The 115,343-nt window shown below is 63.3% G+C and carries 104 protein-coding genes, 1 tRNA gene and 1 pseudogene (2 of these 106 cut by a window edge); 30 read left to right on the forward strand and 76 right to left on the reverse strand.

What is annotated here, in order from left to right; genetic code table 11:
* From HNO51_RS10990 to HNO51_RS11060, 15 genes and pseudogenes are all read right to left on the reverse strand, one after another.
* Positions 1-841 carry the 5' portion of a glycosyltransferase family 4 protein gene (locus HNO51_RS10990; RefSeq protein WP_209537436.1) on the reverse strand. It extends 410 nt beyond the left edge of the window, so only the first 841 of its 1,251 coding nucleotides appear in the window; its start codon is at positions 839-841; its stop codon lies beyond the left edge, outside the window.
* A gap of 11 nt (positions 842-852) precedes the next feature.
* On the reverse strand, positions 853-1,971 hold the full coding sequence (locus HNO51_RS10995; RefSeq protein WP_197447409.1) for a glycosyltransferase family 4 protein: 1,119 nt from the start codon (positions 1,969-1,971) through the stop codon (positions 853-855).
* Complete coding sequence (locus tag HNO51_RS11000; RefSeq protein WP_197447410.1) at positions 1,931-3,280, reverse strand: hypothetical protein; 1,350 nt, start codon at positions 3,278-3,280, stop codon at positions 1,931-1,933. Before HNO51_RS11000 ends, HNO51_RS10995 begins: the two co-directional genes overlap by 41 nt.
* A 16-nt stretch (positions 3,281-3,296) precedes the next feature.
* Positions 3,297-4,745: a polysaccharide deacetylase family protein gene (locus tag HNO51_RS11005; RefSeq protein ID WP_234283487.1), complete on the reverse strand. Its 1,449-nt coding sequence runs from the start codon at positions 4,743-4,745 to the stop codon at positions 3,297-3,299.
* Between the two features lie 5 nt (positions 4,746-4,750).
* Positions 4,751-5,677 (reverse strand): GNAT family N-acetyltransferase, encoded by a 927-nt coding sequence (locus tag HNO51_RS11010; protein ID WP_197447412.1) that lies wholly within the window; start codon positions 5,675-5,677, stop codon positions 4,751-4,753.
* Entirely contained in the window at positions 5,674-6,324 is a 651-nt protein-coding gene (locus HNO51_RS11015; protein ID WP_197447413.1) for a GNAT family N-acetyltransferase, read from the reverse strand. Before HNO51_RS11015 ends, HNO51_RS11010 begins: the two co-directional genes overlap by 4 nt.
* A 2-nt stretch (positions 6,325-6,326) precedes the next feature.
* Positions 6,327-7,952, reverse strand: coding sequence for an asparagine synthase-related protein (locus HNO51_RS11020; protein WP_197447414.1), 1,626 nt, complete (start codon positions 7,950-7,952; stop codon positions 6,327-6,329).
* The gene (locus HNO51_RS11025; RefSeq protein WP_197447415.1) at positions 7,949-9,394 is read right to left on the reverse strand and encodes a lipopolysaccharide biosynthesis protein; all 1,446 of its coding nucleotides are present in this window, start codon (positions 9,392-9,394) and stop codon (positions 7,949-7,951) included. The genes HNO51_RS11020 and HNO51_RS11025 overlap by 4 nt, the downstream gene beginning before the upstream one ends.
* A gap of 28 nt (positions 9,395-9,422) precedes the next feature.
* Positions 9,423-10,508, reverse strand: coding sequence for a DegT/DnrJ/EryC1/StrS family aminotransferase (locus tag HNO51_RS11030; protein WP_197451006.1), 1,086 nt, complete (start codon positions 10,506-10,508; stop codon positions 9,423-9,425).
* Positions 10,509-10,559: 51 nt separating this feature from the next.
* A pseudogene (locus tag HNO51_RS11035) lies at positions 10,560-11,153 on the reverse strand (acyltransferase); the annotation flags it as partial.
* 8 nt (positions 11,154-11,161) lie between these two features.
* Positions 11,162-12,112 carry a Gfo/Idh/MocA family protein gene (locus HNO51_RS11040; RefSeq protein WP_197447416.1) on the reverse strand — a complete coding sequence of 317 codons (951 nt, stop codon included), beginning with the start codon at positions 12,110-12,112 and terminating at the stop codon, positions 11,162-11,164.
* Positions 12,113-12,141: 29 nt separating this feature from the next.
* A complete protein-coding gene (locus HNO51_RS11045) occupies positions 12,142-13,458 on the reverse strand; it encodes a nucleotide sugar dehydrogenase (protein ID WP_197447417.1) in 1,317 nt (438 codons plus the stop codon).
* 112 nt (positions 13,459-13,570) lie between these two features.
* Complete coding sequence (locus tag HNO51_RS11050; RefSeq protein ID WP_197447418.1) at positions 13,571-15,769, reverse strand: polysaccharide biosynthesis tyrosine autokinase; 2,199 nt, start codon at positions 15,767-15,769, stop codon at positions 13,571-13,573.
* A gap of 36 nt (positions 15,770-15,805) precedes the next feature.
* On the reverse strand, positions 15,806-16,264 hold the full coding sequence (locus HNO51_RS11055) for a low molecular weight protein-tyrosine-phosphatase (RefSeq protein WP_197447419.1): 459 nt from the start codon (positions 16,262-16,264) through the stop codon (positions 15,806-15,808).
* A 10-nt stretch (positions 16,265-16,274) separates the two neighbouring features.
* Positions 16,275-17,411: a polysaccharide export protein gene (locus tag HNO51_RS11060; RefSeq protein WP_197447420.1), complete on the reverse strand. Its 1,137-nt coding sequence runs from the start codon at positions 17,409-17,411 to the stop codon at positions 16,275-16,277.
* A 785-nt stretch (positions 17,412-18,196) separates the two neighbouring features.
* On the opposite strand from HNO51_RS11060, the gene HNO51_RS11065 reads away from it, so the two are divergent.
* The 4 genes from HNO51_RS11065 to HNO51_RS11080 are packed head-to-tail and all read left to right on the forward strand — an operon-like array spanning position 18,197 to position 22,186.
* The gene (locus HNO51_RS11065; RefSeq protein ID WP_197447421.1) at positions 18,197-18,514 is read left to right on the forward strand and encodes a hypothetical protein; all 318 of its coding nucleotides are present in this window, start codon (positions 18,197-18,199) and stop codon (positions 18,512-18,514) included.
* Positions 18,514-19,266 (forward strand): YjbF family lipoprotein, encoded by a 753-nt coding sequence (locus HNO51_RS11070; RefSeq protein ID WP_209537437.1) that lies wholly within the window; start codon positions 18,514-18,516, stop codon positions 19,264-19,266. The genes HNO51_RS11065 and HNO51_RS11070 overlap by 1 nt, the downstream gene beginning before the upstream one ends.
* Positions 19,267-19,280: 14 nt before the next feature.
* The gene (locus tag HNO51_RS11075) at positions 19,281-20,063 is read left to right on the forward strand and encodes a capsule biosynthesis GfcC family protein (protein WP_197447423.1); all 783 of its coding nucleotides are present in this window, start codon (positions 19,281-19,283) and stop codon (positions 20,061-20,063) included.
* Positions 20,060-22,186 (forward strand): YjbH domain-containing protein, encoded by a 2,127-nt coding sequence (locus HNO51_RS11080; RefSeq protein ID WP_197447424.1) that lies wholly within the window; start codon positions 20,060-20,062, stop codon positions 22,184-22,186. Before HNO51_RS11075 ends, HNO51_RS11080 begins: the two co-directional genes overlap by 4 nt.
* A 77-nt stretch (positions 22,187-22,263) precedes the next feature.
* Here HNO51_RS11080 and gcvT read toward each other — a convergent pair whose 3' ends face one another.
* Entirely contained in the window at positions 22,264-23,379 is a 1,116-nt protein-coding gene (gene gcvT / locus HNO51_RS11085) for a glycine cleavage system aminomethyltransferase GcvT (RefSeq protein WP_197447425.1), read from the reverse strand.
* A gap of 90 nt (positions 23,380-23,469) precedes the next feature.
* A complete protein-coding gene (locus HNO51_RS11090; RefSeq protein ID WP_197447426.1) occupies positions 23,470-24,876 on the reverse strand; it encodes an alanine/glycine:cation symporter family protein in 1,407 nt (468 codons plus the stop codon).
* Between the two features lie 475 nt (positions 24,877-25,351).
* On the opposite strand from HNO51_RS11090, the gene gcvH reads away from it, so the two are divergent.
* Together gcvH and gcvP are read left to right on the forward strand one after the other, a co-directional pair.
* Entirely contained in the window at positions 25,352-25,744 is a 393-nt protein-coding gene (gcvH, locus tag HNO51_RS11095) for a glycine cleavage system protein GcvH (protein WP_197447427.1), read from the forward strand.
* A gap of 92 nt (positions 25,745-25,836) precedes the next feature.
* Positions 25,837-28,731, forward strand: coding sequence for an aminomethyl-transferring glycine dehydrogenase (gcvP, locus tag HNO51_RS11100; protein ID WP_209537438.1), 2,895 nt, complete (start codon positions 25,837-25,839; stop codon positions 28,729-28,731).
* A gap of 87 nt (positions 28,732-28,818) precedes the next feature.
* On the opposite strand, the gene HNO51_RS11105 is transcribed toward gcvP, so the two are convergent.
* Positions 28,819-29,733 carry a LysR family transcriptional regulator gene (locus HNO51_RS11105; RefSeq protein ID WP_197451007.1) on the reverse strand — a complete coding sequence of 305 codons (915 nt, stop codon included), beginning with the start codon at positions 29,731-29,733 and terminating at the stop codon, positions 28,819-28,821.
* 194 nt (positions 29,734-29,927) lie between these two features.
* On the opposite strand from HNO51_RS11105, the gene ppnN reads away from it, so the two are divergent.
* Positions 29,928-31,292 (forward strand): nucleotide 5'-monophosphate nucleosidase PpnN, encoded by a 1,365-nt coding sequence (gene ppnN / locus HNO51_RS11110; RefSeq protein ID WP_267956286.1) that lies wholly within the window; start codon positions 29,928-29,930, stop codon positions 31,290-31,292.
* 45 nt (positions 31,293-31,337) lie between these two features.
* Here ppnN and HNO51_RS11115 read toward each other — a convergent pair whose 3' ends face one another.
* Together HNO51_RS11115 and HNO51_RS11120 are read right to left on the reverse strand one after the other, a co-directional pair.
* On the reverse strand, positions 31,338-31,709 hold the full coding sequence (locus tag HNO51_RS11115) for a hypothetical protein (RefSeq protein WP_197447429.1): 372 nt from the start codon (positions 31,707-31,709) through the stop codon (positions 31,338-31,340).
* Position 31,710: 1 nt separating this feature from the next.
* Positions 31,711-32,175, reverse strand: coding sequence for a flavodoxin domain-containing protein (locus HNO51_RS11120; protein WP_197447430.1), 465 nt, complete (start codon positions 32,173-32,175; stop codon positions 31,711-31,713).
* Between the two features lie 154 nt (positions 32,176-32,329).
* Between HNO51_RS11120 and HNO51_RS11125 the strand changes: the two genes are divergently transcribed.
* Positions 32,330-32,545 carry a DUF2788 domain-containing protein gene (locus HNO51_RS11125; RefSeq protein WP_197447431.1) on the forward strand — a complete coding sequence of 72 codons (216 nt, stop codon included), beginning with the start codon at positions 32,330-32,332 and terminating at the stop codon, positions 32,543-32,545.
* A 41-nt stretch (positions 32,546-32,586) separates the two neighbouring features.
* On the opposite strand, the gene ihfA is transcribed toward HNO51_RS11125, so the two are convergent.
* The 13 genes from ihfA to HNO51_RS11190 all read right to left on the reverse strand — a co-directional run bounded on the left by ihfA (position 32,587) and on the right by HNO51_RS11190 (position 45,076).
* Positions 32,587-32,892: an integration host factor subunit alpha gene (gene ihfA, locus HNO51_RS11130; protein ID WP_111411771.1), complete on the reverse strand. Its 306-nt coding sequence runs from the start codon at positions 32,890-32,892 to the stop codon at positions 32,587-32,589.
* A gap of 62 nt (positions 32,893-32,954) precedes the next feature.
* Positions 32,955-35,336, reverse strand: coding sequence for a phenylalanine--tRNA ligase subunit beta (pheT, locus tag HNO51_RS11135; RefSeq protein WP_209537439.1), 2,382 nt, complete (start codon positions 35,334-35,336; stop codon positions 32,955-32,957).
* Between the two features lie 28 nt (positions 35,337-35,364).
* Positions 35,365-36,384 carry a phenylalanine--tRNA ligase subunit alpha gene (gene pheS / locus HNO51_RS11140; protein ID WP_197447433.1) on the reverse strand — a complete coding sequence of 340 codons (1,020 nt, stop codon included), beginning with the start codon at positions 36,382-36,384 and terminating at the stop codon, positions 35,365-35,367.
* Between the two features lie 220 nt (positions 36,385-36,604).
* Complete coding sequence (gene rplT / locus HNO51_RS11145; protein WP_104203667.1) at positions 36,605-36,958, reverse strand: 50S ribosomal protein L20; 354 nt, start codon at positions 36,956-36,958, stop codon at positions 36,605-36,607.
* A gap of 37 nt (positions 36,959-36,995) precedes the next feature.
* Positions 36,996-37,190, reverse strand: a complete 195-nt coding sequence (rpmI, locus tag HNO51_RS11150; RefSeq protein WP_089725334.1) for a 50S ribosomal protein L35 — start codon at positions 37,188-37,190, stop codon at positions 36,996-36,998.
* 84 nt (positions 37,191-37,274) lie between these two features.
* The gene (gene infC, locus HNO51_RS11155) at positions 37,275-37,844 is read right to left on the reverse strand and encodes a translation initiation factor IF-3 (RefSeq protein ID WP_479688694.1); all 570 of its coding nucleotides are present in this window, start codon (positions 37,842-37,844) and stop codon (positions 37,275-37,277) included.
* Positions 37,845-37,876: 32 nt separating this feature from the next.
* The gene (thrS, locus tag HNO51_RS11160; protein WP_197447435.1) at positions 37,877-39,775 is read right to left on the reverse strand and encodes a threonine--tRNA ligase; all 1,899 of its coding nucleotides are present in this window, start codon (positions 39,773-39,775) and stop codon (positions 37,877-37,879) included.
* 313 nt (positions 39,776-40,088) lie between these two features.
* Entirely contained in the window at positions 40,089-40,784 is a 696-nt protein-coding gene (locus HNO51_RS11165) for a YiaD family glycine zipper/OmpA-like lipoprotein (protein ID WP_197447436.1), read from the reverse strand.
* Positions 40,785-41,032: 248 nt separating this feature from the next.
* On the reverse strand, positions 41,033-41,500 hold the full coding sequence (locus HNO51_RS11170) for a DUF2489 domain-containing protein (RefSeq protein ID WP_197447437.1): 468 nt from the start codon (positions 41,498-41,500) through the stop codon (positions 41,033-41,035).
* A 176-nt stretch (positions 41,501-41,676) separates the two neighbouring features.
* On the reverse strand, positions 41,677-42,600 hold the full coding sequence (gene cyoE / locus HNO51_RS11175) for a heme o synthase (RefSeq protein ID WP_197451009.1): 924 nt from the start codon (positions 42,598-42,600) through the stop codon (positions 41,677-41,679).
* 7 nt (positions 42,601-42,607) lie between these two features.
* The gene (locus tag HNO51_RS11180) at positions 42,608-43,684 is read right to left on the reverse strand and encodes a COX15/CtaA family protein (protein WP_242597098.1); all 1,077 of its coding nucleotides are present in this window, start codon (positions 43,682-43,684) and stop codon (positions 42,608-42,610) included.
* 75 nt (positions 43,685-43,759) lie between these two features.
* A complete protein-coding gene (locus HNO51_RS11185) occupies positions 43,760-44,308 on the reverse strand; it encodes a hypothetical protein (protein WP_234283485.1) in 549 nt (182 codons plus the stop codon).
* 12 nt (positions 44,309-44,320) lie between these two features.
* The gene (locus tag HNO51_RS11190) at positions 44,321-45,076 is read right to left on the reverse strand and encodes an SURF1 family protein (protein ID WP_209537440.1); all 756 of its coding nucleotides are present in this window, start codon (positions 45,074-45,076) and stop codon (positions 44,321-44,323) included.
* On the opposite strand from HNO51_RS11190, the gene HNO51_RS11195 reads away from it, so the two are divergent.
* The gene (locus tag HNO51_RS11195; RefSeq protein WP_197447439.1) at positions 45,075-45,272 is read left to right on the forward strand and encodes a DUF2909 family protein; all 198 of its coding nucleotides are present in this window, start codon (positions 45,075-45,077) and stop codon (positions 45,270-45,272) included. The two genes, HNO51_RS11190 and HNO51_RS11195, sit on opposite strands and share 2 nt — an antisense overlap.
* A 16-nt stretch (positions 45,273-45,288) precedes the next feature.
* Here HNO51_RS11195 and HNO51_RS11200 read toward each other — a convergent pair whose 3' ends face one another.
* The 5 genes from HNO51_RS11200 to HNO51_RS11220 form a co-directional block, all read right to left on the reverse strand.
* Positions 45,289-46,146, reverse strand: a complete 858-nt coding sequence (locus HNO51_RS11200; RefSeq protein ID WP_197447440.1) for a cytochrome c oxidase subunit 3 — start codon at positions 46,144-46,146, stop codon at positions 45,289-45,291.
* Positions 46,143-46,736, reverse strand: a complete 594-nt coding sequence (locus tag HNO51_RS11205; protein ID WP_197447441.1) for a cytochrome c oxidase assembly protein — start codon at positions 46,734-46,736, stop codon at positions 46,143-46,145. Before HNO51_RS11205 ends, HNO51_RS11200 begins: the two co-directional genes overlap by 4 nt.
* Before the next feature lie 37 nt (positions 46,737-46,773).
* Complete coding sequence (ctaD, locus tag HNO51_RS11210) at positions 46,774-48,411, reverse strand: cytochrome c oxidase subunit I (RefSeq protein ID WP_209537441.1); 1,638 nt, start codon at positions 48,409-48,411, stop codon at positions 46,774-46,776.
* A 75-nt stretch (positions 48,412-48,486) separates the two neighbouring features.
* Positions 48,487-49,605: a cytochrome c oxidase subunit II gene (gene coxB / locus HNO51_RS11215; protein ID WP_197447443.1), complete on the reverse strand. Its 1,119-nt coding sequence runs from the start codon at positions 49,603-49,605 to the stop codon at positions 48,487-48,489.
* A 178-nt stretch (positions 49,606-49,783) separates the two neighbouring features.
* On the reverse strand, positions 49,784-49,957 hold the full coding sequence (locus HNO51_RS11220) for a DUF2970 domain-containing protein (RefSeq protein ID WP_197447444.1): 174 nt from the start codon (positions 49,955-49,957) through the stop codon (positions 49,784-49,786).
* A 189-nt stretch (positions 49,958-50,146) separates the two neighbouring features.
* Here HNO51_RS11220 and HNO51_RS11225 point away from each other — a divergent pair, with 189 nt between their 5' ends.
* Entirely contained in the window at positions 50,147-50,509 is a 363-nt protein-coding gene (locus HNO51_RS11225) for a hypothetical protein (protein ID WP_197447445.1), read from the forward strand.
* Between the two features lie 95 nt (positions 50,510-50,604).
* Here the strand turns inward: HNO51_RS11225 and HNO51_RS11230 are convergent.
* Positions 50,605-50,681 (reverse strand) — tRNA-Pro (locus tag HNO51_RS11230).
* Positions 50,682-50,968: 287 nt separating this feature from the next.
* Here HNO51_RS11230 and kduD point away from each other — a divergent pair.
* The 4 genes from kduD to HNO51_RS11250 all read left to right on the forward strand — a co-directional run bounded on the left by kduD (position 50,969) and on the right by HNO51_RS11250 (position 55,196).
* Entirely contained in the window at positions 50,969-51,721 is a 753-nt protein-coding gene (kduD, locus tag HNO51_RS11235; protein WP_209537442.1) for a 2-dehydro-3-deoxy-D-gluconate 5-dehydrogenase KduD, read from the forward strand.
* 158 nt (positions 51,722-51,879) lie between these two features.
* Positions 51,880-52,629: an SDR family oxidoreductase gene (locus HNO51_RS11240; protein WP_197447447.1), complete on the forward strand. Its 750-nt coding sequence runs from the start codon at positions 51,880-51,882 to the stop codon at positions 52,627-52,629.
* A gap of 43 nt (positions 52,630-52,672) precedes the next feature.
* Positions 52,673-53,533, forward strand: coding sequence for an ureidoglycolate lyase (locus tag HNO51_RS11245; RefSeq protein ID WP_197447448.1), 861 nt, complete (start codon positions 52,673-52,675; stop codon positions 53,531-53,533).
* Between the two features lie 22 nt (positions 53,534-53,555).
* Entirely contained in the window at positions 53,556-55,196 is a 1,641-nt protein-coding gene (locus HNO51_RS11250; protein WP_197447449.1) for a UxaA family hydrolase, read from the forward strand.
* 25 nt (positions 55,197-55,221) lie between these two features.
* On the opposite strand, the gene nanR is transcribed toward HNO51_RS11250, so the two are convergent.
* The 8 genes from nanR to HNO51_RS11290 all read right to left on the reverse strand — a co-directional run bounded on the left by nanR (position 55,222) and on the right by HNO51_RS11290 (position 63,214).
* Positions 55,222-55,938, reverse strand: coding sequence for a transcriptional regulator NanR (gene nanR, locus HNO51_RS11255; protein ID WP_209537443.1), 717 nt, complete (start codon positions 55,936-55,938; stop codon positions 55,222-55,224).
* A gap of 83 nt (positions 55,939-56,021) precedes the next feature.
* Complete coding sequence (locus tag HNO51_RS11260; protein WP_209537444.1) at positions 56,022-57,092, reverse strand: Ldh family oxidoreductase; 1,071 nt, start codon at positions 57,090-57,092, stop codon at positions 56,022-56,024.
* Between the two features lie 21 nt (positions 57,093-57,113).
* Positions 57,114-58,493: a TRAP transporter large permease gene (locus HNO51_RS11265; protein WP_197447452.1), complete on the reverse strand. Its 1,380-nt coding sequence runs from the start codon at positions 58,491-58,493 to the stop codon at positions 57,114-57,116.
* 27 nt (positions 58,494-58,520) lie between these two features.
* A complete protein-coding gene (locus HNO51_RS11270) occupies positions 58,521-59,063 on the reverse strand; it encodes a TRAP transporter small permease (RefSeq protein ID WP_197447453.1) in 543 nt (180 codons plus the stop codon).
* Between the two features lie 53 nt (positions 59,064-59,116).
* Positions 59,117-60,109 (reverse strand): sialic acid TRAP transporter substrate-binding protein SiaP, encoded by a 993-nt coding sequence (locus tag HNO51_RS11275; protein ID WP_209537445.1) that lies wholly within the window; start codon positions 60,107-60,109, stop codon positions 59,117-59,119.
* Between the two features lie 125 nt (positions 60,110-60,234).
* Positions 60,235-61,431: a four-carbon acid sugar kinase family protein gene (locus tag HNO51_RS11280; RefSeq protein WP_209537446.1), complete on the reverse strand. Its 1,197-nt coding sequence runs from the start codon at positions 61,429-61,431 to the stop codon at positions 60,235-60,237.
* Positions 61,428-62,453 carry a 4-hydroxythreonine-4-phosphate dehydrogenase PdxA gene (pdxA, locus tag HNO51_RS11285; protein ID WP_242597099.1) on the reverse strand — a complete coding sequence of 342 codons (1,026 nt, stop codon included), beginning with the start codon at positions 62,451-62,453 and terminating at the stop codon, positions 61,428-61,430. The genes HNO51_RS11280 and pdxA overlap by 4 nt, the downstream gene beginning before the upstream one ends.
* Positions 62,450-63,214, reverse strand: coding sequence for an SDR family NAD(P)-dependent oxidoreductase (locus HNO51_RS11290; protein ID WP_197447455.1), 765 nt, complete (start codon positions 63,212-63,214; stop codon positions 62,450-62,452). The genes pdxA and HNO51_RS11290 overlap by 4 nt, the downstream gene beginning before the upstream one ends.
* Before the next feature lie 172 nt (positions 63,215-63,386).
* Here HNO51_RS11290 and HNO51_RS11295 point away from each other — a divergent pair, with 172 nt between their 5' ends.
* From HNO51_RS11295 to HNO51_RS11315, 5 genes are all read left to right on the forward strand, one after another.
* The gene (locus HNO51_RS11295) at positions 63,387-64,688 is read left to right on the forward strand and encodes an L-fuconate dehydratase (RefSeq protein ID WP_209537447.1); all 1,302 of its coding nucleotides are present in this window, start codon (positions 63,387-63,389) and stop codon (positions 64,686-64,688) included.
* The gene (locus HNO51_RS11300) at positions 64,689-66,110 is read left to right on the forward strand and encodes an FAD-binding oxidoreductase (RefSeq protein WP_209537448.1); all 1,422 of its coding nucleotides are present in this window, start codon (positions 64,689-64,691) and stop codon (positions 66,108-66,110) included. It abuts the gene before it with no gap.
* A gap of 83 nt (positions 66,111-66,193) precedes the next feature.
* A complete protein-coding gene (locus HNO51_RS11305; protein WP_242597100.1) occupies positions 66,194-66,703 on the forward strand; it encodes a CAP domain-containing protein in 510 nt (169 codons plus the stop codon).
* A gap of 533 nt (positions 66,704-67,236) precedes the next feature.
* The gene (locus HNO51_RS11310; protein WP_209537449.1) at positions 67,237-68,247 is read left to right on the forward strand and encodes a GSU2403 family nucleotidyltransferase fold protein; all 1,011 of its coding nucleotides are present in this window, start codon (positions 67,237-67,239) and stop codon (positions 68,245-68,247) included.
* Positions 68,248-68,486: 239 nt separating this feature from the next.
* Positions 68,487-69,011 carry a DUF1269 domain-containing protein gene (locus tag HNO51_RS11315; protein WP_209537450.1) on the forward strand — a complete coding sequence of 175 codons (525 nt, stop codon included), beginning with the start codon at positions 68,487-68,489 and terminating at the stop codon, positions 69,009-69,011.
* A gap of 130 nt (positions 69,012-69,141) precedes the next feature.
* On the opposite strand, the gene HNO51_RS11320 is transcribed toward HNO51_RS11315, so the two are convergent.
* From HNO51_RS11320 to HNO51_RS11360, 9 genes are all read right to left on the reverse strand, one after another.
* Positions 69,142-69,933: a hypothetical protein gene (locus HNO51_RS11320; RefSeq protein ID WP_209537451.1), complete on the reverse strand. Its 792-nt coding sequence runs from the start codon at positions 69,931-69,933 to the stop codon at positions 69,142-69,144.
* Positions 69,927-71,300, reverse strand: a complete 1,374-nt coding sequence (locus HNO51_RS11325; RefSeq protein WP_209537452.1) for an amidase — start codon at positions 71,298-71,300, stop codon at positions 69,927-69,929. Before HNO51_RS11325 ends, HNO51_RS11320 begins: the two co-directional genes overlap by 7 nt.
* Positions 71,297-71,974 (reverse strand): DUF2848 domain-containing protein, encoded by a 678-nt coding sequence (locus tag HNO51_RS11330; protein WP_242597101.1) that lies wholly within the window; start codon positions 71,972-71,974, stop codon positions 71,297-71,299. Before HNO51_RS11330 ends, HNO51_RS11325 begins: the two co-directional genes overlap by 4 nt.
* Positions 71,975-72,008: 34 nt before the next feature.
* Entirely contained in the window at positions 72,009-73,292 is a 1,284-nt protein-coding gene (locus HNO51_RS11335; RefSeq protein ID WP_197447463.1) for a TRAP transporter large permease, read from the reverse strand.
* Positions 73,289-73,882, reverse strand: coding sequence for a TRAP transporter small permease subunit (locus tag HNO51_RS11340; RefSeq protein WP_209537453.1), 594 nt, complete (start codon positions 73,880-73,882; stop codon positions 73,289-73,291). Before HNO51_RS11340 ends, HNO51_RS11335 begins: the two co-directional genes overlap by 4 nt.
* A gap of 61 nt (positions 73,883-73,943) precedes the next feature.
* Complete coding sequence (locus HNO51_RS11345) at positions 73,944-75,011, reverse strand: TRAP transporter substrate-binding protein (protein ID WP_209537454.1); 1,068 nt, start codon at positions 75,009-75,011, stop codon at positions 73,944-73,946.
* 42 nt (positions 75,012-75,053) lie between these two features.
* A complete protein-coding gene (locus tag HNO51_RS11350; protein ID WP_197447466.1) occupies positions 75,054-75,872 on the reverse strand; it encodes a putative hydro-lyase in 819 nt (272 codons plus the stop codon).
* Positions 75,873-75,965: 93 nt separating this feature from the next.
* The gene (locus HNO51_RS11355) at positions 75,966-76,880 is read right to left on the reverse strand and encodes a LysR family transcriptional regulator (protein WP_209537455.1); all 915 of its coding nucleotides are present in this window, start codon (positions 76,878-76,880) and stop codon (positions 75,966-75,968) included.
* Positions 76,881-76,946: 66 nt separating this feature from the next.
* Positions 76,947-78,737, reverse strand: a complete 1,791-nt coding sequence (locus tag HNO51_RS11360) for a gamma-glutamyltransferase family protein (RefSeq protein WP_209537456.1) — start codon at positions 78,735-78,737, stop codon at positions 76,947-76,949.
* Between the two features lie 119 nt (positions 78,738-78,856).
* Between HNO51_RS11360 and HNO51_RS11365 the strand changes: the two genes are divergently transcribed.
* The 8 genes from HNO51_RS11365 (at position 78,857) to HNO51_RS11400 (ending at position 87,566) form a co-directional block, all read left to right on the forward strand.
* Complete coding sequence (locus tag HNO51_RS11365) at positions 78,857-79,636, forward strand: GntR family transcriptional regulator (RefSeq protein ID WP_209537457.1); 780 nt, start codon at positions 78,857-78,859, stop codon at positions 79,634-79,636.
* Between the two features lie 58 nt (positions 79,637-79,694).
* Positions 79,695-80,738 (forward strand): TAXI family TRAP transporter solute-binding subunit, encoded by a 1,044-nt coding sequence (locus HNO51_RS11370; RefSeq protein ID WP_197447470.1) that lies wholly within the window; start codon positions 79,695-79,697, stop codon positions 80,736-80,738.
* Positions 80,739-80,807: 69 nt separating this feature from the next.
* Complete coding sequence (locus HNO51_RS11375) at positions 80,808-82,742, forward strand: TRAP transporter permease (RefSeq protein WP_197447471.1); 1,935 nt, start codon at positions 80,808-80,810, stop codon at positions 82,740-82,742.
* Between the two features lie 270 nt (positions 82,743-83,012).
* Positions 83,013-83,819 (forward strand): ABC transporter substrate-binding protein, encoded by an 807-nt coding sequence (locus HNO51_RS11380; protein ID WP_197447472.1) that lies wholly within the window; start codon positions 83,013-83,015, stop codon positions 83,817-83,819.
* 138 nt (positions 83,820-83,957) lie between these two features.
* Entirely contained in the window at positions 83,958-84,623 is a 666-nt protein-coding gene (locus tag HNO51_RS11385) for an amino acid ABC transporter permease (RefSeq protein ID WP_197447473.1), read from the forward strand.
* Positions 84,620-85,348 carry an amino acid ABC transporter ATP-binding protein gene (locus HNO51_RS11390; RefSeq protein WP_209537458.1) on the forward strand — a complete coding sequence of 243 codons (729 nt, stop codon included), beginning with the start codon at positions 84,620-84,622 and terminating at the stop codon, positions 85,346-85,348. The genes HNO51_RS11385 and HNO51_RS11390 overlap by 4 nt, the downstream gene beginning before the upstream one ends.
* A 23-nt stretch (positions 85,349-85,371) precedes the next feature.
* Complete coding sequence (locus tag HNO51_RS11395) at positions 85,372-86,664, forward strand: NAD(P)/FAD-dependent oxidoreductase (RefSeq protein ID WP_209537459.1); 1,293 nt, start codon at positions 85,372-85,374, stop codon at positions 86,662-86,664.
* Positions 86,665-86,771: 107 nt separating this feature from the next.
* On the forward strand, positions 86,772-87,566 hold the full coding sequence (locus HNO51_RS11400) for an IclR family transcriptional regulator (protein WP_209537460.1): 795 nt from the start codon (positions 86,772-86,774) through the stop codon (positions 87,564-87,566).
* 10 nt (positions 87,567-87,576) lie between these two features.
* Here the strand turns inward: HNO51_RS11400 and HNO51_RS11405 are convergent, their stop codons facing one another.
* Positions 87,577-88,371, reverse strand: coding sequence for a glycosyltransferase family 32 protein (locus HNO51_RS11405; RefSeq protein WP_209537461.1), 795 nt, complete (start codon positions 88,369-88,371; stop codon positions 87,577-87,579).
* Between the two features lie 390 nt (positions 88,372-88,761).
* On the opposite strand from HNO51_RS11405, the gene HNO51_RS11410 reads away from it, so the two are divergent.
* From HNO51_RS11410 to HNO51_RS11420, 3 genes are all read left to right on the forward strand, one after another.
* Positions 88,762-89,820 carry a glycosyltransferase gene (locus tag HNO51_RS11410; protein ID WP_209537462.1) on the forward strand — a complete coding sequence of 353 codons (1,059 nt, stop codon included), beginning with the start codon at positions 88,762-88,764 and terminating at the stop codon, positions 89,818-89,820.
* Positions 89,821-89,833: 13 nt separating this feature from the next.
* Positions 89,834-90,541: a lipopolysaccharide kinase InaA family protein gene (locus HNO51_RS11415; RefSeq protein WP_209537463.1), complete on the forward strand. Its 708-nt coding sequence runs from the start codon at positions 89,834-89,836 to the stop codon at positions 90,539-90,541.
* Between the two features lie 61 nt (positions 90,542-90,602).
* Positions 90,603-91,670, forward strand: coding sequence for a glycosyltransferase family 92 protein (locus tag HNO51_RS11420; protein WP_209537464.1), 1,068 nt, complete (start codon positions 90,603-90,605; stop codon positions 91,668-91,670).
* A gap of 44 nt (positions 91,671-91,714) precedes the next feature.
* Here the strand turns inward: HNO51_RS11420 and HNO51_RS11425 are convergent, their stop codons facing one another.
* The 19 genes from HNO51_RS11425 to cysN form a co-directional block, all read right to left on the reverse strand.
* On the reverse strand, positions 91,715-92,824 hold the full coding sequence (locus HNO51_RS11425; protein WP_209537465.1) for a glycosyltransferase: 1,110 nt from the start codon (positions 92,822-92,824) through the stop codon (positions 91,715-91,717).
* Between the two features lie 13 nt (positions 92,825-92,837).
* The gene (locus HNO51_RS11430) at positions 92,838-94,109 is read right to left on the reverse strand and encodes an O-antigen ligase family protein (RefSeq protein ID WP_242597102.1); all 1,272 of its coding nucleotides are present in this window, start codon (positions 94,107-94,109) and stop codon (positions 92,838-92,840) included.
* Positions 94,110-94,253: 144 nt separating this feature from the next.
* On the reverse strand, positions 94,254-95,642 hold the full coding sequence (locus HNO51_RS11435; RefSeq protein WP_209537466.1) for an undecaprenyl-phosphate glucose phosphotransferase: 1,389 nt from the start codon (positions 95,640-95,642) through the stop codon (positions 94,254-94,256).
* 39 nt (positions 95,643-95,681) lie between these two features.
* Positions 95,682-96,875, reverse strand: a complete 1,194-nt coding sequence (locus tag HNO51_RS11440; protein ID WP_209537467.1) for a glycosyltransferase — start codon at positions 96,873-96,875, stop codon at positions 95,682-95,684.
* A gap of 12 nt (positions 96,876-96,887) precedes the next feature.
* The gene (locus HNO51_RS11445) at positions 96,888-98,081 is read right to left on the reverse strand and encodes a glycosyltransferase family 4 protein (RefSeq protein WP_209537468.1); all 1,194 of its coding nucleotides are present in this window, start codon (positions 98,079-98,081) and stop codon (positions 96,888-96,890) included.
* A complete protein-coding gene (locus HNO51_RS11450) occupies positions 98,078-98,977 on the reverse strand; it encodes a GDP-mannose 4,6-dehydratase (protein ID WP_209537469.1) in 900 nt (299 codons plus the stop codon). The genes HNO51_RS11445 and HNO51_RS11450 overlap by 4 nt, the downstream gene beginning before the upstream one ends.
* A 25-nt stretch (positions 98,978-99,002) precedes the next feature.
* Complete coding sequence (gene gmd / locus HNO51_RS11455; protein WP_209537470.1) at positions 99,003-100,037, reverse strand: GDP-mannose 4,6-dehydratase; 1,035 nt, start codon at positions 100,035-100,037, stop codon at positions 99,003-99,005.
* Positions 100,038-100,106: 69 nt separating this feature from the next.
* A complete protein-coding gene (gene metK, locus HNO51_RS11460; RefSeq protein WP_209537471.1) occupies positions 100,107-101,321 on the reverse strand; it encodes a methionine adenosyltransferase in 1,215 nt (404 codons plus the stop codon).
* A gap of 65 nt (positions 101,322-101,386) precedes the next feature.
* A complete protein-coding gene (locus tag HNO51_RS11465) occupies positions 101,387-103,645 on the reverse strand; it encodes a hypothetical protein (protein WP_209537472.1) in 2,259 nt (752 codons plus the stop codon).
* Complete coding sequence (locus HNO51_RS11470) at positions 103,629-104,492, reverse strand: hypothetical protein (RefSeq protein ID WP_209537473.1); 864 nt, start codon at positions 104,490-104,492, stop codon at positions 103,629-103,631. The genes HNO51_RS11465 and HNO51_RS11470 overlap by 17 nt, the downstream gene beginning before the upstream one ends.
* A gap of 22 nt (positions 104,493-104,514) precedes the next feature.
* Entirely contained in the window at positions 104,515-105,084 is a 570-nt protein-coding gene (locus HNO51_RS11475; protein ID WP_209537474.1) for a class I SAM-dependent methyltransferase, read from the reverse strand.
* A 58-nt stretch (positions 105,085-105,142) separates the two neighbouring features.
* Positions 105,143-106,135, reverse strand: a complete 993-nt coding sequence (locus tag HNO51_RS11480; protein WP_209537475.1) for a glycosyltransferase family 2 protein — start codon at positions 106,133-106,135, stop codon at positions 105,143-105,145.
* Between the two features lie 16 nt (positions 106,136-106,151).
* On the reverse strand, positions 106,152-108,701 hold the full coding sequence (locus HNO51_RS11485; protein ID WP_209537476.1) for a glycosyltransferase family 4 protein: 2,550 nt from the start codon (positions 108,699-108,701) through the stop codon (positions 106,152-106,154).
* Complete coding sequence (locus HNO51_RS11490; RefSeq protein ID WP_209537477.1) at positions 108,701-109,900, reverse strand: class I SAM-dependent methyltransferase; 1,200 nt, start codon at positions 109,898-109,900, stop codon at positions 108,701-108,703. The genes HNO51_RS11485 and HNO51_RS11490 overlap by 1 nt, the downstream gene beginning before the upstream one ends.
* Positions 109,897-111,108, reverse strand: coding sequence for an ABC transporter ATP-binding protein (locus HNO51_RS11495; protein ID WP_209537478.1), 1,212 nt, complete (start codon positions 111,106-111,108; stop codon positions 109,897-109,899). The genes HNO51_RS11490 and HNO51_RS11495 overlap by 4 nt, the downstream gene beginning before the upstream one ends.
* Positions 111,105-111,899, reverse strand: coding sequence for an ABC transporter permease (locus HNO51_RS11500; RefSeq protein ID WP_209537479.1), 795 nt, complete (start codon positions 111,897-111,899; stop codon positions 111,105-111,107). Before HNO51_RS11500 ends, HNO51_RS11495 begins: the two co-directional genes overlap by 4 nt.
* Positions 111,884-113,260, reverse strand: a complete 1,377-nt coding sequence (locus HNO51_RS11505; protein WP_209537480.1) for a phosphohexomutase domain-containing protein — start codon at positions 113,258-113,260, stop codon at positions 111,884-111,886. Before HNO51_RS11505 ends, HNO51_RS11500 begins: the two co-directional genes overlap by 16 nt.
* Positions 113,261-113,276: 16 nt before the next feature.
* Complete coding sequence (locus HNO51_RS11510; protein WP_209537481.1) at positions 113,277-114,722, reverse strand: mannose-1-phosphate guanylyltransferase/mannose-6-phosphate isomerase; 1,446 nt, start codon at positions 114,720-114,722, stop codon at positions 113,277-113,279.
* 201 nt (positions 114,723-114,923) lie between these two features.
* Positions 114,924-115,343, reverse strand: partial view of a sulfate adenylyltransferase subunit CysN gene (gene cysN, locus HNO51_RS11515; protein WP_209537482.1) — the 3' portion only. The gene runs 1,494 nt beyond the window's last position; the window shows 420 of its 1,914 coding nt (coding positions 1,495-1,914); its start codon lies beyond the right edge, outside the window; it ends in the stop codon at positions 114,924-114,926.

Below are 115,343 nucleotides of genomic sequence, written 5' to 3' on the forward strand. Positions count from 1 at the left end.
GCCCGAGGCCGCTGGCCTGGCGCATCAGCTCGCGCTTGCCCGGCCCGTCGCCGATCAGGCGCAGTTGCACCGGTACCTCGCCGGCGCGGCTGTCGACCTTGACGATCGCCATGGCCTCCAGCAGGTCCGCGAGCCCGTTGGCCTCGCCGTGGCTGCCGAAGTACATCAGCGACAGCGGCATCTCGGGCGGCCGCGGCGCGGGCGCATCGGGTTCGGGGAACGCGGCCAGGTCGACCCCGTTGGAGAGCCACACCACGCGCTCCTCCGGCACGCCCAGCGGGGCGATGTAGTCCACCGCCCGCGGCAGCAGGGTGAGCACACGACGCGCCCGGCGGTAGAGGAAGGTCTCGAGCCGGCGCATCGCCCGGGTCAATGCCGCGCCCTCCCGCAGCCGGCCCATGTCGATCAGGGTCTGCGGCCACAGGTCGCGCACCTCGAACACGAACGGCACGCGGTGGCGTCGCGCCAGCCACCAGCCGGCAAGGGCCGCGAACGGATGCACGCTCGAACCGACGATCAGGTCGGGACGCTCGAGCTCGGCCAGGCGCGTCGGCCGCATCGCCTGCCAGGCGTACTCCAGCATGTTCTTCATGCGCCCGCCCCCGTTACCGCGGTAGCTCGAGGTGCGCAGCCACAGGAAATTCACGCCGTCGATGGTCTCCAGCCGCCAGGGCTCGCCCTTCTCCAGGCGCTGCTCGCCGCTGGGGTGGTCGACGCTGGAGGCAATCAAGGTGGCGTGCCAGCCGTGTGCCGGCAGGTGCCGGGCGAGCTGGAAGTGACGGGCCCCGCCGGCCGCGTCGGGGTGCTTGGCATAGTGATTCAGGATCCAGACGTGTCTCATGGGAGCCTCGGTCAGCGGGCAAGGGCGCGATAGGTGTCCAGCAGCTTGCGTTCCTCCTGCTGCCAGTTGTAGCGCTCGACCACGGCCCGCTGGCCGTTCTGGCCCATCTCGCGGGCGCGCTCGGGGTGGCTCACGATGTACTCGATCGCCTCGGCGATGGCCTCCGGGTCGAGGGGGTCGACGCACAGCCCGCAGTCGCTGCCCTCGACGATCTCCCGCCACAGCGGGAAATCGGAGGCGATCACCGGTAGCCCGGCGCTCATGTACTCGAACATCTTCACCGGCAAGGCATCGAGGTAGTTGATGATGGGGTGAAGCGTGACCAGGCCGGCGACCGAACCGGCCATGACTCGGCGGACCCCGGCGCGATCGAGGTAGCCGTGCGCCTCGACCCGCGCCCAGCCGGCGTAGGTCATCACCTCCTGCTCCAGGGCCAGCGTCTTGAAGTCGCCGGCGAGCTGCAGCCGGCAATCGTGGCCGACCCCCTCCATCGCGCGGATGATCTCGCGAATGCCGCGCACCTCGGCGATGCCGCCGACGTAGCACACCGACTGGGATTCGCCCGGACTCGCGGCCAGGCGCGCATCGAGCGCCCCGTCGAGCTCGCCGAGCATGGGGAAGTTGTTGACGTCCACCACCCGGGGGTGGAACTCGCCGAAACGATCGCGGATGTAGGGGGTCGCCGCCACGATGGCATCGAAGCGACGGCAGGCCCGCCGCTGATAGGCTTCGACCCCGCGCGACAGCACGTGCCGCGTGAACTTGCCGAGATAGTGCTTGGCCAGCATCTGGCGCGGCAGATCCTCGTGGGCATCGTAGACCACGCGCTTGCCCAGCCGCTTGAGCCGCTGCCCCACCGGCATCAACTCAGGGTCGTGCAGATGGTAGAGATCGGCATCCAGCCGCCTGGCCTGATCAAAGACACGCTGCGTCGTCTTCAAGATACGGTTGAGGCGCCCGGGCAGTTGCCCGACGTCGACGATGACGACCCCGTCGCGCTCCTCGTCGCCCTCGCCGTCGGCGACGACCAGCGTCACCGGGTAGCCGCCGGCGGCCAGCGACCGGCACTGCTTGTGGAAGATCCGCGTGTCATAGCGCGGATGGGCGGAGGTCAGGTGTACCACTTTCATTATCGTTGCGTCCTTGTAAATCCCTTGCAGCGTCGTGCTGCCCCGGTTCGTCATCGTGGCGGCCGAGCGTGCCGGCGTACCCCATGTCATCCGCGTCGCGCTCCCGGCGGGAGGCGACGAGGGCGTTGGCGAAGGCGCCCCAGCCGAGCGCCGGCAGTGGCCAGAACACCGGCTTGGCCAGCACCATCAGCAGCAGGCAAACGAAGTTGACGGAGAAGGCGAAGACCCATCTGCCGCCGCGATCGCCGAGCAGGATCAGGCGGTAGGCGGCGCCGACGAAGGCAAACAGCGTCAGGCCGAGGTAGAGGGCAAAGCCCAGCAGCCCGTAGTTGACCCAGGCGGAGAGCATGCTGTGGGCATAGCCGCCGGTCACTTGCGCCGAGGCGATATGCCCGCCGAAGCGGCCCAGCAGCGGGCTCTCGAGGATCTGCGCCACGGCACGCTGCCCGAGGTTCTGGCGCGCCAGCCAGGAACTGGTCCCCGACAGGTCGAAGATCTGCAGCTGGCGGCTGCCGGCCAGCGCCTCGAACTGGCTCACCACCAGCGCCATGAGCACCCCGACGACCGCCAGCAGCGTCAGCATGTACTTGACGCTCATGCCTGCCCACAGCAGCAGCAGCAGCCCCGAGAGCGCGAGGAAGGCATACAGCTCCGAGCGCGCGCCCAGCACGAACATGACGAAGGCGCCGAGCACGATCAGCACGGCGCGTACCACCGCGCGCTCGCTGACGGCGATCAGAAACAGCAGCAGCACCAGAGCGCTGCGGGCATAGCCCTGGTAGGTGGAGACGCTGTCCCCCGCCTCGGCCTCGACCTCTAGCATGCGGCGGGCGAAAAACATCCACTGGCCGGTGGTGGCCACGTGGAACGCCAGATAGCCGGCAATGAGCACGAAGGCGATCCAGAAGGCCCGCGCCAGTCGCGGCGAGTCGAGCGGGATGCGGTAGCCCAGCACGAACAGCACCAGCCACAGCACCAGCGTCTCGACGGTCTGGATCAGCGCCGCCTGCATCACGCTGCCCCCGATCAGGCCGTAGTTGACCGCCGACCACAGCAGCACGTAGACGAAGAAGCACAGCGTGACCAGCGCGTAGCCGCGGGATGCGGTCAGCAGCAGGTAGAGCTGGGACGGCAGCAGCGCGCAGTAGACGATGAACATCAACACCGACACCACCCCGAACAGGCCGCCCAGCACCGCCGGGATCACCCCCATCGCCACCAGCGTGTGATAGAGAATGAAGCCCGGGAAAAGCACGAAGAAGCCGATGGCCGAGGCGCGCGTCGTCAGCGCATCACCGGACAGGACCATGCCGATACCCCTGCGCTCAATCGGCCAGCACGCGCTCGTAGAGCTCGCGCTGGGCAGACGTGGTCAGTTCCGAGTTGTGCCACAGCAGGGTGAAAACCCCGCCCATGGCGCGACAGCGCGCCTTGAGCCTGCTGAAGCATGCGAAGGCCTCCTCCCCGGTGCCGAGCCCGAGGTAGAGCGGCGAGATCACCGACGCCTCCATGGCGATCAGCGGCCGGATGCGCAGCGCCAGCGGCTCCCCCTTGACCGGGTCGAACGCCGGATACTCGAAGCAGGTGCCGCAGCGGAATCCGGGCGCTTCGGCGTAGCCCAGGGTTGTGTCGTAATCCAGCCCGGCCTGGGTGTAGCCCTGCAGCGTCAGCGGCATCTGCCAGCGCAGGTAGTGCATGCGCCCGCCCCACTGCGCCTGCTCGATGCCCTCCTCGGCACAGACCCGGCGCAGGCGCATGGCCTCGTTGGCCAGCTCCTTGGGGTTGCGGAAGGTGTGGTAGCTGGGGTGCAGGCCGATCTCGTGGCCGCGCTCGTGAAGGCGCCGCATCAACTCGCGCATCGCCGGGTGCTCCGGTTCGTAGTCGGCATCCTTGCGCGGGTCGGTGCGGCCGCAGATAAAGTAGAAAGCGCTGCTCAGGCCGTGGGACTCGGAGACGTCCATCAGCCAGTCGAAGGTGTTGAGCGGATCCAGCGGATGCAGCCGGCGGCGGGTGCTCAGGCGGACCCACGGCCCCACCACCAGCGCCTGAGGGCGGCGATGCAGCAGCGCATCGCCCAGCATGGCCCGGGCCAGCTTGACGTCGCGGGCAAAGCCATAGCGGCTGGGGCGATCGACGTCGTGGGACGGGCGCTGGGTGAACGCATGCCGGCGCAGCTGCAGCCATGGCCACTGGCGCTGGATCATCTGGCCCAGCACCGCCAGCCATTCGTCGACCACGGGCCGGTCCAGGTAACCGTGACGGCCGGCATGGGAGGCACTGGCGGGGAAGCGACAGTGCCGGTCGAGCACCTGGGCGTCGACCTCCTCCTGCCGCGACAGCATCCAGTAGGTCAGGCCGAGAATGTCGTAGTGAATCGCCAGCCCGCCCGACATCGGCTCGACCAGCGGCCGCGGCAGGCTGGCGGCGCCCGGGGCCGGCAGCGGCGAGTCGAGCGGCGCACTGAAGCCTTCGGCCGCGGCATCCCACTGGCAGTGCGGCAGGTCCCCGCCGGCCAGGTAGAAGCCCGGCTGCAGGCGGTCGAACAGCAGCTGTCCCGGCGCGTCGGCGTGGCGCAGATAGAGCCGCTCCGGGCCGTCGCGCTCCAGGTGCAGCGGCACCCCGAAGCGTTCCAGCAGGATCTGCTCCAGCCAGGCCAGTACCGGCTCGCCCGAGGTGACGCCCGACGAGACCACGGACAGGTTACCCGTCACGCAGGACGGTTTCAGCGAGGCGTTCGGCCGCGCCGGGGAATTCCGATCGTAAAGTGCAGTCATGTCATTCACTTGGATTCCCTCTTCATCAGTGTACGGGCCGTGACGTATGCCTCACGGGCCAGCTGGCGGATGCCGCGCTGGCTGATCGTGTAGTGGCACACCAGTCGCCCGCCCCATGCCTCTTTCATCTCCGCCACCGGCGCGATGTTGGCACCGATGAAGTCGAAGACCGTGCATCCCTGGCGCTCGAAGAAATCGAGCGCCTCCTCGGCGACCAGGTTGTTGACGCCGTCCTTCATGGCCTCGGTCTTCATGCCCGCCGACCAGGCCAGCGCATGGCCGCCCGGCACGAAGAGGCACACCCGGGTGCCCATGGCTTCGCCCTCGGCGTTGCGCGCCAGGAAGCAGACGAAGTGCTCCGGGCCCATCAGCTCGGCCAGCCGCGAGAGCTCCGCGGCATCGAGGCGATAGTCGAAGCCCTTGCGCGCCTCCGGGCCCGCCAGGCAGTCGGCCACCGCGGCGTACTCCTCGGTGACCTCGCAGCGGTAGCCAAGCCGGCGGCACTTGCGCGCCTTCTTGCGCGCGCTCGGGTCGATGGCGTCTTCGCGCGTGGCGATGTCCAGGTGGTAGGTGAAGCGCGGCCGTGCCGCCATGTTGGCCCACTCGAACGGGCGCACGTCGTCCGCCACCGAGGAGAGGCTGAGGCTGCCGCCGAACTCGCACTGCTGCAGGTACTCGGCCAGCCGGGTCAGGGCCAGGCGCTTGCGCCGATTGCGCGAGGCGGGCCGCTCGCTGGCACACTGGAACGCGATGGGCAGGTGGGGATTGCGCGGCGGCGTCACCAGGCGCCCCTGGTGGTTGCGGTAGAGCACGGTATCGAGCCGCCAACCGTCGCCCTTGTCGGGCGTGAAGGACAGCGGCTCGGCCGTCAGTCCCCAGCGCTGCTCGTTGAAGCGGATCCATCCGGGATGGAACAGCGGGTCGTTGTTCATGGTACGGCTTTCCTTTCCGTCTCCGGGGTCGGAGGCTGCGGTTCGCGACCCTGCGTCGTGTCATCGCGGTAGTCGTCGTCGAAATCGCAGACCAGGTAGTAGCGCTGCTCGCCGCTGACCGGGTCCTGGTAACGCTCGGCGATGTGAAAACCGAGACGCAGGCTGGGCTTGAGCGAGGCGACGTTGTCCGCCGAGATGCGCGAGGAGTAGCCACGCACCCCGTTGGCACGGAAATGCAGGATGGCCGTGCGGCGCAGCTCGGTGGCGAGCCCGCGCCCACGGTGGGCGGGGTGAACGCCGCTGAAGCTCGAATGCACCCGATCCTCGCGAAGGTCGCGGCGACTGAAGCCGTAGAAGGCCGCCCCCACCACGCGACCGTTGATGTCCAGGGCGACCACGCCGAGGCGGTTGCCCGCCAGGCGGTACAGCCAGCGCCGGGGCAGGTCGAGCGGCTGGCCGTCGTGCAGCTCGGCATACAGCGCCAGGGCGCCGGGCAGGTGCGGGCGTCGCATGGCGCACAGCCGGTAGCCGTCGTGATGGCGCAGCGGCACGGTGGCGAACCCCCTGGTACGGCGCAGGTTACGTGCGATCAGCGCGGCCGCTTCGAAGGCGACCCGCAGGTGTCGACTCGCTGCGTTGGCATTCATGATCAGCAAAACCTCTCGAGGAACAGTTGCGCCGCCACGCCGTTGTGCGAGTAGCCCTGCGAGCGCAGGCGCTCGAGGGTCTCGGGCGGGAAGCGCCCGGTGGATGCCAGGGTGTTGCCCCGGGCCAGGCCCGGCAGCAGCCGCTTGGCCAAGCGCTTGACCCGCGCACCGGGGCCGCGGCGAAAGGCCGCCAGACGGCTCAGGCGGGCGCGCAGGCTCTGGCGGGATCGATGCGCGGCGTTGCCCAGCGGCGCCTGGTGGCCGCTGACCTCGGCAAACAGGGCCTCGACGAAGCTGACATAGCCGGCACGGCACTCCAGCCAGTGGTACGGCACCGTCTGCCACAGCGCCATGAAGTCGCGGTCGTAGAGCGGCATCCACCAGTCGTGGCCGAAGAACTCGAAGCTGCGCACCGAGTTGACGATGAACTTGGCCTGGCGCTCCTGCCAGCCGAACTGCACGAACTGGCGAATGAACTCGTCGGGCTCCAGCGCCTCGTCCAGCGGATAGTCGAGGGCTAGGCGCGGCAGCACACGATCGTGGAACAGCGCCTCGCCCTCCTCGCTGGCGTTGAGCGTGAAATGCCGCTGACGCAGGGCCTCGCCCAGCGCGTCCGCCGGCATTTGGCGGTCTTCTCGCCTGGCCTCGAACGCGCTCGACGGTACGAAACCGGTCACGCAGCAGTGACCAGGCACGAACAGCGACCCCGGCTCGACCTCGCCCCGTTCCGTCAGCGACTTGACCGCCAGCCAGTCCTGCATGTTGGCGATGGCGTTCCAGCCCGAGGCCCAACGCTGGTAGCGCCAGTACGCCTCGCTCTCGGCGACGCGACCCCATGCCTGCTGGCTGTACTCGACGAAGGTCCACGGCAACCCCAGGGCGCCGGCCACCTCGCGGCTCACCCTGGCCTCCTGGTTGTCGCGGTAGCCGTAGGCGTAGGCCAGCATGCGCGGATACTGGCGGCGCGCCAGCAGCGTGGCGATCAGGCGCGAGTCATAGCCGCCGCTGAGCGGCACCACGATCTGGCGCCCGTCGGCCGTCGCGATCAGCCGGTCGCACGCCGCCTCGAGTACCTCCTCGAGCCGCGCCAGGCACGAACTCTCGTCATGCCCCGACTCGGCGCAATGGCGAAAGCGATAGTAGCGTTCCAGGGAGAGGCTCAGGCCCGGCTCAGTCGTGTTCACGACTAGCGCCTCTCCGGCGCGCAGCTGCTTGACACGGCGAAACAGCGTGTCGCGGCCGGTGACGTAGCCGGCCAGCTCGAAGTCGGCCCTGGCCTCGTCGTCGACCCGATCCTCGCCGACCTGCTGGCGCACCCAGTCGGCATCGTCGCTGAGATAGCAGGCGTCGCCGCGGATGCCGTAGAACAGCGGAATCGAGCGCACCCGATCCACCACGGCCACCAGGCCGTCCTGCGCGTCTCGCACCAGCGCGTGAAAGCCGTTGAGCTCGCCCAGGCGCCTGCGCCAGGCCTCGACGTCCCCGGTCGGCTCCAGCCGCTCCAGGGCGGCATCGGGCGACAGCTCCCGCCCGTCGAGCCAGACGCGGCCGCAGACATGGCCACGCCCGTCCGGCAGCCTGCCTGGCTGCCAGCGCGAGGAAGCGAAGTGACAATGTATCGAACTCATTGATAGGCCCTTCGGAACAGGAGGAAATAGCGCAATCCCACCAGCGCGGCGCAAAGCAGCAGCGCCACGCTCCACGGCAGCCACGCGGGGGCCAGCCAGCCGGCGGCGAGCAGCGGCGCCAGCAGCACCAGCCCCCACCCCAGCGCCGTGAGAGTGGCCGTCGCCAGCACCCGCGGCGGGTTGTCGGTCAGCCGGGCGATCCAGACCAGAAAGCCGATCCAGCAGGCGGCGCTGCCCAGCGAGAACAGCGCCACCGTCAGCAGCAGGTCATCGCGGGCGGCGCCAATGGCGATGGCCGCCACGCGCACGCCGAGCAACAGCGCCTGGAAGATCAACCCCTGCCCCTGGCGCTCCAGCACCGAGAACAGATGGCTCAGCGGCGAGGTGATGAACACCAGGTAGAGCCAGGGCGCCATCCAGCGTGCGAATTCGCCGGCCTCGCGCCAGCGCTCGCCGAAGACCAGGGCGAACAGCTCCGGGCCGATCGCCATCAGCACGAGCACCGGCGGCATGGCGAGCTGCGCCAGCGTGGCGTGCACCTTGGCCACCAGCGGGCCCAGTTCGCCCTGCCGATGGGCCTCGGCGGCGCTGGCGAAGAACACCTTGCCCACGGCTTCGCCGATCAGCGTCATGGGCATCGCCAGCACGCGGTGCGCCAGCGCATAGAGCCCGGCCGCCACGGGGCTGAACAGCGCGGCGAAGAGCAGCGGCGGAAGCTGCTTGCCGAGGGTGTTGAACAGCCCCGACCAGGAGGAGAGCAGCGGGAATTTGCGGTAGCGGCACGCCGCCGCCCACATCCCTGCCGCCGTGACCTGCTGCTCGCCGACGGCGCGCAGCGCCGGGCGCGCCAGCGCCAGGGTACCGGCGCCCTGCCCCGCGGCATGGCCGAGCAGCAGGCCACCGCCGCCCAGCGGGCTCGCCACGAGCTGGATCGCCAGCAGCGCCAGCGACTGCTTGATCCGCGTCGAGGCCAGCGCGGCGAACGCACGCGTGCGCACCGCCCAGTGACTGACCGCCTGGTAGCCCCCGGCTGCGGCCACGCCCAGCGGCAGCAGCCACAGCCAGGCGCTCAGCGAGGGCACGCCCAGCGCCGTGGCCAGCGCCCGCCCCCCGAGCAGCACCAGCAGCAGCGCGACCAGGGTGGTCACGGCCACGACCGTCAGGCTCAGTGCCAGCACCTCGGCCGCCTCGCGCTCCGTTTCCGGCAGCGGGATGGCCAGCTGGTAGCGGCCGCTGGCCACTACGGTGAACAGCGCCAGCAGGCCGCCGTAGACCGCCAGCAGGCCGAAGTCCTCCGGCGCATACAGCCGGGTCAACAGCGGCGCCGCGGCGATGGTCAGCAGCTGCGCCCCCGCCGTGCCCCCCACCAGCACGCTGACCCCGCGGGCGAAGGCGTGGGTCGGCAGCAGGCGTCTTGCCGGTATGACGAGCCGATTCAGCACGTGATGTCTCCCCTCCCTGGCGGGCGGCTCAGGCCACCGCCTCCCTGAGCGCCGTGACGATATGCTCCTGATCCTCGGCCGTGAGGTACGGGTGCATCGGCAGGCTGACCACCCGGCGCGAGGCCGCGTTGCCGACCGGCAGGTCGACGGCCGGGTCGGCCACCGCCGGCTGCTGGTTGAGCGGGATCGGATAGTGCACGGCGGTGGGTATGCCGGCCTCGGCCAGCCGCGCGATCACCACCTCGCGGTCGTCGACCTCCACCGTGTACTGGGCGTAGGCGCTGGTGTTGTGGAGCTCCACGTGGGGCGAGGCGAAGCCGTGCGCACGCAGCAGGCGGCCATAGCGCTCGGCGACCTGCTCGCGCAGCCTCAACTCCTCGTCGAGGATGTCGAGCTTGGGCAGCAGGATCGCAGCCTGCAGGGTGTCCAGGCGGCTGTTGACGCCGATGCGGACGTGGTAGTAGCGCCGCCCCTGGCCGTGGCGGGCGATCTGGCGCAGCACCTTGGCCAGCTCGTCGTCGTCGGTGAACAGCGCCCCGCCGTCGCCGTAGCAGCCCAGCGGCTTGCTGGGAAAGAACGAGGTGGTGGCGATCTGCGACAGGCTGCACGAGCGCCGGCCGCGGTAGGTGGCGCCGAAGCTCTGGGCGGCGTCCTCGATCACCGGGATGCCGTGGCGCGCGGCGATCTCGTTGATGGCGTCCATGTCGGCGCACTGGCCATAGAGCGATACCGGGATGATCGCGCGGGTGCGCGGGGAGATGGCGGCTTCCAGCTTTTCCGGGTCGAGCAGGTAGGTGCGCGGGTCGACGTCGACGTAGACCGGGCGCGCGCCCAGCAGCGCGACGGTCTCGGCGGTGGCGATGTAGGTGAAGCCCGGCGTGATCACCTCGTCGCCGGGGGCGATGCCCAGCGCCATCTGGGCGATCTGCAGCGCGTCGGTGCCGTTGGCGCAGGAGATGCAGTGGCGCACGCCGACGTAGTCGGCCAGGCGCGCCTCGAGCTCGTCCACCTCGGGGCCGAGGATGTACTTGCCGTGATCGAGCACGTTGCGGATGCCGGCGTTGATGCGTTCGCGGATGCGCACCTGCTGGGCCTTGAGATCGATGAAGTCCATGCGACGGGTGTCCTTGGCGGCGGACGGCGCTTCCTGCGCCGGGATGCAGCGGAGCCTCTTCCCTTCGAGCCGATAGCGCTCGCCGGTGTGCGGGCAGGTCACTTCGCCCTCGCCTTCCAGCGGCAGCTCGAGACGCTCGCCGTGGCGACTCATCCAGCCCTGCTGGCGGGCGGGCACGCCGAGCATCAGGGCGAAGTCGGGCACGTCGCGGTTGACCAGCGCACCGGCGCCGATGAAGGCGTGGCGTCCCACGGTCACGCCGCAGACGATGGTGCAGTTGGCACCCAGCGTCGCCCCCTCGCGCACCAGGGTGTCGCGGTACTCGTCCTTGCGCTCGACCAGCGAGCGTGGGTTGTAGACGTTGGTGAAGACCATGCTGGGGCCGCAGAAGACGCCCGCCTCGAGGGTGACGTTGTCGTAGACCGAGACGTTGTTCTGCACCTTGCAGCGGTCACCGATGACCACCCGGTTGCCGACGAAGACGTTCTGTCCCAGCGACACGCCACGGCCGATGCGGGCACCGCCGCAGACGTGAACGAAGTGCCAGACGCGGGACGCTTCGCCGATCTCGGCCCCGTCGTCGACGATGGCGCTGGGGTGGATCCGGACACCGGGGTAACGGCTGTCGTGCGGTTGGCTGTCCATGGCGAACCTCACATCAGGTGCCGCTTGAGGCAGGGATGCGCCTCGTTGCGGGCGGGAATTTCCAGGGCGGCGTTGCGAATCGTGTCGACCGTCTCGATGCAGTGGCGGGCATCTTCGAGACCGAAGCCGCGCCCGGCCAGAATTTCCTGGTAGGAGACCGTGTGCAGGTCGGTGAAACCGCCCGAGAACTCGATCTCGCGGCCCTCGCACAGGATCGAGCGGTAGGTGGTCTGCTGCCCCTGCACGCTGCTCGGCAGGTCGTTGCTGTCGATCGACAGGAACCAGCGCACCCGCGCCTTCTGGTACTCGAGGAAGCCGGCGGCGCGATGCTCGTCGAGGTAGTGGACGACGTTGCGCTGCAGATCGCCGAACACGAAGTGCAGCATGTCGAAGAAGTGCACGCCGATATTGGTCGCCACCCCGAACGACTTGCGCGGGTCGCCCTTCCAGCTCTCGTGGTACCACTTGCCGCGCGAGGTGATGTAGGTCAGCTCGACGTCGTACTTGTCGTCCCGCGGCGTGCCGGCCACCCGCTCCTTGAGTTCGACGATGGCCGGGTGGTGGCGCAGCTGCAGGATGTTGAACACCCGGCGGCCGGTCTCCTGCTCGACCTTGGCGAGCTCGTCGAGCAGCGCCGGCGTCGGCACCAGCGGCTTCTCGCAGATCACATGGCAGCCCAGCCGCAGGCCGGCGGCGATATGGGCATGGTGCAAGTGGTTGGGCGAGCATACCGAGACGTAGTCGAGCGCCGTGTAGGGGTCGCGCTTGCGCTGCCAGGCGCTCTCGATGAAGCGCTCGAACTCGGTGAAGAACTCGCTTTCCGGCGAGATCGAATCGATGATGCCCACCGAGTCGTTGATGTCGTAGGCCATGGCCAGGTGATTGCCGGTCTCCTTGATGGCCTTCATGTGGCGGGGAGCGATGTAGCCGGCGGCGCCGATCAGGGCGAAGTATTTCATGGCGGGTACCTGTGCATTGGGCATGGGGTTCAGGCCTTTATCACGCGATCTTCGCTCTCGCCGCGGTAGATGCCGCGGGTATCGACGATCAGTTGGGCGTGGGCGCGGATCATGTCGTAATCGAAGCGGTCGTGATCGGTCGCGAGCACCACGGCATCGTACTCGGCCAGCGTGGTCGGCGTGAGCGGCACGCTCTCGAGTTCGAAATGGTGCTCACGCATCGGCGGGAAGACCGGCACGTGGGGGTCGCTGTAGGCCACTTCGGCCCCGCGGTCGCGGATGCGCTCCATGATGTGGACCGACGGCGACTCGCGCATGTCGTCGACGTTCTTCTTGTAGGCGATGCCGAGCACCAGCACGCGGCTGCCCTTCAACGCCCGGCCATGCTGGTTGAGCCCCTCGATCAGCTTGCCCACCACGTAGTCCGGCATGGCCTGGTTGATCTCGCCGGAGAGTTCGATGAAGCGGGTATGCAGGCCGTACTCGCGGGCCTTCCAGGTCAGGTAGAAGGGGTCGATCGGAATGCAGTGGCCGCCCAGCCCCGGCCCCGGGTAGTAGGGGGTGAAGCCGAACGGCTTGGTGGCCGCGGCGTCGACCACCTCGAAGATGTCGATGCCCATGCGGTCGGCGACGATCTTCATCTCGTTGACCAGGCCGATGTTCACCGCACGGTGGATGTTCTCGAGCAGCTTGGTCATCTCGGCGGCACGGGTCGAACTGAGCGGTACCACCTGGTCGATGGCCGGGCGGTAGAGCGCCACGCCGGCTTCGCGGCACGCCGGCGTGTGCCCGCCGACCACCTTGGGAATGGTACGCGTCTCGAAGTCGGGGTTGCCCGGGTCCTCGCGCTCCGGCGAGTAGACCAGGAACAGCGACTCGCCGACCGCGAGGCCGCTCTCCTCGATGCGCGGCAGCAGCTCCTCCTCGGTGGTGCCCGGGTAGGTGGTGCTCTCGAGCGAGATCACCTGGCCTTCGCGCAGGTGCCCCTTGAGCGCATCGACGGTACCGATGACGAAGCTGATGTCCGGTTCGCGATACTTGTTGAGCGGCGTCGGCACGCACAGGATCAGCGCATCGGCCTCCGCCACGCGGGAGAAGTCGGTGGTCGCTTCGAAGCCGGCGTCCCTGGCCCGGGCGACCCGCTCCGAGTCGATGTGCTCGATGTAGCTGCGCCCGGCATTGAGCTTTTCCACCTTGCCGGCATCGATGTCGATACCGAGCACGCGGTAGCCGATCTCGCTGTAGCGCAGCATCAGGGGCAGCCCCACATAGCCAAGCCCGACGATCCCGATCACGGCTTCCTTGCGCTCGAGCCGGCCAATCAGACGATCTTTGATAGTGGTCATGACGCTTCCATGGTTTTCGAGTGGTAGTGATCGGCGCTCGGCCAGCCGGCCTCACGCCAGGGAACGGCCTGCACGGGCAGGCTCGGACGACGTCCGTTGGCGCCTGCGGCGCTCAGGTCTGGGTGGTCTTGTAGGCATAGTGGTAGTAGCCGTAGCCATAGCTGGTGGCGGCCTTGCGCTCGATGGCGTTGAGGATGCCGCCCTTGACGGTGACACCGCTGGTTTCGAGGCGGCGAATGGCCACGTCGACCTCGCGCGGCGGGTTGAGCCCGAAGCGGGCCACCAGCAGCGTGGTGCCGCAGTGGTGGCCGATCACCGCGGCGTCGGTCACGGCCAGGATCGGCGGGGTGTCGACGATCACCAGGTCGAAGCGCTCGCTCACCGCCTCGAGCAGCCGCGTGAAGCGCTCGCTCATCAGCAGTTCGGCGGGATTGGGCGGCGCCTTGCCGCGGGCGACGTAACTCAGGCCGTTGATCGGCGACTGGCGGATCACCTCGTCGAGCGCGGCCTTGTCGGCGAGCACCTCGGAGAGCCCGCCCTTGCTATCGGCGTTGAAGGCGGTGTGAACGTGCCCCTTGCGCATGTCGGCATCCACGATCAGCACGCGCTGGCCGCTCTGGGCGATCACCGCCCCCAGGTTGATACAGATGAAGCTCTTGCCGATATTGGGGCTCGGCCCGGTGATCATCAGCCGGTTGTCGTTGGCCTCCAGCATGGCGAAGTGCAGCGAAGTGCGCAGGCCGCGCAGGGCCTCGATGGCGGTGTCGTCCGGCGCATTCTGGGCCAGCACCCCGTTGGTCACGGCGCGGCCACGGCGCCGGTTGTGGCGCTTGACCCGACGTACCAGCTTCTGCTGATCGTCGGAGAGCGGCACGGTGGCATACACCGGCAGCCCCAGGTCCTCGATCTGCTCCGCACTCTCCACGCCCCGGTGCAGGATGCTGCGCACGATGACGAAGGCCACCGCCAGGAAGGCGCCGATCAGGGTCAGCATGGCCACGGTCACCGGCTTGCGCGGCTCCACCGGCCCCGGCTGGGCAACGGCATCGTCGAGAATGCGCACGTTGCCCACGGTACTGGCCTTGGTGATGCTCATCTCCTGGATCTTGTTGAGCAGCTGCACGTAGACCTGCTGGGTCACCTCGACGTCGCGCGTCATGCGCAGGATCTGCTGCTGGGTCTCGGGCAGCCCGTGAATGCGCTCGTTGAGCCGCTCGCGGTCGCGCTCGAGATTGTGGCGTTTCTCCATCAGGGCGGCATAAAGCGGGTGCGAGGCGTTGTAGCGCTGGCTCAGTTCGGCCTGCTCCATCTCCAGCTCGCCCAACTGGGTGTCGAGTTCGACGACCCGGTCCAGCACCGAGCGCGTCTCGAGGTTGAGATCGAGGCTCTCGTGTTCCATGCGGAAGGCGTTGAGGGCATCCTCGGCGGCGGCCAGGTCGTTGCGCACCTGGGGAACCTGCTCCTCCAGGAATTCGAGGCTCTGCTGCGCCTCGGCGCTCTGGCGCTCGACGTTCTGGGTCAGGTAGATCTGGGCAATGACGCTCAGGGTACGCTCGGCGCGGCGCGGGTTCTCGTCGAGCAGGGTCATGTTGAACACACCGCTGTCACGACCGCGCTGACCGACGCTGAAGCGTGAGCGCAGGTTGTTTATCGCGGCCAGGCGGGTACGCCGCACCACGGTGAATTCCGCCCCCTCGCCGGCCTCCAGTTCGGCCACGCGCAGTTCGATGCGGCCCTCGTCGAAGCTCTCGGTGGTACCGACCCGCCCCTCGCCGAGCAGCGTCTCACCGTGATAGAGCCGGTAGCTGCCGGGCTCGCCGGCCACCAGGCGCAGCGCGCGGCCCAGCCACTCCGGGTCGACGCGCAGCTCCCCCACGTTGAGGTGTTCGCCGGCCCACACGCTGCGCTCGGCAAAGCCGGGCCGCTGCATGCCGCTCCTGACCAGATAATCCCCCACGAAGGCCAGCCGGGTCGGGATCACCTCGATGTCGAGGCGCTCCTGGTCGACGGCCTGGCCGAGCACCATGCGCGAGCGCAGGATCTCGAGCTCGGCTTCGGCCTTGGTCTCCTCCTCGAGGATCGAGCGCACCTCGGCGAGCGGATTGCTCAGCCCGGTCTTGCCCTCCACCTGCACCAGGGCATCGGCGCGGTAGATAGGCGTCGCCAGCTGCACGTGGATCACCGCCGCCACGGCAAAGACCGCCGTCACCAGCATGATCAGCCACTTGTTGTCCAGCAGGACGCCGAACAGCCTGCCCAGATCGATATCGTCATGGGCTGGGCGCGAGCCCGTCTTGATCTCTTTCACCATTGGTAGAGTCCTGGCGTGAAAAGGGAGTCGTTCGCGTCAGCCTCGCGAGCCGCCGAGGCGCGCCTGCCAGAGGCGCGCGGCTTCGGTAAGCTGACGATGCACGCGTACAAAGACCTCTTCGTTCCTGCGGTAGGGGTCGGGGATGTCCACCCCGCTGCCCGCCTCACCCGGCAGCCAGCGCCCGAAGCGCATGGTCTTGCCGGTGGCGAAAGGGAACTGCTCGGCAATCGCCAGCCGCTGGCCCTCGCTCATGACCAGCACCAGGTCGGCCTCGCGCACCATCCCGGCGTCGATCTGGCGCGCCCGATGGGCGGAGAGATCGAGCCCATCAGCCTCCGCCAGGCGCGCGGCGGTAGGGTCGGCGGCGTGTCCGACCAGCGCCCCCAGGCCGGCCGATGCGATACGGTGGCCGGGCAGAGCCCGCCTGAGCAGCGCCTCTCCGACCGGGCTGCGACAGACGTTGCCGATGCACACCACGAGTACTTCCTGAAACATTCCCTTCCCTCTATTCGCGGACACGATCCAGCTCACGCCCGGTGCGCGTGGTCTGGTAGAGACTGCTGACGGTGGGCAGCAGCTGGCGCACCACACGGTTCCAGCGCCCCAGCGGCGTGGTCGTCACGTACACCACATCGGTCGGCTGCAGGGTGAATTCGGCACCCAGCATCAGTGCCGTCGCGTTGCTGGCGTCGAGCTGGTAGACCGTGGCGAGCTTGTCGCTGTCCGACGCCGCCCGGCGGATGACGAAGATGCCCGAGGCGTTGGCATTGCCCTCGTTGATGCCGCCAGCCTCGGAGAGCGCATCGGTCAGCGTCAGCCGGCTCGCCCCCATCGGCAGGCTGGTCGGCTCGCGCACCTCGCCCATCACGTACACCTTCTGGTTGCTGTTGTCGGGCACGTGCAGCACATCGCCATCGCGCAGCAGCATGTTCTGGTCGAGACGGCCGTTGTTGAGCATGTCGTGCAGCGACACACGGGTTTCCTCGCCGTCCCGCGTCAGCAGCACGTCGTGCCAGTTGGCGTGCTCCGCCAGCCCGCCGGACAGGTTGATGGCGTCGAGCACGCTCATCGGCACGTTGCGGATCGGCAGCGGGCCGGGCTCCTGCACGGCGCCGGTGACGTTGACCTTCTGGGAGTTGTACTGGGCGACCTGGACTTCGACCTGGGGCATGGCCACGTAGGGCTCCAACCCGCTGGCGATGACTTCGCGCACCTCGCGCACCGTCCGTCCCTCCACCGGAATGCGGCCGATGAAGGGATAGAAGATGGTGCCGTCGCTGTGCACGGTATTGCCCGACTCCGCCGCGCTACGCTCCCCGCCGGCGGGAATCGTCAGTTCCGGATGGCCGTAGACGATGACGGTGAGCACGTCGCCCTTGCCGATGTAGTAGTCATAGTCGGTGACCTCCTCACGCAGGGCGTCGCCGGCCTTCTCCATATCCTCGGCCCCGAGGAGCTCCTGGCGCTGGCTGCGCACCAGGCCGAAGGTGATGGGCTCGATATCGACCAGATCGTCGATCGGGGCGGAGTCCGCCTGGTAATCGATATGCCCTCCCGGGGCAAAGGCACATCCACCCAAGGCAAACAGCCCGAAACAAAGAAACAAGCGCCCCACCCGGAGCCGCTGGAAGTCGTGATTCATCGAATTTTCACTCGCGTGCCATTATTAACCTGGACCCTGTCGCCTTAAGCAGTCATTCCTTGTCGCTTTTATTATTCGTTAATGTCGCCACCAAGTGACACGGGAGGAAACCAACAAATAACCTCAACCGCACCCAAATTTCTCAACCTGACACAATAATTAAACGCGATTGTAGTCATCCGGCGACACCAACTAATTCAAACTGTCTCCCGACGTCGACACCAATATTCCAAACATAAACCTAAGAATACTTTATCCGACATCGAGACAAGTAAAGAAACCCTCCCGCCGCAAGACACGCTACCGCCGCGAGGTTAAGACGACAATCCCCGAAGCCACGCGCATCACCCTGTTTTCAGGGCGAAAAAATGCCAGCGGCAAGAACCGCGACACGACGCATACTCAAGGAATTCGACAAGACAGGGCCCTTGCCTCCATGCAAGGTGCCAAGTGAACAGGGCTAGAATAATCTTTTTTTTTGCTCGCCACTACCCCTTATCAAGTTCTATACATTTTTTTACTCTTATATACACACGGACACGCTGGAACAAGATAAGTTTCTTTCCTGTTATCACTAATTAGGTTATCAATTCACCGTTCGAACCGAAACCCCCATGGCATTTAAACGTCACGGGGGCAAGTCTATGCAAGCCTGTCTGCATTACCTGCCGACGGCAGGTTGGCCGGGTGGTAATCCAGCACCATTACAGGATACGCCGTCCGGCTATTCGTACCGCCGGAAGCATCCGGCGCAATAAAGGAGCCATATCGATATGCTTGAACCCATGAAACTACGAAGGCGCATCGCCACCCTGGCGGGCGTGACCCTGCTGGGCCTCGCGCCGCTCGCGCTGGCCCAGCAGGCCACGTTACCCCAGGGTACGCCGGGCGCCCCGGGCAACTCGGCAAATACGCCGGCGCCGGGCGCGGTGGCTAGCGGCGGGCTCGCCACCGGCATAGGTGCCGGCGCCGAGGCCCCGGGCAATTCCGGCCAGGCCCTGGCCGGTGCGGTGAGCCGGGGAGCCGCCGGCATCGGCGTGGCGATCGGTGCCTCCGGCACGGGTACCGGCACCGGGACGGGTACCGGTACCGGGACGCGCTGATGAGCCGCGACAGACGGTACAGCATCAGACGTGTGCCGACTCAGGGCCGCCGCAAGGCGGTCCTGCTTCGCCTGCTGTTGGCGGGGGGACTGGTCGCGGGCATGACGGCCTGTGCCCAAGGCGGGCGGCTGACGCCCATGGGCGCCACATTGATGGGCGGGGCTCGCGGCGAGGACCCCGCAGCACAGGCCGAAGCGCTACCCTACGCCACGCTGGTGGCACGCACCGAGGGCAACCAGGCGCTGCTGGTAATGGCGCATCGCACCGGGCATAACGGCCGCGATACCTACTGGCAGGCCGGGGATCGCGCCACGCTGCAGCTGCGCGATGGCGTTCCCGCCAGCACGGCCGGCTTCGACGCGCTCCTGCTGGGACGCTGGCTCACGGCCGAGCCGGGCCATGGACACTACCGGGTGCACGTTCATTGGCGCGATGCCGACGGCCAGGAGTGGCAGGACATGGCAACGGCAAGTCTCACCTGCGAGGCGGCGCAGCCCGTCGACCTGCCGTTGACCCGGCTAACGCTGGAGCGATGTACCGAACGACTCGATTGGCAGGGCAGCAATACGCACAGCCGCGGGGTGTACTGGCGCGAGCCGGGCAGCCTGCGGATCTGGGGGGGTGACATGGCGCTCTGGCCGGACGGTCCACGCCTGCGCTGGCAGGTGGCGAGACCCTGGTGGAGCGATGCCGAGGACACCGGGCACGGCGTCGGGCAGACGAGCCTGCCCGACGCCGTGCCATCGTCGTGACAAAGAGAGTGAGAATGACCCGACGTCACCCCCCCCATGCCGGCGGCTGGCGCTCAGCCTGCCTGGGCGCGCTGCTGGCCCTACCCCTTCACGTCCAGGCCGAGACCCCACGGCTGTCTGACCTGTGGCTCGCGCAGCCGGCGTTGCCCGAACCACCCGCCTACAGCTACTACCTGCTGGAACGTCAGCAGGAGCCTCAGCAGCGCCGGGCCAGGCGCCTGCGGGAAGAACTGGCGACGCTGATCGACTGGTACTCCCTGGCCGGGCGCAGCGACATGGCCCGGGGGCTGGCCGCATGGCAGGCCGCCATCGTCGAGCTGCAGGCGGCGGCGGGGCGCACCCCTGCCAGGGCCGACCTCGCCGCCCTGCTCGCCTCGCCGCGGCACGATCCCTCGCTGGCCTCGCTGGCGGCCGTCGGTCATTGCGACGTGCCCGAGTGGGTGGAGCTGTGGCACTTCGGCGGCGTGACGCGTCACCGCTGGACCCCGGGCATGAGCCTGCGCGAACTGCTGCGCCAACAGCCCGACGCCCACCGGGCCGGCGCCGACGAAGCGTGGCTGATCGCCCCCCAGGGCGCGCCGCGCCGACTCGGCGTGGCCGCCTGGAACGCCGGCGATGCTCCCCTGGTTCCCGGCAGCCGCGTGGCCATCGCCCTTCCCGAACCGGTTCAGGAGTCGGACTGGGTCAATCGCGCCCTGCCCGACTTCCTGGCGACCCGCCTACCCGGCGATGCCTGTCAGGCCGTCGCCTTGCCGCACGCCGCGGGTCAAGCCGATTCGGGAGGACCTGCGACATGAAGCGACCCGCACACGGGCCCGGCTCCTCGCACCTCGCACCGCTGACCCTCGCCATCGCCATCGCCATGAGCCTGGCCGCGCCGGCACTCGCCGAGCCCGGCCTGTCTCGCCTCGGCAGCGGTCAGAGCGATTTCGGCGGCGTCGGGCTGATGCAGACCCCCAGCGCACGCATGACGCCGCTGGGCGGCTTCGCCTTCTCGCTGTCGCGTACCGCGCCCTACCGGCGCTACGGGCTGTTCTTCCAGCCCACCGAATGGCTCGAAGCCGGCTTCCGCTACGTCGAGGTGGAGAACCGGCGCTACCTGGCCGCCACGGGAGACCGCAACAACCTGGACAAGGGCATCGACTTCAAGGTGAGGCTGCGAGAGGAGGATCGCTACTGGCCGCAGATCGCCGTCGGCGCCCGCGACATCGGCGGCACCGGCCTGTTCTCGGGCGAATATCTGGTGGCCAGCAAGCGCTGGCACGACTTCGATTTCTCACTGGGGATCGGCTGGGGCTATCTCGGCAACCAGGAAGATTTCACCAACCCGCTGGCCCGGCTCGACGAGCGCTTCGAGCGGCGCTCCGGCTTCAGCTCGGGCGGCGATGGCGGCGACTTCAACCTGGGCAGCCTGTTCAGCGGCCGCAGCGCGCTGTTCGGCGGGATCGAATACCAGACCCCGTGGGATCCGCTGGTGCTGCAGCTCGAACTGGAGGGCAACGACTATCAGCATGAGCCGCAGCGCAACGACCAGGAGCAAGCGTCACGCTTCAACCTGGGGGCTCGGCTGCGCCTGAGCGACGGCATCGAACTCAGAGCCGGCTGGCAGCGCGGTGACACCGCCATGCTCGGGATCAGCCTGGCGACCAACCTGGCCAGCATCTCCCAGGCCAAGCGCGACCCCCTCCCCGTCGATTTGGCGCCGGCCCCCGCCGAGCACACCAGTGACTGGGGCGGGCTAAGCCGCGAGCTGGACGCCAACGCCGGCATCGGCGTCTACCGCATCCGCCAGCACGGCACGAGCGTCACCGTCGAGGGCGAACCCACGCGCTATCGCTCCCTCGCCGAGAGCGAGCAGCGCGCCGGGCGCCTGCTGCATAATCATCTCGACGGAGAGGTGGAGAGCTTCCGCTTCCGCTGGCATGAGCGCGGCATGCCCCTGCGCGAGAGCGTTCACCAGCGTGACGCCCTGGTCGCCGCCGCCGAGTCCAGCGAGGCGAACGTCGCCTATCGCCACGGCATCTACTCGCATGCCCAACTGAGCTCGGGCGAGGGCGAGGTGCTGCATGAAGCCCCTCCCCGCGGGCTCGCCTACAGCCTGGAACCGCAGCTCGAGCAGAATTTCGGCGGCCCCGACGGCTATCTCTACCGGCTATCCGCCAATCTCGACAGCGAGTACCGGCTGGGGGCCAATCACTGGCTCTCGGCTACGCTCACCTATACCCTCGCCGACAACCTCGCCAAGTACCGCTACATCGGCCCCTCGGAGCTGCCGCGGGTGCGGACCCATATCGGCGACTACCTGGCCGAGACCGACATCGGCATCAGCAACCTCCAGTACACCCGAACCGCCCAGCTGGGCAACGACTGGTACGCACTGGGCTATGGTGGCCTGCTCGAGACCATGTTCGCCGGCGCGGGGGCGGAGCTGCTCTACCGCCCGTTCAACAGCGACGTGGCCCTCGGGCTCGACCTCAACTGGGTCAAGCAGCGCGACTTCGACCAGCGCTTCGAGATGCGCGACTACAGCACCTGGACGGGCCATCTGACCGGCTACTGGCAGACCGACTACGAAGACGTGCTGGCCAAGGTCAGCGTGGGCCGCTACCTGGCCGGGGACCTCGGCATGACCTTCGACGTCTCCCGGGAGTTCGATTCGGGAGTGCGCCTCGGCGGCTGGGCCACCTTCACCGACGCCGGCAGCGACTTCGGCGAAGGCAGCTTCGACAAGGGCATCTACCTCTCGCTGCCGCTGGATGCCTTCTTCGTACACTCCACCCGACAGCGGGCCCAGCTCGCCTGGAGCCCGCTGACCCGCGATGGCGGCGCCCGCCTGGCGCGCCGCGAGTCGCTCTACGACCTGACCGAGGAGCGCCGCATGGGCCGCTACTGGGAGGAGCAGGCCGAGCTGATGCGATGAGCCCCTGCCGTGCGAAAACGACGAGACCACCGCATCTTCATGCGGTGGTCTCGAGGAAAGATAACGGTATAACTCAATCAGCCGCGATGATAGCCCGGCGTCACGAAGGGCATCTTGCTCACCAGCATGGGCAGCCGCTTGCCCCGCACCTCGGCATACACGGTGGTACCGAGCTCGGCATGGGCGATGTCGACGTAGCCCATGGCCACCGGCTTGCCTACGCTTGGCCCGAAACCACCCGAGGTCACCGTACCGATGCGCTGGCCCTCCTCGTCGAAGAGCTCGGTGCCCTCGCGCACCGGCGCCCGCCCCTCGCCCAGCAGGCCGACACGCTTGCGGCGATGATCCTTGGCGTCGACCTGGTGCAGGATCACGTCGGCCCCGGGGAACCCCGCCGAGCGCTCGCCGCCGTGACGACGTGGCTTGCCGATGGCCCAGATCAGCCCCGCCTCCACCGGCGTGGTCTCGGTGTCGATGTCGTGGCCATAAAGGCACAGTCCGGCCTCCAGGCGTAGGGAGTCCCGCGCCCCGAGGCCGATCGCCTCGACCTCATCCTCGGCCAGCAGGCGCCGCGCCAGGGCCTCGGCCTGGTCGGCCGGCACCGAGATCTCGAAGCCGTCCTCGCCGGTATAGCCGCTGCGGCTGATCCACACCGGCACGCCGTCGATCGCGAAGCGACCGTGCTGCATGAACACCATCTCGCACGCTTCGGGGCAGTGACGGCGCATGACCTCCGCCGCCCCGGGCCCCTGCAGGGCCAGCAGGCCGCGCTCCAGCACCTCGACCCGATGCTCGTCATCGAGCCCCAGCTCGAGCAGCGCGATGTCCTGCTCCTTGCAGGCGGCGTTGACCACCAGGTAGAGCGTCCCATCGCCGGGGTTGGCCACCATCAGGTCGTCGAGGATGCCGCCCTCCTGGCCGGTGAACAGCGCATAGCGCTGCATGCCCTCGGGCAGGCCCACGATGTCGGCGCACACCAGGGTCTCGAGCGCCTCGGCGGGGCGTGGCCCATGCAGCAGGATCTGGCCCATGTGAGAGACATCGAACAGGCCGCAGGCGGCGCGGGTATGCTCGTGCTCCTTCTTGACGCCGAGCGGGAACTGCACCGGCATCTCGTAGCCGGCAAAGGGCACCATCTTGCCCCCCAGCTCGAGATGCAAGGCGTGCAGTGGGGTGTGCTTGAGTTGACTCATGTAGGGGTCCTCGTGACGAGATGGTAGGCGAGAATGCGGCACGGGCGGAGAGACGCCCCAAGGCGCCTCCCGCACCGATACGGCAGTCACTCAGCGCTTGTCGTGATCCAGGTCCTCGCCCGGCAGCACTGTCTCGCCGTTGAAGTAGTCGCGCGTCACCTTGAACACCACGGGGGAGAGCAGGGCCAGCGCGATCAGGTTGGGGATCGCCATCATGGCGTTGAAGGTATCGGCCATCAGCCAGATGAAGCCGAGCTGGGCCATGGCGCCCAGCGGGATCGCCAGCACGAACAGCACCCGGTAGAGCATGATCGAGCGCGTACCGAACAGGAACTGGAAGCACTTCTCACCGTAGAACGACCAGCCCAGGATGGTGGTGAAGGCGAACACCGCCAGCGCCAGCGATACGATCTGGTTGCCCCAGCCCGGCAGCGCCGCATCGAAGGAGAGCGCGGTCAGCGAAGCCCCCTCTTCACCCTGGATCCATACCGTGGAGGTCAGGATGACCAGCGCGGTGATGGTGCAGACGATGATGGTGTCGATGAAGGTGCCGAGCATGGCGATCAGGCCCTGGCGAACCGGGTTGCGGGTCTTGGCCGCCGCGTGGGCGATGGGCGCACTGCCCAGGCCCGCCTCGTTGGAGAAGATGCCGCGCGCCACGCCGAAGCGGATCGCCGCCATTACCGCCGCACCGGCGAAGCCACCCGCCGCCGCCACCGGGTTGAAGGCGTAGTAGAAGATCAGACGGAAGGCTTCGCCGATCTGGCCGGCGTTGATGATGAGCACCAGCAGGCCCGCCACCACGTAGGCGATACCCATGATCGGCACCAGCTTGCCGGCCACCTTGGCGATGCGCTTGATACCGCCCAGGATCACGGCCCCCGCCAGGACCATGATGACCACGCCGGTCAGCCAGTGGGGAATGCCGAAGGTCGAATCCAGGGCGTCGGCCACGGAGTTCGACTGCACGGTGTTGCCGATGCCGAAGGCCGCCACGGCACCGAAGAAGGCGAAGGCGCCGCCGAGCCACAGCCACTTACGGCCCAGGCCGTTCTTGATGTAGAACATCGGCCCGCCGACGTGATAGCCGGTGCTGTCGGTCTCGCGGAAACGCACCGCAAGCACCGCTTCGGAGAACTTGGTCGCCATGCCGACCAGTGCCGTGACCCACATCCAGAACACCGCACCGGGGCCACCCAGGGCGATGGCCGTCGCCACACCGGCGATGTTGCCGGTTCCGATGGTGGCCGACAGGGCCGTCATCAAGGCATTGAAGGGCGAGATCTCGCCTTCGTCGTCCGCCTTCTTCGCCTCGCCGGGCGCAGGCTTGGCGTCACGCCCTTGCCACATCAGCTTGAAGCCGGTGCCCAGCTTGCGGATGGGCATCAGCTTCAAGCCGATCTGCAGATAGAGCCCCACCCCCAGCAGCAGGATGAGCATCAACGGCCCCCAGACGACACCGTTGATGGCGCTGAATATCGCTGTCAATGTTTCCACGAACGTTTCCCTCTGTTGTTTAGACTGTTTTTAAGGACATTCCCGAAAGATCTAGATGATCAGACGGCGTACCATAGCGGAAAATGCCGGAAATATTCCACCAAGTCGTAATGCCTGCTGCGACTCGTTCGTCCTGCCCGCGGCAGCGCAAGCTTAGCGCGTGTTTCGTATCGGAAACAAACGTCACGACATCGTCACCCGTCAATCGGCCGGCACACCCACGCCTGGCGCCGCTGCCAAGCGGCATGCCTCACAGGTTAGTGAGCCGGGCCGGCGGTGTCGAATACCGCCGTTGCCTGCCGGGAGCGCCCCATCCCACGCAAGTTGCACTGGACGCCTACCGTCCCACGCGCCACGCTATCGGGGCGACGGTTCCGAAAGCACGAACCGGAGGCGACCCTCGGGCTCGCCAAATGCCGCCAATGGCGTTAGCATTCGCACAGTCAGAAAACCTTTTTCTTATAGGAAAAACATCATGAGCTCGATCCCTGCCAACCTGCGCTACAACGACAGCCACGAGTGGGTGCTGGACAATGGCGACGGCACCGTCACCATCGGCATCACCGACCACGCCCAGGAAGCCCTGGGAGACGTCGTGTTCGTCGAACTTCCCGAAGTGGGACGTACCCTGCAGAAAGGTGAGGAGTTCGGCGTGATCGAATCGGTCAAGGCCGCCTCCGACCTCTACGCCCCGCTGGCCGGCGAGATCGTCGAGGTCAACGAAGCCCTCGAGGAAGCGCCCGAGACCGTCAACGAAGCGCCTTACGAAGGTGGCTGGATCATGAAGGTTCGCGTCGAGGATGCGGCCGCGGTGGAAGCGCTGCTGGATGCCGAGGCGTACCAGGCCGTGGTCGACAGCGACGCCTGAGGTCGCACCCGACCGCGACACAGCGATGCCCCCGGCCCGGCGACCGGGCACCTCCAATCGCCGGGCATTCACCACTATGTACAGGGTTCTCCATGGCTTACGACAACCGCCGCCTGGCCGAACTGGCCGATCATGACGCCTTCATCCGCCGCCACAACGGCCCCGGAGCCGAAGATGTAGCCGCCATGCTGGCGGCGCTGGACATGGACAGCCTCGAGACGCTGGTCGAGCGCACGGTACCGGCGGACATCCGCCTGGGCCGCGAACTCGATCTCGACCCGCCGCGCAGCGAAGCCGAGGCGCTCGACTACCTCAGGCGCCTGGCGCGCCAGAACAAGGTCTTCAAGACCTACATCGGCCAGGGCTACTACAACACGCATGTACCCGCCGTGATCCAGCGCAACGTGCTGGAGAACCCGGGCTGGTACACCGCCTACACCCCCTACCAGCCGGAAATCGCCCAGGGCCGCCTCGAGGGGCTGCTCAACTTCCAGCAGATGGTGATGGACCTCACCGGCATGGAGCTGGCCAACGCCTCGCTGCTCGACGAGGCCACCGCCGCCGCCGAGGCCATGGCGCTGTGCCAGCGCGCCAACAAGAAGTCGAAGAGCAACGCCTTCTTCGTCGCCGACGACGTGCTGCCGCAGACGCTGGACGTGGTGCGCACCCGCGCCCACTACTTCGGTTTCGAGCTGATCGTCGGCCCCGCCGAGAGCCTGGCCGAGCACGACGTGTTCGGCGCCCTGCTGCAGTATCCCGGCGAGAGCGGCCGCGTCCACGACCTCGCCCCGCTGCTCGCCGCCGCGCGCGAAAAGAACGTGATGACCTGCGTGGCCGCCGACATCATGAGCCTGGTGCTGCTCAAGGAGCCGGGCGCGCTCGGCGCCGACATCGTGGTCGGCAACTCCCAGCGCTTCGGCGTACCGATGGGCTACGGCGGCCCCCACGCCGCCTACTTCGCCACCACCGACAAGCTCAAGCGCTCGATCCCGGGCCGCATCATCGGCGTGTCCAAGGACAGCCGCGGCAACACCGCCCTGCGCATGGCCATGCAGACCCGCGAGCAGCATATCCGCCGCGAGAAGGCCACCTCCAACATCTGCACCGCCCAGGCGCTGCTGGCCAACATCGCCGGCTTCTATGCCGTCTACCACGGCGCCGAAGGCCTCACCACCATCGCCACGCGCATCCACCGCCTCACCACCATCCTGGCCGAAGGCCTCAAGGCCAAGGGCGTGGCGCTGGTGCACGACAGCTGGTTCGACACCCTGCGCCTGACCGGCGTCGATGCCGGCAAGATCCACGGCCGCGCGCTGACCCACGAGATCAACCTGCGCTATTTCGACAACGGCGACATCGGCGTCAGCCTGGACGAGACCACCACCGCCCACGATCTCGACGCGCTGTTCGACGTGTTGCTCGACGAGGAGCACGGCCTCTCCGTCACTGCCCTGGACGAACAGGTGGCCAGCCGGGGCATCAGCGGCATTCCCGCCGCCAGCCGTCGCCAGAGCGAGTTCCTGACGCACCCGACCTTCCAGCGCTACCGCAGCGAGACCGAGATGCTGCGCTATCTCAAGCGCCTGGAGAACAAGGATCTCTCGCTCACCCATGCGATGATCCCGCTGGGCTCGTGCACCATGAAGCTCAACGCCACCAGCGAGATGATTCCCATCACCTGGCCCGAGTTCGGCCAGCTGCACCCCTTCGTACCGCAGGATCAGGCGGTCGGCTACAAGCAGATGATCGACGAGCTGGCGGCCTTCCTGGTCGAGATCACCGGCTACGACCACATCTCGATGCAGCCCAACTCCGGCGCCCAGGGCGAGTACGCCGGCCTGGTGGCCATCCGTCGCTACCAGGCCGCCCAGGGCCAGGGGCACCGCGACGTGTGCCTGATCCCGAGCTCGGCCCACGGCACCAACCCCGCCTCCGCCGCCATGGCGCAGATGAAGGTGGTGGTAGTGGAGTGCGACGAGATCGGCAACATCGACCTCGACGACCTGCGCGCCAAGGCCGAGCAGCACAGCGACGCGCTCTCCGCGATCATGCTCACCTACCCCTCGACCCACGGCGTGTTCGAGGAGGGCGTTCGCGAGGCGTGCGCCCTCGTCCATCGCCACGGCGGCCAGGTCTACATCGATGGCGCCAACATGAACGCCCAGGTGGGCCTGTCCCGCCCCGGCGACTTCGGCGGCGACGTCAGCCACCTCAACCTGCATAAGACGTTCTGCATCCCTCACGGCGGCGGCGGTCCGGGCATGGGCCCCATCGGCGTCAAGGCGCACCTGGCGCCCTACGTCTCCAACCACGTGGTCACGCCGATCCCCGGCGTGAAGGAGCACTGCGGCGCGGTCTCGGCGGCGGCCTACGGCAGCGCCTCGATCCTGCCGATCTCCTGGGCCTACATCAAGATGATGGGCGCGCGCGGCCTGCGCCAGGCGACCGAACTGGCCATCCTCAACGCCAACTACGTCGCCAGGCGCCTCGAGCAGCACTACCCGGTGCTCTATCGCGGCGTCAACGGCACCGTGGCCCACGAGTGCATCATCGACATCCGCCCGCTCAAGGCGGCCTCGGGCATCAGCGAGGAAGACATCGCCAAGCGCCTCATGGACTACGGCTTCCACGCCCCCACCATGTCCTTCCCGGTGCCCGGCACGCTAATGGTGGAGCCCACCGAATCGGAGTCGCGCTACGAGATCGACCGCTTCTGCGACGCCATGATTGCCATCCGCGAGGAGATCGCCCGGGTCGAGCGCGGCGAGTGGCCGGTCGACGACAACCCGCTGGTGAACGCCCCGCATACCATGGCCGACCTGATGGACCCGGCCTGGGAACGCCCCTACTCGCGCGAGGTTGGCGCCTTCCCCGCGGAAGCGGTCAAGGCAGCCAAGTACTGGCCGGCGGTCAATCGCGTCGACAACGTCTTCGGCGACCGCCAGCTGATCTGCTCATGCCCCAGCATCGACGAGTACCGCGACTGACGCGCCGCCGACGGTAGCAGCAAAGCGAAACGGCCCGCCGAGCGATCGGCGGGCCGTTTGCCATGCGGATCGAAGCCGGTCAAGCCGCTACAGCGGCGAGGCGACTTCGCCGTAGCCGAAGCGCTCGCGCATGCGCTGTTCGCGAAAGCCCTCCAGCAGCCGCGCATAGCGCCGCGGCATCTTGGTGCCGGTGCGTGTGACCAGGTGCAGCGTCTCGTACTCCGTGACCGGCAGGTCGAGCTCCTTGACCTGGCGCTGCCAGGGCGAGGTCTCCAGCACCAGTCGCGACACCACGGTGAAGCCGAGGCCGCGGGCCACCGCGTCCATCACCATGCTCACCTCGTTGGTGAAGCCCTGGCGCCGGAACTGGCTCATGGAGCGAAACTCCTCGGCAAAGTTGCTACGCAGCAGCGCCCCGGCGTGGTTGATGCCGTCGGAGTAGTTGAGAAAGCCGATGCCCATCAGCTCGGCCAGCGAGGTGCCGGCGAAGTCGGCCGGCACCACCAGGCACAGCGGCTCCTGATGCCACAGTTTGCAGTCCAGTTCCGGGTGGCGAATCGGTTCGGTGACGATCCCCAGGTCGTGGCGGCCGGCCAGCACGTCCGAGACGATCTCATGGCTGAAGGCGAAGCTGTAGTTGACCGTCAGCCCCGGCGACATCTGCTGCTGGCCGAGGATGTAGGGGTAGAACATCAGGCCGACGCTGCCGGGCGACGCGATCCGGCACTCACCGGTATCGAGCGCATCGTCATCCAGCGAATGGCGGAACTGCTCGTGCTCGGCGAACAGGCGCAGGCCGTAGTCGTAGGCGCGGCGCCCGGCTTCGGTAAGGGTGAAGCGCCGCCCCTGACGCTCGAGCAGCGGCTTGTCGAGGTACTGCTCGAGCTTGCGCACATGCTGGCTGACGCCCGGCTGGGTCATGTCGAGATGGCGCGCGGTTCGCGTGAAGCTGCCGGTTTCGACCAGGGTGATGAAGGTACGGAAATACTGGGCGTTGAACATGGCGCATCGCATCGCTTGCATGGGCGGTCAGGGGCCGAGACCGGATGCCGTCATCCTACCATCGCGAGCCCCGCGGCGCAGCGCTGCGCCATTCCCGCCGGCGTGATAGCATCGGATCACGACTCGATGACCATTGCATGAACCCTGTCCACCCCGCATGCGACAGGGCGCAAGCCTACCACAAGGATCGTTTCATGCCCGATACCATCTCCGCCACCATCTCGCCGTTGCGAAGCCTGGAAGTGCTCTCGCAGCACGAGGTCAATCGCCTGCGCGACACCTCCAAGGCCGGCCTGCACGACCTGCTGCGGCGCTGTTCGCTCGCCGTGCTCAGCTCCGGCAGCATGACCGACGACAGCCTGGTGCTGATGGAGACCTACCACGATTTCGACATCGAGGTGATCCAGCAGGACCGCGGCATCCGGCTCAAGGTGACCAACGCGCCGGCCGAGGCCTTCGTCGACGGCAAGATGATCCGCGGGATCCGCGAGCACCTCTCCTCGGTGCTGCGCGACATCATCTACGTCTACAACGAGATCCAGCACCACCAGCGGTTCGACCTGACCACGGGCGAAGGCACCACCAACGCGGTGTTTCACATCCTGCGCAAGGCCGGCACGATGAAGCCCGGCCGCGACCCCGGCATCGTGGTGTGCTGGGGCGGCCATTCGATCACTCGCGAGGAGTACGAGTACACCAAGGACGTCGGCTACCACCTCGGCCTGCGCGAGCTGGACATCTGCACCGGCTGCGGCCCCGGCGCCATGAAGGGACCGATGAAGGGGGCCAACCTGGCGCACGCCAAGCAGCGCATCGGCGACGGCCGCTACCTGGGCATTTCCGAGCCCGGCATCATCGCCGCCGAAGCGCCCAACCCGCTGGTCAACGAGCTGGTGGTCATGCCCGACATCGAAAAGCGCCTCGAGGCCTTCGTGCGCCTGGGCCACGGCATCGTGGTCTTCCCCGGCGGCGTCGGCACGGCCGAGGAGATCCTCTACCTGCTGGGTATCCTGCTCCACCCCGACAACCACGACATGGAGCTGCCGGTCATCTTCACCGGCCCGGCCAATTCCGCCGACTACTTCCAGCGCATCGACGAGTTCCTGGTCTATACCCTCGGCGAAGCGGTGCGCAGCAAGTACCGGATCATCGTCGACGACCCTGTCGAAGTCGCCCGCACCATGCGCCAGGGCATCGACAGCGTCACCGAGTTCCGCCGCGCCCACCAGGACGCCTTCCACTTCAACTGGCGGTTGACCGTCGCGCGCAACTTCCAGGAAACCTTCGAACCGACCCATGGCGCAATGGCCGGCCTCGCACTGCACCGCAACCAGCCGGTGCACGAGCTGGCGGCCAACCTGCGGCGCGCGTTCTCGGGCATCGTGGCGGGCAACGTGAAGGAGCACGGCTTGCGCGCGATCGAAGCGCACGGCCCCTTCCAACTGCACGCCGAGTCGGAGCTGATGCGGCGCCTGGACGAGCTGCTCGGCTCCTTCGTCGCCCAGGGCCGCATGAAGCTGCCCGGGCAGGAGTACGAACCCTGCTACCGGCTGGTGTAAGCGAAAAGCAAGGCCCAGGCGCCGGCCGCGCCCGGCGCCTGGGCCTCAGCCCTGGGCGCCGAGAGGGCGCCACCAGAGCCACAAGGCATGCAACAGCAACCCGAGGGTGGCGCCATGGGCAATCAGCAGCTGCCAGCTCACCCAGTCGGTGAACAGCGCATGCCAGAGCCCCATCGCGGCCAGACCGGCGACCAGCGACAGAGCCAGTCGCTTGCCCAGCAGCGGCAGCCGGGCGCGCTCGCCGGCGCCCAGCATGCGCCAGTTCCCCACCGCCACCACCGCCACCACGGCAATGACGATCGCGATCAGGGCAAGGCGGTTGTCGTGGCCGCCGGCGAGGTAGCGTGGCACGGTGGCCAACATCAGGATCAGCAGGCCCGCCAGCAGGCTCAGCCGTTCCGCGGTGGGAGCGGTCATCTCAGGCCACCGTGAGCTGCTGGGTTTCGATCCACTCCTCGGCCCAGGGCAGCGCGGCATCGTCGGCCATGAACGTTTCCATGGCGTCGACCTCCAGCCGCTCCCCCAGGCGAGTGGCACCCAGCCCCTCCAGCATCTCGTCGAGGCGACGACCGGCGCCGCAGAAGGTATCGCCATAGGAGCTGTCGCCCAGGGCGATCACGCCGTAGCGCAGCCCCACCAGCGACGGGCTCTGCTCATCCAACCCGCGGGCGAAGGGCACGAAGTTGCCGGGAAAGTCGCCGCTGCCGGTAGTGGACACGCAGAAAAGCGCCAGATCGGGCGGCGCCTCGGTCAGGTCGGCAAGGGCAGGCTGCTCGAGGATGGCGGTGTCATAGCCGGCCGCCTCGAACAGCGGAGCGACCTGTTCGGCGACATCGAGGGCACCGCCATACATGGTTCCTACGAAGATCTTCAGCATTGGCATGTCGGGGATAAACCTGAATCATTCAACGACATGATACCACGACGCAGGCGGATGCCGCAGTTCGGCCGACGCCTCGCCCCCGGGCGACGAGGTGCCGCATGCAGGTCGCGCCATGCCCGAGTATAATGGTCGGCCTTTCGTGCGAGGAGGCGACATGCTGCAGACGCAGACGTTCGAAGCCTGGATCACCCCCCTGCTCATCGGTGGGCTGATCCTGTTCATGTGCTTCATCATCTGGGACCTGGCCAAGAAATCCCAGGCCGGCCGCTTTGGCACCCTCATGCTCTTCGTGGTGCTCGGCGCGGGCATGATGGGCTACATCCTCAAGGTGGTGGTCACCTGGGTGATGGAGAACGGCGGGGGCGTGTAGCGAGCGGGATGCCACCCGGCAGGTGGCATCCCGCTGCTTCGTCAGCTTGGCGGCGAGCCTTCGTAGCGCTCCACCTGGCTCTTGAGCTTCTGCCCCGGGCGGAACGTCACCACGCGACGCGCCGAGATGGGGATCTCCTCGCCGGTCTTCGGGTTGCGCCCGGGACGCTCACGCTTGTCGCGCAGGTCGAAGTTGCCGAACCCCGACAGCTTCACCTGTTCGTTCTCGCGCAGGCACGCCCGGATCTCCTCGAAGAAAGCCTCTACCATGGCCTTGGCTTCGCGCTTGGTCAGCCCCAGCTCGGCGTGAAGGTGTTCGGCCAGCTCCGCCTTGGTCAACGCTCCCATGTCACCTCCTCAGAATGGCGGTCCAGCCCGCCGCCTTGACGACACCCATCGATCCCCTACGCTCATCCGCGCAGCTCGGCCCCCAGGTGCTGATGCGACTCGGCGACGATGGCATCGACCAACTGATTGATTTCATCGTCATTCAGCGTGCGCGAAGGATGCTGCCAGGTCAAGCCCAGGGCAACACTCTTGCTGCCTTCGGGTACGCCCTTGCCCTGGTAGACGTCGAACAGGCGCAGCTCCTGCAGCCACTCCCCCGCCTGATCGCGAACGCAGTCCAGCAGCGCCTGCACCGGCCGCTCCTCGCCCAGCAGGAAGGCCAGGTCGCGGCGCACTTCCGGATAGCGCGACAGCGGCTCGAACCTGGGCAGGACACCATGGGTCAGCGCGTCCTGGCGCACCTCGAACAGGAACGCCTCGGTCTTGAGCCCCAGCTCGGCCTTGACCCCCGGGTGCAGCGCCCCGATCCAGCCGACCGCCTCGCCGCGGTAGACGATCCGCGCGCTCTGCCCCGGATGCAGCGCCGGATGCTCGCCGGGCTCGAAGCGCCAGGCGCCCTCCTCGCCGCCCAACGCGATCAGGCTCTCCAGGTCGCCCTTGAGGTCGAAGAAGTCGACCTTGTCGCGGCCGCCGCTCCAGCCTTCGGGGAAGCGCTCGCCGCAGACCAGCGCCCCGACCATCGGGGTCTGATCGAGCTGATCCAGGTCGCCGCGGAACACCAGGCCGGTCTCGAACAGGCGCACCCGAGTCTGCTGGCGGTTGAGGTTGTACTCCAGCGCTCGCACCAGCCCCGGAAACAGGCTCGCCCGCATCACCGCGAGATCGCTGGAGATGGGGTTGGCCAGTCGCGGCGACACCGCATCGGGCAGCAGCAGCTGCTGCAGCTCGGGGGCGACGAAGCTGTAGGTGACGGCCTCCTGGTAGCCACGCGCCACCATCTGGCGGCGCAGGCGCGCCAGGGGCGTACGCGCCTCGTGATCGGGGCGCAGCGCCAGCCGTGCCGCCGGGCGACGCACCGGCAGGCGGTTGTAGCCGTGGATGCGCGCCACCTCCTCGATCAGGTCCTCCTCGATGGCGATGTCGAAACGCCAGCTCGGCACCCGCGCCTGCCAGCCCGCCTCGGTGGCGCTCACCTGCAAGCCCAGCCGCTCGAGGATCTCCTGCACCTCTGCGGACGGCAGCGCCTTGCACAGCGCCTGCTCCAATCGCGCGGCACGCAGCGTCACCTCGCGCTCGGCGGGCAGGTGCGCTGCGCTGGCCACCTCCACCAGCGGCCCCGGCTCGCCGCCGGTGATGGCGAGCAGCAGCGCCGTGGCGCGCTCGACCGCTTCACGCGTGAGCTGCGGGTCGACGCCGCGTTCGAAGCGATGCGACGCATCGGTGTGCAGCCCGTAGGAGCGCGCCTGCCCCGCCACCGCCAGCGGCGAGAAGAAGGCCGATTCGAGGAAGATGTCGCGCGTCGCCGGTCCGACACCGGAATGCTCGCCGCCCATCACCCCGGCGATCGCCAGCGGGCCACGCTCGTCGGCGATCACCAGCGTCGACGCGTCCAGGGTGATCTCCTGGCCATCGAGCAGGATCAGCCGTTCGCCCTGCCGCGCCAGCCGCACCACCACCGCACCGTGCAGGTTGTCGCGATCGAAGGCATGCAGCGGCTGGCCGAGCTCGAGCATCACGTAGTTGGTCACGTCGACCACCGGGTCGATCGAGCGGATGCCGCTGCGCCGCAGGCGCTCGACCATCCACAGCGGCGTGGCCGCGGTGACGTCGACCCCCTTGATCAGCCGGCCGATGTAGCGCGGGCAGCGTTCGGGGTCCTCGACACGAACCGGGAAGGTCTCGTCATGGTCGGCGGCCACCGGCTCGATGGCGGGCGGCGTGACCGGCAGCCGGTTGAGCACGCCGACCTCCCGCGCCAGCCCCTTGAGGCTCAGGCAGTCGCCACGGTTCGGGGTCAGGTCGACCTCGACGGTATGGTCGTCGAGCCCCATCCAGGCGCGGAAATCCTCACCGGCCGGTGCATCGGCGGGCAGCACCAGGATGCCCCCGGAGGTTTCCTCGGCCAGCCCCAGCTCGGAAGCCGAGCAGATCATTCCACGCGACTCGACGCCGCGCAGCTTGGCCTGCTTGATCTTGAAGTCGCCGGGCAGCACCGCTCCCACCCGGGCAAAGGGCACCTTCTGCCCTATTGCCACGTTGGTCGCGCCGCATACCACCTGCACCGGCTCGCCATTGCCATCGACCACCTGGCAGACATTGAGCTTGTCGGCATCGGGATGCGGCTGCTTGTCGACCACCTCGGCGACGACGACGCCGCTGAAGGCCGAGGCCACGGGCTCGACGGCATCCACCTCCAGGCCGGCCATGGTGATCTGGTCGGCCAGCCCCTGTACGCCCAGCTGCGGGGACACCCACTCACGCAGCCACTGTTCGGAAAATTTCATGGCAAATCCTGTGTTCTGCAGCGGTCGGTCAAGCGAACTGACGCAGGAAGCGCAGGTCGTTGTCGAAGAACATGCGCAGGTCGTTGACGCCGTAGCGCAGCATGGCCAGGCGCTCGGCGCCCATGCCGAAGGCGAAGCCCTTGTAGCGCTCCGCATCGATGCCGGAGTGACGGAACACCTCCGGATGCACCATGCCGCAGCCCATCACCTCGAGCCAGCCGCTGTGCGAGCAGACCCGGCAGCCCTCGCCCGAGCACATCACGCACTGGATGTCGACCTCGGCGGAGGGCTCGGTAAAAGGAAAATAGGAGGGCCGGAAACGCACTGACAGGTCGTCACGCTCGAAGAAGGCGTGGAGGAAATCCTCGATAGTGCCCTTGAGGTCGGCGAAGCTCACGTCCTCGTCCACCAGCAGGCCCTCGACCTGGTGGAACATCGGCGTGTGGGTCAGGTCGGAGTCGCTGCGGTAGACCCGCCCCGGGCAGACGATGCGGATCGGCGGCGCCTGCTCCTTCATCGTGCGTACCTGTACCGGCGAGGTGTGGGTGCGCAGCAGGCGCGTGGCGTCGAAGTAGAAGGTATCGGCCATGCCCCGCGCCGGATGGTGCGCCGGGATGTTGAGGGCCTCGAAGTTGTGGTAGTCGTCCTCCACTTCCGGCCCCACGGCGACGTCGTAGCCGATGCGGCTGAACAGCCCCTCGATACGCTCCAGGGTCAGGGTGACCGGATGCAGCCCGCCGCTGGCCTGGCCGCGCCCCGGCAGGGTCACGTCGATGCGCTCCGCGGCCAGCTGCGCCTCGAGCGCTGCCTTCGACAGCGCCTTGCGCCGGGCGTCGAGCTCCTCGGCCAGGGCCTGCTTGGCCTGGTTGATACGCTCGCCCGCCGCCGGGCGCTCGTCCGCCGGCAGCTTGCCCAGCCCCTTGAGCTGGGCGGTGATCTCGCCTTTCTTACCGAGGTAGCGCACGCGCAGCTCATCGAGCGCCGCGATGCTCTCGGCGGCCTGGATGGCCTGACGGGCCTCGGTGACCAATGTCGGTAGATGGTCCATCCGCTGAGCTCCGAAATCGTTGATTCTACTGTTCACGCGTCAATGTTGCGTGGCGAAGGATGCCATGGGCGATCCTCGACGCCGCGCCAGCGACGGTCCGTAGCGTGACCCATGAGGGGGGCCACAAAAAACAGGGGAAGAGCGGCTGCTCTTCCCCTGCGACGGTCTGGCATCGTGGCGGACCGGCCTGGGCCGGCCCGACGCCATCGGCCGATGTCACTTACTGGGCAGCCTTGGCCTTCTCGACGATGGCGGCAAAGGCAGCCTTCTCGTGAACGGCCAGGTCGGCCAGCACCTTGCGGTCGATCTCGATACCGGCCTTCTTCAGGCCACCGACGAAGCGGCTGTAGGACAGGCCGTGCTGACGGGCGCCGGCGTTGATACGCTGGATCCACAGGGCACGGAACTGGCGCTTGCGCTGACGGCGGTCGCGGTAGGCATACTGACCGGCCTTGATGACAGCCTGCTTGGCCACGCGGAAGACGCGCGAACGGGCACCGTAGTAGCCCTTGGCCAGCTTGAGAACTTTCTTGTGACGACGACGAGCGACGACACCACGCTTGACACGAGTCATGGCTTTCTCCTGACGTTAAAGTGGGGCAACCAGAGGCTTACAGATTCGGCAGCATGCGCTGAATCAGGGCCTTGTCGGCGTCGTGGATCTGCTTCATACCGCGCAGCTGACGCTTCCGCTTGGTCGACTTCTTGGTCAGGATGTGGCTACGGAACGACTGCTTGTGCTTGAAGCCGTTGGCCGTCTTCTTGAAGCGCTTGGCAGCGCCGCTGTTGCTCTTGATTTTCGGCATGAGACTAACTCCGCTCGAGATTTTTCAGAAAATCCGGGGCCGCCGGCCGGCATAAGCCGACCCGCCGTTTGACTGGCCTTCGGATCACTTCTTCTTGGGGGCAATGATCATGGTCATCTGGCGCCCTTCCATCTTGGGGAAGGACTCCACGGTCCCGATCTCCTCGAGATCCGCGGCGATCCGCTCCATCAGCTTGCGGCCGATGTCCTGGTGCGCCATCTCACGGCCGCGAAAACGCAGCGTGACCTTGCCCTTGTCGCCACCTTCGAGGAAGCGAATCAGGTTACGAAGCTTGACCTGATAGTCGCCCTCGTCGGTGCCAGGCCGGAATTTGACTTCCTTGACCTGAATCTGCTTCGTCTTCTTCTTCTGGGCAGCCTTCTGCTTCTTCTGCTCGAAGACGAATTTACCGTAATCCATGATCTTGCAGACGATCGGATCGGCGTTGGAAATCTGGACGAGGTCTAGACCGGCCGCTTCGGCGCGCTCGAGCGCTTCGCTGGTCGGCACAATGCCCAGCTGCTCGCCGTCGCTATCGATCAGGCGTACCTGATCCTCGGTTATCCGCTCGTTCATTGGGGGGCGCTTGTCCTGAGGACGTCCGCGCTGGCTGCTTCGCTTGATCGTTCCGTCTCCGTTCCGGTAATTGACGATGTCGTTACCAACCTGTCTTTACCAACCTGTGCTCACCAACCTTCTTCCCGCGCCCGCCCGATGAAGGCGTCGACGGTCATGGTGCCCAGGTCTTCGCCGGTGCGGGTACGCACGGCGACCGAGTCGGCTTCGACTTCCTTATCTCCTACCACCAGGAGATAGGGAACCTTCTGCAACGTATGTTCGCGGATTTTAAAGCCGATCTTCTCGTTCCTCAAGTCCGCCTTGACTCGCAGGCCAATTTTCTGCAAGCGCCGCTCCAGCGCGACGGCATAATCGCGCTGGGCGTCGGTGATGTTCATCACCACCGCTTGCTCCGGCGCCAGCCACAGCGGCATGGCCCCGGCGTAGTGCTCGATCAGGATGCCGATGAAACGCTCCATCGAGCCCACGATGGCGCGATGCAGCATCACCGGGGGCTTGCGATCCCCCTCTTCGGTCACGTACTGGGCGCCCAGGCGGGTCGGCATCATGAAATCGACCTGCATGGTACCGACCTGCCACTCGCGGCCGAGACAATCCTTCATGTGGTACTCGATCTTGGGGCCGTAGAAGGCCCCCTCGCCGGGCAGCTCCTCCCACTCCACCTCGCAGGCCGAGAGCGCCCCGCGCAGCGCGGCTTCGGCGCGGTCCCAGACGTCGTCGCCGCCCAGCCGCTTGTCGGGCCGCAGGGCGATCTTGACCGCGATGTCCTCGAAGCCGAAGTCACGATACACCTTCAGCGCCTGGCGATGAAACGCCGTCACCTCGGGCTCGATCTGCGCCTCGGTGCAGAACACGTGCCCGTCGTCCTGGGTGAAGGCGCGCACGCGCATGATGCCGTGCAGCGCCCCCGACGGCTCGTTGCGATGGCAGCCGCCGAACTCGCCGTAGCGCACTGGCAGCTCGCGGTAGCTGCGCAGGCCCGAATTGAAGACCTGGACGTGCCCCGGGCAGTTCATTGGCTTGAGCGCATACTCGCGCTTCTCGGACTCGGTGAAGAACATGTTCTCGGCGTAGTTGTCCCAGTGGCCGGACTTCTTCCACAGCGAGACGTCCATGATCTGCGGGCAACGAATCTCCTGGTAGCCCCCCTCGCGGTAGACGTTGCGCATGTACTGCTCGACGATCTGCCACAGCGTCCACCCCTTGGGGTGCCAGAACACCATGCCCGGCGCCTCTTCCTGCATGTGGAAGTAGTCGAGCTTGCGCGCCAGCTTGCGGTGGTCGCGCTTCTCGGCCTCCTCGAGACGCTGCAGGTAGGCCTTGAGCTGCTTCTTGTCGCCCCAGGCGGTGCCGTAGATGCGGGTCAGCATCGGCTTGCTGGCATCGCCGCGCCAGTAGGCACCGGCCAGCTTGGTCAGCTTGAACGCCTTCAGGTGCCGGGTGTTGGGCACGTGGGGGCCCCGGCACATGTCGGTGTATTCCTTGTGGTAATAGAGGCGGATGGTCTCGCCTTCGGGGATCTCGCGGATGATCTCCTGCTTGTAGGGCTCGTCACGGTGCAGGAAGGTCACCATCGCCTTGTCGCGATCGACGTATTCACGCACCACGTCGTACTCGCTGTCGATCAGCGCCTTCATGCGCTCCTCGATGGCGGCCAGATCGTCCGGCGTCACCGAGCGGCCGAAGTCGATGTCGTAGTAGAAACCGTCCTCGATCACCGGGCCGATGGCCATCTTGGCCTCGGGATAGAGCTGCTTGACGGCGTGCCCGATCAGGTGGGCGCAAGAATGGCGGATGACCTCCAGCCCCTCGGGGTCACGCGCGGTGATGATCGCCACCTCGGCGTCGTGCTCGATGAGGTCGGCGGCATCGACCAGCACGCCGTCGATCTTGCCGGCCACGCAGGCCTTGGCCAGACCGGGGCCGATGGACTCGGCAAGCTGCATCACGCTAATGGGTTCGTCGAAGGTTCTCTGGCTGCCGTCCGGCAGGGTCACGATGGGCATGAAGCGTCCTTTGCGCAGTGGTGATCCATACCAGGGATCACATGTCGCGGTTGATGGCAGTACGAAAATTGATGGCGAAGCAAAAACGTCGTCGGCCGACGAAGCGTGCAGCCCACCCACTACCCTGGGCGATACGGGTGCCGTACCAGCCGGCCCCGCCACACGTCGCGGCAGCCGACAAGACTAACAGAATCGGGCCCGACTGCGCCATGGCACATGTCGACCCGCCGGCGCAAACGCAACAGGGGCACCCGGAGGTGCCCCTGTTGCGTTTGCGCCGTTCACCGGGCGCTGGGCCCGGTGGAAGCCGCGATCAATCCCAGTTCAGGATCTCGACGCGACGGTTCTGAGCGCGACCTTCGTCGGTCTCGTTGGTCGCGATCGGCTGCTCTTCGCCAAAGCCGCGAGTCGTCATGCGATTCTCGGCGATGCCGCGAGACACCAGGAAGTCGCGAACGGAATCGGCGCGACGCTGGGACAGGTCCTGGTTGTACTGGGCCGAACCAATGTGGTCGGTATGGCCTTCGATGCGTACGCGCAGGTTGGGGTTGTCACGCAGAGTGCGAGCCACCTGATCCAGGGTCTGATGCGCACCGGGGCGGATCTCGGCGGAGTCGAAGGCGAAGGTGACTTCGCTATCCAGCGTCACGGGCTCGAACTCGGTTACCGGCGCGGGCTCGGGTTCGGGCTCGGGCATCGGCTCAGCCACCGGCTCGGGCTCGGGTGAGCGGTCGGCACACAGCAGGCCGCCAATCGCGGCACCGGCCACCGCACCGGTCGCGGCGCCTTGTTCCTCGTCGGATTCACCGCTGGTCGCATAGCCGATGCTGCCGCCGACCAAGCCACCCGCGATACCGCAGACCACGGGCTGCTGGTACCAGGCGTTACCGCTCGAGGCAGTGGACGTGCCACCCGCCCGGTCACCACCGCGCTGGAAATCGGTGGCACAGCCGGAGAGGCCGATCACCAGTGCAGAACCCAACAGCAAGCCAGTCGTTGATTTTTTCATTGCAAGACTCCTTCTTGATTTCATCTCGGGGCTATGCAGAAGCGAACTCCCCGAAGGTCAGGACACTCATTGACCCAACGGCTTCAAGTGTAGGCCTTTATTGGCCTTGCTCAAAGCGCCGCCACACTCCATTCGTTGACCATTGTGGCGAATTTTGCCAGAAAAAACCCGTCCAATGGCCAATAAGTAGCTTGGTGAAGTGCGCCGGACGCCGCCAACATACCTTGGTGTAAAGTGTTTGTATAGCTTCAATGCAGGCCGTCCGGCCAGGCACGGCGAAACCTCAGGATCTCTTCCGCCGCCGCCAGTACCGGCTGACGCCACTCCGCCTCGACCTCGAGGCGCTCGCGGTCCTCACGCATCCGCTCGCGCGGCGCAAGCTGTTTGCGCGCGGAGTGAGTATGCAGGTGCCGGGTGCGGGCGTAAACCTCACCGAAGGCCTGGAAACCGGGCCTCTCGATCAGGCTGGGGTCGAGGATGTCGAGCAGCAGCTTGCAGCGCCAGGCCCCCTCGGTGACGTCCACCTGCTCCTGTAGCAGTGACGAGGCGACGATCTCGAGGTTGGCCAGGCAGTTCTCGTGGGCGCGGCGAAGCTCCTCCTCGTGAAAGACCTGCCGTCGCCTCACCTCCTGCCACAGGGTGAAGGCATAGGCGGCCAGGCCGGCCACGATGGCCAAGCCCAGGCCGAGCAGGATCCATGCCGTTGTCGTCGTCATCGAATCTCCCGGCTGACGAAATGATCCGCGCAATTGTAACGCAAGCGGAACGCGGACACAGGCCCCGACCACGCTTCCGATGGTAAGGAATTGTCGCGCTGGCTTGAGTCGGGCCGACAGCTCCTGAACGCAAAGAGGGCCCGACGGGGCCCTCTTCATGCTTCGGCAAGCGACCGCTACATGACCCAGAAGCCGGTGTAGTGATCCAGCAACAGCACGCCGAACACGCCCAGGATATAGCGGATCGAGAACCAGAAGGCCGCCAGCGGGGCTTGGGGGTCCGCGCCGCGCCAGACCTTCCAGTTCCAGTACATGAAGCGCAGGTTCAGCGCCATGACGCCGACCAGGTAGACGGCACCGCTCATGCCGATGGCGAACGGCAGCAGCGTCACGGCCACGGTCAGCCAGCCGTAGAGCCATACCTGCAGCCGCGTGAACGCCTCGCCGTGGGTCACCGGCAGCATCGGCACCCCGGCCCGGGCGTACTCGTCGCGCTTGTGGATCGCCAGCGCCCAGAAGTGCGGCGGCGTCCAGGCGAACACGATCAGCACCAGCAACAGCGGCTCCGGCCCCAGGTGCCCGGTGACTGCCGTCCAGCCGAGCATGGGGGGCGCCGCACCGGCCACGCCGCCGATCACGATGTTCTGCGGCGTCGCGCGCTTGAGGAACGCCGTATAGATGAGCGCGTAGCCGATCAACGAGCCCAGCGTCAGCCAGGCCGTCAGCGCATTGACCTGCCACAGCAGCAGGCTGATGCCGGCCACCGAGAGCAGCGACGCCCAGGCCAGCGCCAGGGCCGTCGGCATGCGCCGGCTCGCCAGGGGGCGCTGCGAGGTGCGCAGCATCATCGCATCGAGCCGGCGATCGACCACGTGATTGAACGCCGCGGCCCCGCCGGCGGCCATGCCGATACCGGCCAGGCCATACACGACCGTGGCCAGTGCCGGCAACGTCGGTGTCGCCAGCGCCATGCCCACCAGCGCGCACACCAGCATCACCACCACCACCCTGGGCTTGCATAGTGTGAGCAGGTCCTGCCAGCTCCAGTCGGACGCCTCCCACTGGGCCAGCAATACGCGCTTCACACCCGCCCGCTTCATCAGCGCGTTAGCCATTCACCCACTCCTTGTCTCGTCGTGTCGAACCCACGGCCTCGATGGCCGTCTCCCGCCAGCGCCATACCGTGATCGTCAGCAGCATGACCAGTGCCACGGCCCCGGCCGTGTGCAGCAGCGCCAACCACAGCGGCAACCACAGCAGAACGTTGGCAATGCCCAACCCCAGTTGCACAACATAGGCGACGACCAGGCCCGCCAGCCAGGGTCGCATGCGCGCGTTCGCCCAATGGCGTAGCGCCAGCGTCAGCAGCGCCAGCCCCAGCAGCAGCGCGCCGATGCGGTGCCCCTGGTGGATGGCGGTGCGGGCATCGGCGTGGAGCTGGCCATACAGGTAGTTCGGCCCTACCGTCTGGGTCAGGTGGAAGCCTTCGCTCCAGTCCATCGCCGGCCACCACTGGCCGTTGCAGGTCGGGAACCCCTGGCAGGCGATGCCGGCATAGTTGCTGGAGACCCAGCCCCCCAGCGCCAGCTGCAGCACCAGCAGCACAATGGCCACCCCCCACAGCGGCGTGAGGCGACGCCTCGGCGCTCCTGGCGCATTCCCCTTGGCAAACCGGCGCAGGCCCAGGTGCAGCCACAGGAACAGCAGCAGCACCGTGAGTCCACCCAGCAGGTGCAGCGTCACCACCTGCGGCCACAGCTTGAGCGTCACGGTGAAGGCGCCGAAGGCACCCTGCAGCAGGATCACCGCGAGCAGCGCCAGATGGATGACCCACGGGTAGCCGGCGCGGCGCCGCAGGCCGGCCCCCAGGGCCAGCAGCGCGATCACCAGCAGGCCGAGCGTCGAGGCCAGGTAGCGATGGATCATCTCGACCCAGGCCTTGAACGCCTCCAGCGGTGCATCCGGCGAATGGGCCATGGCGCGCTCGGCGTCCGGTACCACCAGGCCGCCGTAGCATCCCGGCCAGTCGGGACAGCCGAGCCCCGCATCGACCAGCCGCGTCCAGGCGCCGATCAGCACGACGACCGTGGTGAAGACGACGCCGAGCAGGCTGAGATTCAGCAGCCAGCGCAGGCGGCGCGAATGCGAGGCCTCGAGCATCATTGGGATGGGGGCATCCTGCATGTCCGACGTCCTGGTTCCTGTCATGTACCGGTACCTTGTCATAGGGGCTTTCTGGCCGCCAGGCGGGAGGGCCGCTCAGTGTCGCTCGCCGTCCAGCTGGGTCACCGCACGCCGGTCCGGATTGCGTTTCAACAGGTGGCCGAGATCGTCGAACACGTCGCGCTGCGACACCCCCTTCGCGTAACTCAGGACCGCCCGCCCTTCGGGGTCGAGCAGCCAGATGTCGCCCGGCTCCTGCCACTCGGGACGCTCCCGCCACTGGGTCACCGTTTCACCCGGCAGGGCCTCCGGCGTCCCGCCGATCCGCAGCCGGCTGACGCGCGGCGCTTCCCGCCCCAGCGCACGGTGCATGCGCCACCAGCGGTCCGCTTCGGCGCTGCAGTCGCGGCTACAGTCGAACGCCAGGATCCAGTCGCCGCCGTCCAGCGTCGCATGGCGCTCCTCCAGCGGCCACTCCGCCAGCACCGGCACGGCGGGCGCCAGCTCGCCGTGCGCCGTGCGCTGCTCGGGAATGCCGATGCGCCACTGCACCATGACCCAGGCCGTCACCATCGGCAGGGCGAAGACCGCGATCAGGGCGAACAGCTTGAGGCGCTGGCGTTGTACGTTCATTGCGTGCTGCACGAAGATCTCCCGCTAGTTGTCGCTGCCCGGGGCATCGCGACCGGCCCGCCGTTCGCTGGCCAGTCGGTGCCCCCCGATGAGCATCACCGCCAGCGCTGCCAGCGCCAGCCCCCACCACTGCACCGCATAGCCGACGTGCCGCCCGGGCGGCACCACGCTGGGCTGCCACCAAGGCGCCAGCCGCCCCGGCCCCTCCTCGAGATGCAGCCAACCCGGGTGAGCGAAGCCCCCCGGCAGGTCCCACTCTGCGAGGTCGATGCGCTGCAGGCGCTGGCCTTCACGGTTCGGTCCGAACAGCGGCGGCCCGTCCCCGGCGGCCTGCCAACGCCCGTGCACGCGCACCTCGCCCGCGGGAGTCGCGGCGGTCGGCGTCTCGCGGCTCGGGCCCGTGGGCAGGAAGCCGCGCTGCACCAGCCACAGGCGCCCCGCCTCGTCGCGCAGCGGCGTGAGCACGGCCACGCCGAGCTGCCCTTCGTGGGTGCGGTTGTCGAGAAACAGGGTCTCCTGGGCCAGGTATTCGCCGCGCAGGGTCAGGCGGGCGCCCTCCGGCGGCATCTCGCTGGGTGACTCCAGCGTTGGCGCCGCGTCGAGCCGGGCCAGGTAGCGGCGCTTGTCGTCGGCCCGTTCCCACTGCCATAGTCCGAGGCACAGCCCCACAGTCACCAACAACGACCAGAGCAGGTACCACAGGCCCAGCCGCCCCCCGGGCAGACGCGGCGTCGGCCTCCCGCCTGCCTTGGCTCCCTGACCTTCGATGGAGTGCCCCATGTTTCTCAAGACCCTGATCGCCGTTCTGTTCCTGGCCATGCTGGCCAGCCTGGCAGCCGGCGTCGGTTTCCTGCTGCGCGACGACAGCCAGTCCCGCCGCCTGCTGATCTCGCTGAAGGTTCGCGTCACCCTCGCGGCGCTGCTGATCGCCCTGCTCTTCTACGGCTTCTTCTTCGGCGGCCTGGGCGAGGCATGAACCCGGGCCGCCGCCATCAGAAGACGTAGACGAAGATGAACAGCCCCACCCAGACCACGTCGACGAAGTGCCAGTACCAGCTCGACGCCTCGAAGCCGAAGTGCTCCTCCGGGGTGAAGTGGCGCCGCATGATCCGCACCAGCATGACCATCAGTATGATCGTGCCGATGATGACGTGCAGCCCGTGGAAACCGGTGAGGATGAAGAAGGTCGCGCCGTAGATGCCGGCCTGCAGGGTGATGCCGTAGTGGGCATAGGCTTCGTAGTACTCGACGGCCTGGATGGTGATGAAGCACAGCCCCAGCAGCACGGTTCCGGCCAACCAGTTGCGGCACACCTTGCGGTGGCCCTCCTTCAACGCCTCATGAGCCACGGTCAGGGTGATGCTCGACGACACCAGGATCAGGGTATTGACCAGCGGCAGCTGCCACGGGCTGAAGACCTGGGCGGGCCCGGCCACCGAGGAGTCGGGCGGGCTGAGCAGCGGCCAGTGCGCAGTGAATTCCGGCCACAGCAGCGCCGTGGCGCCCTTGGTGCCCTCGCCGCCCAGCCACGGCAGGGCAAAGGTCCGCACGTAGAAGAGCGCGCCGAAGAAAGCGGCGAAGAACATCACTTCGGAGAAGATGAACCAGCCCATCCCCCAGCGGAAGGAGCGATCCATCTGGGCATCGTAGAGGCCGCTGCGAGATTCGTTCACCACATCGCGGAACCACAGCGCCATGACCGCCAGCACGCCGACCAGGCCGATCGCCACGACCACCGTGCCACGCCCATGGACCAGCAGCATGCCGATGCCGACCATCATCACGCCGAGAGCCAGGGAACCCAGCGCCGGCCACTTGCTCGTTGCGGGTACGTAGTAACTGCCACTCATGCCTCTTCTCCTTGTTTGGTCTGCACGGCCACCTGCAGCGGCTCCTGCTTGCCCTCGACGGGATAGAGGGTATAGACCAGGGTGACGGTATGAACTTCGGGGGGAAGATCGCGCGCCAGCTGGAACACCAGCGGCAGCTCGATTCGTTCGCCCGCCTGCAGTTGCTGCTCCTCGAAGCAGAAGCAGCTCGTCTTGCGTACGTGACGCGTGGCGCTGGATGGCGAGACGCTGGGTACCGCGCGCCCCCAGCTCTCGGCATCGCTCTGGTTGCGGAAGATGAAGTTGACCTCGGAGGTCTGCCCCGGGTGGAGCCGCACCTGGCGCGTTTCCGCCTCCATGCGCCAGGGCAGCCCGGTGCCGTTGCGGGTGATGAACTGCACGGTCACCATGCGCGATTCATCGACCTCCTCGTTGACGATGGCCCGGGCAGTGGTATCCACCTTGCCGTTGATGCCCGTCAGCCGGCAGAAGGCGTCGTACATCGGCACCAGCGCAAAGGCGAAGGCAAACATGCCGACCAGCGCCGCCACGGTGCGCCACACCGTACGCCGCACCCCTGCCTGGCGCGCTTCAGTCTCGTTGCGGCTCATGCGTCACTCCTCCTCGCCCGGCGCCGACCGGCCGGCCTCAGTGGGCCGGGCGCTCGAAGGTCGGCGGCGTCTCGAACGTGTGCAGCGGTGCCGGGCTGGGCACGCTCCACTCGAGGTCGGTCGCGTACTCGCCCCAGGCCTGGGCCGGCGCCTTCCTGCCACCGCGCACGCAGAGCACGATCACGGCGACGAACAGCAGCTGGGAGAAGCCGAAGATGAAGGCCCCGAGCGACGACGCCAGGTTGAAGTCGGCGAACTGCAGCGCGTAGTCGGGAATACGCCGCGGCATCCCGGCCAGCCCCGAGAAGTGCATGGGGAAGAAGGTCAGGTTGACGCCGATCACCGAGAGCCAGAAGTGCCACTGCGACAGACGTTCATTGGGGTAGTGCCCGGTCCACTTCGGCAGCCAGTAGTAGGCCCCGGCCAGGATCGCGAAGATCGCGCCCGGCACCAGCACGTAGTGGAAGTGCGCCACCACGAAGTAGGTGTCGTGGTACTGGAAATCGGCCGGTGCAATGGCCAGCATCAGCCCCGAGAAGCCGCCGATGGTGAACTGCACGACGAACGCCAGGGCGAACAGCATCGGCGGCTCGAAGCTGATCGAACCGCGGAACATGGTCGCCACCCAGTTGAACACCTTCACCCCGGTGGGCACCGCGATCAGCATGGTCGCGTACATGAAGAACAGCTGGCCGACCAGCGGCATCCCCACGGCGAACATGTGGTGGCCCCACACCACGAACGAGAGGATGGCGATCGCCGCGACGGCGTACACCATCGAGGCATAGCCGAACAGGCGCTTGCGCGAGAAGGTCGGGATGATCGCCGAGACGATGCCGAACGCCGGCAGGATCATGATGTAGACCTCGGGATGGCCGAAGAACCAGAACAGGTGCTGGAACAGCACCGGGTCGCCACCGCCCGCGGCATTGAAGAAGCTGGTGCCGAAGTTGATGTCCATCAGCATCATGGTGATCACACCGGCCAGCACCGGCATCACCGCGATCAGCAGGAACGCCGTGATCAGCCAGGTCCAGACGAACAGCGGCATGTCCATCAGGCGCATGCCGGGGGCGCGCATGTTGAGGATGGTGGCGATGATGTTGATCGCGCCCAGGATCGAGCTGATGCCCGCGATGTGCAGGGAGAGAATGAAGAAGGTCGTCGACGGCGGTGCGTAGGTGGTCGACAGCGGCGCGTAGAAGGTCCAGCCGAAGTTCGGCCCGCCGCCCGGCATCAGCAGCGTCGAAAGCAGCAGGCAGAAGGCCACCGGCAGCAGCCAGAAGCTGAAGTTGTTGAGTCGCGGCAGGGCCATGTCGGGCGCACCGATCTGCAGCGGGATCATCCAGTTGGCCAACCCGGTGAAGGCCGGCATGACCGCCGCGAAGACCATGACCAGGCCGTGCATGGTGGTCATCTGGTTGAAGAACTCGGGCCTGACGAACTGCAGGCCGGGTTGGAACAGCTCGAGTCGCACCACCAGCGCGAAGATGCCGCCGATGAAGAACATCGTCAGCGAGAAGATCAGGTAGAGCGTACCGATCTCCTTGTGGTTGGTGGTCAGCAACCAGCGCAGGATGCCCTTCGGCGGGGCATGGTGGGCATGTCCATGCCCGGCTTCCGCGGCGGTGCTGCTCTGCTCTAGCGTCGGTTGAGGAGGTACCTTCGGGGCCATCGGACTACTCCATGAACATTGTCTTGTTATAGCGCGGCAAGTCGGGGTGGCACGGCGCCAACGCCGTGCCTGCCGTCACTCCTCCAGCCGTTCGGCGATCTCCGCGGGCTGAACCACTTCACCGGTATCGTTGCCCCAGGCGTTGCGCGTGAAGGTGAGCACCGAGGCCAGTTCGACAGGGTTGAGCGTGTTGCGGAACGCCGGCATGGCGGAGCCGGACACGCCGTTCATCACGGTGGTGATGTGCCAGTCCTTGTCCGAGATGAGCTGCTCGTTGCCGGCCAGGGCCGGGAAGGCGGGCGGTGACCCCTGACCCTCGGGCTGGTGGCAGGAGGCGCAGATGCTGCCGTAGATGCCCTCGCCGCGCTCCATCAATTCGTCCATCTCCCACTCGCGGTCGATGCCCATGGCTTCCTCGGCCGCGGCCTCCTTGCGCTCGGCCAGCCAGGTGTCGAACTCCTCCTCCTCGACCGCCTGGACGACGACCGGCATGAAGCCGTGGTCGACGCCACACAGCTCGGCACACTGCCCGCGGTAGATACCGGGCTCCTGGATCTCCACCCAGTTCTCGTTGACGAAGCCGGGGATGGCATCCTGCTTGACGGCGAGTTCGGGCACCCACCAGGCATGCATGACGTCGTCGGAGGTAAAGAGGAAACGGACCTTGCGGTTGATCGGCAGCACGAGCGGCTCGTCGACTTCGAGCAGGTAGTGCTCGCCGCGCTGCTCCTCGCCGCGAATCTGCGCCCTGGGGGTGGCCAGGTTGGAATTGAAGGAGACGTCCTCGCCGAGATACTCGTAGCGCCAGCGCCACTGCTGGCCGGTGACCATCACGTCCAGCTCGGCTTCGGAGGGGTCGTAGATCTTCTGCAGCGTCGCCGTGGCGGGCACCGCCATGCCGATCAGGATCAACAGCGGCACGATGGTCCAGATGACCTCGACGGTGGTGTTCTCGTGGAAGTTGGCGGCCTTGGCCCCCCTGGAGTGGCGAAACTTGAACAGGGAATAGAACATCACCCCGAACACGACCACGCCAATGACCACGCAGATCCAGAAGATGGTCATGTGCAGGCCGTAGATTTCGCCGCTGAGGCTCGAGACCCCAACGGGCATGTTCCAGCCGTTAGCCAGAGCCACCTGGCTCGAGCCGACAAGGGCCAAGCCCCCTGCCAACCAGACGAGCAGAGTGCGCATCGACGCCTCCCGAAGTTGTAGTTGTGTCGGAACGGCAACCCCGAAGGTCAGGGAACGGGGGTTCTCCTCCTGAGAACATTAGCCGCTTCTTCATCGAGTATAGAGATCTCATCTCGAAAGTCACTGCCTTGGCCTAAGCCTTCTGGCTAACGCGCCAATCAACGCAACGCCGGCGTCGTCAGCCTGCGGCAAGCGTGGCCACCAGGGCAATCAACCCCACCAGCACGGCCCCCAGCACGATGCCGGTGACGATGAAGGCGATCGGGTTGCCCTTTTCGAAGTCCTTCAGCCGCTGCTGCTCACGCTGTACGCCAAGAAAGGCGGCCAGGACGGATTTGACGACTTCCCACATGACCAAGCTCCCTCTGCCGCTCGCCTTGTTGCAGCATGCCATGAATGGAGGGCAAACAGACAAGCCCTCGAAAGATGAAAATTTCATGACGCAGCGCAGCAAAAAACCTGTAGACCGTGCCGGCCGTGGACTACACTCAAAACCACTATCGCACACCCCCGGTTACCCTTCGATTGGAGCTTTCACCCCATGGCCAGCACGACCCCTTCCCACCCTCACAGTCATACCCCTGCGTTCGGCGCTTCACAACCCATGATCGAATGGTGGTCGCAACAGTGCATGCAGGGCTTTGCCCCGGTGACACGCTTCCAGCTTGCCTGGATGGAGTGCACTTGCGAGATGCTGCAGCAGGAGGCGCGCTTTTTTGCCGCCCTTTCGGCTGCCGGCGAGCAACTCAACCATTGCTACGAGACCCACGGCGCCGATCCGGAAAAGATGCAGGAGTGCTATAAGGAAATCGCCCGCGAGGTTGCCGACCATCATATGGAGCGGCTCAAGCAGGTAGCGATTCTTCCCCAGGAATTCCGGCGTCGTATCTGGGAAGAGATCTGAGCGGGCCAGCCCGTATGGCACATGACAACAGGCTGGCCGAAACGAAAAACCGCCACCCGGAATGATCCGTCAGTGGCGGTTTTTCTCGAATCGAGTGGTCGGAGCGACAGGATTCGAACCTGCGACCTCTGCAACCCCATTGCAGCGCGCTACCAAGCTGCGCCACGCTCCGACATTTGCTGACCGAATCGCCGCCAGGCGGCCTGGCGATATTCGATCATTCCCGCGCTGACCGGCCCTGCCGGCGCCCCGAGAACGAGGCGTATACTAGCGCGTTCAGGGGCAAATGGAAAGTCCCTTTTGTACTTTCCTTTCAGTTGGTTGGCTGGACACCGGGCCGGCCGGCGGCGCTCGCCGCCGCCGCCGGGGAGGGAGCCGGCCGTCGACGGCCTCGCCCCTCGGGCGGGATCGGCGCTATCTTCTCCCCTGCACCCATCACTACGCAGAGGGAGGAGCCGCATGACACGCTTTTCACTGGAAGGACGGGTCGCCATGGTCACCGGCTGCAACAAGGGCCTCGGCCAGGGCATCGCCGTGGCCCTGGCCGAGGCCGGCGCCGACATCGTCGGCGTCAATCGCCGCGCCGCCGAGGAGACCCGCGAGCGCATCGCATCCCTCGGGCGCCGCTACGTCAATCTCGAGGCCCGGCTGGGCCACGACCCGGCGGAGGAGATCGTCGACCGGGCCATCGCCGACCTGGGCCGCGTCGACATTCTCGTCAACAATGCGGGCACGATCCGGCGCGCCCCGGCCCTGGCGTTCACCGAAGCGGACTGGGACGAGGTGATGAACGTCAACCTCAAGGCCGCCTTCTTCCTCAGCCAGCAGGTCGCCCGCCGCCTGGTCGAGCGCAAGGCGCCGGGGCGTATCGTCAACGTCGCCTCGGTGCTCTCCTTCCAGGGCGGCATCCGCGTGCCCTCCTACACCGCCAGCAAGAGCGGCCTACTCGGGCTGACCCGCCTGCTGGCCAACGAGTGGGCCACCCACGGCATCACCGTCAACGCCATCGCCCCGGGCTACATGGCCACCGACAACACCCAGGCGCTGCGTGAGGACGAGGAACGCAGCGCCGAGATCCTCGGCCGCATTCCCGCCGGCCGCTGGGGCACCCCGGACGATCTCGCCGGGGCCGTGATCTTCCTCTGCTCCGATGCCGCCGGCTACGTCAACGGGCATGCCCTTGCGGTCGATGGCGGCTGGCTCGCCCGCTGATCGCTGCGCCTCGGCGCCAAGTTGCATTTCGCCGGGGCTGGGCCATAATCGGGATGAACGTCAGGCTAGTATCCTGTCATACCACATGCCTCGATGCTGGCCCCATGCCGTCAACGCAACGACAGCGAGACGGCGGTCAACGACCACGAGGAACCGCTATGCGACTGCGCGGCAAGACGGCGCTGATCACCGCTGCCGGGCAAGGGATCGGGCGGGCGACGGCCGAGCGCTTCGCCGCCGAGGGGGCCCGCGTCATCGCCACCGACATCGATGCCGGCAAGCTCACCGACCTGGCGGGCATCGACGGTATCGAACCCCGCCGCCTGGACGTGCTGGATGCGTCCGCCATCGACTCCCTTGCCGGTGAACTGCCTCCAGTGGACGTGCTGTTCAACTGCGCCGGCTTCGTCGCCAACGGCTCGCTGCTCGACGGCAGCGACAGCGACTGGGAGCTGTCTCTGGCGCTCAACGTCACCGCCATGATGCGCCTGACCCGCGCCCTGCTGCCGGCCATGATCGGCAACGGCGGCGGCAGCATCATCAACATGGCCTCGGTGGCCTCGAGCCTCAAGGGCGTGCCCAACCGCTGCGCCTATGGCACCACCAAGGCCGCGGTGATCGGCTTGACGAAATCGATCGCCGCCGATTACATCGACCAGGGTATCCGCTGCAACGCCATCTGCCCCGGCACCGTGGACTCCCCTTCGCTGCGCCAGCGTATCCGCGACCAGGCCAGCCGGCAGGGTCGACCCGAGGCCGACGTACAGGCGGAATTCCTCGCCCGCCAGCCGCTCGGGCGGCTCGGCACGGCGCAGGAGATCGCCGCCCTGGCCACCTATCTCGCCGCGGACGAGTCTGCCTATACCACCGGCACCGCCCAGATCATCGACGGCGGCTGGCTGATCTGAATCCGAGCCGCACTCGGGCTGAACTTCATAGAGAGGAGACGACATGAAACTGCTGCGCTTCGGCCCCAGGGGCCACGAAAAACCCGGCCTGCTCGACGCCGATGGCGTGATCCGCGACCTCTCGGCCCATATCGACGACCTCCACGGCCACCGCCTCGGGCGCAGCAGCCTGGCGGAGCTGGCCGCGATCGATCCCGCGCGCCTGCCGGAAGTTGCCGCCGACACCCGGCTCGGCCCCTGCGTGGGTCGCGTGGGCAAGTTCATCTGCATCGGCCTCAACTACTCCGACCACGCCGCCGAGACCGGCGCCGAGGTTCCCCCCGAGCCGGTGGTCTTCGCCAAGTGGACCAGCGCCATCTGCGGCCCCAACGACGACGTCATCATCCCCCGCGGTTCGCAGAAGACGGACTGGGAGGTCGAGCTCGGCGTGGTCATCGGCAAGCAGGCGCGCTACGTCGACGAGGCCGATGCCATGGAGCACGTGGCCGGCTACTGCGTGGTCAACGACGTCTCCGAGCGCGAGTTCCAGCTCGAGCGCAGCGGCACCTGGGACAAGGGCAAGGGCTGCGACACCTTCGGCCCGCTCGGCCCGTGGTTGGTCACCCCGGACGAAGTGGCCGACCCCCACGAGCTGGCGATGTGGCTGGAGGTGGACGGCCGGCGCTACCAGGACGGCTCCACCCGCACCATGGTCTATCGCATTCCGTACCTGATCAGCTACCTGAGCCGCTTCATGAGCCTGCAGCCGGGCGACGTCATCTCCACCGGCACCCCGCCGGGCGTGGGCATGGGCCAGAAGCCGCCGGTCTACCTGCAGCCCGGTCAGCAGATGCGCCTCGGCGTCGAGGGGCTCGGCACCCAGACCCAACGAGTGATCGCCGAGTCGGACATCACCCCGGCATGAGCCCTGCCCCCGGAGCCCAGAGATGAGCGACACCATTGCCAGCAGCAACGGCTCACTGGACAGCCTGCGCGTTCATGCCGCCGACAACGTGCGCGTGGCGCTCAAGGACCTGGCGCCCGGCACCCTGGTCGACGATGAGGGTCGGCAGTTGCGGTTGGCGGAGCCGGTGCGCCACAAGCACAAGTTCAGCCTCACCGACCTCGACGCCGGCGATGCCGTGATCATGTACGGCGTCACGGTGGGGCGGGCCACGCGCCCCATCCCGGCCGGCACCGCCATCAGCGTCGACAACACCGAGCACAGCACCGCCACCAGCGTGCCGCAGGCCAGGCGCGGCGAATGGCATGCCCCCGACGTGTCGGCCTTTGCCGGCATCACCTTCGAGGGCTACCACCGCCCCGACGGCAAGGTCGGCACGGCCAACGTCTGGCTGGTGGTGCCGCTGGTGTTCTGCGAGAACCGCAACATCGAGGTGCTGCGCCAGTGCGTCGCCGATGCGCTGGGCGAAGACCCCTATCGCGACTACAAGCGCATGGCCCGCGCACTGCTGCACGGCGAGCGCGCCGGCGAGCAGGCCGCGCCCGCCCGCGAGCGGCCGTTTCCCAACGTCGACGGGGTCCGCTTCCTTACCCACACCCTCGGCTGCGGCGGCACCGACGATGACGCCCAGGCGCTGTGCCAGCTGCTGGCGGGCTACATCTGCCACCCCAACGTGGCTGGTGCCACGGTGCTCAGCCTGGGCTGCCAGAAGGCACAGATCGAGATGCTCAGGGCCGCCGTCGCCGAGCGCGACCCGCGCGGGCTGCGCCCCGTCCACTACCTGGAACAGCAGGCGAGTGCGAGCGAGGAAGCCCTGATCCGCGACGCCCTGACCACCATCTTCGACGGTCTGGCCATGGCCAACGGCGTAACGCGTGCGCCCGCCCCGCTCTCGGCGCTCACGCTGGGGGTGGAGTGCGGTGGCTCCGACGGCTTCTCGGGACTCTCGGCCAACCCGCTGGTGGGCGCAGTGGTCGACCGCCTGGTAGCGCTGGGCGGCAGCGGCATTCTCAGCGAATTCCCCGAGCTGTGCGGCGTCGAGCACGAGCTGATGGCGCGCTGCCGCGACGACGGCGTGGCCGAACGCTTCCAGGCACTGATGGAAGCCTACCAGCGCCACGCCGCCCGGGTCGGCGCCGATTTCTCGATGAACCCCTCTCCCGGCAACATCCGCGACGGCCTGATCACCGACGCCATGAAATCCGCCGGCGCGGCCAAGAAAGGCGGCGACAGCCCGGTGGTGGACGTGCTCGACTACACCGAACCGCAGACGCGAGCCGGTCTCAACCTGCTCTGCACCCCGGGCAACGACGTCGAATCGACCACCGCGCTGGCCGGTTCCGGGGCCAACCTGATCCTGTTCACCACGGGGCTCGGCACGCCCACCGGCAACCCGGTCGCCCCGGTGCTGAAGATCGCCAGCAACAGCGAACTGGCAGCCCGCATGGCCGACGTCATCGACTTCGATGCCGGGTCGATCATCCGCGGCGAAGCGAGCATCGGGGAGTTGGCCGACGCCCTCCTGCGGCTCTGCATCGACACCGCCTCGGGGCGCTACATGCCCAAGGCAGTAGGCCTGGCGCAGTATGATTTTATTCCCTGGAAGCGCGGCGTCTCTTTATAACCCCCAGCCGACGCGCAGCAGATCATCACTCGGATAGACGTTTCTTGAGCTTCATATAGGTCCCATAATGCCGGTCGAGGTGGCGGCGCATCGCCGCCTCGGCGGCGTCGGGATCGCCCGACTCGATGGCCGCGACGATCTCCTCGTGGGCCGCCAGCGCCGCCTTGTCCTCGTCCTTCTGCTGCAGCACCTGGGCGCGGCGATCGTCGAGCCACTCGGAGAGCGCCACGTGAATGGCATCGAAGATGGGGTTCTTGCCGATGCTCGCCAGTACGCCGTGGAAGTCGTTGTCGGAGCGCTTGAAGCGCGCCTCGTCGCCGATGGCGGCGCGGTTGTCGGCCAGGGCGTCGCGCAGGCGCTGGAGGTCCTCCGCGCCGGCATGGCGGGCGGCGTAGCGCGCCAGCGAGATCTCGAACATCGCCCGCGCCTCCTGGAAGTACTGCTGGCCATCGGGCTTGGAGAGCAGCTGGCGGGTGACCCCCGAAAGCCGCGCCATGACCGCCTCGGCGGTGGGCCGGATCACCCGCGCGCGGGTACCGCTGTTGATCGCGATCAGCCCCAGCTGCTGCAGATGGAAGAGCGCCTCGCGTACCGCGGGCCGGCCGACGCCGAACTGCTCCATCAGCTCGCGCTCCGAGGGTAGCTGGTCGTTCTCCTTCAGCCGGCCTTCGAGGATCTCCGCCTCGAGCTGCTCGGCCACCTGCTCGGACAGCGTCTTGCGCTCCACCTTGTATCGACTCATGCAATGCAACTCCTGGCCAGCCAATCCGGGCCCAGTGCGGGCCTGGCCGTTATGTTACTGCATCCTCGGCAACCGCCGGAGACCTAAATCAACGGCGCGATCGAGAGCCGCTCGGCCAGCTCGGCATAGGCCGCCACGTTGGCCGAATCGAGCGGAATGCCCTCGGCATCGCGATTTGCCTGGCAGCGCCACTCGCGGTCGCCGGGCGCCAGCACCTCCTCGCCCGCCAGGGCGGGCTGCGCGCGCAGGTCCGCCAGGTAAGCCAGCATGCCGCGATCGAAGACCTCGCGCTCGACGAAGGCATCGGGGCGCATGACCAGGAAGAAGTGGCCCACGCCGCGCGGCGTACTCATGTCCTCGCCGCCCATCGGCAGCATGCGGAAGCCATGCACCATGCCCGTCAGGGTCGCGCTGAGCACTTCCACCATGCCGGCGAGCCCCGCCCCCTTGAAGCCGAAGTCGGCGCCGCCCAGCGGCAGCAGCGAAGCGGCAAGGGCGGCATCGGTGGTGAGCCGCCCCGCCGCATCGACCACCACGTTGGGCGGCAGCTCGCGCCCGATGGCGGCATACTGCTGGACCCGGTTCCAGGGAATCGAGCTGGTCGCCATGTCGAGCAGATAGGGCGATTGTCCGGGCACCGGCGCGGAGAAGGCGATGGGGTTGGTGCCGTGGAACGGGCCCTGGCCGTGGTGCAGGCTGACCAGGGCATCGGCGTTGCACACCGCGAGCCCCACGTAGCCGCGCTCGGCCGCCTCCAGGGCGTAGCAGCCCGCCGCGCCGAAGTGCGAGGAGCGGCCTACCGCCACCGCCCCGATGCCGACTTCGTCGGCCATGGCGATGGCGTGATCGATGGCGGTATAGCCGGCCAGGTGGCCGAAGCCGTCGTCGGCATCGAGGTAGCCGGTTCCTGCCAGGCGCCGGGTGAAGCGCATGGCCGGGCGTGGGTGGATGCGCCCCCCCTGCACGGCGCGCACGTAGTGCGGCAGCAGGCGCAGGCCATGGCTGTCGGTGCCCATGCGCGATGCGATCACCAGGGCCCGGGCTACCGCCAGGCACGACGCCTCGTCGACCTCGCAGCGGGCCAGTGCGCTCTGCATGAAGGTCTCCAGGGCCGCAGCGGCAACCCGTGCGGCGGGCTCGAAAGTGCGGGACATCGACACTCCTCAACAACCGGATCAGCGATACACGAGCGTGGGCAGCCACATCGAGATGGCCGGGATGAAGGTCACCAGCAGCAGCGCGATCACCAGCGGCACCAGGAACGGCAGCGTGCCGCGCATGCACTTCTCGAAGGAGATGTTCGAGACCCGCGAGAGCACGTAGAGCACCATGCCCACCGGCGGGGTCAGCAGGCCAATCATCAGGTTGAGCACCATGATCACGCCGAAGTGCACCGGATCGACGCCGGCGTTCACGGCCAGCGGCAGCAGCACCGGCACCAGGATGGTGATGGCGGCGATGGTTTCCATGAAGCAGCCGACCACGATCAGCACCAGGTTGATCAGCAGCAGGATGGCGATGGGGTTGTCGGAAAACGGCCCCAGCAGCTCCATCACATGGCGGGTGACCTGGTTGCTGGTCAGGATCCAGGCGAAGATCGAGGCGGCGGCGACGATCAGCAGGATCACGGCGGTAGTCTCGATGGTCTCCATGCTGACCTTGAGCAGCCGCCGCCAGGTCAGGATGCGGTAGACCACGGTGCCGAGGATCAGCGCATAGACCACCGCGGCGATGGCCGATTCGGTCGGCGTGAAGGCCCCCGAGATGATGCCGCCGACGATGATCACCGGCGTCAGCAGCGACAGGAAGGCACGCTTGAAGGTCTGCCACACCAGCCTCGGGGAGAACGAGGCATCGCGGGGGTAGCCGCGCCGCCGGGCGAGGATGGCGATCATGATCATCAGGCTCGCGCCCATCAGCAGCCCCGGGATGAGGCCGGCGGCGAACAGCTGCCCCACCGAGGCACCGGCCATCACACCGTAGATCACCATCGGCAGGCTGGGCGGGATAATCGGGCCGATGGTCGACGAGGCCGCGGTGATGCCGACCGCGAACTCCTGGTCGTAGCCGGCGTCGCGCATGGCCTTGATCTCGATGGTGCCGAGTCCACCGGCATCGGCCACCGCCGCTCCCGACATGCCCGAGAACACGATGCTGGCACCGACGTTGACGTGCCCCAGCCCACCGCGCATCCAGCCCATCAGCGCACGGGCGAAGTCGAAGATCCGGGTGGTGATGCCACCATGGTTCATCAGGTTGCCGGCCAGGATGAAGAACGGGATCGCCAGCAGCGGGAAACTGTCGATACCGTTGATCATGCGATGCGCGACCACGATGTCGGGCACCCGGCCGGTGAGGTACACATAGAGCAGGCACGAGCCCGCCAGGCTGACGGCAATGGGGAAGCCCATCACCAGCATGGTGAACATGGCGGCGAACAGAAACGTCAGGTAGTAGCCCATGACCGCCATGAGCACGCAGAAGGCGACCGCCAGGGCGATGATCAGCGGCGGCACGACCGCCCCCTTGCGCTGCGCGCTCGATAGCTCAGGCATGGCGCACTCTCCGGTAGCTTGTCGTCATCATCGGTCCTTCGCCGTGGTCAGCTCGCTCTCGCCCTCGCGCCAGTGGCGGACCGTCACCTGCAGCGAACGCACCAGCATCAGCATGAAGCCGACCATCACGATGTAGTAGATGACGTCCTTGGGCACGTCGATCGACACCATCATCGCGTTGGTCTTGGCCGCCAGGCCGTAGCTGATCCACACGCCCGCGGCATAGAAGACGCTGCGGCCGACATCCACCAGCATCGACATCGCCCGGCCGACGTCACCCGGCATGTAGCGATAGAAGAACTCCACGGCGATGTGGGAGTTCTTGCGCGCGGCCATGGCGCTGCCCAGGAAGCCCACCACGATCAGCAGGTAGCGGGCGATCTCCTCGGTCCAGCCCACCGAGCTGCCGATCACGTAGCGGCTGAAGAATTGCAGGAACACCACGCAGGCCAGCACCCAGAAGATCACCAGCGTCGGCCAGTCCTCCCAGCCGTACGCCTTGTAGTCGAAGTCGTCCGCCTCGACGGGGTCGATGCTGCCTGCCTCGGGTGGCAGGGTATCGTCAGACATGGCGCGCTCCCGGCGCACCGCCCCGCTGGCGGCGGGACGGCGCGCCTCGACGGTTACTGGCCGATTTCCTGCAGCCGGTCGTAGGTTTCCTGGTCCCAGGTGGCATCATCGCCGTTGTGCTCGGGAATGACGGCCTCGCGGAACGGCTCGCGATCGACCTCGTTGACCGTCACGCCCTGCTCCTCGAACCAGGCCACCAGCTCCTGCTCCTGCTGCTGGATGTCGGCGGTGATCTTCTTGCCCGCCTCCTGGTACACCTCGCGGAAGATCTCGCGATCCTCCTCGGAGAGGCGATCCCACAGCGGCCCGCCGATGATGGTCAGCAGCGAATCGGTGATGTGGCCGGTCAGGTTGATGTGATCCTGCACCTCGTAGAACGCCTTGGCACGAATGGTCGGCAGCGGGTTCTCCTGGGCGTCGACCACCCCCTGCTGCAGCGCCAGGTACACCTCGTCGAAGGCGATGGGCGACGGATTGGCCCCCACTGCCTCGGGGAACATCATGTACATCGGCGCATTGGGCGTGCGGATCTTGAGGTTGCGCATGTCCTCTGGCGTCATGATCGGCCTGTTGGAGGTGACGTGGCGCTCGCCGTAGTAGTTGAGCGCCACCGGCACGTTGCCGGTCTGGTCCTGGTAGCCCTGGGCGATCTCCTGGAACAGGTCGCTCTCGGCATAGGCCTGCCAGTGGTCGAAATCGCGGAACATGTAGGGGGCGCCGGCGATGCCGATCGGCCCGTAGGCGCGGCCGGCGAACTGGCTGCCGGTATAGATGATGTCGACGGTGCCCAGGGTCAGGCCTTCATTGATGTCCTCCTCCTTGCCCAGCGACGAAGCGGGGTGGACCTCGATGGTGTAGCGACCGTCGGTGCGCTGCTCGATCTCGTCGGCCGCCCAGAGTGCCCACTCGTGGTAGGGCTCTGAGGTCTCGTAGACGTGAGCGAAGTTGAGCGACTCGGCGCTGGCCGCCCCCGCGGCGCTCAGCCCCGTTATCAGCAGCGAGGTCGACAGCCAACGACTCCACTGGCGGTTGCTCTGCTTGACCATTTGTTGTTCTCCCTCGTGAGCGTTGCCGGCAACGGCGCTTGGCCGTCTACGGCGGATGGGTTCTTGTATACGTGTCATACCATCATAAGGAAACCTAGTCCCTCGCCTCGCTCGCTGCAAATGGATCACTCCACCCGCGACGAATGTCTAACCTGCTCGACCAGCCGGACCAGCAGCGCTTCCGCACCGAAGCCGCCCGCCTTGGTCATCACCGGCCGCCCGGCGTCGCCGTTCACGAGCCCCAACGGCACCCCCGGGCACCACTCGCCGAACAGCTCGACGTACTCGCCGCGGAGCCGCGCCAGCACGGCCAGGGCGACATCGCCGCCGGAGAGGAACAGCAGGACCCCACGTTCATCCCCGCCCGCGGCAACGACCGCCTCGGCCATGGCCGTTGCCACCGCCTCGGCACTCGGCGCCAGCCCCGCGGGCACGCCAGGCACGATGACGCGAACGCCGCGCTCGCCATCGGCGCCTCCCGGGCCGAACGCCGGCTGACACGGAACCTCGGGGAACGCCTCACGCAGCAGGTCGAGCTGCCGCCGGGCACGTGGCGACCGCGAGCCCACCGCAAGCAGCGCACGCGCCGGCTCGGGCAGCGACGGTGGCCACGACGCCCAGGGCGGCCACGCCCGGCACTGGGCCGGCGCCAGGCACTGGGCCAGCGCATGGGCCAGGCCGGCGGCGCAGACCGGCAGCCATTCGCCAGGAGCGTCGAGCAGCCGCGTGGCGAGCCGGGCCAGTGTTGCGTCGTCCGCCGCATCGGCGACGCAATCCCCCGCCGGCAGCGGCAGGCCCGCCTCGGCAACGTAGCGCAGCAGCGAGACGCCACCCGCCGCGAAGGCGCGGTCGAGCGGTCCGGCCAGCGGCGGCGACAGGGCATCGCGGGAAAACGCGGTGGCCGCGAGCGGCTCGCCATCGACCCACACCTCGCCGCCGACCACGCTGCGGCCCTGGCTCGGCACCGCCGGGCACACCAGCAGGCGCCGCCCGCCGCTACGCCGCAGCGCCACGGCCTCGGCCACCACCTGGCCGCGCAGGGTCGAATCCACCTTCTTCAGCAACAGCCGCGGCTGGCAGGCATGCAGGCGCTCGGCGGCCTCCCGCGTTCGCCGGGCGGCGGTGTCAGCATCCAGATGCCGCGAACCGGTATTGACCGCCACCACCCGCGGAGCGCTCCCGCCATCGGCTAGCGCGGCCTCGAGCCCCTCCAGCGATACCGCGACTCGGGTGGCCATGCCGCGCTCGGCGAAGGGTGCCGCGGCGTCGAGTGCGCCGGTCAGGTCGTCGGCGACGATGGCCACCTCGCAGCGCGTGTTCACACCGCCGTCCGCGGTGAGGCCAGACGCCGCGCGTAGGCGATGGCCGCGCCCATGTTGGTGGCATCGGCGCGCCCCTGCCAGGCGATGTCGAAGGCGGTGCCGTGATCCACCGAGGTGCGCATCACCGGCAGCCCCAGGCTGACGTTGACCGTGGTATCGAAGGCGATCAGCTTCACCGGGATGTGGCCCTGGTCGTGGTACTGCGCCACCACCAGGTCGAACTCGCCGCGGCAGGCGCGGTAGAAGACGGTATCGGCCGGGATCGGCCCGCTGACCTCGAAGCCCTCGTCGCACAGTGCCCGCACCGCCGGGGCGATGATGCGGTCGTCCTCGTCGCCGAAGATGCCGCCCTCGCCGCAGTGGGGGTTAAGCCCCGCCACCGCGATGCGCGGCCGCGGCGTGCCGAGCTCGACCAGATGCGCGTGCCCGGCCTTCACCGTGGCGGCGATGCGCTCCGGGGTGACCCGTTCGATCGCCTCGCGCAGCGAGACATGGGTGGAGACGTGCAGCGTCGACAGCCGTTCGGAGGCGAGCAGCATGAAGGAGGATGGCGCCCCGGTGAGTGCGGCCAGCATGCCGGTATGGCCATCGTAATGGTGGCCGGCGGCATGCAGCGCCGCCTTGTTCAGCGGCGCGGTGACGATCACCCTCGCCCGCCCGGCCTGCACCAGTGCCACCGCGCGCTCGACGCAGCGAAAGGCCAGGTCGCCGGCGGCGGCACCGATCCGGCCATCGGCAATCGCCTCGCCCTCGGCTGCCCGCACCTCGGCCACGGCCACCCGCTCGTCATCGGCCCGGGCCTGCCCCAGCGGGACGAAGTCGAGCGCCGCCCCGACCAGGCCGGCGGCGCGGCGGTAGATGGCAGGGTCGCCGACCAGCACCACCGTGCGGCGCTCCTCGGGCGACATGGCAGCCACGGCGCGGCAGATGATCTCCGGGCCGACGCCCGCGGGGTCGCCCATGGTGATGGCAAGCGCATAGTCGGGGCGCTGGGCGACAGAGGGCGGTGACGTCTCGCTCATGGCATCAACTGGCCTCCGTTGACTTCGAGGATCTGCCCGGTCACGTAGCCGCTCATGCGGTCGGTGCCCAGGAACACGTAGGCGCCCACGCACTCCTCGGCGGCTCCCGTGCGCCCCATGGGGATGGAGGCGGATACCGCCGCCAGCTGCTCTTCGGTGGAGTGGCGCGCGTGGAAATCGGTGAGGATGACGCCCGGCGCCACGGCGTTGACGCGAATCCGGTCCTCCATCAGCTCCTTGGCCATGTTGCGGGTCAGGGTGCTGACGAAGCCTTTTGCCGAGGCGTAGAGCCCCGCCCCCGGCCCGCCGCCGTTACGCGCCGCGATCGACGAGGTATGGATGATGTTGCCGGCGCCGGCACGCTTGAAGTGCGGCAGCGCCGCCTGGGAGACCATCACCACCGAGCGCGCGTTGAGATCCATCACGCGGTCGTAGTGCGCATCGTCGATCTCCGCCAGGGTGACGCGCCCCAGCATGTCGCCGGCGTTGTTGATCAGCAGGTCCAGTCCGCCCAGCTGCTCGGCGGCCTCGTCGACCACCCGCCGGGCCTCGGCGGAACGGCTGACGTCGCCCTTGACGACTACGGCCTCGCCGCCGGAAGAGCGAATGTCGGCCGCCACCGCCTCGGCGGCGTCGGCGCTGGCATGGTAATGCACAGCGACGCTGGCCCCCAGCGTCCCGAGCTGGCGTGCCACGGCGGCACCGATGCCGCGACTGGCTCCGGTGATCAGAACGCGCTTGCCTTTCCACTCGTCGAGCATCGAAATCTCCCTCGCTGGTTGGTTGGGCCGTTCCCAGCGCCCAGGCATGTCGACCCGGCCCGGCATGGTGCGCTAGAGTGACCCAGACATGGCATACCTGTCATACAAGGCGACACCAATAACATGATAGGCGAGGCTTGGCCAAACGCCAGGCGCCTTGCAAGGAGGCCGCATGACCGTCATCACCCGAGTCGACGTCCAGGACATCCGCTTTCCCACCTCGCGCAACCTCGACGGTTCGGACGCCATGAACGCCGCGCCGGACTACTCCGCCACCTACGTGATCCTGCGGGTCGACGATGGCGGCACCGAGGGCCACGGCCTCACCTTCACCATCGGCCGCGGCAACGAGATCGTGGTCGCCGCGGTCAACGCCCTGGCCCATCTGGTCGAGGGCCGCACGCTGGGGTCGATCACCGCCGACATGGGCGGCTTCTGGCGCGAGATCACCGGCGACAGCCAGCTGCGCTGGATCGGCCCCGACAAGGGCGCGATCCACCTGGCCACCGCCGCCCTGGTCAATGCGGTGTGGGACCTGTGGGCCAAGCGCGAAGGCAAGCCCGTGTGGAAGCTGCTGGTCGACATGACGCCCGAACAGCTGGTGCGCTGCCTGGACTTCCGCTTCGTCACCGATGCCCTCACCCCCGAGGAGGCCATCGCGCTACTGCGCAAGCGGGAGGCAGGCAAGGCCGAGCGCGAGGCCGAGATGAAGCGCGATGGCTTTCCCGCCTACACCACCTCGGCCGGCTGGCTCGGCTACCCCGACGACAAGGTGCGTCGACTGGCCCGCGAGGCGCTCGCCGAGGGCTGGACCCACTTCAAGCAGAAGATCGGCGGCGACCTCGACGAGGACATCCGCCGTGCCGCCCTGCTGCGCGAGGAGATCGGCTGGGACAACGTGCTGATGATGGACGCCAACCAGGTCTGGGAAGTCGACGAGACGATCGCCAAGATGCGCCGCCTGGCCGAGTTCGATCCGCTGTGGATCGAGGAGCCCACCAGCCCCGACGACATCCTCGGCCACGCCGAGATCCGCCATCGCCTCGCCCCCATCGGCGTGGCCACCGGCGAGCACTGCCACAACAAGGTGATGTTCAAGCAGTTCTTCCAGGCTGAGGCGCTCGACTACTGTCAGCTCGACGCCGCGCGCCTGGGCGGGCTCAACGAAGTGATCCTGGTGGCGCTGATGGCCGCCAAGTTCGGCGTGCCGGTCTGCCCCCACGCCGGCGGCGTGGGGCTGTGCGAGTATGTCCAGCACATTTCGCTGTTCGACTACATCGCCGTCTCCGGCAGCCTGGAGGGGCGCGTGCTGGAGTACGTCGACCACCTGCACGAGCATTTCGTCGACCCCGTGGTGATCGAACGCGGGCGCTATCGCGTGCCCGAGGCCCCCGGCTACGGGATCACCATGCACGCCGAATCGCTGGCCCGCCACCGCTTCCCGGACGGCGCCGCCTGGCAGGAGGAGAGCTGAATGGAACGTGACGCCTTTCTCGTCGCCCTCGCCGAACGCCTGGGTGAACGAGGCCTGCTGCGTGACCACGACGGCATGGCGCGCTATGTCAGCGACTGGGCAGGCGACCGCCTGGGCATGCCGCTGGCGGTGGCCCGCCCCGCCACCACCGAGGAGGTCGCCGCCACGGTGCGCCTGTGTCGTGAGCACGACGTGGCCATGGTGCCCCAGGGCGGCCATAGCGGCCTGGTGGCGGGTGCCCTGCCCGCCGCCGAGGGCAACGAGCTGGTGATCAGCCTGGAGCGCATGGACCGCGTTCGCGCCGTCGACCCGATCAACTTCACCATGGCCGTGGACGCCGGCTGCATCCTGGAAAACGTCAAGCAGGCCGCGGCCGAGCACGAATGCGAATTCCCGCTCGCCCTCGGCGCCCAGGGCAGCTGCCAGATCGGCGGCAACATCGCCACCAACGCCGGCGGGCTCAACGTGCTGCGCCACGGCATGATGCGCCAGCTGGTGCTGGGGCTCGAGGTCGTGCTGCCGGACGGTCGCCTGTGGGATGGCATGAGCGCCTTGCATAAGGACAACCGCGGCTACGCCCTGAAGCAGCTGTTCCTCGGCAGCGAAGGCACGCTCGGCATCGTCACCGGCGCCGTGCTCAAGCTCACGCCCCGAGCCACCCAGGCCCGCACCGCCCTGCTCGGCCTGCCCTCGCTGGAGGCAGTGATCGAACTCTACGGCCTCGCCCGGCGCGACTGCAGCGACCTGCTCAGCGCCTTCGAACTGATCCCGCGCCGCTGCCTCGAGCTCGCCATGGAAGCGACACCCGAGCTGCGCGATCCGCTGGATGACGCCTATCCCTGGTACGTGCTGCTGGAGGTGAGCGCCAGCGGCCCGCTGGACCTCGGCGCCATGCTCGAATACCTGCTGGAACAGGGCATGGCCCGCGAGCTGGTGCTCGACGGCGCACTGGCCTCAAGCGAAGCCCAGTCACGCCAGCTGTGGCAGTTCCGTGAAAGCATGCTGGAAGGCCAGCGCCGACGCGGCGAACACCTGCGTACCGACATCTCGGTGCCCATCTCGGCGATCCCCGCCTTCGTCGACGAGGCCAGCCGAATCGTGATGGCGGCCTCGCCCGAGTGCGAGATCATCGCCTACGGCCACGTCGGCGACGGCAACCTGCATTTCAACATCCTGCCGCCGCCGGCCATGCCGGAGGCCGATAAGCGCCGCCACCTGCACGACCTTGAAGCCCACTTGTTCGAGGTGCTCGACGGCGTCGGCGGCAGCATCAGCGCCGAGCACGGCATCGGCCGCACCAAGCAGGCCGCCTACCTGGCCCGGCTATCGCCGGTGGAACGCGAGCTGGCCGAAGGCATCAAGGCCCTGTTCGACCCCGACGGGCTGATGAACCCCGGACGCATCCTGCCGCCGCGGCACTGAGCGCCTGCACGAGGCCTGCCCCCGCGACGACAGTGCGATAGGAACTATCCTGACGGAGCAAGCCCATGACCAGAGGAAGGTCGATGAAACTGTCCATGACATCGCTGCCGGCGGCATTCCTGACACTCGGCGTTGCCTTCCACTCCGTTCCGTCACTGGCCGAGTGCGAGCCGAACGAAGCGCAGCAGGAAATGCTCGAACGCGTCAACCAGGCGCGCAGCGAGGCACGCCAGTGCGGCGACGAGGAACATGAAGCGGCCGAGCCGCTGGAGTGGAACTGTCGCCTGGCCGAGGCGGCCCAGGCCCATTCACGAGCCATGGCCGAAGAGGAGTTCTTCGGCCATACCGGTGAGGACGACGAAGGGGTTGCCGCGCGGGTGAGCGAAGCGGGCTACGAATGGATGGCCGTGGGCGAGAACATCGCCGCCGGTCAAGCCGATGTCGAGGCGGTCATGGCCGGATGGCTGGATAGCCCGGGGCACTGCGCCAACATCATGAGCGACGAATTCACCGAAATGGGCGCCGCCTCCGTCGAGGCCGAAGAGTCGCGCTATTCACCCTTCTGGACGCAGGTGTTCGCGCGCCCGAGGTGAGGTCGGCTCTTGCTGAAACACGAGTGGGGGTTAGGACAGCGAGGAGCAGAAACCGGACCCTCCCTGGTCCCTGGCGGCGCGTGCCGTCTCAGCGGATATAGGCAGCGATGGCGTCGCAAGCCGCCAATTGAGCCTGGGCTTGAGAGACCCAGTGTTCCAGCACTTCGCGCAGCACAGCAGTCGATTGTGTAGGCATGAGGTTTCTCCTTTGTGACATCCAGAAACATCATGCCCCAGCTTTATCGACATTTCATTAGGGTGACGAAACTTTGCTCTTGAAGCCTAAAGATACGCCGTCGTATGTCATGGATTGCTCACCTGCACCGCTCAGGCGCATGGAAAATGCTTCCACAACCGTTTTGGTGCGCGTATGTCCCAATTCGGTGCGAGAGGACCTGGATGCTGGTTTGGCTGGAGATTTCCCCAATGGGAACGAGCGGCGGGCGTGACGGCAAGGGAAGCGCACTGGACTTTAACTAATTTCCATCCATAATCTATCTGATGTTAGTTAAAGCCATCCAGAGCCTACCTCGATGTCCTATCAGCGCCTTCAAGCGGAACAGACCCGGGTTGCCGTCAACGCGACGCAACTCTTCGAAGCGCTCGAGCAGCATCGCGCCCAGGCGCGCCAGGTCAAGGGCTCGATGCACTGGAAGCGAATCCATGGACGCGAGTACCTGTATCGTGCCTACACGGGCGGCAAGAACCATTCGCTAGGCCCCCGCTCCGCCGAGACAGAAGCCATTATAAAAGCCTTTGACGCTCGCAAGGCGGAGTACCAGGCGCGAGAGCAGTCGCTGAAGGAGCAGCTCCAGGTGCACTCCGCCTACATCCGAGCCAACCGGCTAAACCGATTCCCCATCGCCGGCGCCAGGGCGATACGGGCACTGCAACGCAAGCAGATCCCTTTCCGGGTCATCGGTACCAATGCCCTGTATGCCTATGAAGCTCGTGCCGGCGTGCTGATCGAGCCCGAACATCTGGCGACCGCCGATATCGATGTGCTCATGGATGCCCGGCAGGGCTTGAGAATCGTCACGGCCCTCGAGGGGGAAACACTCCTCTCTGTCCTGCAATCCAGCGATCGTACCTTCGAGCCGCTCACCGAGTCTCCTTTCGAGTTTCGGGCCGCGAACGCCAAGGGTTACATGATCGACCTGATCACGCAGGCCGCTGATCCCATGGCAATGAGCGATTTCGAGCACCATCTGGAGATGGGCGACTTGAAGCCGGTAGGCATCGACTCCCTGAAATGGGCCATCGCATCGCCACGCTTCGAAGCCGTCGTCTTTGATGAGCGAGGCATGCCGCTGCGCTTGTCTACCGTCGACCCCCGCGCCTTCGTGCTACACAAGTGGCACGTCAGCCAACTGCCCGACCGGGAACCGATGAAACGCCACCGCGACGAGGCCCAGGCTCGCCTGGTCGCCACCCTGCTGCGCGACGAGCTGCGTGAACTGTCGACGACACAGGCTGTCGAGCGTGCCTTCCCCCACCTCGTCAGACAACGTGCCAGCCACCAGATCGACGAGTTCGACGTGTAGCAAAGTTGGCAGATCATCACCATCTGCACGATTTGTACAAATAGGCACTATCATGCTCACTTTTACCCACATTTCGTGGTGTGGGGGCACCAGCCCTGACACAGCGGCACATGGCAGCGACGGCTACCGGCCAGGCAGTGGATTGGCCAGGAGCGCCGCATGGCTGCTACACCTACCAGTACAGGACAGATGCAAAAGGCAAAGCGAATGTCACGAGGCCTCAGGCCAGGGAGGACACGATGCAGCGCCTGTACTTTCTGATTCCCGACAGGGAGACCACCACTGACATCGTCAATGAACTGAACGTGATGGGGCTGACCAAGGACCACCTGCACGTCTTGGGCAAGGATTGGCAGCCTTTGGAGAAGGAGGGGGTTCCGGTCGCCACGCTGATACAGACTTCCGATGTCGTCAATGCCGCGAAGCGCGGCGCTATCGTCGGGGCCTTACTGGGCTTGGTGCTGGGCGTGATCGCTCACTTCGTCCTGCTCGATACGAATATCGTCTGGATGGCCATCGGTGTGGCGATCTTCGGTGCGCTGTTCGGCGTCTGGGCCAGCACGATGGTCGGCGTCTCCGTGCGCGACATCAAGGTCAGCAAGTTCAATAAAGCGATCAAGAGAGGCGCAATGCTGCTGATCATAGACGTTCCTGACGAACGCGAAGAAGCATTCAGAACGGCGATCGAGAGCCACCACCCCGAAGTGGTCATAGAAAAGGTGAGCCCCCAGGAGCGGAAACAGCATGTGGATGAAGGCCACTGACTCAACCGGCCTCGCCCAAGCCTGTTCCGACCAACCTCTCGCTCGGTGACTGCAGGCGCGAATCAGCCTCAAAGATCTCCGGCGAGTAGTTCTCGCGGACGCAGGCCGTTTCGAAGACAGTCAAGGCCGATCAACGGAAAAGCACCGACCGGACCCGCCACCGGCTGAGCATGAAGAGCGCCATGCTGACACTGATGGACGCCAGCAGCGCCAAGACGAAAGTGGCCATGGGAGGCGCCGAACCGACCAGAAGCGCCGTGACGACAGCGAAGGCAACCAGGCTCAACATGCCATGCTGGGCCAAGGATATCGTACAGCGGGCGACCTCGGCCCCGTAGCGCTGATGAAGCGTCCAGCCGATGGTGAACAATCCCACGGGAAAGCCCACCAGCACACCGGACAGCACTGGCCCCGAACGTGCCGCAAGCGTGGTCGCCACGCCCACCACGAGCCCCGCCAGCAGGCCGCGCAACAGCAGATCGAACCAACCCGAGCGGGCCACCACGACAGGCTGCTTCAGGTCGAGCGCGCGCCGAATTCCCTCGGCCATTGCCAATACGGCAACGTACAGCAGCACCGCGGCCCAGATATCTCCCGGCAGCAGCGAGAACAGGAAGGCCGCCGGAATCCAGCAGAGCGTCGCCAAGCCAAGGCTGCCTAGCGCACCCAACCTGGCGGCGGTAATGACGTAGCAGCTACTGAACAGCAGGGTCGCCACCAGCGCATGCAGGGTTGAGAGCACCGCCGAGCGGACGAACTCGGCACTCTGCTCCTGCAGCATGAAGAAATAGCCAGGCCCCAGCACGATGGGCGTCCCGGCAAGAATTCCACCCAGGCGGGGGCCAAGTCTGGCCACCGTCACGGAAACGCCTATCACAACCAGGGCGGTGGCAACCAGCTTGGTCAGCAGCATGCTCAGCATGGGTGGCGCAGTGCGTCCTCCATGGCCTGCGCCTGGCGCAGCAGCGTATCGTCCAGGCCGTTGCGGCCCACCAGCATGATGCCACTCGGCAGTTCGCCCTCGGCATGGCTGGGCAGGGTGATGGCACAAAGATCCAGCAGATTGGCGACCGTCGGGTTGCGCAGCACACGCAAGTTGAGCCGCGTGTAGCCCTCGTCGCTCTCCAGCTCCTGCATGCGAGGCGGCACGATAGGCACCGTGGGCGCAAGCAGGCCATCGTAGCCTTGCAGCCACGCATCCATCTCGCACATCCGTGCCTGCCTGCGCCTGCAAAGCTCGAGGTAATCGGCGGCCGAGATATTGGCCCCCTTCTCGATCCGCGTGCGTACCCGAGGGTCGTAGCTTCCCGCATGCTCTGCCAACCACTCACGATGCAGGAAATAGCTCTCGGCCGCCGTGAACCCGCCGCCCTCCATCAGCTCCGGCAGTGCGCCAAGCACCGGCACGGGCGCTTCGACGATCACCGCCCCGGCCGCACGCAGCTGGCGCAGGCTGCGGTCGAAGGCCTGCGCCACCGTGTCATCCAAGTCCTCGAGCATGTAGGTTTCGGGCACCACGAAGCGGCGCCCGCGCAGATCGTAGGCCGCCAGGGAGCGATAGGTACGCCCCGACAGCACGGCGTCCAGACGGGCACAGCAGGCCACGCTGCGGGCGATGGGGCCGATCGAGTCCAGGCTGTCCGAGAGTGCAAAGGTGCCGTCGCGGGGAATGCGCCGCTGCGAAGGCTTGAACCCCACCAGGCCGCAGAAGGCCGCGGGAATGCGCACCGAGCCGCCGGTATCGGTACCAATGGCTGCCGCCGCCATCCCCTGGGCCACGGCCACCGCGGAACCCGACGAGGAGCCGCCGGGGATACGCCCCGGCGCCAGCGGGTTGTCCGGCGTACCGAAATGCGGGTTCAACCCCAGGCCGGAATAGGCGAACTCGGTCATGTTGGTATGTCCCGTGATCACCGCCCCGGCCCGACGCAGCCGTGTGACGATGCAGGCATCCTCAATGGCCGGCTCACTCCGCCAGCGCGAGCCGGCATGGGACACTTTACCGGCCACATCGAACAGCGCCTTGAGCGCTATCGGCAGGCCGGCGAGTTCGCCCACCGGCACGCCGGCCCGACGCAAGGTATCAGCCGCCTCGGCCTCGGCGCTCGCGGCCTGCTCGAAGCGTGCCGTATACACCTGGGCCTGGGAATCGTCCTTCTCGTTGCTGTTCGCCCAGCACGCCTCGAGCAGCGTTCTGGCTTGAAGGTTACCTTTCTCCAGGTCATCGAGGAGCTGACGAAGGGTGAGCCCGGCGGAGAGTTCAAGCGTCAAAGTATCCTGCGTCTTCATGCGACCACCGGTAGCGTCTTGATACGGTAATGGTGCTCGAGCTCCCGCCCGCTGACCGGATCCGTCAGCACCACGCGAAACGCCTCGGCAGCGCGTACCTCGCCCTTGACCGGCAAGGTACCGCAGAGCATCGCCTGCCCCGGCGCCAGCCGCACCTCGTCGAGCCCAAAGCGGCGCAGCAGCTCCGCAGGATGCAGCAAGCCCGTTACCCCACCCTGCTGATAGACCACCTCCCGCCCTTCGATCGTAGCGTAAGACTTCATCTGCAAATCGTCCCAATGGTCGAGCACGCTCTCCAGGCGCCATACGCTGCGGCTGACCGGCTTGGCACAGACCTGCTTGGAATGCGCCACCGACCAGGCTTCCGTCTCGCGGTCGGTATGATCGGAGCCGATACCGACAAGCGTGCCCTGTTGCGTGCCGATCAGCACGACCTCCACCTCACCGCTCGAGGCCTCGCCGAGCACCTGGATCGTCGGCTCGGTGGTCAACTGGTTGGCAGCGACGCGATAGAACAGCGGCGTTGCCGAGGGCGGCCTCACGCCGATCGCCTCGAGTTCTTCGATATGCTCATCGATGGCGGACTGCTCGCGCCCGGCCCACCCGGCGATGATCAGCTCCTGAATATCGACCTTCAGGGCCTTATCGGTCTCCGATACATGGAAAATCATCATTCGCTGGCTCCATTGAAACTTGTTGCAGGGGCGCTCAATTCAGCACGCCGGGAAGATAGAGGGCGACGGCCGGGAACAGCACGAGCACCACGGCCATCAACAGCATGATGCCGACATAGGGAATGGCACCGACCATCACGTCGTTGAACGATCCCCCCTGTCGCACACCCTGCACCACGTAGAGGTTGAGGCCGACGGGCGGCGTGATCAGCGCCATCTCGATCAGCAGAATCAGCAGAATGCCGAACCACACCGGGTCGAACCCCAGCCCGATCATGATCGGCGCCACGATGGGAATCGTGATCACCATCAGCGAGAGCGTCTCGATGAAAAAGCCGAGCACGATGTACAGGGCGATCACCATCAGCAGCGTGGCATAGGGCCCCAGACCAGCGGTCTCGAGGAACGTCCTCAGCTCCCGTGTGATGCCGGCCGACGCCAGCACGAAGTTGAGGAAGTACGACGCGATGATGATCAGCATGATCATGCCCGTGGTCCGCATCGTGCCATCCAGGGCTTCGACGATGATCGCCAGCGACAGCTTGCGCATGGCCACGGCGATCAGCAGCGCCCCGATGACCCCGAGCGAAGCGGCCTCGGTGGGTGTCGCCCAGCCGGCGTAGATCGACCCCACCACGACGCCGAACAACAGCAGCACGGGCACCAGGTGGCGCAGGCCCGAGAAACGCTCCCGCCAGCTGTGGCGGCGGCTGGGCCCGCCCAGGCTGGGCCGCCACAGGCAGATCAGCGCCGTGCCCAGGATGAACAGCAGGGCCAGCAGCAAGCCCGGCAGCAACCCCGCGGCAAACAGCCGGGGAATGGAGGTTTCCGTCAGGAATCCATAGACGATCAGGTTGATCGAAGGCGGGATCATGATGCCCAGGGTGCCGCCGGCAGCGATCGAACCGGTGAACAGGCGCTGGTCGTATTTCATCTCCTTGCCCTGGGGGATCGCCACGGTACCGATGGTCGCCGCGGTGGCCACGCTGGAACCGGAAGTCGCCGAAAACAGCGTGGCAGTACCGATGTTGGCATGCAGCAGGCCGCCCGGCAGCCACGACAGCCAGCTCTCCAGCGCCCGGTAGGTCCCCTTGGCGATACCGGTACGCACCAGGATCTCCCCCAGCAGGATGAAGAGCGGAATCGCGATCAGCAGGAAGCTGTCCGACGCCGACCACAGGACATCGCCCAGGGCCCTGACCAGAGGGAATGGAGAAAAGAATTCGTCGAGAAACAGGCCAAGCGCAATGAGCGTGGCAGCCACCGGCACGCTCAGCACCAATAGCAGCAGCAGAACCAGCAAAGCCATCAGAATCATGAGGCGTATTCCTTGTTCTCTTCCAGCTGCTCATCCAGCGTGGGACTCCCGGCCAGTTGTTGAACGCGCCCGGTGTCGCCATTCAGCAGCGCGAAAAGCACACGCAGCAACACCAAGCCGACCGCCAGGGCGAACCAGGCCAGCCCAAGCAACCACAGCGCCTGCGGTATCCAGACCGGCGTTCCCAAAGGAGTATTGGCGCGCGCCCCGCCAGCGTAAGAGCTTGCGCTGATGTCGAATGCCGCTCCGACCACCAGGATGCAGAAGAGCGCCATCGCCAGCAGCGCCACCAGGTCCAGCACGCCGCGAAGGCGAATCGGCAGGTTCACGTAGAGGGCATCGATACGAATGTGCGCCTTTTGCATCAGGGTGTAGGCGAACGCCCAACTGGAGCTGATCGCCATGATGTAACCGGTGAGTTCCGTGGCATGCACCGCCGACCGCCCCGTCAGGCGGCGAGACAGCACCTCCACCGTTACCATGGCCACCGTCAGAAGAATCAGTACACCGCCGGCACGCGCCAGCCATAGCGACCCCACCCGCACGACACCCAGCGCCCGGTCGAGCCCATCATTTACCCGCTGAAACATAACGTTCTCCGAGGCGGACCGGGTCATGCCCAGCCCGCCGGTAACGGTCAAGTCCAGTTAGTTAGCGAGACGCGCTCAAGCCAGTGACTTCACCCACGGTCTCGTTCCAGCGGTCCACCCATTCCTGGTCGACACGGTTGGCCCAGTTGGGCAGCAGGGTTTCTTCGAGGTGACGCGAGACCTCCTGGAAGTCCTCATCGGTCGCTTCCACCAGCATCATGTCGCCCGGCTCCCCACGCGAGCAGTCGCCATCGCCGGTCAGGCAGGCGATGCCTTCGCGGGTCTCTTCCACGGCCGACTCCCATACGGGCGCCTCGTAGTTCTCGCGAATCTCCTCCAGCAGCCACTCCTGGGTATCGCTGGAGAGCGACTCCCACTTGTTGCCGTTCATGGCCGTGACCACGTGGTCCCAGCCGCCGACGGGTAGCGGATAGAGGTGCGTCGACACCTCATGCCAGCCAGAGCTGTAGCCGGAAAGCGAACCGGTTACGGCACAGTCGATCACGCCCCGCTGCAGGGCGCCGGGCACCTCACTGAAGCTGAGGGTGATACCCTCGGCACCGAGGGCCTCGAGAAACTCGGCCGTGGTGCGTCCACTGGCGCGAACCTTCTTGCCGGCAAGATCGCCAAGCCCCTCGATCTCGGCGTTACAGAACACCATCTGGGACGGATAGGGCACCACCGCGAGGAGTTGCGCCCCCGAAAAGCGCTTGGCAAAGGCGTCCGCCAATACCGGACGGTAGGCCTCGGCCACTTCGCGCGCCGTTTCCACATCCGGCGCAATCATCGGCATGTCGAGCCCTTCGAGCTCGGGAGCGTCCTGAACGGCATAATCGGCCACGGTGGAACCTACCTCCACCACATCTCGGGCCATCAGGCGGTAGACCTCACCCCCGTCGAGCCCCATCTGGTCGAAGGTCGTCACCTCCGTGCTGATCCGCCCATCGGAGGCTTCCGGCAGGTGTTCCTCCCAGAAGGGGCGCTCGAAGTTCTGGAACAGCGAAAGGCTGCTCCAGCTGCCCACGTAGGAGAGGCTGGTCTGATCCAGCTCCTGGGCAGCCGCCTGCCCTGCCGAAACGCATAGACCAGCCGCAATGGCTGAGACGAGACTTGTTCTTGTAGTCAGCATGGTTTCCTCACTTATCTGCGTCGTGATGGTTGGTCGTGATGGTTATAGTAGGGCCAGCTCGCTGTCGGGAATGTCGGTCACCAGCATGTGGCCCGGGCTGTGGGTAATGGCGAATTCGACACCGGCATCCATCAGCACCTGCTGAGGCGTTACCCCACAGGCCCAGAAAACCGGCAACTCGCCCTCGCCCACCGATACCGCGTCCCCGTAGTCCGGGGAGCGCATGTCCGCAATGCCAATCCGAGAAGGGTCGCCCAGGTGCACCGGCGCACCATGAGCCTGGGGAAAGCGTGTCGTGACCTGGATGGCACGAATGGCGTCGGCCGCCTTCATCGGGCGCATCGATACCACCAGGTGGCCTGCGAAGCCCCCCGCCGGCACCAGGGGAATCGAGGTCCGATACATCGGCACGTTGCGCCCCTCCTCGATGTGCCGAACCGGCAACCCGGCCTGCTGCAGGGCATGCTCGAAGGTAAACGAACACCCCAGCGCGAAGGTCACGAGATCGTCGCGCCATTCGGCCTCGACATCGCTGACGGTCGCCTGCAGCCGGCCTTCACGGAAGACTCGATAAGCGGGAACATCGCGGGCGAGATCGAGATCGCTACCGAGCGTGGCGCAGCTGCGGGCACCCGGCTCGCTGACGGCAAGCAAGGGGCAAGGTTTCGGGTTCGCCTGGCAGAATCGCAAGAAGCCATTGGCCTGCGGCTCGGGAAGGATGACGAGATTGGCTTGTACGAAGCCATAGGCCAGCCCAGCAGTGGGCGCCTGCAAGCGGCCCTCACGCGCCGCCCTGCGAACCTCGGCAGGAGAGGAGTGGGCGGTAGGAAGAATGGAGTCGTCCGGGCGGGGAGTCGTCATCGATCGTCCTCACTGACGTTTCCCTTCAGTTAAGGCAGAAGCGATGATTAATACAAATCGAAATTAAGTATCACAATTGATCAGTTTTTTGGATCAATCGTCGGCTTCGGTCTCAACGAGAGGATCGAAACCCTCGAGGCGGGCGGTATGCAGCGAAAGCTCGGCCACCGCCCTTACCACGTTGGCGCCGGGAGCCGTGCTGTAGGCCGCACTGAACGCCAGGTCGGGCAGTGCCGCCTCGACATTGAACTGGCGGAGCGTGCCGCTCTCTAGCTCCCGAGAGACGATCTCACGCGGCAGCGCACTCACCCCGATCCCATCCAACGCCATGCGGATGATGGTCGAGAGCGACGAGCTGGAATGAATTCGCGTGGAGTGGTTCATCGGATCGACGAGCGAGCGAATCACGGCATACGGTTCGCTGCGGCGCGGGTAGGTGATGATCGGCCACTGGGCCAGATCGGAGAGCGTGACCGGCCCGGCGGGTAACGCCAGCCTCGGGCTTGCCACCCAGACCAACGAATAGCGACACAGGTCCTCGCTGGTGAAGCCGGGCTGGTTCACCTTCCCCATCAGGAAGGCAATGTCGATATCATGGCTGGTCAGTTTGTCGGCCAGGTTGACCGAAATATCGATGTCCAGCTCCAGGTTGATGGCCGGATAGGCCTCGCTGACCCGCTCGATCAAGCGCGGCAGCCAGGTATAGGCGATGGTTTCCGCCACGCCGAGGCGAATGCTGCCCTGCAGGCACTCCGACTTGGCGACGACCTGCAGCATCTCTCCGTGCAGGTGCAGCAGCTTCTCAGCGTAGGCGAGCAGCTCACGCCCCTTCGCCGTCAGCACCACCCGGCGGCCGGTACGCTCGAACAGCTCGACCCCCAGCTCATCCTCCAGCCCCGATATGCGGGCGGAAACGGAGGGCTGCGAGGTATAGAGACGCTGCGCCGCGGCCCGAAAGCTGCCCAGGCGCGCAATCCAGACGAACGTCTCCAGGCTGCGAAAATTCATGTCCTACCCCGATTCAGGCCGCTTTGTTGGAGTGTGCCTTGGCAAACCGGCCTTCGCCCTACCGCCCTATCGCCCTACCGCATAACCCTGCATGTGCCTTGCCGAGGCGCCAGCGTGAAGCATACCGTCTCTCTGAGCCACGGCACACACCCGCCCCAGCGCCCAGTCGTCCTGCACTGCCAGCTCGTGGCCACGCTCGCGCAGTTCTGCCAGCACCCCGGCGTCGAAGCGTCCTTCTATCAGTAGCCGCCCCAGCACGCAGTCCCGGGGATGAAAGGAGGTCGGGAAGTGGCGAATCTGGAAGAGCGGCGCATCGATCGCCCGCTGCAGGTCGTAGCCATAATGCACGATACGCAGGAACGTCGTGAGGCTCCACTGGTCCTGCTGGTCACCGCCCGGGGAGCCTAACGCCAGGTACGGCTTGCCTTCTCGGGTCACCAGTGTCGGGGTCAACGTCGTGCGTGGCCGCGTGCCGGGGCGCAACGAACTGGCCAACCCCGGGGTTAACCAGGTCATCTGCGCACGTGTCGAAATCGAGAAGCCCAGACCTGGCACACTGGGTGAGCTCTGCAGCCAGCCACCGCTCGGCGTGGCAGATACCATGTTGCCGAACCGATCCACGATGTCCAGGTGCACGGTATCGCCTTCCACGCTGGGCAACGGGGCAAAGGTTGGCTCGCCACCCCCGGGGCCAATGGTCGGCTCGCTGCCGGCCAGGGCCATGATCGCAGCGATATTCGCCTCGCCCCCCACCAGGCCCGGACGCATGACCTGGGAAGCCCGATCCCCCAACAGCACGCGCCGCTCGTCGTTGTACTCGACGCTCAACAGTCTTGCCAGCGGCACATCTGCCGCCGCCGGATCGCCATACCACGCTTCACGATCGGCGAAGGCCAGTTTCGCCGCTTCGGCGACATGATGGACGAACGCGGCACTCTCGGCGCCGAAGGCCGAAAAGTCGACCTTCTCCAGCAACGCCAGTTGTTGCAGGAAAACCGGCCCCTGGCTCCAAGGGCCAGCCTTGTGCACCCGGTGGCCCGCATAGTCGTAGCTCACGGTCGGCTCTACGGTGGCCGACCAGTTCGTCAGGTCGTCTCCGGCCAGGACCCCGGCATGGCGCTTGCCACTGCTATCCATCAGCGGATGGCGGTAGAACTCATCAATGGCTTCCGCCACGAAGCCCTCATAAAAGGTGCGTCGGGCTCGCTCGATCTGCGCCTCGCGATCCGGCCCGGCGATCTTGGCCTCCGCCAGGATCCGGCGATAGGTTGCCGCAATGGCGGGCGAACGAAACAGCGCACCCGCCGAGGGCGCACGGCCATCGACGAGCCATTGCTCCGCGGAGCTGGGCCACTCCTGCTTGAAGAAATCCACTACCGGCACGATCGAGGAAACCGCCCGGGCAAGCAGCGGGTAGCCACGCTCGGCATAGTCGATGGCCGGCGCCAGCACGGTCTCCAGGGGCAAACTGCCGTAATCGCGCAGAAGTCGCATCCACGCCCCGAAAGCGCCCGGCACCACCGCCGGCAACAACCCGGTACCCGGCACCGTCTTCAACCCCAGGCCGGCGAAATGCGCCTGCGTGGCTCCAGCCGGGGTCACCCCCTGGCCACAGATCACCCGCGGGGCCTCATCGTCATGGCGCATGGCGATGATAGGCACCTCGCCCCCCGGCCCGTTGAGATGCGGCTCCACGATCTGTAGCACGAAGCCCGCCGCCACCGCGGCATCGAAGGCGTTTCCCCCTTTCTCCAGCATCGCCATGCCAACGCTCGAGGCCAACCAGTGGGTCGTGGAGACGGCCCCGAAGGTTCCCTTGATCTCGGGGCGTGTCGTAAAAGGCGGCAAGCTCGGCATGGGGGCAAATCCTCTTGTAGATGGGAAGCGTCAGACTGCGCTTGAAACTACCATGTTTTACAGGCAGGATCACTAGAGCTATATAGCTTTATGAAAACGGCACACCACAGGATGCCCGCATGACGCTGGAAAAAATCGTAGACGCCTGCCTACCGCACTTCGAGAACGCGCATATCGGCGTGCCCAAGTACGCGCGCTTCTACAACGCCATCAAGGAAGCGGTACAGACCGGCAAGCTCGTGGCGGGCGACAAACTGCCCTCGGAGCAGGAACTCTCCGCGCGCCTTCCGGCCAGTCTGGGCACCCTGCAAAAGGCGCTCAAGGCGCTCTCGGACGACGGTATCGTGGTACGCGAGCATGGCCGCGGCACTTTCATCCGCGATCAGGAAATCAAGTTCGAAGACATTCGCGTTTTCCGCTTCCTCGACAACGGGCAACCGCTGCCGCTCTCCTTGCAGGGGCTGAACATTCGTGCGGTGGAACTCGACACCGAGCTGGCGACATTCTTCGGCCGGCCCCGGGCCGCCGTGGTGCAGCGGCTGGTGCAGGTCAAGGGCGAACCCTGGACGTTCAATGAATTCTTCCTGCCACTGGAGTGGGCCGGCGATCTCATGGACAAGCCGGCGAGTGAGTTCGACGGCCTCTCGCTGCATGAGCACCTGTTCCAGACCCAGCGCATCCTCACCAGCCACTTCGTGCACCGCCTAGGGGTCGGCCCCTTTTCGGAGGACGCCAGGCGCTGTCTCGGGCTGGCCGAGGAGATCCGCCACGGCCTGCAGTGGCAGGTACGCGGCTACTCCCGCGACGGCAGCCCCACCACCTTCCAGCGCTTCGAAGTGCAGCCGGGGCACCGGGACATCGAGCTTAGCACCCAAGCAGGTCAGGCACGCGGCAACTGACCAGGCTCCTCAATGCCGCCAACGTCACCACTCACCCAATCAACAAAAAGGTAGCGACATGACTCAGGACACCAGCCACAAGAACCTTTCCACTCTCGGCGCCCGGCGTCGGTTCCTGCTCAAAGCCGGCGTGGCCGGTGTCGGCATCGCCATGTTCCCAGGGATCCTGCATGCCTCTACCGGTCACAACCGTGAGCTGCGCTGGGGCTCAGCCAGCCTGGGCTCGACCGGCTACATCATCATCGAAGCCTTGGCCCAGGCCGTGCAGCGCAACAGCGATATGCGCAGCACCACGCTGGCCACGTCAGGCGGCGCCGAGAACATGGTGATGGCCAGCCGCGGCGAGATCGAATTCGGCCAGACCACCTCGACCGACTGGCCGCCGGCCACCCAGGGCGAACGCCCCTTCCCTGCGCCCATCGATGCCCGCCAGATGTTCGCTTACACGGTATGGAACATTCCGCTGATCGTGCGTGCCGACTCCGACATCCACAGCCTCGCCGACCTGGCGGGCAAGCGCGTCATGCCCTCCACCGCCGGCGGCGCTACGGCGATCATGCACCAGACGATCCTCGAAGCCGCCGGCGTAGCCGACCAGGTCAACTGGACCTACGGCTCCTGGAATGACACCTTCAGTGCCTTCCAATCCGGCTCCGTAGATGCCATTCCCTCTACGCTCACCAACGGCCGTGCCTCGCCCGCCCTGGCCGAGATCGACAGTACGGTAGAGTTCCGCGTGCTACCCATCGAGCCCGAGGTACTCCAGCGCGCCCAGCAGATCAACTCCGGCCTGCTCGCCAGCACCGTCAGCCAGGCACAGTGGGACAAGGCCGAAGGCGAAATGCTGATGCCGGCGATCTCCGGGGTCTTGGCGGCGCGTCCCGGCGTCACCGACGAAGAAGCCTATGCCGTGTGCCAGGCGATCTTCGACAACCCCGAGGACGTGCGCCGGGTCGGCTCGCAGCTGCAGGACATCGACGTGGAATTCGCCGTGCAGTACCTGCTCGAGGGTTACCCCGTCAACGCCGGCGCCGCGCGCTATTTCCAGGAACGGGGCGTATGGCGAGACGAGCTGATCATCGCCGATCCCGTGACTGCCTAAACCAGGCCTCCACGATGCCATGCACGGCATGCATGGCATTTTCATCCCCCGTTGGCGACGCTCCCGATCATGACTCCCAAGCTCCTTGACGGCAGGCGCGGCTATCTCAATGCCGCCAACCTCGTACTGCTCCTCACCCTGGTGATGGTGGCCACTCATCTGCTCCAGGTATTCCAGTACTTCCTGCCTTCCGGCCAGTTCAAGACCTTGCACCTCGGCCTTGCTCTGCTCGTCATCTTCGCCAGCGCCGCCGGGCATGCCGGCCACCTGGCGAGCAGACTCGCCTATGTCGCCTGTTTCGCTCTCTCGGCCTACGCGGCCGGCTACATCCTGATGGAGTATCAGGGCCTGATCTCCGACCGGGTCTTCGGACCGGAGCCCAAGGACGTGGTGGTCGGCTCACTGCTCGTCGGCATCTGTCTGATCGCCGCCTGGCAGCAATGGGGGCTGACCATCCCGTTGATCGGCGTGCTCGGGCTACTGTACGGCTACTACGGCAACTCCCTGCCTACCGGCCTGCTCCACCACTCGGGCATGGGGCTGGAGCGACTGGTCTCCTACGCCTCGATTCCCAACTTTCAAGGTGTCCTGGGATCCCTCACGGAGCTATCCGCCGGCACCATCTTCATCTTCATGGTCTTCGCCGGCCTACTCAAATCGACCGGCGGCATCGACTTCATCATGGGCTTTGCCACCAAGCTGGCCGGCAACTCGCGTGGCGGGCAAGCCAAGATCGCGGTCCTGGCCAGCGCCTTCATGGGCATGATCTCCGGCAGCACCGTGGCCAACATCGCCAGCACCGGCACCATGACCATCCCCACCATGAAGCGTACCGGCTTCAAGGCGCCATTCGCAGGCGCCGTCGAGGCGGTTTCGTCAACCGGCGGCCAAATGACGCCTCCGGTGATGGGGCTTACCGCATTCCTCATGGTTGGCGTCACGGGGCTCGGCTACGATCAGGTCATCCTGGCCGCAGCCATTCCCGCGGGCCTTTACTACTTCTACCTGATTCTTGCCGTCCATCTGCAAGCCGTTCGCGATGGCGTCGGACTCCAGGCCGGCAATACCGCCACTCAGGCCCAGCCGCTCCCGGCCAAGGTGCTGATGGCCCGCTACGGCCATCTTCTGATCGCCATCGGCGTCCTGGTCTTCCTGCTAATCAGTCGCATGCCGCCCTCCTACGCCGCCGCCTACGGCTGCCTGGCGATCATCGTGCTGGAACTTTTCAGCAGTGCCGCCCGCCAGTATCGCCAGCCCCTGCAAGGCCTTGTCGCCGCGGGCAAGCGCCTGATCGACGGCCTGAGGGAAGGCGGGTTCAGCGGAGCCACCATTGCCGTGATCGTCGCCGTGATCGGCATCTTCGTGGAAGTGCTCACCGCGACCGGCTTCGCCCAGAAGCTCTCCTACCTGATGCTCGGCATAGCAGACGGAAGCCTCGGCGTGTTATTGCTCATTGCCGCCCTTGCCTGCCTGATCTTCGGCCTGGGTCTACCCACCTCGGCCGCCTACATCCTGGTCGCGCTGCTTACCGCCCCGGCGCTGATCGACATGGGCCTGAGCATGATGGCCGCGCACATGTTCGTGCTCTATTTCGCCATCTTTTCGGCGCTCACCCCGCCGGTGGCCGTGGCTTCGCTGATCGCCGCCCGCATTGCCGAGGCGCCGTATTTCGCCACCGCCATGCAGGCCGTGAAGATCGGCCTGCCGGGCTTCTTCCTGCCCTTCCTGTTCGTGGCGAGGCCCGAGCTCCTGCTGCTGGAGGGCACCCTGCTCGACCAGATCAGCGTAGTCGCTATCAGCCTGCTGGCACTCGCCGCACTCAACGTCGCCATGGTTGGACAAGGCTTCGTACGCACCACCTGGCCCGTTCGCCTGATCCTGCTGTTTGCCGCCACGCTCACGCTGATGCCTGGAGTATTGGGCACCCTGGTCGGCTGCAGCGCCATCGTAGTGATCTTCGCCATGCAGCGCGGCCTGAAAAACCGGCACGTGCTAGCCAGTTGAGGCCAGCCAATTCGACGATTACGGCAAGCCGGCTTGAGGCCAGAAGCAACATAACTGGCGGGTCCACCTTTCTCGGCCTCGCACACTAATTTTCCATCGTCGTTCGTTCAATGTGAGTGAAGCCCTCACGGGAGATTCATCACGCAATGTTTATCGATATGCGATATAAAATAACTATTGCCGATAACTTTAACTTCGCCTAGGCTCGGGAAGGTGTAGTCGTAGAGCTACCTGACCATAACAACCTCAATAGCCATGCAAGGTGCTTTCATGACCCTTACTCCCCTCGAGCCCAAACGCTCCGCTAGCACAACAAAAGCCTCCAGCCTGCGCCGCTACCTGCTGCCCGGCTTGTTCGGAACGGCACTGCTGCTGACCGGCGCCACCCTTCAGGCGCAGGAGACACTGCGCGCAGGCGGCACCCCCAGCGGCATTCCCTTCACCTTCCTCGACGTACAGACCAACGAGATCACCGGCGCCATGGTGGACCTCGTGCAAGCGTTGGGCGAAGACATGGGCTATGACGTCACCGTGCAGGAGTCCCAGTTCAACGCACTGATTCCCTCGCTCACCTCCGGCAAGATCGACATCATCTCCGCCGCCATGCTCAAGACACCGGAGCGGGCGCAAGTGGTCGCCTTCAGCGACGATGTCTATCCCTATGGCGAGGGGGTGGTCATCAAGACCGACTACGAAGGCGAGATCCACTCGCTGGACGACCTGGCGGGAGAGACGATCGGCGCCCAGGTGGGAACCACCTACGTCGAACAGCTCAACGCCATGGGCATCTTCCCCGAGATACGCAACTACGACACCCTGGCGGACATGATGCGTGACGTCTCCCTCGGCAGGATCGTGGCCGGCGTGGGCGATGCGCCCATCATGGGCTACCAGCTGAGCCAAGGGCGCTTCCCCGATCTACAGCTGGCCGAAGGCTATGAGCAGCAGATGGTCGGCCACATCGGCCTGGCCGTGGCGCAGGAAAACACGGAACTGCTCGAGCAGCTCAATGCCTCGCTGGCGAAGCTGAAAGAGGATGGAACCGTGGAAGCCATCTTTGAGGAGTGGGGACTCTGAGCTTCGCCTGAAGCACCTTCTCCACGTCCGCGCGCCGGCGGCAACTCCCGGCCGGCGCCTTCGACGATTCCATGAACAGCGCAACGCAGGCAGTGCCTTTCGGCATCGCCGGCATGCGCCTGGAAAAAAGGTTCTCCCATGGAGTTCTCCGACGTAGCAGCCTTCCTGCCCATCTTGCTGAAAGGTGCGGTGGTCACCGTGCAAATCACCATCGGCGCCCTGCTGCTGAGCTCGTTTCTTGGCTTGATCCTGGCACTGATGAAGCTCTCGCCCTTCCGGGCCCTATCGCTGACCGCGAGCACCATCGTGAACGTGATTCGCGGCCTGCCCATCATCGTGCAGCTGTTTTACATCTACTTCGTCATACCCGAACTCGGCATTCAGCTCAGCGCGTTCCAGGCCAGCATCATCGGCCTGGGCATCGCCTACAGCGCCTACCAGGCCGAGAACTTCCGTGCCGGTATCGAGGCCATCGACAGCGGACAGATCGAAGCAGCCAAATCGATCGGCATGAAGAGTCGCCTGATCATGCGGCGCGTGGTGCTGCCCCAGGCCATTCGCATCGCCCTGCCGCCCTACGGCAACACGGCGGTCATGATCCTCAAGGACTCCTCGCTGGCATCCACCATCACGGTGGCGGAAATGACGCGGGCCGGCCAACTGATTGCCGCCTCCACCTTCCAGAACACCACCGTGTACACCATGGTCGCGCTTCTCTACCTCGCGCTGAGCCTGCCGCTGATCTTCGGCGTCAACCGGCTGGAGCGTTACTTCGGCAAATCCGCGAAGGGGGCAGGCAAATGATCACGATCGACAGCATCCACAAATCCTTCGGCGCCACCGAAGTGCTGAAGGGCGTCAGCCTCGAAGTGAACGCAGGCGAAGTCGTTTGCCTGATCGGCCCGTCCGGCTCCGGCAAGTCCACGGTCCTGCGCTGCATCAATGGCCTGGAGCGATACGACGGCGGCGCAATCACCATCAACGGCCGGCAGGTCAATGCCGACAGCCGGGACATCCACGACCTGCGCACCCGCGTCGGCATGGTCTTCCAGCGCTTCAACCTGTTTCCGCATCGCTCGGTGGTGGAAAACGTGATGGAGGGCCCGGTTTACGTCAAGCACGAACCGCGCAGCGAAGCGCGCAAGCAAGCCATCGAACTGCTCGAAAAAGTCGGGCTGGGCGACAAGGTCGACGCTTACCCACAGCAGCTCTCGGGGGGGCAACAGCAAAGGGTCGCCATTGCGCGAGCCCTGGCCATGCGCCCCGATGCCATTCTCTTCGACGAACCCACCTCGGCCCTCGACCCGGAACTGGTCGGCGACGTGCTCACCGTAATGCGCGACCTGGCAAGAGAAGGCATGACCATGGTGGTGGTGACGCACGAAATGAGCTTCGCCAAGGAAGTCGCCGACCGCGTCTGCTTTCTCTACGGCGGCCAGATCGTGGAAGAAGGCAACGCCCAGGCCCTGCTCACCGAACCACAGCATGAGCGAACCCAGGACTTCCTTCGCCGAGTCCTCAATCACTGAACCGCCCACAGGGAACCGAGCCAATGGAAGAACTGCAACATATGCCCCCTTCGCTGTGGGCGGATACGGCGCCAGCGGCACCCGCCAGGCCCGCCCTGACGGAAAGCCGTCGCGCCGATGTTTTGGTGATAGGAGGCGGCTTTACCGGGCTCAGCGCGGCACTGGCGCTGGCCGAGCGCGGTATCGATACCGTACTGCTCGAGGCCAACGCCATTGGCTGGGGCGCCTCGGGCCGTAATGGCGGCCAGGTCATACCGGGGCTGAAGTACGATCCCGAGACCTTGCGCCAGCGCTATGGCCAGGAGCGCGGGCAGAAGATGGTCGAACTCACCGGACGCAATGCCGATGTGGTGTTCGAGCTGATCCAGCGCCACGGCATCAACTGCGAGGCCAGCCGTAACGGCTGGATCCAGCCGGCCGCCACGCATGCCAGTTTGAAGGTGATCGAGACACGCGCCCGCCAGTGGGCCGACCACGGCGTCGACGTGAGCTGGCTCGACAAGGCGACATGCGCCGAGCGCCTGGGCAGCGAGGCCTATCTCGGCGCCTGGCTGGACCCGCGTGCCGGCGGCCTCAATCCACTGGCCTACGCACGCGGCCTGGCAACGGCCGCCGAGTCAGCCGGCGCACGGCTCTTCGAACGCTCTCCGGTACAGGGACTGAACGCCCAGTCAGGCCGCTGGGTGGCCGAGGTGCAGGGCGGCGCCACAATCGACGCCGGCCAGGTGCTGTTATGCACCAATGGCTATTCGGGAGGATTGCAGCCCGGACTGGCAAGAAGCGTGATAGCCGCCAACAGCTACCAGATCGCCACGCGACCGCTCACCGACGCGGAAGCGCAAGGCATACTGCCGGGGGGCGAAGTCGTCTCGGATGCCCGCAAGCTTCTGCTCTACTTTCGGCGGGACGCCAGCGGCCGGTTCCTGATGGGAGGGCGCGGCCCGTTCCACGAGCCCCAGGGCGAGCCCGACTTCCGCCACCTGCAGCGAGCCATCGGTAAACTCTACCCAGCTCTGAAGAATGTGGAGATCGGCTACCGCTGGGCGGGCCGGGTCGCCCTGACACGCGACGCCCTGCCTCACGTGCATCAGCCCGCAGCGGGGCTGACCGTAGCGCTCGGCTACAACGGACGGGGTGTGGCCATGGGCACGCACCTGGGCAAGCTGATCGGTGAACACCTGGGCAACGACTCGCTCCACGAAGCCTTGCCCTTCCCGATCACGCCCATACAACCCATTCCCCTGCATGGGTTGCAGCGGCTCTATGTGGGTGCCGTGGTCAATTACTATAGAGCCCGGGATTGGCTGGAACGCTAGGCCACGCAGCCCCCTCTCTCCCTGGAGAGTCCGTGCATGGTAGGCTGGGCGCCTAATAACTATTTCAGTAACGGTATCTCAGCAACGATACCTCAGGAGCCAAGCGAATGGGCATCGGTGAAGAACAGAGTTCGCGCTCTTCCCTGTTCAACCAATCCATCGAGAAGGCATTCGCCATCCTGGAGTTGTTCGGCGCCCAGCATAGCCAGCTGAGCCTTTCCGAGATCGCCCGACTCAGCGGCATGAGCATGGGCTCGGTGCAGCGCATTACCCATACGCTGGAGCAGCTGGGCTACCTGATCAAGGTGCCCGCTTCGCGCAAGTACCGTATCGGCATCAAGATCCTGACCGTGGCCTCGCAATACCTGGAAGCGGACCTGCTGGTGGACTGCGCCAACCCCTACCTCTCGGACCTCAGCAACCGCTGCCTCGAAACGGTCTCGCTGACCGAGCCCAGTGGGCTCGAGATGGTCTATGTGGCCCGCTTCACCAGCCGCCATTACATACCCATCCACATGCCCATCGGCAGCCGGGTGCCCATGTACTGCACGGCTTCCGGGCGGGCCTACCTCTCAGCGCATGATGAAACGACGATTCGTCGCTACCTGGAGGCCTCGGAGCTAATCCGCCATACCCCCGACACCGTGACGGATATCGATACCCTGCTGGAGATGATTCTGGCGTGTCGCAAGCGCGGCGTGGCCTGGAACAACGCTGAATACTTCCTGGGCGACATCAACGTCGCCGCCCCGGTACTCAATGGCTCAGGCGAGCCGGTAGCCGCGGTTCATGTCACCGCCCCCGGCAGCCGATGGACGCTCGATACCGCGCTCGAACGGCTGGCTCCACCGCTGATCGAGTGCGCGCGGGCGATCACCAAGGCGGCTCGCACGCGGATTTGACCCCCCAAGCCTACTCCACCGCTTCGCGCTTGCGCACCACGTCGATCTGCTGTTGTTGCCGGGTCCACTTGCCCTGGGGCTTGTCGATGTACTGGAAGTACTCGTTGGTGAAATTGCCCTGGTTGCAGGTGGTGCGATAGCAGGCCGTGGGCACCTCGCCGCGCGGCAGCACCTGGTTGAATACCCCCGGCCCGGTCAGCTCGAAGATGTTCTTCTCGCTAGCGCTCTCGATATTGGCCAGAATGGCCTCGCCGATACGCACGATATTGGGGTTTGCCGGCCTGCTGGCGATGAAGTAGTTGCTAATCTCGCCGCGGCGGGTGGTGATGTAGAGTTCGTCCATCCTGGGCTTGACGATCCGCGCCAGGGGCCACACCGCATGGGCGTCGATGTCCAGGTAGACCCCGCCGTGCTTCTGCAGCACCAGCACGCGCCAGAAATCGGCCTGGGCGGCCCCCACCTGCAGGCGGGAGTAGGCCTCGTAGACGGCCGGCGAGAAATTCTCGCGGATGAAGTCGGCCCGTGCCTCGGTGACCATGAAGCGGTACTCGAAGGTCGGCGCCATCAGGCGGTTGAACAGGTAGTTCAGGTAGACCGGCAGCGTCGCCTTGTCGGTGAAGTTGGTCTGCCAGATGGTGCGCGGCACCTTGGCCTGTCGGCTCGATTTCCACCACGGCGCGGCCCGTTCGGGGATGATGAAACGCTTGTCGGGGAAGACGTAATGGAAGCCATACGAAGCCACCTTGGTGATGTTGGCCAGCAGCTTGACCAGCCTGGCGAAGGCCAGAATGCCTGTGTTCTTCACTCTGCATCCTCTGATGGTGTCACGCTCGGCCGAAGCTTCGAGCGCCCACTGCGATGAACCCCTCCATGGTGATTCGCCTCTGCTTGCCTCGAAACCGCACCGGCCTTCGCCTGGAACGGCTGCGATGGGCAGGCAGTGGCACCCCTACGACAGGGCCTCGGCCTGGCAGTTCCCCACGGCCTCACGACGAGAGAGACCTACCGCGCCCCAACGAGCGCACTCTAGCATGCCGATACGATCCACAAGCGAGAAAAAACAGAGGAGGACTCAACGGACTGCGGTCAGGCAAAATCGCCGGTTCATGCCGCGCCGGGCGGGTCGCCTAGGCGTGTCGGCGGCGATCCGGTAAACTGGCCGGTCAAATACCATAAATCGTGGAGCAGGGATGCAATGCAAAAGCGTTTCGCCTTTGTCATTTCCGATCTTTATGGCGGTGGCGCGCAAAAATCACTGCTTTATACCGCAGAAGGGCTGCGCCAGCGCGGCCATGCAGTGAAGGTGTTCACGCTTCGTGAGCGAATCGAGCACCGCATCCCCGAAGGCCTCGAAATCGTCAACCTGGCCGTCATCAATCGCTTTACCAAGGCTTTCAATACGAGCTGGGTAGAGAAATGGCAGGCGAGGAACATCGCCAAGGCCGTCAGCGATTTTCGCGCCGATACCGTGCTCTCCTGCTCCTGCGACAGGATCACCCGGCACATGCAGCACCCCAACCTGTATTTCTGGGTAAAGGGCGATTCCTCCGCGCAGCTGCGCCACTCTCCCAAGCGTGAAAAGGAGTTTGCCAAGCAGCGCCGTTATTACAGTGGACGCAAGATCATTGCCGTTTCCCACGGGGTGGAGAAAAACCTGCAGGAAGTGATCGGCATACGGCCCTCTCACATCCAGACCATCTACAACCCCTACGAGCGCCACCCCTTCCTGGAGATGGCCAAAGAAGAGGTCTCGGTTCCCTTTGCCGAATACTTCATCCATGTCGGCGCCTTTACCCACGTCAAGCGGCAGGACCGCCTGCTTCGGGCCTACGCGCGCAGCGGCATCGAGACACCGCTGATGCTGCTCGGCAAGGGAGAAACCGAAGGGGTAATCAAGCAGCTGATCGCCGAACTGGGGCTCGAGGACAGGGTCGCCATGCTCGGCTACCGCACCAACCCCTACCCCTTCATCCAGCGGGCCAAGGCCCTGGTGCTGACCTCCGACGCCGAAGGGCTGCCCCGCGTTCTCATCGAGGCGCTGCTGCTGCATACGCCGGTGATCAGCGTGGATTGCCCAAGCGGGCCCAGGGAGATTCTCACGGGGGAACTGACCGACTTTCTCGTCGGGCAAGAGGACGAAGCAGGCCTGGCGGATGCCATGGCCCGGATGGATGCCGCACCGGTCAAGATCGATGAGCGCTATTACCAGCAGTTCCTGACCGAGAACGTGATTCCCCAGTTCGAAGCGCTGTGAGCGGCAACATGTCATGAAGCTACTCGACATACCCTTCAACGACCGTCGGCGTCGTTACCTGATATTCCACGCCAACGGCCTACCCGAGCGGCTCGAGCTCGCCAGCACGACAACCACCGCGCAGTTCGAAGCCATCGGCAGCAGCCGATTCTTCGTTTCGCGTGACGGTACGCTATTGGCCAAGGTCGTGCCGGACAAATTCATAAAGGCGCAAACACCGCTGAAATGGCTGCTTCGCGATTACCTCGAGAAGCGCTGTCTGGGGCAATGCGATGCCCGGAAGGAGTACGACAGCCTGCAGATCCTGAGACATGCCGGGCTGGCCACGCCCCGCTGCCATGGCTGGGGCATCTCGCTCAACCCAGGCAACCGCAACGCCTCGCTGCTGCTGATGGAGCACGTTCGTGACGCCCGGCCTGGAGGCGAAGTGTTCGACGCACTCAACGAAGAAGACCGAATGGTCTTCTTGGAGCACTTCTGCGACGAAGTCGCCCAGCTCGCCCGCTTCGGGTACGTTCACCGCGACTTGCACTATAACAACCTACTCGTGACCACCGACGGCAGCTTGCTATGGATCGACGCTCACCTGCGCCGGCTGCCGAAGGAGAGCGGCAAGGCATGGAAGGCCCTGGAAGCCTCGCTAACGGAGAGCAAGCTGCGCGGTGCCGAGTATCGAGGATTCGTCCACCAGCATTTGCATAAAAACCTCGCTCCGCCATAATACCGACCATACCGACCATACCGACTCCGGCCAAAGCCAACTTACTATTTAACGAAGCGATATGAACACTACGCTGAATACCGTACGCCTGCCCGAGCAGCTTGGGCTTCGCCGGGAGCCTTCCGCCAACGAGGCTCTCAGCAAGAATGAGCTGGAAAAGTTCGACGCCCTTACCCTCTTCTATGACGTGTTTCTGGATCAGGCAGGTAAGCGCCTTGTCGCTATCGGCCCGCCGGCAAATAACCTGGCTGACTACGTTGCTGCTGCCAAGCTGACGATTGATGGTAGGGCTCAGCGTTTCAAGTTTCGGGACCTACCCGACTACAAGCTATCCATCCTCGAAGCAAACGTTGCTGTGGGTACCCACTGCCTGGTCGAGTTCAGCTTTGCCGACTTCAAGGCAACGTTCCAGTTGAATCGAAATCAGGAAGCGCGTGGCAGGCGCATCCTTGCGGCTATTTCCAAAGACAATGCCCCTGAGTGGGTAGCCACTTGGGCGGATTTTCATCGCCACAACTACGACATCGATGAGGTCATCGTCTATGACAATGGCAGCAACAATATCGATGAACTGAGGCACACATTGCGAGGCAAGGCGCAGATAATCGAGTGGAAATTTCCTTATGGCCCGCCAGGAAGAAGGTTTAATAAATTTGCTCAGCCTGGTGCATTGAACCATTGTCTAAGAAAGTTTTGCAAGGATGGGACGCTCTTCAATTTTGATATTGATGAGCTTCTCATTGCCGATAAGAAAAAACTATTTGGCGAGATTAATAGAAATGGAACGTTATACTTGGACAGCTATTATGTACCGAAAACTCAACCACTGAAACATCACTATACACACTACGATTTCAAATTCCGCGAGCCAAACAAAGTCAACAAAGCAAGAAAATTCGTGTGCTTGGAGAATTCAGTGGATATCATATCTCAGCATAACACATGGAAGAAAAACCCTATTTTAAATTATCGTCGCACTAAGCCAGAAAAGCTCGAAAGCCGACATGCATATTTTTTACATTTCCTTGCTATCACTACCAACTGGGAGCCAAGCTTAGGAAAACTAAACATGGCAAGCGAAAGTCGCCTACAAATGGATATTAGCCATATTGAAAAAAAACCAATATAAAAACCAAAACATAATATTTAAACCAACGCCCCCTATACTAAAAACTAACATTCAATCAAAGATAAGTAGCGCATAGCCACACCATGAAAATTAAATTTTTCCACGTACTCATTGGGAATGACCGGAGGCGCTTCAACAACGCTTCTAATTGCTTTTGAAAAATCGCCCTCATTGCGAGGATCTATAAGATATTTTTTTAGCCTCCCAGCTAAAATTTCTTCAGGTCCCGAGGGACAGTTAGTGCTTATCACCGGAGTACCACACGCTAAAGCCTCCGCCAAAACGAGTGAAAAGCCTTCATAATCCGAACTCAAGAGAAGAGCCGTAGCTCTTTTCATATATGGGTAGGGGTTTTCACGATAGCCCAATAAAAAAACTGAATCCTGCAATTCAAAATCACGAATCATATTAACGATCTCGGCACGTCCTTCTCCCTCGCCGACAATAATTAAGGGAAAAGCAACTTTACTTCCACGATAAGCACGAAGCAAGCGATCAAATCGTTTTGCGCGCAAATCCAAACGCCCTACAAAAAGAAGAAAATTTTGAGGCACATCATCGATCGGCTCATGAGAAAAACTGCGGATTTTATCGACATCAATAGGATTGCTTATAGCGATATATTTCAAAGGCTTGCAACCAATCACATCAATTAACCTTTCATTTATACCCCTCGAGACTCCCAGTACTTTCTTGCCACCGTACAGACTTTTAATCTTTTGTATTTTTATCAATCTACCCAACAAGCTTTTATTCCCCAGAAATGCCTCCACAGGGTCGGAGTGAAGACAGTACCATGCCTCACTTACAAGCACACTACGCCTAATCACTTGATGCGTGTAATGCAAGTTAGCTAAGACCAAGTCATAATTGGCCTCACTCTGCCTCAGCCATGCGTTTATTAGCTCAGCATGCAAACGATAGCGTTTAAATCGTTGCCACCTCCCTTTATAGCGAAAAGGTATTTTGTGAACTCTTGAGCAACCCTCTAACACATGTGTTACTCGCTCACTTAAAACCAGAATTTCGACCTTTGCTCCTAGTCTAGACAATCCTTTTGCCAAATCTCTAATCACTATTGGAGCGCCACCTGAGTCTAGATGATCTATAGCAATCAAAACATGCGCGCTATACGTATGAGAATCTACAGTCATAAAAATCACTTAGCTAACGTGAGTTAAACTTAACCATAGTAGAAGTACGACCCCACAGCACCACAAGCCAGAACGCATACATCATCACACCGCTGTTGTGAGCCAGAAACACCTGAGACAGGCCGAAGTCGATATAGGCAACAGGTAGGAGAGCACCAGCTACTGCCAGCGAACGCAGCTCCATATCCTGCGTCTTGAAGTGCTGGATGAATAAACGGAGCGGCACGAGATAGAGCGCCAACAGCACGGCCAGACCTATCAATCCTCGCTTGACAAGAGCATCGAGAAACTCATTGTGCACATGCCCGTAACGGGTTACGTAGGGGTTGATTACTCCTTTGTCCGCCAAGCGCTGCATACCTTCCTTGTAACCTTCAGTGCCCCATCCGATAAACGGCTTTTCCAGTACCAAGAGTGCGGAACCGCGCCACATTTCGAAGCGATCGCCAAGCGACGTGCGCCGATTCTCGCCGGAGGCATACTGCGAAATGTTGTCGAAGGCCTGATGGATACGTGGTTGCACACCCGTTTGCGGCATTGCATAGACCAGCATCGCCCCCGTCACCATCAAAGCCAGCGCGGCTACCTTGAGCCTGGCAGAAAGCTGCCTGCCATAGCCACGGTAAAGCACCAACAGCACGAAGGGAAAACCGATCCAGCCACCACGGCTACCCGAGAACAGCGAGCCTAGAATACCCATAAGGGCACCGACCAGGAGCAGCAACACCCAAGGCCAACGCCGTGGCTGCACTACCGCCCACCCCAACCCCGCCAGGCAAAAGATGCCCAGCAGCATACTCAGATTGCCGAACTGGATGACGTAGGTGTAACCCTCTGCTCGCGCCACCTCTGCCACCAGCTTCTGCCAGCCCGCCCAGCTCCCCGCGCCGATGGCACCCAGAATGATGCCGCTCCACATCCAAGCCAAGCGTGGTGGATAGGCCATTACCAGTAGCATGGCAGGCACGGCTAACAAAAAGCGTATCGGTTTATCCAATCCGCGCGCTCCCTGCCCGTCCACCCATGCTGCCACCATGCCAACAGTGGCATAAGAGAACAACGCAGCGATCACCAGCCAGTCCTGGCGAGACAACCCCAGTGTAGGGCGCACCACCAGCAGCCAGGCACTCCCCAACAGTAGCAGTAGCGCCCCGACCGAGTAGCCACTGGGCACTACCAAGGCGATGGCACCAAACAGGAAAACGGCAAAGCTCGTGTACAAGTTTAAAAAAGCGGTTCTATCCGAGGCGCTGGGCAATGTGGTTGTTACGTTGTGGGCATTCACGAGTCGATAACTTAGCTGATCCAGGGGGCAATATCCTACCACACCCCAGCCAAGCCGGCGCACCCTTAAGCGGCCGTCTCATATGAATTTTCGCACATTCAAGGCAAGCTAGCCCTAGCAGGCGCCGCAATACCGTTTGATACCTCAGTAAGCATTAGGGTTGGCGAATCCCTTGGCAATGGTCATCGCGATGATTCGCAAGTCCAGCCAAACCGACCAATTGTTGATGTACCAGAGATCGTGCTCGACACGTCTTTCCATCTTATCCAAGGTATCTGTTTCCCCTCTAAATCCGTTAACTTGCGCCCAACCAGTCATTCCAGGCTTTACCTTATGGCGCTTCATGTAAGACTCAACTAGCTCTTTGTATTTTTCATTATGTGCCAACGCGTGAGGCCGAGGCCCGACGATCGACATACGTCCTTGAAGAACGTTGTAGAACTGCGGTAATTCATCAAGAGAAGTACGGCGCAGGAAAGCACCAAATCTCGTCACCCTAGGATCACCGCGACGCGCCTGAGTCACCTGGCCATTCGACTCCTCGTGAACCTCCATTGAACGAAACTTGTAGACCTTGAAATGCTTACCGTTAATGCCCATACGATACTGCTTGAACAATACCGGCCCTGATGATTGGCATTTAAGTATTATGGCGATCACCAGGCAGACCGGCAGCGATATCAACAGGAAGAGCGACCCCAGCACGATATCCTCGACTCGTTTGACGAAACGCGCCGTCTCCACCATAGGTGTCACGCTCAGATCAATGGCGAAACGCCCCGCTACCTCGCTAATCTGGTGATTGAGAAGCTGAAGCTCGCCGAACTCGGGAATGAACCGCACCTCTACCGTCTGGTGACGCAGGGCATGCATGATCTCGCGTACAGTACTGCCCATCTCCAGCGGTAGGCAGATCCAAACCTCCCTAGCCTGAGATGCCTCGACCCGCTGCGCGAGACATTCCAGGAAGGCTTGGTCGGGTTTGTCCCTTAACCGTTGTATGCCGGCAATGGCGAAGCCTTCACCGGGCGATTTACGCATACTTCTCCCCACATTGAGCAGGTTTTCAACCGGGCCGATCAGAAAGACCCCACGCAGATTCTTGCCCTTGGCACGGGCGTACTTCAAGGCCAGCATCACTGCGACTCGAAAGCCCCCAGCCAGCACTAGCGAAAAAACCATCGTCATGCCTAGCCAGAGACGCGAGTAACGAACGGAAGCTTCGGCCAGATAGATGATCGAGGTCGCCATAAGAGTGACCACCAACCAGACCCCCACCAAATGAAAAAGTATGGTGGCTAGGCGGGTCGTGCGCCAACGTACATAAGCGTCATCAATAAAATTGGCCATGACCACGAAAATTGCAATCAGGAACATCCCGATTACGAAGCGCTCATGTACGTCAAAAGTACCGAAGCGAAGGTAATGGGCCAGTACCCCACTCACGATAACCGAAAGTATATCCACCAGCGGTACGAAAACCTGCGCGGGATAGCGTTCAGTTATCGGACTTCTATTTCTTGCCTGCCCCATGAAGGCAACCACTCCATCAGCATTAACAGGTGAAATCACTCATCCAACACACGTGACCCGGCTCACATCATCCAATACGCTCCTCACCAAATGCTGAAACCGCTTGGCTACCACTGTCTCGGAAAACTCCTTGAGAAAGCGTTCACGGGCGGCATCGCCCAGTAAACGACGGTACTCGGGGTCTGAATCGAGCTTTTGAATGGCGGCGACCAGCGCCTCCACATCATGCGGAACCACGGTTATGGCACACTCCTTGTCGGGAGCCACCCAGTTAACACCGCTATTCAACCAGCAGTTGATGATCGGCTTGGCACAGGCCATGGCCTCCAGCTGGGCGATGCCGAAGGCTTCGGAAGGATACACCGAGGGGAAGAGTACCGCGGCCGAACGGGCGATCAATTGGTACTTGCGGCGCTCACTGACGAACTCGGGAATCACCGTCACCTGCTGCGGAAACTCCATGGCCAGCCGGTCGAAGGCCCCCTGTTCCGGGCCACGGCCGAACACCACGAAGCGAATCCCCGGGGCTTCCACCGCCAGCCGTCGCATAGCCGCCGCCATGGGGCGCGTTCCCTTGTATTCCACCAAGCGCCCGAAGAAGACGAAGTAGCCGGGTGCCGGCAGCTCCTGTTCCGCCTCGCGGGCAGTCGCCGTCGGGGCCAGTGCCGCCTCGACGAACCCGCCCTCCAAGGCATAGGGCAGAATGGCGATATCGCGCTCGATGGCCGAGAGCATCTCGGAGTGTTCACGCAGCTTGGGGCTGCCGGTGATCACCTGATCGGCACGTGTCAGCAGATAACGATCGAAGGGATAGGTCAAACGCTTCAGCCACTTCTGCCGATGCACATCCATGTGGTAGCTCACCAGCCATTGGCAATTACGCATGCGACCGAACAACCAATAACCCATACTGGCCCAGGGAAACTGCAGGTTCACATGGACCAGATCGGCGGCGCGCGTTTCCCGCCAGTAATGCCAGAAGAAGGCCGGTGACAAGGGGACCGACTTCAAGTGGCCCCACGAGCCACAGCGAATGACCCGTACCCCATCGACGTATTCACGGCGCGTCGCGCTACTCGAAGTCGCACAACACAGCACAGTCACTTCATGGCCCATGGCCTGATACCACTGCACGTACTGCTTGACGGCGGTTTCGATACCGCCTGTGTCGGGTGCATAGTGCTTGTAGACCAGCAACACCTTCTTGACCGAGCTTGTCGCGCTAGCCGTCATGACACCCCTTGCTCATGCCCCGTCCACCATGCGATATACCTCCAGCGTCTGTGCGGCGCAGCGTTGCCAGGAAAATTCTCCCGCTCGCTGCAACCCAAGGGCACGGAGTTTATCACGTGAGTTGTCGTCGCGGAGCAGCGACATTAGCCCATGCTCGATTGCCTCGATCTCGTGCGGCGATACCGTCATGGCCGCCCCGGAGGCGATTTCCCCCAGGGAGGTATTGTCGGAGGTGAGCACCGGGGTGCCACTGGCCATGGCCTCGAGCACCGGTAAACCGAATCCTTCATAGAGCGATGGATAGGCAAACACGGCAGCGGAGGCCATCAATGCCTGCACCTCGGGCCGTTGGAGGTAGCCTGTAACGATCACCCGATGCGGCGGTTTCACCTCGGCGATCAGACGCTTCAGCCCCGCTCCCTTCCAGCCACCGCCCCCGGCCAGTACCAGGGGATACTCGCGGGCAAGCTCGGCAGGTAGGGCCTGGTAGGCCCGCAGCAACCCCTCGAAGTTCTTGCGTGGCTCCAGGGTCGCCACCGCCAGCACGAAGCCCCGCCAACGCAACCCCAGCCGCTGCCGACATGGCTGGGTGGAGGCCTCATCGCGTGGATGAAAGCCCGCTTCACAGCCTAGGTGCGTCACATGGATGCGCGATGGGTCCGTCTCCAACCCCAGCTCGAGCAGCTCGCGCTTGGTCGACTCACTTACCGCGATAATAGCCGACGCCTGCTGGACTGCTTTTGGAAGGTGCCGATTGAGGTACGCCACCCGCGACGGCGGATGGGCTTCCGGAAACCGGCTATGCGACAGGTCATGTACGGTAATCACCTTTTTCCCGCGAAACGGATAGCCGACGAAGTTGGGCTCGTGATAGATCGTGCGGCTATCCAGGCTCCCCAGCAATTGCCCGCACTTGCGGCTTCGCCACCACTTGGCGGCATAGTAGGCCGCCGGCACATCGCGGGCGGCCACCCGCAGGCGGTGCCATCCACTAGACGAAGTGCCTTGGCGTGCCTGAGCCGTTACCGGCTGGCTGAGTTGTGTCAGCGATTGTTCGATCTGCTCGCGGGACCAAAGCCCTTGATAGGAAATACCACTCAGCTCGATATCGGGATAATCTCGAAACGCTTCCAGCAGGCTCAGTGTGTAGTAGCCGATGCCTGTCAAGGGTGGAGTCAGTGCATCAAGGCCTATCGTCAACTTCAAGCCAACATTCCTTGTTCATGTGCCAGCATATCCTCCAACGTATCGCGCAGGGCGTAGCACGGCTTCCATCCGGTGAGTGAATGCAAGCGGGTGCTATCGCCACGCAATCGCGGAATCTCGTTGGCCCGGACGAAATCGGGGTTCACCCTGACCTCGATCTCATAGCCCGCCAGTTCGTTCATGGTCTCGATCAACGTGCGCAGCGCCGTGGCCTTGTTGGAGGCGATATTCACTCGTAGCCCTCGGGCATCGCTGCCCAGCAACGCCAGATAGGCGCCGACCAGGTCCCGCACATCGGTGAAGTCGCGGCTGACATCGATATTGCCCAACTCGATGACGCGTTCGCCCCGCGCGAAGTGCTTGACGATCTTGGGGATCAGGAAGCGGTCGTCCTGCCCTGGGCCGGTATAGTTGAACGGGCGGGTGATCACGATCGGCAGACGCTCGAAATAGTTGGCCACCATGTGTTCCATCGCCAGCTTGCTGCAGGCGTAATGGTTGACCGGCGCCGGACACACCGTCTCATCGATGACCTCGAGCCCCGGTGTGCCATATACATTGGCGCTGCTGGCCACCAGAATCCGTGAGGGCGGTGTGTCAATCTCCGCGAGCGCTTCCAACAAGTTCAGTGTGCCGAACACATTGATGCGATAGAACGCTTCCTGATCGGCGTGGCCCACATACGACAGTGCGGCCAGGTGTACCACCCAATCGGGCTTCGCATGCGAAACGGCGGCCTGAACGGCCGCCGCATCGGTGAGATCGCATGCCAGACTGTCGTCGGCCCCGGTGGGGTCCGTCCCCCACCCGACCACTCGAAAGCCCTTTTCCTGTAGCGCCTTGACCATGTAGCGCCCGGTAAAGCCGGACGCCCCTGTTACCAGGGCAGTTGGCATACAGCCTCCTGAAGAAACGTGTGGCTTAGAACGAGAACCCTTGCTCGTTGCGGCGCAGGTCGGCTTCGACCATCATCCGGCACAACTCCTCCAACGAGGTCTTCGGCTCCCAGCCCAGCTCATCCCTGGCCTTCTGCGGATCGCCGATCAGCAACTCGACCTCGGCGGGACGGTAGAACTTCGGATTGACCTTGACCAGCACCTTGCCGCTCTTGGCATCCAACCCCTGCTCCTGTTCGCCCTGCCCTTCCCAGCGAAGCTGGATGTCCACCGCCTTGAAGGCCAGGGTGACGAAATCGCGCACGGTCTCGGTGCGGTTGGTGGCCAGCACATAGGTATCCGGCTTGTCGGCCTGAAGCATGCGCCACATGCCTTCCACATACTCCTTGGCGAAGCCCCAATCCCGCTTGGCATCCATGTTGCCCAGTTCGAGCACGTCCAGCTTGCCCAGCTTGATCTTGGCCACGCTGTCGGTGATCTTGCGCGTCACGAACTCGCGCCCACGCAGCGGCGATTCATGGTTGAACAGGATACCGCTGGTGCCGAAGATCCCGTAGGACTCGCGGTAGTTGATCGTCATCCAGTGAGCATACAGCTTGGCGACCCCATAGGGGCTGCGCGGATAGAACGGTGTGGCCTCGGTCTGGGGGATCTGCTGCACCTTGCCGAACATCTCGGAGGTCGACGCCTGGTAGAAGCGGATCTCGGGGTTGACGATGCGAATCGCCTCCAGCAGGTTCACCGGGCCCAGACCGGTGATCTCCGCAGTGGTCAGCGGCTGATCGAACGAAACACCGACAAAACTCTGCGCTGCCAGGTTGTACACCTCGGTGGCCTGTGTCTCTTGCAACAGACGAATGCTCGACGACAGGTCGGTTAGGTCATACTCCACCAGATGCAGGTTGGGATGATCTTGAATTCCCAACTCCTCGATGCGCCAGAAATTGACGGAGCTAGTGCGGCGGAAGGTGCCATAGACCGTATAACCCTTCTCCAACAACAGCTCGGCCAGATAAGCACCGTCTTGGCCAGTAATTCCCGTTACGATGGCTTTCATCATTATCCTATCGGTAGTCATTAAAGGTAAAGCGCACATTATGCCGAAACACCTGATGATTGAGTATCGGACTCACAACGCTTCTTTCAATGCTGCAGCTTTGTCCGTCTTCTCCCACGGGAAGGCGGTAAAGGTCTCGGTATGCTCCTGGCCGCTGATATCGGTCCAGTTGTAGCTGGCCTCGAAGGGCTCACGGCCAAAGTGACCATAGGCCGCGGTGAGCCGATACATCGGGTGAAGCAGGTCGAGCATGCGGGTAATAGCGAAGGGACGCAGGTCGAAGTGCTCGCGCACAAGCTCGATGATACGCGCCTCGTCCACCTTGCCGGTGCCAAAGGTGTTGATCGACACCGAGGTGGGCTCGGCCACACCGATGGCATAGGAGACCTGTATCTCACACTTGTCGGCGAGCCCTGCGGCGACCACGTTCTTGGCCACGTAGCGCCCGGCGTAGGCGGCACTGCGGTCGACCTTGGAGGGGTCCTTGCCGGAGAAGGCGCCGCCACCGTGGCGTGCCATGCCGCCGTAGGTGTCGACGATGATCTTGCGCCCGGTGAGGCCGCAGTCGCCCACCGGGCCGCCGATGACGAACTTACCGGTGGGGTTAATGTGAAACTTGGTCTGTTCGGTGAGCCACTCGGCGGGGATCACCTCCTCGATGATCTCGCGCTTGACCATCCGCCGCAGCTCCTCCTGGTCGATCTCCGGCGCATGCTGGGTCGACAGCACCACCGCCTCGACGCCGCAGGGCATGCCCGCCTCGTCGTAGCGGAAGGTGATCTGGCTCTTGGCGTCCGGGCGGAGCCACGGCAGCAGGCCGTGCTTGCGCAGCTCGGCCTGGCGCTCCACCAGGCGGTGGGCATAATGGATCGGCGCAGGCATGAACGACTCCGTCTCGTTCGTGGCGTAGCCGAACATCAGGCCCTGGTCACCCGCGCCCTGATCCTCCGGCTTGCTGCGATCCACCCCTTGGGCGATGTCCACGCTCTGCTTGCCGATCAAGTTGAGTACGCCGCAGGTCTCGCCGTCGAAACCGACCTCCGAGGAGGTGTAGCCGATGTCGATGATCACCCGACGCACCAGCTCTTCCAGGTCGATCCAGGCAGAGGTGCTGATTTCCCCGGCGACAATCGCCACGCCAGTCTTGACCAGCGTCTCGCAGGCCACACGAGCATGCTTGTCGCGGGCGATAATGGCGTCCAGCACCGCATCGGAAATCTGGTCGGCGATCTTGTCCGGATGCCCTTCGGACACGGATTCGGAAGTGAACAGGGAGTATTCGCTCATTAACATCCTCTTTTTACTATATGTTCTAATGATTAAAGCATCGAAATAATTTTGACGCCGAAGGCTCAATAGACTTTATTTATTTCATTCTCGTCGTTATCAACTGGGATGAGATGATAACCTTTAAGGGTAATCTGGTCCTCTTCACCAACAAAAACCCTCACCTCCAGATCTTGAACTTGCGTGCTAAGCTCAACATAGCCTTCAGCGATAATTCCGGAACCATTATCCCTTCCTGAAATATGGAATTTTGCGTACTCAACTTTTCCTTTACCGCTGACCACATCAACCCATGCTGCGTTATTCACTCTAACCTCTCCACGGAGCACAAGGTGGTATTTTCCAGGCTCAAAAGAAACATAAGGGCCAAAGTGGAGAAATCCCTCGTCTCCATCAGACACTATATTTCCATCACTCACCATCCCAACTTGCCTAGGTGTTGATGATGAAAAGTGAGGCTGACGCAAACAAACAGGTTCAGAGCATATGCTTCTTGCCACTATAGATTCCAACCGCCCACTCTTCAAAAGTGGAAGATATTCAGTTTTTAAACGGATGACAGCATAATATTCTTCCCTTTCAATTTCCACAAAGCCAGAATTCTCAAGTTCAGAAGCCACAGGAGAAAGCTGTTCACGATATTCAACAGGATAAGGCCAACGGTGGGCCGCCCATAACATATCAATGTAAGGCAGCACAACCACATCTGCCTCATTTCTAGCGAGCAGAAGCAAGACGTCTTCAACGAAGTTATCGTGAACTTGTCCCATAGGGAACCGCAGAAGAGTACGCGGCCAGCGCTGCCTTGCATGCGAAAGATTCTTATCACCACCAATATTATAAGATATTATGTCTAAACGTGAAGCAATGTAGTTAACAAGGAAGTCGTTTCGCCATGGCAAAAACACCACACGATCACCAGAATCAAGATCGTCCGCCATAACATCTACGAGTTGAGAGTCAATCTCCAAAAACATGGATCTGTTACGTACGTCTCTGACATGCTTATTAAACAAATCAGGGAGATTAAACACAATCACAACCCCAAGAAAACAAATGCTTATTATAACCAAATTTTTTTTCTGGCTCCGAGAAACCCCAAGCATAATCAAACCCCATGCACCAAATGCCCCTAAGCCCCCCCAGCGATAACTTGCCCTCATATTTCTAAAACCAGGAAGATTCTTTGAAAGAAGCTCTGAGCCTGTTGGCACAATAGCATACTCTTCATCCATCGTTGGTCCCAAACTGTAGTCTACAGGCTTTACAGAATTGAACTTTATTGATGGCCCCAAAGCCATGTAAAAGCCAAAAATAAAAATTAATATTAGCGGGCATTTAGCAAAATGTTTCTTAACGAATATAGCAGAGAAAATAGCACCAACTAGGACCGGCAAAGCGAAAGAGGTAGTCCATACCGATGCGTCACCAAAAAAAATATCCCCTGATCTTGGCTCACTCCACCCCAAAAAATCCGGTAGCCAATGGACACCCGCAGATGGGAACAAAAGGAACGTGACATCAACGCCCCAGCCACGAAAAAAATCAAGCGGAGCAGGATGAAATTGCGCCTTACCAATATATAAAGCATAACAGGCATATGCGATACCAAAACTAATTAAATGAATACATAGCCGACCCAAAATTCGCTGACGTGAGCTTGACTCGCTAATAAACACCCAGCCACCAATCAAGCTGGCACCACTCGCAAACATCATAAAACTGTATCCATCCATAAATATGGATAGTAGGCATACGGAAACGTAAGGGAAAAATATTTTGAATAATAACTGAAAATAAGTAGCATCAGACATAAGATCAATTCTAAACAGGGTAAAGGCAGCTAGAAAATATAGCGGAAGCAACGCAATCCCTGTAGATACCATAGAATAGCCAGAATGGTTCCACACCATTGGCATGGTTCCCCAGGCCAATGCACCTAAAATGGCAAGCAAGCGAGGCACATCAAACATGCGCCCTATCTTGTAGGCCGAAAAAAAAGCAACTGTTAACCACAGCACGACCATAGCCGAATAGGCATCTATCGCATTCATGCCCAATGTCATAAAAACTGCTATTGGCCATACCCCGGCCAATCCAAATGCAATAGCAGCAGGCTCAGGGGCGCCGAAGTTGTGTGCGTAAATAGTTAGAAGAGATTCGTTAAGAAAAGATTGTGAAAATCCCGCTGCCCAGACTGCTTGCCCCAAGGTAGGACTAGCAAAAAATGGCAAAGCACCATTGACGTGAAAAACAAACACCAAAGCCACAAGAAACATACAACGTACCAATGCTTCCTGTGAGTATCTAGCTGATCGATTCATTATTTTTTCCCATACTTAACAACCAACTTGCCGAAAAATAAAACAAATCACCTGCTATAGTTACAACTCGCCCCAAAAGCACTGCTAGTAGCAAATCGGTAGGGGCTATAACACTACCCAAGAAAAAAAGAAGCACAACTTCTCTAACTCCGATACCAGCTGGCGCACCAGGCGTAACGAGTCCAGCAAGCCATGCGATTACATAAGCGGCACACAATGCCGGAAAAGAGGGTAAAACAGTATAATCAGAAATGACAAGTGACAATACAAAAATAAAAATCACACCGGATATAGTTAGGAAAGCAACTTGCCAGACCAGAGCCATAGCTATATCACTAGAATACCATTGATATATCACAAAAATTAATGTGATGACTACCAGAGAAAACAATGCATAGGACATCAGGTATGACAAGTCAGACCATACCAGGGGCACCACTAGTGACCCAAAAATGGCGCCAGCTATCACGATTAGCCCTAGTTCCCACAGCGCAGATTTAGCAAGAGCGCGAGCCGGAAAACCTGCAGCCATGCCCAAAGCCTGGCGTCCGGCTAGATGAAAGATATTGCCGGGTACGTATTTGGCTAATTGAGATAGCCCATATGTTTGAATTGCCCACTTCACACTTGACATTACTTTATTAAAAAAAAGTAAATGCCACCAAGCTCGGGCCAATAGAATGTTGGCGACACCGTAAAACAGTGAAAGTAAAACAACTATAAGCCAATCGGCAACATGAAATCGAGAGAAATCGATCTGATCAGAGTATGTGTCAAATTTCAGTAGGACAAAGACAACTCCCAGCAGACCAACCCCACCGCCAAATAAATGAAGCAAACGCTTCATTTGAAAACTTTTAACCATTTCTTCACCGCTTGATTCGGCAAAGCATCATAGTCCATGGCAACGGTTTTTTTACCTCAACCACCTCAAAGTATCGACCGACAAAATCGATAATTCCCCTACTAGACCAATGCTGAATGTGGCCGGGCGTATTCCCCAGGCTACCGATATATTTTCCACGGGCAAGATTGAGTGCACGCCAAATTGGCTCACGAGGAACGCTAACTATTACATATTTATTAGCCACACGATGAAGGGCTTCAAGCCCTGATTTCGGATCTTCCAAGTGTTCTAGAACTTCGCAACACACAACAAGTTCAGCACTATCTTCATCATTATTAATTTCATAAATACTTCTTGTAGAAAACTTTTCTGTAGGCAGTCCGGCGCTCTTAGCATTTTCCTTAGCTAAACTAATAACTTTATCAGAAAAGTCACTACCACGCGCATCAATTCCCTGTTTATTCCAATCTATAACCCAGTAACCCTCACCACAACCCACCTCATGTATTGTTTTTGGCTCAACTTTCTCTACCAAGTCGGATAGGGAGGCAGAAAACCCCTTCATAATTCGTCGCACAATGGGATTTTGCATATTTATCGTATGAATTACCAACGACTATGCCATCTTCTTTCAACCCCCTCAGAAATCTTCATTTAGTGACCTCCCGCATATTATTTAAATTTTCTTTTCCGTATTTAACACTATCAGAATACTGGTCAGATTTTAACCCATATCTTATATCCTCTAACATCTTTCGATTTGCAGCCAACAAATCTGCCAGAAAAGCGACAAGAATAGTTTGAAATCCGGCCCCCAGCATAACACTAGCTAATATGAGAGACTGCACATGCCCATCACCTTGGCCGTTGAAATAGAACCAGAGGTAGCGTAATCCAATGAGAAAGCCGAAAACAAATAGGGTGGCACCAATAATGCCAAAAAAACGAAACGGGCGATAAACGACAAATATTCTAACGATCGTTACAATGGAGCGGCGAATATAAGCAGGAATACTCTTAAACAACCTAGACGGTCTAAGATCTTCATTGACCCGTACTGGTACGGATGTTATTGCCATATTTTTCTGTCCGGCTTGAATGATGGTTTCCAATGTATAGGTGTATTCGTTGAAAACCATCATCTGCTGAGCAGCTTTTCGAGACATGGCACGGAAGCCGCTGGGCGCATCGGGAATATCGGTTCGACTTGCAACACGCACGACCCAACTACCCAGCTTCTGCAAGATCTTTTTTACGGGAGAAAAATGCTCAATCGTCGCGATTGGTCTTGCTCCAACCACTAGGTCCGCTTCACCGTCAGTGATTGGCTTGGTCAGAGCAGGAATATCCTCTGCATTATACTGATTGTCAGCATCAGTGTTGACAATGACATCCGCTCCCAGGCGCAAACAGGCATCCAATCCGTTCATGAACCCTTTGGCCAGCCCCTCATTGCGAGTATGTCGCACAATATGATCGACGCCATTCTCTTGTGCAACTCTGATGGTCTCATCTTCGCTGCCATCATCAATAATGAGCCACTCAACCTTATCGAAGCCTGGAACCTCTCTTGGCAGTGCACCAAGTGCAATAGCAAGAGTTTCTTCTTCATTATAACAAGGTATTTGTATGATGAGCTTCAAACTAAATTCCTAATTTTTAAACTGCCGACTCGTCTCTGGAGTTAGCATTGATTGTTTTAGATCCGAGTAAAGCCTCCTTGAGCTGCTCAGCACTCTGCTTCCATGTGAGCCACGGCATCTTATCAGATTTAGCATGATTACCTGCTTTATAGAGTTCTAGCCATGCAGTGATTTCTTTGGCTAAACCGTGAGAGTCAACTGAGCTGAAATAGAAAGCATATTCTCCCGCCACCTCGCGAAATACCGGGATGTCACGAGCAATAATTGGTAATTTATACTGCGCTGCTTCTATAAGCGGCAGACCAAAACCTTCGCCTCTCGACGCGAATATCAAACAACTTGAGGCCTCATAGAGCTTCTCCAAGTACTCATCACTGACTCCCTCAAGCCAGAACAAGTACTTATCTCGTTGTGGATGTTTCCGCAACCGCTCAGCTAACGCATCTACCATCCACCCCTGCTTTCCGACGATTACAAGATTAATTCGGTGCCCTTGGGACCATAATACGTCAAAAGCATCTAACACTTGGTCTTGCCCCTTACGAGGCTCAACAGTACCCACCATCAAGAACGTATAAGACCTTTTGAGTTGTTCAATTACTTTTTCAGAATTGTCATCCAAGCCCTTGGAGGGAATAGAGCTCTTGATATCTGCCCCCAAATGAAACCATTTGATCGAAAATGGTCGCTGCCTATCGGTGATGTTTTCATTCATCCATCCGGATAGTTCATCGGCCACAGACTTTGAAATGCAGAAAGCTCCATCGTATAGTGATAGTACCCTCAACCAACGTTCATGACCCTCCTTGGAACCGACAGGGAAACTCTCTGGCAGCGTGATAGGAAGCAAATCATAAACAACAAAGAATATTTTCACCCCACGCTGACGCAATGCTAATAAATAATTTTCTTGTGCCTCTACCACATGATGCTGTAAATCAAGTCCCAAGAACACATCACCGACCTTGAATTCAATTGCATCATCTTCGTCATTTTGGCCATCGCGATTTAAAAAATGATTGATGAACTGAGTGGCGTAACGATAACCACAAGTGACTGTGTCGGCATATACAGGGCAAATACTGTATTCCGCCGGGGGGGTTCGCAACAACTCAGACAGCAAGCTACGTGTAACTCGCTGCACTCCCGTTCTTGCGTCTCTATTTACCAGCTCCGATATGTCGACAAATAGCTGCTTTTCTTTCTTGACTGGATGATTAATTGAAATTGCATAAGCTGTTCGTATCAGATCGCTATCAGTTGGTTTATCAGATCTTATTTCCTTTACTCTATTTTTCAAGGCTTCCACAACATCTGCAGTTGCAATCTTTCTTGTATCTTGGAGTTGCTGCACTACTCTTTCAAAGAAACGGATCGCTTGTTTGGCAGAGTAATCCCACGAAAACTCTTTGGCTCGCCTGATACCCCACCTGGACAACTCATCTCGAAACTCATGATTGCTGATCACTTCTTGAATTTTTTTGCTGATAGAAGTCTCATCATAAGGATCAAATAGCGCATCACTTCGACCAATCACTTCAGGAATGCTTGTTGCCCTAGACCCGATAACAGCCGCTCCACATGACATGGCTTCTAGAGCAGGTAGGCCAAACCCCTCATGCCAGCTAGGGAAGACAAACAAATCGCAAGTAGAGTAGAGAATTGAAAGGTCATGATCGGTCACATATCCAGTGAAGACCATATCATTTTTTGACAAACCACTTTTCTTTGCTGTCTCTTCAAGCAAAGAAATTTCTGTAGCAGGCATCTTGCCTGCCATTACCAGCTGATATTTCTTTTTTATCGGTACTGGTAGCTTTGCAAATGCTCGAATCAACCGATGCAGGTTCTTTCTTTCATCCGCTCCTCCAGAATACAAAATGAAGGAGCGTTCAATTTTATGCATCGACTGCAATTTCGCTTTCTCGTCGCCCTCTCGCATGGCTGCATGAAATACGGAGTCGCATGCTGTCGATATATTGACGATATTATCTCTATCCAAGGAAAGAAATTTTATACCTTCTTTAAGCGTTGCTTCTGAAATAGCCAGCCAGCCATCTGCCTGCCTCAACGATTCAATTTTTCTTGAATAAAAACCTTTATATGACTTGTCACGATCCAAATATTTCTCTGGATTTACGAATGGAATCAAGTCAAAAAGAGTCACAACCGTAGGAACACGAGTGTCCATTTTTTTTACGGATGTCACGGCATCATCAACATACCCTTCGATCAAGCTAGAAACATAAATCACATCAGGCTCTAGGCTTTCAATGAAGGCTTCACGGATATATTCTGCAGCTTCACGTCTCCATGCGTTGCCTGGCTCAATTTCTCTGCAGGGTACAACCGCATCCCATACACGGATATTATCTTGCGGTAACAACCCATCAAAGGATGCACGGATAGGCTCAATGGTATCTGGCAGCAATCCACTCAGCACAATTATAATGTCGTGTTCGCCACTGTTGCGCACGATGGCTTTTGCAAGTGAAAGGCTATAACGGCCGATTCCACGATAGCGGCTTTCTGTCTGCGCGCCCTGAAGATCAATGACAATACGCATCAGTGGCTTTCCTGCTGCTGACTTGAACTGGACTTAAATTCAAAATATAGTTGCTTTGCCCTTGGTGGGAGCTCTTCAAGACTATTGGGATTCAACAACCCACCATAGCAACCAGATGATACCCCCTTGGAAGTGTTTTTGATAAAACGTCTATAGATTGAGCGCAACACTGGATAAAAGCCTAAGCGATCCGCAACCACAATTATTTTATGTCTTACAATATCATTGGGGTCAAGACACTTCCTGACGACCGCCTTACATTTATACGAAATTTTGTCGCCTCCAACTTTTAGTCGAGCCTTTAATCCGTAATTTCGCAGGAGGCGTAACTGTTGTTGAAGCCAACGAAGCGGAGCAGTAATACGCCAAGAACGGCTAATAAGCAGTTCACTAACTTCTTCTTCAGCTTTTTCTGCTCTAGCCTCAGACTGTTTTAACTGAAAATTAATGTATTCATCATATTTGTTCGATAGTTTCTCTAAAGAGAATCCGTACTCTCGATCAAACAAAACACTCATTCGACTTAGCAGTTTTTCTTCACCATCTTTTTGTGCCACTACAGCATAATCAGGGCTTACTCCACTCAAGACATCATACAATCGTATTTGTTCTTTCTCAAAAAGAAATTCTGGTTCTTGGAGATACAATGTTTTTACACGCTGAAAACCCAAGTACTCAGAAATGAAAGATAGTAATTGGGCTGGGATTGGACGCTGGTGTGTAGGATCCAAATAAAAACGCGAAGTACCAACAACTATATTTTCCGAATTAGGTGTTTCTAAAATTAGTAGTCCACCCGGTTTAAGCACCCGAAAAGATTCTTTTAATAAGGACTGCAAATCATTAAAAGGGATATGTTCAATAACATGAAATGCAGAGATAATTGTTACGCTCTCATCATCCATATCGCTAATACAAGATAGCGCATCTGCTTTATTGACATGAAGCCCACACTCATGGCATGCCGCCAACATGTCTTCATCTAGGTCCACACCTTGCGCAACAACCCCGCTATCTCTCAATAATTCCAGCCACTCACCTCTTCCACACCCCAAGTCAAGCCCTGTTACATCAGGCACAGACTCTTTCAGAGCCTCTACAAATGGTAGATACACTTCGAGACGCGATTTAATCTCTTCCCTGTCGCCTCGAAACTTGTCCTCGAATGCCTTATAGAACCCTTTTCTTGTAACGTTCATACTTTTATCTCGGGCTCCATCCAGTTACAACCACTAAACTGCACTTTTCCATCATTTACAACATCGAAAACTAGAATCAAATCACGCCACTCATAATTTACACCCATATGATCATCCTGCGCATGCAAGGCTGTGACTATAGAGTAACCACCAACACCGAGATTAACTGGGAATGAAATCGTAAAAAGGTATTCCTCCCCTGATTTGGGATGATGTATAACCTTACCCATATGCCAAGTGTTGGTGCCATACATCATTTGTCCTAACCGGTCCTTGATCCCATACCCCAGCACCAGGCTGTCGATATCCTCGAACACCTTGACCTTGACCCTCAGCTCAACGGCTTCCCCCACCGCGACATGGTCCGTTTTGTCGCCCTTACTATTGTACAGGGCGACATCCTGGACTCTCGCCTCACCGGTGCCAGAGCTGGTTTGTACCTTGCCGTTATCCAGGCGCTTGACCTCGACGGTATTTTTCTCTTTCTCGGAAATGATGGCGTTGTAGTAATCAAAGACTTCTTCAGGATTGCTATCCTTGAGAATACTGCCTTGTTCGAGCAGGATGGCCCGATCGCACAGGCTCTGTATCGCGCTACGGTCGTGCGAGACGAGCATCAATGTGGTGCCTTGCTCTTGGAATTCACGAATACGGTTGAAGCTCTTGTGCTGGAAATAGCTATCCCCCACCGAAAGGGCTTCATCGACGATCAGGATTTCCGGTCGGTACGCCGTGGCCACGGCGAAGGCCACGCGCATCTGCATGCCACTTGAGTAGGTACGCACCGGCTGGTCAAAGTACTCGCCGATTTCGGCGAAGGCTTCGATATCCGGCATGGCGTCTTGTATCTGCGGGGTAGAGAAGCCCATCAGGCCGGCGGCATGGAAGACGTTTTCCCGCCCCGAGAGTTCCGGGTTGAACCCCATGCCCAGTTCGAGGATGGCGGCGATGCGGCCATTGACCTCGATACTTCCTTCGGTGGGTTGCAGGGTGCCGGTGATCATCTTGAGCAGGGTGCTCTTCCCTGCCCCGTTCTGGCCCACGATGCCGATGGCCTCGCCGGGCTGAATCTCGAAACTCAGGTGCCGCAGTACCCAATGCTCTTCATTGGGCTGACACGGAATTCCCAGCCAGCGCCCGAAGCGGTGCCACTCGGTCTTGTAGGTGCGATAGGCCTTGCCCAGGTTGTCTACGATCATCAGGCTCATAAGGCATCCACCAATTCGGCACTCGCGCGACGGAACAGGAACAGACCGAAGGCCAGGATCAGGAAGCCAACCGTCATGATGAGGATCACTTCCCCGAGGTGCGGCGCCTGGCCGTACACCAGCACGTCGTGGTAGCCGCGGATGATCGGGTAGATGGGGTTGAGTACCAGCAGCTGCTGCAAGCGTTCCGGAATGATATTCACCGGATAGACGATAGGCGTGAACCAGAACGCCACCTGCAACAGGATCGGCACCGCCTGGCCGATATCGCGAATGAAGACATTGAGAATGCCGAGCACCAGACCCACGCCGAGGGCCAGCGAAACCATCGCCAGGGTTAACACCGGCAACCACAATAACTGAACCGTCGGGAAGTGCCCCAGCACCGCGAACACGCCGAGGATCGCCAGCAGCAGCATCACGTTGTTGAGCAGCGCCGAGCCGACCACGATGGTGGGTAGGGTGATCTTGGGAAACTTCATCTTCTTCATCAGGTTGCCCTGCTCGATGAACAGGTTGAGGCAACGGTTGATGATCTCGGAGAACAGCATCCAGCCCAGAAAGCCTGCGGTCAGGTAGATCGCGTAGGCGTACTGGCTGTCGATGCCGGGAAGCTTGGCCGAGAGCACGGCAGAGAGGATCAATGCATAAATCAGCACCTGAGCCAGTGGCTGCAGGATCATCCAGAACCCGCCCAGCTTGCTTCGCGCGAAACGAGTGACGAACTCGTTCTTGATCGAACTGACTACGAAGCCGCGATAGGCCCACAGGCCCTTCAACATGTCAGACATTGCCACTCCTGCAACCGGGCTTCCAGTTCGGCAACCTTGGCGTTGACCAGATCGGCATCGCCCCGGCTTTCCACGTTCAGGCGCAATAGCGGCTCGGTATTGGAGCCACGGAGGTTGAACCGCCAGTCGTCGAATGCCAGGCTGATGCCGTCGGTGGTATCGAACTGCTGCGCCTGGCCCCGATAGTGCTGTTCGAAGCGCGCCAGGGTGTCCTGCACATCGTGGACACGGTAGTTGCGCTCGCCGCTGCACGGATAGGCGGCCATGCGCTGGTCGACCAGTTCGGCAAGCGTTTTCCCGGTACGCGACATCAGCGCAGTGACCAACAGCCACGGGATCATGCCACTGTCGCAGTAGGCAAAATCACGGAAGTAATGGTGGGCGCTCATCTCGCCGCCGTAGATCGCGTTTTCCTCGCGCATGCGCTCCTTGAGGAAGGCATGCCCGGTCTTCGATTGCACGGCGATTCCCTGGGCCTGCTTTACCTGATCGAGCGTATTCCAGGTCAGGCGCGGGTCATGGATGATCTTCTCGCCGGGGTTGTCGGCGAGCAGCATCTCTGCCAAGAGGCCAACCAGGTAGTAACCCTCGATGAATCGTCCGTTGGCATCGAAGAAGAAGCAGCGGTCGAAGTCGCCGTCCCAGGCGATGCCCAGATCGCAACCATGCTGCAGCAGCGCCTGACGGGTCTGCTCGCGATTCTCCGGTAGCAAGGGGTTGGGCACGCCGTTGGGGAAATGTCCATCGGGGGTTTCGTTGATCAATACCCACTCGAAGGGCAGCCGCTCGGCCAGTGCCCGGATCACCGGGCCGGCCGCGCCGTTGCCGGGGTCCGCGAGGACCTTCAGAGGCTTGAGTTCGGAGGGCGCCACATACTCGAGCAGCTTGGCCAGGTAGGCCGACTTGTCGAGGCGCTGCGTTATGCGGCCATGACTACCGGCCACATGGCCGAGATCCGCATTCTCGACGCGTACCTTGATCGCCTTCAAGCCGGTGTCGCCGCTGATCGGGCGAGATTCGGCACGCACCAGCTTCATGCCATTGTAGCCCTTGGGGTTATGGCTGGCGGTGACCATTACGCCGGCGTCGACCCGGTAGTGGCTGGTGGCGAAGTAGACTTCCTCGGTACCGCACAGGCCGATATCGATGACATCGGCCCCGGCAACGGTGATGCCGTCCATCAGTGCCTCGGCCAACCAGGGGCTTTCGAGGCGCATGTCGCCGCCCACCACCACATTCTTGGCATTCAGCTCGGCGACCAGGGCCCGCCCAATACGGTAAGCCAGGTCGGCGTTGAGCTGCTCGGGCACTTGGCCGCGAATATCGTAGGCCTTGAAGCACTGGGTCGTGATCGGTTTCATCCTTATTGATCCCCAATCACTGTTCATCGACACGGCCGTAGGTGTCCTCGAAGCGCACGATATCGTCTTCACCGAGATAGTCACCGCTCTGCACCTCGATGAGCACCAGGGGGATCACGCCGGGATTGGCCAGGCGATGATTGTGGCCAGCACGGATGAAGGTTGACTCGTTGGTATCCAGGTAGAACTCCTGCTCCCCATTCGTGACGCGCGCCATACCGCTGACGACGATCCAATGCTCGCTGCGGTGATGATGCATCTGCAGCGAAAGCGAGGCGCCGGGCTTGACCTCGATACGCTTCATCTTGAAGCGGTGGCCCTGCTCCAGGGTGGTGTAGGTTCCCCAAGGGCGATGCACGGTACGGTGCAGCAGGTGGGCATCGTGCTCGTTAGCCTTCAGGTGCTTGACGATCTGTTTGACATCCTGAGCATGGTCCTTGTGCGCGATAAGCACGGCGTCAGGCGTATCGACTACCAGCAGGTCTTCGATGCCGACCAGGGCGGTCAAGCGCTCGGGGCTATAGACATAGTTGTTGCGGGCTTCGTGCACTAGCACCTCACCTTCACAACGATTGCCGTTAGCATCGGCCTCGGTCAACTCGCTCATGGCGTTCCAGGAGCCAATGTCGCTCCAGCCGATGTCGCAAGGCACCACGGCAACCTTGGAAGAGCGCTCCATCAGGGCATAGTCTATAGAGATATCCGGCACGTCGCTAAACTGATCAGGATCGAGCGACAAGCACTGATAAGCTTCCCCTTGGCTGCTGCGTGACGCAGCCAAGGTGGCGGCAACGGTTTCCATCACGTCGGGTGCATGTTCCCGCAACTCCTCGATCACCAGGCCTACGGGGAAACAGAACATGCCAGAGTTCCAGTAGTAGCGCCCAGCCTCAAGATACCCTTTCGCAGTTTCTAGATTCGGTTTCTCGACGAAACGAGCGACCCGATAGCCGCTGGCTAACGTGTTCGCTTTGTCGGCCTCGATGTAACCGAACCCGGTTTCAGGATATTGGGGTTCAATACCGAACGTCACGAGCCAACCCTGCGAGGCGATTTCCTTGGCCTTGTTGACGGCTGCCGAGAAGGCCGTTTCATCCTGGATCAGGTGATCGGCCGCGAGCACCAGCATCAGTGTATCGGGGCCGTAAGCTTCGTTCAGTTGAAGCGCTGCCGCGGCCACGGCCGCCGAGGTGTTGCGGCCGAAGGGCTCCAGTACATAGCGTAGCGGGGTGTCTTCACTGCCCACCTTGCGGTACTCATCTTCCGTCTTGAAAAACAGCTCACGATTGGTGACCGTCAATACCTCGCTGACACCATCCAGGCCACTGGCTCGCAGGAAAGTCTTCTGGATCAGGTTCTGACCATCCGGGAGCGACATGAAAGGCTTGGGATGTGTTTCACGGGATACCGGCCAGAGGCGGCTTCCCACCCCCCCTGACATGATGACGGGTACGAAATGCATGGTTTATCTCTTTAAGTATTGAGTCAGATTAAATCGGTTGCGCCACGAGAAAGTAGCATTAGCGTTCTACTGAACATGTTGCTCCCATCGAAGATCATCGGTTCGGCGAGCTGCTGCTTGATCTATTCGAGGTCGGGGTGCGGGAGCACTGCCACTCGGAACGATCTTGCATAGACTGGCTGCGGGAACGATTCCACGTTTTTACAGCTCCTTCAGTAGCCGGCTGACGATTTCCTGCTGGCTCAGTTCTGCAGTATTGACTGTCAGTTCTGCTGATTTAGGCACTTCATAGGGGCTGCTGATCCCCGTGAAGTCCTTGATCTTGCCTTCCCGTGCCTTTTGGTAGAGCCCTTTGGGGTCGCGCTGCTCGCAGACATCCAGCGGGGTGTCGACGTGCACCTCGATGAAATCGCCTTCGCTGAACAACGCCCGGGCGGCATCACGGTCGCTGCGGAACGGCGAGATGAAGGCGGTAATCACGATGATGCCCGCTTCGGCGAACAACCTGGCCACTTCGCCCACGCGGCGGATGTTCTCGGCGCGGTCTTCCTCGCTCATGCCTAGGTCCTTGCACAGGCCGTGGCGTACGTTGTCGCCGTCCAGCAGCATGGTGTGGTAACC

The organism is Billgrantia sulfidoxydans (assembly GCF_017868775.1).
GTDB lineage: Bacteria > Pseudomonadota > Gammaproteobacteria > Pseudomonadales > Halomonadaceae > Halomonas > Halomonas sulfidoxydans.

Bases quoted from the DNA above. Each gene is read 5' to 3' on its own strand.
- HNO51_RS11340 (WP_209537453.1), bottom strand. From the start codon at position 73,882: ATGTTTCAGCGGGTAAATGATGGGCTCGACCGGGCGCTGGGTGTCGTG.
- HNO51_RS11020 (WP_197447414.1), bottom strand. From the start codon at position 7,952: ATGAGTTCGATACATTGTCACTTCGCTTCCTCGCGCTGGCAGCCAGGC.
- HNO51_RS11265 (WP_197447452.1), bottom strand. From the start codon at position 58,493: ATGCCTGAGCTATCGAGCGCGCAGCGCAAGGGGGCGGTCGTGCCGCCG.
- HNO51_RS11180 (WP_242597098.1), bottom strand. From the start codon at position 43,684: ATGCAGGATGCCCCCATCCCAATGATGCTCGAGGCCTCGCATTCGCGC.
- pdxA (WP_242597099.1), bottom strand. From the start codon at position 62,453: ATGAGCGAGACGTCACCGCCCTCTGTCGCCCAGCGCCCCGACTATGCG.
- HNO51_RS11065 (WP_197447421.1), top strand. From the start codon at position 18,197: ATGAAACTACGAAGGCGCATCGCCACCCTGGCGGGCGTGACCCTGCTG.
- HNO51_RS11055 (WP_197447419.1), bottom strand. From the start codon at position 16,264: ATGTTTCAGGAAGTACTCGTGGTGTGCATCGGCAACGTCTGTCGCAGC.
- HNO51_RS11275 (WP_209537445.1), bottom strand. From the start codon at position 60,109: ATGGTCAAGCAGAGCAACCGCCAGTGGAGTCGTTGGCTGTCGACCTCG.
- HNO51_RS11010 (WP_197447412.1), bottom strand. From the start codon at position 5,677: ATGAACAACGACCCGCTGTTCCATCCCGGATGGATCCGCTTCAACGAG.
- rpmI (WP_089725334.1), bottom strand. From the start codon at position 37,190: ATGCCGAAAATCAAGAGCAACAGCGGCGCTGCCAAGCGCTTCAAGAAG.
- HNO51_RS11225 (WP_197447445.1), top strand. From the start codon at position 50,147: ATGGCCAGCACGACCCCTTCCCACCCTCACAGTCATACCCCTGCGTTC.
- HNO51_RS11360 (WP_209537456.1), bottom strand. From the start codon at position 78,737: ATGCCGAGCTTGCCGCCTTTTACGACACGCCCCGAGATCAAGGGAACC.
- HNO51_RS11165 (WP_197447436.1), bottom strand. From the start codon at position 40,784: ATGAAAAAATCAACGACTGGCTTGCTGTTGGGTTCTGCACTGGTGATC.
- HNO51_RS11260 (WP_209537444.1), bottom strand. From the start codon at position 57,092: ATGTCCCGCACTTTCGAGCCCGCCGCACGGGTTGCCGCTGCGGCCCTG.
- ctaD (WP_209537441.1), bottom strand. From the start codon at position 48,411: ATGGCCCCGAAGGTACCTCCTCAACCGACGCTAGAGCAGAGCAGCACC.
- HNO51_RS11310 (WP_209537449.1), top strand. From the start codon at position 67,237: ATGTCCTATCAGCGCCTTCAAGCGGAACAGACCCGGGTTGCCGTCAAC.
- nanR (WP_209537443.1), bottom strand. From the start codon at position 55,938: ATGAGTCGATACAAGGTGGAGCGCAAGACGCTGTCCGAGCAGGTGGCC.
- ppnN (WP_267956286.1), top strand. From the start codon at position 29,928: ATGCCCGATACCATCTCCGCCACCATCTCGCCGTTGCGAAGCCTGGAA.
- coxB (WP_197447443.1), bottom strand. From the start codon at position 49,605: ATGCGCACTCTGCTCGTCTGGTTGGCAGGGGGCTTGGCCCTTGTCGGC.
- HNO51_RS11315 (WP_209537450.1), top strand. From the start codon at position 68,487: ATGCAGCGCCTGTACTTTCTGATTCCCGACAGGGAGACCACCACTGAC.
- HNO51_RS11375 (WP_197447471.1), top strand. From the start codon at position 80,808: ATGACTCCCAAGCTCCTTGACGGCAGGCGCGGCTATCTCAATGCCGCC.
- HNO51_RS11490 (WP_209537477.1), bottom strand. From the start codon at position 109,900: ATGAACGTTACAAGAAAAGGGTTCTATAAGGCATTCGAGGACAAGTTT.
- HNO51_RS11410 (WP_209537462.1), top strand. From the start codon at position 88,762: ATGCAAAAGCGTTTCGCCTTTGTCATTTCCGATCTTTATGGCGGTGGC.
- HNO51_RS11220 (WP_197447444.1), bottom strand. From the start codon at position 49,957: ATGTGGGAAGTCGTCAAATCCGTCCTGGCCGCCTTTCTTGGCGTACAG.
- metK (WP_209537471.1), bottom strand. From the start codon at position 101,321: ATGAGCGAATACTCCCTGTTCACTTCCGAATCCGTGTCCGAAGGGCAT.
- HNO51_RS11305 (WP_242597100.1), top strand. From the start codon at position 66,194: ATGAAACTGTCCATGACATCGCTGCCGGCGGCATTCCTGACACTCGGC.
- HNO51_RS11250 (WP_197447449.1), top strand. From the start codon at position 53,556: ATGAGCGACACCATTGCCAGCAGCAACGGCTCACTGGACAGCCTGCGC.
- gcvH (WP_197447427.1), top strand. From the start codon at position 25,352: ATGAGCTCGATCCCTGCCAACCTGCGCTACAACGACAGCCACGAGTGG.
- HNO51_RS11370 (WP_197447470.1), top strand. From the start codon at position 79,695: ATGACTCAGGACACCAGCCACAAGAACCTTTCCACTCTCGGCGCCCGG.
- gmd (WP_209537470.1), bottom strand. From the start codon at position 100,037: ATGATGAAAGCCATCGTAACGGGAATTACTGGCCAAGACGGTGCTTAT.
- HNO51_RS11485 (WP_209537476.1), bottom strand. From the start codon at position 108,701: ATGCGTATTGTCATTGATCTTCAGGGCGCGCAGACAGAAAGCCGCTAT.
- kduD (WP_209537442.1), top strand. From the start codon at position 50,969: ATGACACGCTTTTCACTGGAAGGACGGGTCGCCATGGTCACCGGCTGC.
- HNO51_RS11500 (WP_209537479.1), bottom strand. From the start codon at position 111,899: ATGTCTGACATGTTGAAGGGCCTGTGGGCCTATCGCGGCTTCGTAGTC.
- HNO51_RS11195 (WP_197447439.1), top strand. From the start codon at position 45,075: ATGTTTCTCAAGACCCTGATCGCCGTTCTGTTCCTGGCCATGCTGGCC.
- HNO51_RS11080 (WP_197447424.1), top strand. From the start codon at position 20,060: ATGAAGCGACCCGCACACGGGCCCGGCTCCTCGCACCTCGCACCGCTG.
- HNO51_RS11345 (WP_209537454.1), bottom strand. From the start codon at position 75,011: ATGCTGACTACAAGAACAAGTCTCGTCTCAGCCATTGCGGCTGGTCTA.
- HNO51_RS11320 (WP_209537451.1), bottom strand. From the start codon at position 69,933: ATGCTGAGCATGCTGCTGACCAAGCTGGTTGCCACCGCCCTGGTTGTG.
- HNO51_RS11415 (WP_209537463.1), top strand. From the start codon at position 89,834: ATGAAGCTACTCGACATACCCTTCAACGACCGTCGGCGTCGTTACCTG.
- rplT (WP_104203667.1), bottom strand. From the start codon at position 36,958: ATGACTCGTGTCAAGCGTGGTGTCGTCGCTCGTCGTCGTCACAAGAAA.
- HNO51_RS11205 (WP_197447441.1), bottom strand. From the start codon at position 46,736: ATGAGCCGCAACGAGACTGAAGCGCGCCAGGCAGGGGTGCGGCGTACG.
- HNO51_RS10995 (WP_197447409.1), bottom strand. From the start codon at position 1,971: ATGAAAGTGGTACACCTGACCTCCGCCCATCCGCGCTATGACACGCGG.
- HNO51_RS11005 (WP_234283487.1), bottom strand. From the start codon at position 4,745: ATGACTGCACTTTACGATCGGAATTCCCCGGCGCGGCCGAACGCCTCG.
- HNO51_RS11115 (WP_197447429.1), bottom strand. From the start codon at position 31,709: ATGACCGCTCCCACCGCGGAACGGCTGAGCCTGCTGGCGGGCCTGCTG.
- HNO51_RS11300 (WP_209537448.1), top strand. From the start codon at position 64,689: ATGGAACGTGACGCCTTTCTCGTCGCCCTCGCCGAACGCCTGGGTGAA.
- HNO51_RS11395 (WP_209537459.1), top strand. From the start codon at position 85,372: ATGGAAGAACTGCAACATATGCCCCCTTCGCTGTGGGCGGATACGGCG.
- HNO51_RS11440 (WP_209537467.1), bottom strand. From the start codon at position 96,875: ATGACGGCTAGCGCGACAAGCTCGGTCAAGAAGGTGTTGCTGGTCTAC.
- HNO51_RS11380 (WP_197447472.1), top strand. From the start codon at position 83,013: ATGACCCTTACTCCCCTCGAGCCCAAACGCTCCGCTAGCACAACAAAA.
- HNO51_RS11325 (WP_209537452.1), bottom strand. From the start codon at position 71,300: ATGAAGACGCAGGATACTTTGACGCTTGAACTCTCCGCCGGGCTCACC.
- HNO51_RS11070 (WP_209537437.1), top strand. From the start codon at position 18,514: ATGAGCCGCGACAGACGGTACAGCATCAGACGTGTGCCGACTCAGGGC.
- gcvP (WP_209537438.1), top strand. From the start codon at position 25,837: ATGGCTTACGACAACCGCCGCCTGGCCGAACTGGCCGATCATGACGCC.
- HNO51_RS11270 (WP_197447453.1), bottom strand. From the start codon at position 59,063: ATGTCTGACGATACCCTGCCACCCGAGGCAGGCAGCATCGACCCCGTC.
- cyoE (WP_197451009.1), bottom strand. From the start codon at position 42,600: ATGAAGCGGGCGGGTGTGAAGCGCGTATTGCTGGCCCAGTGGGAGGCG.
- HNO51_RS11050 (WP_197447418.1), bottom strand. From the start codon at position 15,769: ATGGTGAAAGAGATCAAGACGGGCTCGCGCCCAGCCCATGACGATATC.
- HNO51_RS11075 (WP_197447423.1), top strand. From the start codon at position 19,281: ATGACCCGACGTCACCCCCCCCATGCCGGCGGCTGGCGCTCAGCCTGC.
- HNO51_RS11170 (WP_197447437.1), bottom strand. From the start codon at position 41,500: ATGACGACGACAACGGCATGGATCCTGCTCGGCCTGGGCTTGGCCATC.
- HNO51_RS11505 (WP_209537480.1), bottom strand. From the start codon at position 113,260: ATGAAACCGATCACGACCCAGTGCTTCAAGGCCTACGATATTCGCGGC.
- HNO51_RS11295 (WP_209537447.1), top strand. From the start codon at position 63,387: ATGACCGTCATCACCCGAGTCGACGTCCAGGACATCCGCTTTCCCACC.
- HNO51_RS11045 (WP_197447417.1), bottom strand. From the start codon at position 13,458: ATGACCACTATCAAAGATCGTCTGATTGGCCGGCTCGAGCGCAAGGAA.
- HNO51_RS11465 (WP_209537472.1), bottom strand. From the start codon at position 103,645: ATGAATCGATCAGCTAGATACTCACAGGAAGCATTGGTACGTTGTATG.
- pheT (WP_209537439.1), bottom strand. From the start codon at position 35,336: ATGAAATTTTCCGAACAGTGGCTGCGTGAGTGGGTGTCCCCGCAGCTG.
- HNO51_RS11420 (WP_209537464.1), top strand. From the start codon at position 90,603: ATGAACACTACGCTGAATACCGTACGCCTGCCCGAGCAGCTTGGGCTT.
- HNO51_RS11355 (WP_209537455.1), bottom strand. From the start codon at position 76,880: ATGAATTTTCGCAGCCTGGAGACGTTCGTCTGGATTGCGCGCCTGGGC.
- HNO51_RS11510 (WP_209537481.1), bottom strand. From the start codon at position 114,722: ATGCATTTCGTACCCGTCATCATGTCAGGGGGGGTGGGAAGCCGCCTC.
- HNO51_RS11400 (WP_209537460.1), top strand. From the start codon at position 86,772: ATGGGCATCGGTGAAGAACAGAGTTCGCGCTCTTCCCTGTTCAACCAA.
- HNO51_RS11125 (WP_197447431.1), top strand. From the start codon at position 32,330: ATGCTGCAGACGCAGACGTTCGAAGCCTGGATCACCCCCCTGCTCATC.
- HNO51_RS11030 (WP_197451006.1), bottom strand. From the start codon at position 10,508: ATGGACTTCATCGATCTCAAGGCCCAGCAGGTGCGCATCCGCGAACGC.
- HNO51_RS11350 (WP_197447466.1), bottom strand. From the start codon at position 75,872: ATGACGACTCCCCGCCCGGACGACTCCATTCTTCCTACCGCCCACTCC.
- HNO51_RS11425 (WP_209537465.1), bottom strand. From the start codon at position 92,824: ATGACTGTAGATTCTCATACGTATAGCGCGCATGTTTTGATTGCTATA.
- pheS (WP_197447433.1), bottom strand. From the start codon at position 36,384: ATGGACCATCTACCGACATTGGTCACCGAGGCCCGTCAGGCCATCCAG.
- HNO51_RS11335 (WP_197447463.1), bottom strand. From the start codon at position 73,292: ATGATTCTGATGGCTTTGCTGGTTCTGCTGCTGCTATTGGTGCTGAGC.
- HNO51_RS11435 (WP_209537466.1), bottom strand. From the start codon at position 95,642: ATGGGGCAGGCAAGAAATAGAAGTCCGATAACTGAACGCTATCCCGCG.
- HNO51_RS11470 (WP_209537473.1), bottom strand. From the start codon at position 104,492: ATGAAGCGTTTGCTTCATTTATTTGGCGGTGGGGTTGGTCTGCTGGGA.
- HNO51_RS11245 (WP_197447448.1), top strand. From the start codon at position 52,673: ATGAAACTGCTGCGCTTCGGCCCCAGGGGCCACGAAAAACCCGGCCTG.
- HNO51_RS11290 (WP_197447455.1), bottom strand. From the start codon at position 63,214: ATGCTCGACGAGTGGAAAGGCAAGCGCGTTCTGATCACCGGAGCCAGT.
- HNO51_RS11200 (WP_197447440.1), bottom strand. From the start codon at position 46,146: ATGAGTGGCAGTTACTACGTACCCGCAACGAGCAAGTGGCCGGCGCTG.
- HNO51_RS11240 (WP_197447447.1), top strand. From the start codon at position 51,880: ATGCGACTGCGCGGCAAGACGGCGCTGATCACCGCTGCCGGGCAAGGG.
- gcvT (WP_197447425.1), bottom strand. From the start codon at position 23,379: ATGAGTCAACTCAAGCACACCCCACTGCACGCCTTGCATCTCGAGCTG.
- HNO51_RS11495 (WP_209537478.1), bottom strand. From the start codon at position 111,108: ATGAGCCTGATGATCGTAGACAACCTGGGCAAGGCCTATCGCACCTAC.
- ihfA (WP_111411771.1), bottom strand. From the start codon at position 32,892: ATGGGAGCGTTGACCAAGGCGGAGCTGGCCGAACACCTTCACGCCGAG.
- HNO51_RS11390 (WP_209537458.1), top strand. From the start codon at position 84,620: ATGATCACGATCGACAGCATCCACAAATCCTTCGGCGCCACCGAAGTG.
- HNO51_RS11450 (WP_209537469.1), bottom strand. From the start codon at position 98,977: ATGCCAACTGCCCTGGTAACAGGGGCGTCCGGCTTTACCGGGCGCTAC.
- HNO51_RS11015 (WP_197447413.1), bottom strand. From the start codon at position 6,324: ATGAATGCCAACGCAGCGAGTCGACACCTGCGGGTCGCCTTCGAAGCG.
- HNO51_RS11385 (WP_197447473.1), top strand. From the start codon at position 83,958: ATGGAGTTCTCCGACGTAGCAGCCTTCCTGCCCATCTTGCTGAAAGGT.
- HNO51_RS11000 (WP_197447410.1), bottom strand. From the start codon at position 3,280: ATGGTCCTGTCCGGTGATGCGCTGACGACGCGCGCCTCGGCCATCGGC.
- HNO51_RS11475 (WP_209537474.1), bottom strand. From the start codon at position 105,084: ATGCAAAATCCCATTGTGCGACGAATTATGAAGGGGTTTTCTGCCTCC.
- HNO51_RS11060 (WP_197447420.1), bottom strand. From the start codon at position 17,411: ATGAATCACGACTTCCAGCGGCTCCGGGTGGGGCGCTTGTTTCTTTGT.
- HNO51_RS11105 (WP_197451007.1), bottom strand. From the start codon at position 29,733: ATGTTCAACGCCCAGTATTTCCGTACCTTCATCACCCTGGTCGAAACC.
- HNO51_RS11040 (WP_197447416.1), bottom strand. From the start codon at position 12,112: ATGAAATACTTCGCCCTGATCGGCGCCGCCGGCTACATCGCTCCCCGC.
- HNO51_RS11365 (WP_209537457.1), top strand. From the start codon at position 78,857: ATGACGCTGGAAAAAATCGTAGACGCCTGCCTACCGCACTTCGAGAAC.
- HNO51_RS11190 (WP_209537440.1), bottom strand. From the start codon at position 45,076: ATGGGGCACTCCATCGAAGGTCAGGGAGCCAAGGCAGGCGGGAGGCCG.
- thrS (WP_197447435.1), bottom strand. From the start codon at position 39,775: ATGCCCATCGTGACCCTGCCGGACGGCAGCCAGAGAACCTTCGACGAA.
- HNO51_RS11330 (WP_242597101.1), bottom strand. From the start codon at position 71,974: ATGATGATTTTCCATGTATCGGAGACCGATAAGGCCCTGAAGGTCGAT.
- HNO51_RS11120 (WP_197447430.1), bottom strand. From the start codon at position 32,175: ATGCCAATGCTGAAGATCTTCGTAGGAACCATGTATGGCGGTGCCCTC.